At 59.3% G+C, this 113166-nt stretch carries 102 protein-coding genes and 5 pseudogenes (2 of these 107 running past the window's edge); 59 read left to right on the top strand and 48 right to left on the bottom strand.

Annotated elements, in window-relative coordinates:
* On the top strand, positions 1–1139 hold the end of the coding sequence (locus AC1RO5_RS08355; protein WP_493174375.1) for an SIR2 family protein. Its footprint begins 2479 nt before the window's first position; the window shows 1139 of its 3618 coding nt (coding positions 2480–3618); its start codon lies beyond the left edge, outside the window; its stop codon occupies positions 1137–1139.
* A gap of 325 nt (positions 1140–1464) precedes the next feature.
* Here the strand turns inward: AC1RO5_RS08355 and AC1RO5_RS08350 are convergent, their stop codons facing one another.
* From AC1RO5_RS08350 to AC1RO5_RS08340, 3 genes are all read right to left on the bottom strand, one after another.
* Positions 1465–2142 carry a hypothetical protein gene (locus tag AC1RO5_RS08350; RefSeq protein WP_493174373.1) on the bottom strand — a complete coding sequence of 226 codons (678 nt, stop codon included), beginning with the start codon at positions 2140–2142 and terminating at the stop codon, positions 1465–1467.
* Between the two features lie 181 nt (positions 2143–2323).
* Entirely contained in the window at positions 2324–2992 is a 669-nt protein-coding gene (locus tag AC1RO5_RS08345) for a helix-turn-helix domain-containing protein (RefSeq protein WP_493174371.1), read from the bottom strand.
* Positions 2989–3321, bottom strand: a complete 333-nt coding sequence (locus AC1RO5_RS08340; RefSeq protein WP_493174369.1) for a type II toxin-antitoxin system HigB family toxin — start codon at positions 3319–3321, stop codon at positions 2989–2991. The genes AC1RO5_RS08345 and AC1RO5_RS08340 overlap by 4 nt, the downstream gene beginning before the upstream one ends.
* On the opposite strand from AC1RO5_RS08340, the gene AC1RO5_RS08335 reads away from it, so the two are divergent.
* Positions 3312–3743 (top strand): BCCT family transporter, encoded by a 432-nt coding sequence (locus tag AC1RO5_RS08335; RefSeq protein ID WP_493174473.1) that lies wholly within the window; start codon positions 3312–3314, stop codon positions 3741–3743. The two genes, AC1RO5_RS08340 and AC1RO5_RS08335, sit on opposite strands and share 10 nt — an antisense overlap.
* A 690-nt stretch (positions 3744–4433) precedes the next feature.
* On the opposite strand, the gene AC1RO5_RS08330 is transcribed toward AC1RO5_RS08335, so the two are convergent.
* The 5 genes from AC1RO5_RS08330 to AC1RO5_RS08310 all read right to left on the bottom strand — a co-directional run bounded on the left by AC1RO5_RS08330 (position 4434) and on the right by AC1RO5_RS08310 (position 7852).
* Positions 4434–5012, bottom strand: coding sequence for a plasmid pRiA4b ORF-3 family protein (locus AC1RO5_RS08330; RefSeq protein WP_493174367.1), 579 nt, complete (start codon positions 5010–5012; stop codon positions 4434–4436).
* Between the two features lie 3 nt (positions 5013–5015).
* Entirely contained in the window at positions 5016–6521 is a 1506-nt protein-coding gene (tnpC, locus tag AC1RO5_RS08325) for an IS66 family transposase (RefSeq protein WP_493174365.1), read from the bottom strand.
* A gap of 35 nt (positions 6522–6556) precedes the next feature.
* The gene (gene tnpB / locus AC1RO5_RS08320; RefSeq protein WP_493174363.1) at positions 6557–6901 is read right to left on the bottom strand and encodes an IS66 family insertion sequence element accessory protein TnpB; all 345 of its coding nucleotides are present in this window, start codon (positions 6899–6901) and stop codon (positions 6557–6559) included.
* Entirely contained in the window at positions 6898–7275 is a 378-nt protein-coding gene (gene tnpA, locus AC1RO5_RS08315) for an IS66-like element accessory protein TnpA (protein ID WP_493174361.1), read from the bottom strand. Before tnpA ends, tnpB begins: the two co-directional genes overlap by 4 nt.
* Before the next feature lie 196 nt (positions 7276–7471).
* Complete coding sequence (locus tag AC1RO5_RS08310; protein ID WP_493174359.1) at positions 7472–7852, bottom strand: winged helix-turn-helix transcriptional regulator; 381 nt, start codon at positions 7850–7852, stop codon at positions 7472–7474.
* Between the two features lie 95 nt (positions 7853–7947).
* Between AC1RO5_RS08310 and AC1RO5_RS08305 the strand changes: the two genes are divergently transcribed.
* Complete coding sequence (locus tag AC1RO5_RS08305; RefSeq protein ID WP_493174357.1) at positions 7948–8355, top strand: DoxX family protein; 408 nt, start codon at positions 7948–7950, stop codon at positions 8353–8355.
* A 12-nt stretch (positions 8356–8367) separates the two neighbouring features.
* Positions 8368–9111, top strand: coding sequence for an SDR family NAD(P)-dependent oxidoreductase (locus tag AC1RO5_RS08300; protein ID WP_493174355.1), 744 nt, complete (start codon positions 8368–8370; stop codon positions 9109–9111).
* 72 nt (positions 9112–9183) lie between these two features.
* Here AC1RO5_RS08300 and AC1RO5_RS08295 read toward each other — a convergent pair whose 3' ends face one another.
* The 3 genes from AC1RO5_RS08295 to AC1RO5_RS08285 form a co-directional block, all read right to left on the bottom strand.
* Positions 9184–10392, bottom strand: a complete 1209-nt coding sequence (locus AC1RO5_RS08295) for an MFS transporter (protein WP_493174353.1) — start codon at positions 10390–10392, stop codon at positions 9184–9186.
* An 85-nt stretch (positions 10393–10477) separates the two neighbouring features.
* The gene (locus tag AC1RO5_RS08290; protein WP_493174351.1) at positions 10478–11500 is read right to left on the bottom strand and encodes an alpha/beta hydrolase; all 1023 of its coding nucleotides are present in this window, start codon (positions 11498–11500) and stop codon (positions 10478–10480) included.
* Positions 11501–11544: 44 nt separating this feature from the next.
* Positions 11545–12594: an NAD(P)-dependent alcohol dehydrogenase gene (locus tag AC1RO5_RS08285; RefSeq protein ID WP_493174349.1), complete on the bottom strand. Its 1050-nt coding sequence runs from the start codon at positions 12592–12594 to the stop codon at positions 11545–11547.
* A 164-nt stretch (positions 12595–12758) separates the two neighbouring features.
* On the opposite strand from AC1RO5_RS08285, the gene AC1RO5_RS08280 reads away from it, so the two are divergent.
* Complete coding sequence (locus tag AC1RO5_RS08280) at positions 12759–13745, top strand: AraC family transcriptional regulator (RefSeq protein ID WP_493174471.1); 987 nt, start codon at positions 12759–12761, stop codon at positions 13743–13745.
* A gap of 266 nt (positions 13746–14011) precedes the next feature.
* Here the strand turns inward: AC1RO5_RS08280 and AC1RO5_RS08275 are convergent, their stop codons facing one another.
* Both AC1RO5_RS08275 and AC1RO5_RS08270 read right to left on the bottom strand, forming a co-directional pair.
* Entirely contained in the window at positions 14012–14695 is a 684-nt protein-coding gene (locus AC1RO5_RS08275) for a glutathione S-transferase family protein (protein ID WP_493174347.1), read from the bottom strand.
* Positions 14696–14744: 49 nt separating this feature from the next.
* A complete protein-coding gene (locus AC1RO5_RS08270; protein ID WP_493174345.1) occupies positions 14745–15503 on the bottom strand; it encodes an SDR family NAD(P)-dependent oxidoreductase in 759 nt (252 codons plus the stop codon).
* Positions 15504–15661: 158 nt separating this feature from the next.
* Between AC1RO5_RS08270 and AC1RO5_RS08265 the strand changes: the two genes are divergently transcribed.
* From AC1RO5_RS08265 to AC1RO5_RS08255, 3 genes and pseudogenes are all read left to right on the top strand, one after another.
* Positions 15662–16576 (top strand): AraC family transcriptional regulator, encoded by a 915-nt coding sequence (locus AC1RO5_RS08265; RefSeq protein WP_493174343.1) that lies wholly within the window; start codon positions 15662–15664, stop codon positions 16574–16576.
* A 44-nt stretch (positions 16577–16620) separates the two neighbouring features.
* Positions 16621–16953: pseudogene (locus AC1RO5_RS08260) on the top strand (IS66 family transposase); the annotation flags it as partial.
* A gap of 168 nt (positions 16954–17121) precedes the next feature.
* Complete coding sequence (locus tag AC1RO5_RS08255; protein ID WP_493174341.1) at positions 17122–17643, top strand: GNAT family N-acetyltransferase; 522 nt, start codon at positions 17122–17124, stop codon at positions 17641–17643.
* An 83-nt stretch (positions 17644–17726) separates the two neighbouring features.
* Here the strand turns inward: AC1RO5_RS08255 and AC1RO5_RS08250 are convergent, their stop codons facing one another.
* Positions 17727–18908, bottom strand: a complete 1182-nt coding sequence (locus AC1RO5_RS08250; RefSeq protein ID WP_493174339.1) for a PAS domain-containing sensor histidine kinase — start codon at positions 18906–18908, stop codon at positions 17727–17729.
* Between the two features lie 135 nt (positions 18909–19043).
* Here AC1RO5_RS08250 and AC1RO5_RS08245 point away from each other — a divergent pair, with 135 nt between their 5' ends.
* From AC1RO5_RS08245 to AC1RO5_RS08120, 26 genes are all read left to right on the top strand, one after another.
* Positions 19044–19235, top strand: coding sequence for a beta-ketoacyl synthase N-terminal-like domain-containing protein (locus AC1RO5_RS08245; RefSeq protein WP_493174337.1), 192 nt, complete (start codon positions 19044–19046; stop codon positions 19233–19235).
* A gap of 364 nt (positions 19236–19599) precedes the next feature.
* Complete coding sequence (locus AC1RO5_RS08240) at positions 19600–21084, top strand: alkaline phosphatase family protein (protein WP_493174335.1); 1485 nt, start codon at positions 19600–19602, stop codon at positions 21082–21084.
* The gene (locus tag AC1RO5_RS08235) at positions 21084–22898 is read left to right on the top strand and encodes a B12-binding domain-containing radical SAM protein (RefSeq protein ID WP_493174333.1); all 1815 of its coding nucleotides are present in this window, start codon (positions 21084–21086) and stop codon (positions 22896–22898) included. Before AC1RO5_RS08240 ends, AC1RO5_RS08235 begins: the two co-directional genes overlap by 1 nt.
* Before the next feature lie 3 nt (positions 22899–22901).
* Positions 22902–24029 (top strand): radical SAM protein, encoded by a 1128-nt coding sequence (locus AC1RO5_RS08230; RefSeq protein WP_493174331.1) that lies wholly within the window; start codon positions 22902–22904, stop codon positions 24027–24029.
* On the top strand, positions 24019–26262 hold the full coding sequence (locus tag AC1RO5_RS08225; RefSeq protein WP_493174329.1) for an AMP-binding protein: 2244 nt from the start codon (positions 24019–24021) through the stop codon (positions 26260–26262). The genes AC1RO5_RS08230 and AC1RO5_RS08225 overlap by 11 nt, the downstream gene beginning before the upstream one ends.
* A complete protein-coding gene (locus tag AC1RO5_RS08220) occupies positions 26259–26513 on the top strand; it encodes a phosphopantetheine-binding protein (RefSeq protein ID WP_493174327.1) in 255 nt (84 codons plus the stop codon). The genes AC1RO5_RS08225 and AC1RO5_RS08220 overlap by 4 nt, the downstream gene beginning before the upstream one ends.
* A 103-nt stretch (positions 26514–26616) precedes the next feature.
* Positions 26617–27942, top strand: a complete 1326-nt coding sequence (locus AC1RO5_RS08215; RefSeq protein ID WP_493174326.1) for a trans-sulfuration enzyme family protein — start codon at positions 26617–26619, stop codon at positions 27940–27942.
* The gene (locus AC1RO5_RS08210) at positions 27939–28979 is read left to right on the top strand and encodes an OsmC family protein (RefSeq protein WP_493174324.1); all 1041 of its coding nucleotides are present in this window, start codon (positions 27939–27941) and stop codon (positions 28977–28979) included. The genes AC1RO5_RS08215 and AC1RO5_RS08210 overlap by 4 nt, the downstream gene beginning before the upstream one ends.
* Before the next feature lie 18 nt (positions 28980–28997).
* Complete coding sequence (locus AC1RO5_RS08205) at positions 28998–29363, top strand: VOC family protein (protein ID WP_493174322.1); 366 nt, start codon at positions 28998–29000, stop codon at positions 29361–29363.
* A 56-nt stretch (positions 29364–29419) separates the two neighbouring features.
* The gene (locus AC1RO5_RS08200; RefSeq protein WP_493174320.1) at positions 29420–30064 is read left to right on the top strand and encodes a sulfotransferase domain-containing protein; all 645 of its coding nucleotides are present in this window, start codon (positions 29420–29422) and stop codon (positions 30062–30064) included.
* Entirely contained in the window at positions 30057–30728 is a 672-nt protein-coding gene (locus AC1RO5_RS08195; RefSeq protein ID WP_493174318.1) for an HAD-IA family hydrolase, read from the top strand. Before AC1RO5_RS08200 ends, AC1RO5_RS08195 begins: the two co-directional genes overlap by 8 nt.
* Positions 30706–31140: a type II 3-dehydroquinate dehydratase gene (locus AC1RO5_RS08190; protein ID WP_493174316.1), complete on the top strand. Its 435-nt coding sequence runs from the start codon at positions 30706–30708 to the stop codon at positions 31138–31140. Before AC1RO5_RS08195 ends, AC1RO5_RS08190 begins: the two co-directional genes overlap by 23 nt.
* The gene (locus AC1RO5_RS08185; protein WP_493174314.1) at positions 31133–31447 is read left to right on the top strand and encodes an acyl carrier protein; all 315 of its coding nucleotides are present in this window, start codon (positions 31133–31135) and stop codon (positions 31445–31447) included. Before AC1RO5_RS08190 ends, AC1RO5_RS08185 begins: the two co-directional genes overlap by 8 nt.
* Positions 31444–35511 carry a non-ribosomal peptide synthetase gene (locus AC1RO5_RS08180; RefSeq protein WP_493174312.1) on the top strand — a complete coding sequence of 1356 codons (4068 nt, stop codon included), beginning with the start codon at positions 31444–31446 and terminating at the stop codon, positions 35509–35511. Before AC1RO5_RS08185 ends, AC1RO5_RS08180 begins: the two co-directional genes overlap by 4 nt.
* On the top strand, positions 35508–36332 hold the full coding sequence (locus tag AC1RO5_RS08175) for a 4'-phosphopantetheinyl transferase family protein (protein WP_493174310.1): 825 nt from the start codon (positions 35508–35510) through the stop codon (positions 36330–36332). Before AC1RO5_RS08180 ends, AC1RO5_RS08175 begins: the two co-directional genes overlap by 4 nt.
* Entirely contained in the window at positions 36329–36721 is a 393-nt protein-coding gene (locus tag AC1RO5_RS08170; protein WP_493174308.1) for a VOC family protein, read from the top strand. The genes AC1RO5_RS08175 and AC1RO5_RS08170 overlap by 4 nt, the downstream gene beginning before the upstream one ends.
* A 39-nt stretch (positions 36722–36760) precedes the next feature.
* Positions 36761–37114, top strand: a complete 354-nt coding sequence (locus tag AC1RO5_RS08165) for a DUF1801 domain-containing protein (RefSeq protein WP_493174306.1) — start codon at positions 36761–36763, stop codon at positions 37112–37114.
* A gap of 106 nt (positions 37115–37220) precedes the next feature.
* On the top strand, positions 37221–37961 hold the full coding sequence (locus AC1RO5_RS08160; RefSeq protein ID WP_493174304.1) for a class I SAM-dependent DNA methyltransferase: 741 nt from the start codon (positions 37221–37223) through the stop codon (positions 37959–37961).
* 25 nt (positions 37962–37986) lie between these two features.
* Positions 37987–38607, top strand: coding sequence for a sugar O-acetyltransferase (locus tag AC1RO5_RS08155; protein WP_493174302.1), 621 nt, complete (start codon positions 37987–37989; stop codon positions 38605–38607).
* A 17-nt stretch (positions 38608–38624) separates the two neighbouring features.
* A complete protein-coding gene (cysC, locus tag AC1RO5_RS08150; protein WP_493174300.1) occupies positions 38625–39311 on the top strand; it encodes an adenylyl-sulfate kinase in 687 nt (228 codons plus the stop codon).
* Entirely contained in the window at positions 39311–41635 is a 2325-nt protein-coding gene (locus AC1RO5_RS08145) for an efflux RND transporter permease subunit (RefSeq protein ID WP_493174298.1), read from the top strand. Before cysC ends, AC1RO5_RS08145 begins: the two co-directional genes overlap by 1 nt.
* 41 nt (positions 41636–41676) lie before the next feature.
* Positions 41677–42480: an outer membrane lipoprotein-sorting protein gene (locus tag AC1RO5_RS08140; RefSeq protein ID WP_493174297.1), complete on the top strand. Its 804-nt coding sequence runs from the start codon at positions 41677–41679 to the stop codon at positions 42478–42480.
* On the top strand, positions 42477–43694 hold the full coding sequence (locus tag AC1RO5_RS08135) for a hypothetical protein (RefSeq protein WP_493174295.1): 1218 nt from the start codon (positions 42477–42479) through the stop codon (positions 43692–43694). The genes AC1RO5_RS08140 and AC1RO5_RS08135 overlap by 4 nt, the downstream gene beginning before the upstream one ends.
* Positions 43695–43752: 58 nt before the next feature.
* Positions 43753–44943 (top strand): hypothetical protein, encoded by a 1191-nt coding sequence (locus AC1RO5_RS08130; protein WP_493174293.1) that lies wholly within the window; start codon positions 43753–43755, stop codon positions 44941–44943.
* Positions 44944–44979: 36 nt separating this feature from the next.
* Positions 44980–46134, top strand: coding sequence for a bis-aminopropyl spermidine synthase family protein (locus tag AC1RO5_RS08125; protein WP_493174291.1), 1155 nt, complete (start codon positions 44980–44982; stop codon positions 46132–46134).
* A gap of 42 nt (positions 46135–46176) precedes the next feature.
* Positions 46177–46923: a PIG-L deacetylase family protein gene (locus AC1RO5_RS08120; protein WP_493174289.1), complete on the top strand. Its 747-nt coding sequence runs from the start codon at positions 46177–46179 to the stop codon at positions 46921–46923.
* On the opposite strand, the gene AC1RO5_RS08115 is transcribed toward AC1RO5_RS08120, so the two are convergent.
* Genes AC1RO5_RS08115 through AC1RO5_RS08100 form a run of 4 tightly spaced genes read right to left on the bottom strand, consistent with a single transcriptional unit; the run spans position 46863 to position 51442 of the window.
* Positions 46863–47735 (bottom strand): glycosyltransferase family 2 protein, encoded by an 873-nt coding sequence (locus AC1RO5_RS08115; protein WP_493174287.1) that lies wholly within the window; start codon positions 47733–47735, stop codon positions 46863–46865. The two genes, AC1RO5_RS08120 and AC1RO5_RS08115, sit on opposite strands and share 61 nt — an antisense overlap.
* Before the next feature lie 24 nt (positions 47736–47759).
* Positions 47760–49115: an MATE family efflux transporter gene (locus AC1RO5_RS08110; protein WP_493174284.1), complete on the bottom strand. Its 1356-nt coding sequence runs from the start codon at positions 49113–49115 to the stop codon at positions 47760–47762.
* 30 nt (positions 49116–49145) lie between these two features.
* Positions 49146–50237 (bottom strand): Gfo/Idh/MocA family protein, encoded by a 1092-nt coding sequence (locus AC1RO5_RS08105; RefSeq protein WP_493174282.1) that lies wholly within the window; start codon positions 50235–50237, stop codon positions 49146–49148.
* Positions 50234–51442 carry a DegT/DnrJ/EryC1/StrS family aminotransferase gene (locus AC1RO5_RS08100; protein ID WP_493174280.1) on the bottom strand — a complete coding sequence of 403 codons (1209 nt, stop codon included), beginning with the start codon at positions 51440–51442 and terminating at the stop codon, positions 50234–50236. The genes AC1RO5_RS08105 and AC1RO5_RS08100 overlap by 4 nt, the downstream gene beginning before the upstream one ends.
* Positions 51443–52038: 596 nt before the next feature.
* On the opposite strand from AC1RO5_RS08100, the gene AC1RO5_RS08095 reads away from it, so the two are divergent.
* From AC1RO5_RS08095 to AC1RO5_RS08075, 5 genes are read left to right on the top strand one after another with little or no spacing between them, the layout of a single operon-like run.
* Positions 52039–53325 (top strand): alkaline phosphatase family protein, encoded by a 1287-nt coding sequence (locus tag AC1RO5_RS08095; protein WP_493174277.1) that lies wholly within the window; start codon positions 52039–52041, stop codon positions 53323–53325.
* Positions 53319–54278, top strand: coding sequence for a transglutaminase domain-containing protein (locus AC1RO5_RS08090; protein ID WP_493174274.1), 960 nt, complete (start codon positions 53319–53321; stop codon positions 54276–54278). The genes AC1RO5_RS08095 and AC1RO5_RS08090 overlap by 7 nt, the downstream gene beginning before the upstream one ends.
* Before the next feature lie 23 nt (positions 54279–54301).
* Complete coding sequence (locus tag AC1RO5_RS08085) at positions 54302–55045, top strand: SDR family NAD(P)-dependent oxidoreductase (RefSeq protein WP_493174271.1); 744 nt, start codon at positions 54302–54304, stop codon at positions 55043–55045.
* Positions 55045–55977, top strand: coding sequence for an ROK family protein (locus tag AC1RO5_RS08080; RefSeq protein WP_493174269.1), 933 nt, complete (start codon positions 55045–55047; stop codon positions 55975–55977). Before AC1RO5_RS08085 ends, AC1RO5_RS08080 begins: the two co-directional genes overlap by 1 nt.
* 56 nt (positions 55978–56033) lie before the next feature.
* Positions 56034–56738 (top strand): YczE/YyaS/YitT family protein, encoded by a 705-nt coding sequence (locus AC1RO5_RS08075; RefSeq protein ID WP_493174268.1) that lies wholly within the window; start codon positions 56034–56036, stop codon positions 56736–56738.
* Positions 56739–57519: 781 nt separating this feature from the next.
* Here the strand turns inward: AC1RO5_RS08075 and AC1RO5_RS08070 are convergent.
* Positions 57520–58389 (bottom strand): LysR substrate-binding domain-containing protein, encoded by an 870-nt coding sequence (locus AC1RO5_RS08070; RefSeq protein ID WP_493174469.1) that lies wholly within the window; start codon positions 58387–58389, stop codon positions 57520–57522.
* A gap of 465 nt (positions 58390–58854) precedes the next feature.
* Between AC1RO5_RS08070 and AC1RO5_RS08065 the strand changes: the two genes are divergently transcribed.
* The 4 genes and pseudogenes from AC1RO5_RS08065 to AC1RO5_RS08050 form a co-directional block, all read left to right on the top strand.
* On the top strand, positions 58855–59886 hold the full coding sequence (locus tag AC1RO5_RS08065) for an ABC transporter substrate-binding protein (RefSeq protein ID WP_493174266.1): 1032 nt from the start codon (positions 58855–58857) through the stop codon (positions 59884–59886).
* A gap of 37 nt (positions 59887–59923) precedes the next feature.
* On the top strand, positions 59924–60883 hold the full coding sequence (locus AC1RO5_RS08060; RefSeq protein WP_493174264.1) for a fatty acid desaturase: 960 nt from the start codon (positions 59924–59926) through the stop codon (positions 60881–60883).
* On the top strand, positions 60876–61673 hold the full coding sequence (locus AC1RO5_RS08055) for a phosphate/phosphite/phosphonate ABC transporter substrate-binding protein (protein WP_493174262.1): 798 nt from the start codon (positions 60876–60878) through the stop codon (positions 61671–61673). The genes AC1RO5_RS08060 and AC1RO5_RS08055 overlap by 8 nt, the downstream gene beginning before the upstream one ends.
* A 45-nt stretch (positions 61674–61718) precedes the next feature.
* Positions 61719–61928: pseudogene (locus tag AC1RO5_RS08050) on the top strand (GGDEF domain-containing protein); the annotation flags it as partial.
* A 3-nt stretch (positions 61929–61931) separates the two neighbouring features.
* Here the strand turns inward: AC1RO5_RS08050 and bcsC are convergent.
* From bcsC to bcsE, 9 genes are read right to left on the bottom strand one after another with little or no spacing between them, the layout of a single operon-like run.
* Positions 61932–65426: a cellulose synthase complex outer membrane protein BcsC gene (bcsC, locus tag AC1RO5_RS08045; protein ID WP_493174467.1), complete on the bottom strand. Its 3495-nt coding sequence runs from the start codon at positions 65424–65426 to the stop codon at positions 61932–61934.
* A 5-nt stretch (positions 65427–65431) separates the two neighbouring features.
* A complete protein-coding gene (gene bcsZ, locus AC1RO5_RS08040; protein ID WP_493174260.1) occupies positions 65432–66535 on the bottom strand; it encodes a cellulose synthase complex periplasmic endoglucanase BcsZ in 1104 nt (367 codons plus the stop codon).
* A gap of 3 nt (positions 66536–66538) precedes the next feature.
* Positions 66539–68851: a cellulose biosynthesis cyclic di-GMP-binding regulatory protein BcsB gene (bcsB, locus tag AC1RO5_RS08035; RefSeq protein WP_493174258.1), complete on the bottom strand. Its 2313-nt coding sequence runs from the start codon at positions 68849–68851 to the stop codon at positions 66539–66541.
* Complete coding sequence (gene bcsA / locus AC1RO5_RS08030) at positions 68848–71442, bottom strand: UDP-forming cellulose synthase catalytic subunit (protein ID WP_493174256.1); 2595 nt, start codon at positions 71440–71442, stop codon at positions 68848–68850. The genes bcsB and bcsA overlap by 4 nt, the downstream gene beginning before the upstream one ends.
* Positions 71439–72161 carry a cellulose biosynthesis protein BcsQ gene (gene bcsQ / locus AC1RO5_RS08025; RefSeq protein ID WP_493174254.1) on the bottom strand — a complete coding sequence of 241 codons (723 nt, stop codon included), beginning with the start codon at positions 72159–72161 and terminating at the stop codon, positions 71439–71441. The genes bcsA and bcsQ overlap by 4 nt, the downstream gene beginning before the upstream one ends.
* Entirely contained in the window at positions 72158–72394 is a 237-nt protein-coding gene (gene bcsR, locus AC1RO5_RS08020; RefSeq protein WP_493174252.1) for a cellulose biosynthesis protein BcsR, read from the bottom strand. The genes bcsQ and bcsR overlap by 4 nt, the downstream gene beginning before the upstream one ends.
* Positions 72364–73995 carry a cellulose biosynthesis protein BcsG gene (gene bcsG, locus AC1RO5_RS08015; RefSeq protein WP_493174249.1) on the bottom strand — a complete coding sequence of 544 codons (1632 nt, stop codon included), beginning with the start codon at positions 73993–73995 and terminating at the stop codon, positions 72364–72366. The genes bcsR and bcsG overlap by 31 nt, the downstream gene beginning before the upstream one ends.
* Entirely contained in the window at positions 73982–74182 is a 201-nt protein-coding gene (bcsF, locus tag AC1RO5_RS08010) for a cellulose biosynthesis protein BcsF (protein ID WP_493174247.1), read from the bottom strand. Before bcsF ends, bcsG begins: the two co-directional genes overlap by 14 nt.
* Positions 74179–75720, bottom strand: a complete 1542-nt coding sequence (bcsE, locus tag AC1RO5_RS08005) for a cellulose biosynthesis protein BcsE (RefSeq protein ID WP_493174245.1) — start codon at positions 75718–75720, stop codon at positions 74179–74181. Before bcsE ends, bcsF begins: the two co-directional genes overlap by 4 nt.
* Positions 75721–76421: 701 nt before the next feature.
* Between bcsE and AC1RO5_RS08000 the strand changes: the two are divergent.
* A pseudogene (locus AC1RO5_RS08000) lies at positions 76422–76550 on the top strand (helix-turn-helix domain-containing protein); the annotation flags it as partial.
* A 154-nt stretch (positions 76551–76704) separates the two neighbouring features.
* On the opposite strand, the gene AC1RO5_RS07995 reads toward AC1RO5_RS08000, so the two are convergent.
* From AC1RO5_RS07995 to AC1RO5_RS07940, 12 genes are all read right to left on the bottom strand, one after another.
* Positions 76705–77682, bottom strand: coding sequence for an aliphatic sulfonate ABC transporter substrate-binding protein (locus AC1RO5_RS07995; protein ID WP_493174243.1), 978 nt, complete (start codon positions 77680–77682; stop codon positions 76705–76707).
* Positions 77683–77791: 109 nt separating this feature from the next.
* Positions 77792–80281, bottom strand: a complete 2490-nt coding sequence (locus AC1RO5_RS07990; RefSeq protein WP_493174241.1) for a TonB-dependent receptor plug domain-containing protein — start codon at positions 80279–80281, stop codon at positions 77792–77794.
* 36 nt (positions 80282–80317) lie between these two features.
* Complete coding sequence (locus AC1RO5_RS07985; protein ID WP_493174239.1) at positions 80318–80815, bottom strand: RidA family protein; 498 nt, start codon at positions 80813–80815, stop codon at positions 80318–80320.
* A 24-nt stretch (positions 80816–80839) separates the two neighbouring features.
* Positions 80840–82414, bottom strand: a complete 1575-nt coding sequence (locus tag AC1RO5_RS07980; RefSeq protein WP_493174237.1) for a flavin monoamine oxidase family protein — start codon at positions 82412–82414, stop codon at positions 80840–80842.
* Between the two features lie 52 nt (positions 82415–82466).
* Complete coding sequence (locus AC1RO5_RS07975; protein ID WP_493174235.1) at positions 82467–84599, bottom strand: TonB-dependent receptor; 2133 nt, start codon at positions 84597–84599, stop codon at positions 82467–82469.
* A 419-nt stretch (positions 84600–85018) separates the two neighbouring features.
* Positions 85019–85978, bottom strand: a complete 960-nt coding sequence (locus tag AC1RO5_RS07970; protein WP_493174233.1) for a D-isomer specific 2-hydroxyacid dehydrogenase family protein — start codon at positions 85976–85978, stop codon at positions 85019–85021.
* A complete protein-coding gene (locus AC1RO5_RS07965; RefSeq protein WP_493174231.1) occupies positions 85975–87162 on the bottom strand; it encodes an acyl-CoA dehydrogenase family protein in 1188 nt (395 codons plus the stop codon). The genes AC1RO5_RS07970 and AC1RO5_RS07965 overlap by 4 nt, the downstream gene beginning before the upstream one ends.
* Positions 87163–87373: 211 nt before the next feature.
* Complete coding sequence (locus tag AC1RO5_RS07960) at positions 87374–88384, bottom strand: ABC transporter substrate-binding protein (RefSeq protein ID WP_493174229.1); 1011 nt, start codon at positions 88382–88384, stop codon at positions 87374–87376.
* A 13-nt stretch (positions 88385–88397) separates the two neighbouring features.
* Complete coding sequence (locus tag AC1RO5_RS07955; protein WP_493174228.1) at positions 88398–89768, bottom strand: LLM class flavin-dependent oxidoreductase; 1371 nt, start codon at positions 89766–89768, stop codon at positions 88398–88400.
* A 28-nt stretch (positions 89769–89796) separates the two neighbouring features.
* The gene (locus AC1RO5_RS07950; protein ID WP_493174227.1) at positions 89797–90756 is read right to left on the bottom strand and encodes an ABC transporter substrate-binding protein; all 960 of its coding nucleotides are present in this window, start codon (positions 90754–90756) and stop codon (positions 89797–89799) included.
* A 119-nt stretch (positions 90757–90875) separates the two neighbouring features.
* Complete coding sequence (locus AC1RO5_RS07945) at positions 90876–92459, bottom strand: rhodanese homology domain-containing protein (RefSeq protein ID WP_493174225.1); 1584 nt, start codon at positions 92457–92459, stop codon at positions 90876–90878.
* Positions 92456–93064, bottom strand: a complete 609-nt coding sequence (locus AC1RO5_RS07940; RefSeq protein WP_493174223.1) for a cysteine dioxygenase family protein — start codon at positions 93062–93064, stop codon at positions 92456–92458. Before AC1RO5_RS07940 ends, AC1RO5_RS07945 begins: the two co-directional genes overlap by 4 nt.
* A gap of 220 nt (positions 93065–93284) precedes the next feature.
* Here AC1RO5_RS07940 and AC1RO5_RS07935 point away from each other — a divergent pair, with 220 nt between their 5' ends.
* Positions 93285–94190 (top strand): LysR family transcriptional regulator, encoded by a 906-nt coding sequence (locus AC1RO5_RS07935; RefSeq protein WP_019649110.1) that lies wholly within the window; start codon positions 93285–93287, stop codon positions 94188–94190.
* A gap of 133 nt (positions 94191–94323) precedes the next feature.
* The gene (locus AC1RO5_RS07930; protein ID WP_019578559.1) at positions 94324–95118 is read left to right on the top strand and encodes a class II aldolase/adducin family protein; all 795 of its coding nucleotides are present in this window, start codon (positions 94324–94326) and stop codon (positions 95116–95118) included.
* A 73-nt stretch (positions 95119–95191) separates the two neighbouring features.
* Here AC1RO5_RS07930 and AC1RO5_RS07925 read toward each other — a convergent pair whose 3' ends face one another.
* The gene (locus tag AC1RO5_RS07925; protein WP_493174220.1) at positions 95192–96280 is read right to left on the bottom strand and encodes an LLM class flavin-dependent oxidoreductase; all 1089 of its coding nucleotides are present in this window, start codon (positions 96278–96280) and stop codon (positions 95192–95194) included.
* A gap of 382 nt (positions 96281–96662) precedes the next feature.
* On the opposite strand from AC1RO5_RS07925, the gene AC1RO5_RS07920 reads away from it, so the two are divergent.
* From AC1RO5_RS07920 to AC1RO5_RS07895, 6 genes are all read left to right on the top strand, one after another.
* On the top strand, positions 96663–97547 hold the full coding sequence (locus AC1RO5_RS07920) for an ABC transporter permease (RefSeq protein WP_413695937.1): 885 nt from the start codon (positions 96663–96665) through the stop codon (positions 97545–97547).
* A 1-nt stretch (position 97548) separates the two neighbouring features.
* The gene (locus tag AC1RO5_RS07915; protein WP_493174217.1) at positions 97549–98361 is read left to right on the top strand and encodes an ABC transporter ATP-binding protein; all 813 of its coding nucleotides are present in this window, start codon (positions 97549–97551) and stop codon (positions 98359–98361) included.
* 49 nt (positions 98362–98410) lie between these two features.
* Complete coding sequence (locus AC1RO5_RS07910) at positions 98411–99412, top strand: ABC transporter substrate-binding protein (protein ID WP_493174215.1); 1002 nt, start codon at positions 98411–98413, stop codon at positions 99410–99412.
* Positions 99413–99448: 36 nt separating this feature from the next.
* A complete protein-coding gene (locus tag AC1RO5_RS07905; protein WP_493174213.1) occupies positions 99449–100261 on the top strand; it encodes an energy transducer TonB in 813 nt (270 codons plus the stop codon).
* A 100-nt stretch (positions 100262–100361) separates the two neighbouring features.
* On the top strand, positions 100362–101087 hold the full coding sequence (locus AC1RO5_RS07900) for a MotA/TolQ/ExbB proton channel family protein (RefSeq protein WP_493174211.1): 726 nt from the start codon (positions 100362–100364) through the stop codon (positions 101085–101087).
* A 1-nt stretch (position 101088) separates the two neighbouring features.
* Positions 101089–101490 carry an ExbD/TolR family protein gene (locus tag AC1RO5_RS07895; protein ID WP_493174209.1) on the top strand — a complete coding sequence of 134 codons (402 nt, stop codon included), beginning with the start codon at positions 101089–101091 and terminating at the stop codon, positions 101488–101490.
* A gap of 146 nt (positions 101491–101636) precedes the next feature.
* Here the strand turns inward: AC1RO5_RS07895 and AC1RO5_RS07890 are convergent, their stop codons facing one another.
* Both AC1RO5_RS07890 and AC1RO5_RS07885 read right to left on the bottom strand, forming a co-directional pair.
* The gene (locus AC1RO5_RS07890; protein ID WP_493174466.1) at positions 101637–102719 is read right to left on the bottom strand and encodes a methyl-accepting chemotaxis protein; all 1083 of its coding nucleotides are present in this window, start codon (positions 102717–102719) and stop codon (positions 101637–101639) included.
* A gap of 210 nt (positions 102720–102929) precedes the next feature.
* Positions 102930–103202 (bottom strand): annotated as a pseudogene (locus AC1RO5_RS07885) (PAS domain-containing protein); the annotation flags it as partial.
* Between the two features lie 299 nt (positions 103203–103501).
* Between AC1RO5_RS07885 and moaC the strand changes: the two are divergent.
* From moaC to AC1RO5_RS07850, 7 genes are all read left to right on the top strand, one after another.
* Positions 103502–103975: a cyclic pyranopterin monophosphate synthase MoaC gene (gene moaC / locus AC1RO5_RS07880; RefSeq protein WP_493174464.1), complete on the top strand. Its 474-nt coding sequence runs from the start codon at positions 103502–103504 to the stop codon at positions 103973–103975.
* Positions 103972–104217, top strand: coding sequence for a MoaD/ThiS family protein (locus AC1RO5_RS07875; protein ID WP_493174207.1), 246 nt, complete (start codon positions 103972–103974; stop codon positions 104215–104217). Before moaC ends, AC1RO5_RS07875 begins: the two co-directional genes overlap by 4 nt.
* 4 nt (positions 104218–104221) lie before the next feature.
* Positions 104222–104668 carry a molybdopterin synthase catalytic subunit MoaE gene (gene moaE / locus AC1RO5_RS07870; protein WP_493174205.1) on the top strand — a complete coding sequence of 149 codons (447 nt, stop codon included), beginning with the start codon at positions 104222–104224 and terminating at the stop codon, positions 104666–104668.
* 54 nt (positions 104669–104722) lie between these two features.
* Entirely contained in the window at positions 104723–105166 is a 444-nt protein-coding gene (locus AC1RO5_RS07865) for a CopD family copper resistance protein (RefSeq protein WP_493174203.1), read from the top strand.
* Positions 105167–105285: 119 nt separating this feature from the next.
* A complete protein-coding gene (locus AC1RO5_RS07860) occupies positions 105286–106671 on the top strand; it encodes an oxygen-independent coproporphyrinogen III oxidase (RefSeq protein ID WP_493174201.1) in 1386 nt (461 codons plus the stop codon).
* On the top strand, positions 106655–108043 hold the full coding sequence (hemN, locus tag AC1RO5_RS07855; RefSeq protein WP_493174199.1) for an oxygen-independent coproporphyrinogen III oxidase: 1389 nt from the start codon (positions 106655–106657) through the stop codon (positions 108041–108043). Before AC1RO5_RS07860 ends, hemN begins: the two co-directional genes overlap by 17 nt.
* A gap of 39 nt (positions 108044–108082) precedes the next feature.
* Complete coding sequence (locus AC1RO5_RS07850) at positions 108083–108826, top strand: SDR family NAD(P)-dependent oxidoreductase (protein WP_493174197.1); 744 nt, start codon at positions 108083–108085, stop codon at positions 108824–108826.
* Between the two features lie 186 nt (positions 108827–109012).
* On the opposite strand, the gene AC1RO5_RS07845 is transcribed toward AC1RO5_RS07850, so the two are convergent.
* From AC1RO5_RS07845 to AC1RO5_RS07825, 5 genes and pseudogenes are all read right to left on the bottom strand, one after another.
* A complete protein-coding gene (locus tag AC1RO5_RS07845; RefSeq protein ID WP_493174195.1) occupies positions 109013–110506 on the bottom strand; it encodes a cytochrome D1 domain-containing protein in 1494 nt (497 codons plus the stop codon).
* Positions 110503–111341: pseudogene (gene cobA / locus AC1RO5_RS07840) on the bottom strand (uroporphyrinogen-III C-methyltransferase). The gene AC1RO5_RS07845 and the pseudogene cobA overlap by 4 nt, the downstream one beginning before the upstream one ends.
* Before the next feature lie 70 nt (positions 111342–111411).
* Positions 111412–112590, bottom strand: coding sequence for a heme d1 biosynthesis radical SAM protein NirJ (gene nirJ / locus AC1RO5_RS07835; RefSeq protein WP_493174193.1), 1179 nt, complete (start codon positions 112588–112590; stop codon positions 111412–111414).
* Positions 112591–112630: 40 nt separating this feature from the next.
* Positions 112631–113134 (bottom strand): siroheme decarboxylase subunit beta, encoded by a 504-nt coding sequence (gene ahbB / locus AC1RO5_RS07830; RefSeq protein ID WP_493174191.1) that lies wholly within the window; start codon positions 113132–113134, stop codon positions 112631–112633.
* Positions 113109–113166, bottom strand: the final stretch of a protein-coding gene (locus AC1RO5_RS07825) for an Lrp/AsnC family transcriptional regulator (protein WP_493174189.1). It continues 386 nt past the right edge of the window; only the last 58 of its 444 coding nucleotides appear in the window; its start codon lies beyond the right edge, outside the window; the stop codon is at positions 113109–113111. The genes ahbB and AC1RO5_RS07825 overlap by 26 nt, the downstream gene beginning before the upstream one ends.

Below are 113166 nucleotides of genomic sequence, written 5' to 3'. Positions count from 1 at the left end.
AACTCACTATCCGAGTTTTTCAACGCATGGAGCATGCCGAATACGGATTTCTGACCCTTGTCATCGAACGCTTGGCAACCCTTTATGCATTCGTCCCTAGGCAACCCAGTAATGATGTATCAACATGGTGGCAAAGGTTATTTGCGATAGCCGTTGAACAAGACGTAGAGCTTCTCGAAGACGGGGAACGACTGTATGAGCGAGCGATCAACTCACGTGCGGGCAGATTAGCTGAAGCCTTACTCTTCGATATCGAGGCCGCCCGACAAGCGTTCGGTGCGGTTAGCGAGAATCATCTCAGGGCAATGGTTTTTGCTGCTCGCGCAGAAGGAAAGCAAGGCGCGTTTGCACAAGCGATTTTTGTCAACTCGCTCGCATTTGTACTGAGCGTGGCGAACGATGAAATTTGTACCTGCCTTGATGCTGCCCTTGGCGAGACGACCATTGCGGGGCATGGATTGCGAGCAGTCTTGGTAAACCAACGGCGTACCTCTATCTCTGTCTCGAGAGTATTCTCCACTCACATTTTGAGGGGCCTGTTGGAGGTTGGCGCATCGAATCACGAAACTACAGCCGCAGCAGCAAAGATTATGGCGCCTGCATTGGCGATTATTCGTGAAGACAGTGATGTCGAGGCTTGGGGCATCACCCTTACGGATATCGCTCATACACTTCGCAACTGTTCAGCCGCATTGCGAGAAGGCGTTGTGGAGCTACTCGCTCAGTGGGTTGCGGAAATTGAAGGCGGTCCGGCAGAAGCATGGCGTACAAGCGTCGGCCCCCTTCTTGAAAGAGTATGGCCGCGAGAGCGCGTGCTGCGTGAAAGCGCGTTGACCCGCCATTTCACTAATCTGGTAATAAAGTCAGGAGAGGCTTTCCCCGAAGCACTTGTTCAACTGCTTCCCTACCTCACGCAGGTTCAAGGGCGAGAAAGAGTACCCGCCCTAGAGCGATCAAAATGTCCGGAGAGTTTTCCTCGCGAAACCCTGACACTGCTATGGCGTCTCTACGGTCCGGGTAGCACTCACAATCTCTACGGAATTCCCAAAATATTGGACCGCTTGATCGCAACCCAGCCGACGATTGAGTTCGATAGACGGCTTCAGTCTCTGCATTTTAGAGCCGAGAGATATGAATAGCGCAAGGAGTGGAGCGGGGTCGTTTATAAGGGCTTGGCGGATCGACATATGTGAAATGTATAAGCTTTTTGGGTAAACCCACCAGGCTAAAAAGGTGTCCAGCCAGCTTGTAGCTGAGCTCCTTACATTTCAGATCACTTTTGCACCCGATCACCCGTCTTGAGGCAGGTTATGGATAAGAAGCACGTTTTTGCATCATTCAAAATTGGATCGTTTTTTGGACAAGCTCCCGCGATCCGCGCGTAAGCCATACGGATCAGGGCATCAACGAAAAGACACCTTTTCTCATGGCGTCCCATCGCGATATTTGAAGGATGCAACGGTGCTATCTGTTGCTACGCAGCGTCTCCAATTCAGCTTGAGTGAGCTTTTTCGTGTCTGCATATCCTTGGAGATACCAGGAAAGGATCGAGGTCGACTTCCTGAAGCAGTCCAAGACTTCAACCCAGCTGAACTCAGGAAATTTCGAATCAGTGGCAGATATTTCAAACTCGATGGTTCGGGTTTCATCCTCGAAACTAGAGATCGAATCGATGATATGTGAACCTGAGAAATGCACGTACCCACAGAGATTTTTGTAAACATCGGGAAGCCATGGGTACTCCGTTTTATGCGTTTCAACAAGGAACGCGTCTGACAGCTGCTGTTTGCCACTTCGATCTTTCATTTTGTTGATCGGCTCCCCTTTCATCACATTTGTGGCAAATGCATGCGGATCAGGTACAAGCCAGGCGGCTGAGAATCGCAGTGCCGTGTCTATGTGCATTCGCAACAATGAGCGCGCACAAACCATATTCCAGGTCCGGACCATTGCCGCCAGAGCACTCGAGGTACTAACACTTCGCTTAATGGCGGCGAACACCATCCAGTCCAATGGGTACATCGGACTGCCAGACGGGCCCACAACATCCATGCCTAGCTTAAGCAGCGCGTCCTTGTCTCGTTCCAGCGCCTGTAAAAGCGCTTCGACGTGCTCGCTCTGCGCGGGGTGTCCATTGTCCATGTCTCAAATTCTCATGATTCAATTTAGGGGCGACACATTTGTCGGCTTCCGAAATAAATGCGAAATTTTGGAAATAGCTGCAACAAAAAGCCCTCTGAGCGAGCTTGTGGGTGAACCTGTGGCTTCTCTAGGCAATGACATGTGAGCGTTCGATAACTATGTGCGCGACGTGGTAGCCTTATCAGCCCTTGGCTGGCCGCGGTTTGGCCGGGGCCTTCCTCGACGATGCAACCAACTTCTGGTTATCACGCATCAGATCGCCAAGAGATACGTACTCTACGGGCATCGACCTTCCGAGCCTCTTGGAAACCAGCTCGGCTTTACGATTCTTGCGTTCCAATCTACCGTGCGTGATGTGGACCTGTTGCCGAGGTTTCCCGGAAAGCATAGGTGTATCCGAAACGAATGCTTTCGGGTCCATATGGAAGCGCTTGGCCAAGGCCAAAGCCATTCTAGGGCTGATCGCCCTATCGCCATTGAGAACCTTGGACACCACGAATTTGTCGCCAATTTCGGGCAGATCCGAGCCGGTTAGTTCTAGTGTCTCCATCAAGTCCTTGATCAGTTGCACCGGTGTGATGGTGGCCTTGATCGCAGCGTTAAACGCTTTGAGCTGTTCGCCTTCCTGTTCGTAAGCCAGAATCGCTTCTTCAAGCTCGATAAGGATCCGCTCCTCATACTTGTTGAGCTCATGTCCGTCGGTCAGTTCATCAAGCAGCACAGTGGCGCGAGCGTAATCCTCTGGCCCCTTGATGCCGTTCACGAATTGACCGCGCAGCTGTTCCAGAAGCATTTGAATATTTTCGAGCGCGGCGCGCACGCTCTGCGAATTTTCAAGAACAGTGGTCATGGTTTTGTTCCTCTTTTGTTACTGGCGTACCACGCGGTAGCGGTGTCGTAGTCAGCATGGGTGTAGATATGCTTCACGTAGAGCTTTTGCCGCTGGTAGTTGACGCCTGCTATCAGCCTGAGATTGTTCCCGCCAATATCAATCGCTACCCACCCCTCGGCAGCACGGTGCTTAAACAGGTCGATGTTCTTCCCAAAAATACCCTGCAGGTCGTTGTAACTCTGGGGTGCCGCTGCTAACAGCAGCCTGAGACAGCGCTCCAACCCGCTGCGATCGTTGGGGTATCGATCGGCAGCATCCTCAAACTTCTGTTTGATTAATACGTCCATGGGCATTCCTAACCTTTAGGGTCAATCATACGCCAGTTGTCTTTTTTGACAACTACACCCCGTCAGTCCCGCTGTGGAGCTTTGAACGGCTCCGCGAACCGGGCCAGCTGTCAGGCGCGTCTCCGCCTGACGCGGGCTCGATCATCATGGGCATGCTGTGCGCCCGCGGCAACCTGGAGCCGCCCCGCTGGCTGGTGGTGCTATGGGGCACGTTGGCCGGTGCGGCGGCCTCGGTGCTGCTGGTAATGGGCGGTCTGGGTGGGCTGCAGACCGCGGCCATCATCGTCGCTGCGCCGTTCCTGGTGGTGATGATAGGGATGTGCGTGTCGCTGTGGAAGGCTCCGCTGGATGACATTCTGGCTAGTGAGGCGCGTGAGCCGTGTGCCTCCCCCCGTGATCCAGAGAGCACCGCTTTGGATTGAAAATCAGATGGTTGATCAGGCGATCGATTTGATCGCTCCGCTCAAACAGCCCCTGCATGAGTCAACGGGTTTCGTAGGAGCGCTGTTGATGTACTCAACTTCATCGTTTCGTTGTTCGCGGAATATGAAGGTGAGTACATCCATTTCTATTGGGACACGACTGCATGAGCGGGTCCAAAGGTGTGTAAAAACTCCTTCGCGAACCCTCGCTATGGTTTCGGAGGATTTCATCGCAAGGATCGTCCATGAAGCGTTTTATTCGAGCTGAATATTGAGGTCAAGGCACCATGCTTTGACGACGAGCGTTCCTGCCTGCGGTGGCCGATATTCGTCGTTTGTGAGTTGACTGGTGAGCGGGGAGATTGGGGACTCATCTCCTGTTAATCCTGTGCAAATGCCACCTTGATGATCGTTCGTCCATTGGCTTTGGGTAGAATCCATTAGCCTTGCTTAGAATTACCTCTTTTTTCGCTCTTGATACACCCCAAAAACAAGTCCAGAATTGAGTCTTTTCATGCTTCGGCAAGAAAAGAAAACCCTTAGATTTCAATGGGTCGGACACCAGATGCGAGTCTCGTTTCCCGCTCCAAATACAGAAAAACGCCACTCATTGAGTGGCGTTTTTTTTGCGCGTTATTTTGTTGTCAGCATTGAAAAAAGGTAAGCGTCCGAACTACACCCACTTGCAACTCAGACCTTGATCCGTTTAAACCACTGGTTCACGCGTTCGCAATCAAAGATCGTCGGGTCGAAGGTCTCCCCGTGCCATTCCACCGTAGCGTCGTACTCGGGATGTCCGGGGTTGGCCATGGCCTTTAAAAACTCTTCGTAACCTGGCCCTCCACCCACGTCTTCCGGTGGGCAAGCATTGGCGCCCTCAATGCAGTACGGCACCTGAGGACAGGCAATAGCGAGTAACGTTTTTTCGACCTTAATACGGTGATGCCAGCTATCACCGAAGTCATAGAGATAATTGAATGTCCGTTTTCCGTTCAGTGCCTTGATCAGTGTTTTACGAGCTTCCGGATTCCTCATCGGCCCCAAGCCATCAGGATCAGACATGCTGTAATTCTCACCGGCAATTTCAAACTCATGCAGATGGCTATCGCTCCAGCCCATCACGACCTGGATCACTTGATGCAACTTGCTCAAGGTAATGTTTTCAGGCACTGCGAATCGACGCCAAATCGTTGGAGTAATCCACTTCAGCTCGATGTGCAGTAGCAACAATTCAGGCTCGGGCTTTGGCAAGCGAACAGTTTTAACCATGGATCAGGCAGCCTCGCAGTGTTTCGTGAGTGTGAGAGATACGTTCCAGGGCAGCAGTTCGTCGACCCGATTGATCGGATGCTCGGCGATGCGTTCCAGTACGTAGGTCAAATAGGCTTGCGGGTTCAGGTCGTTGAGTTTGGCCGAACCCAGCAGGCTGTAAATCGCAGCGGCTCGTTCTCCGCCGGCGTCGGAACCGGCAAACAAGTAATTTTTGCGACCCAATGCCACGGCGCGCAGCGCCCGTTCAGCGGCGTTGTTGTCGATTTCGACTCGGCCATCATCGCAGTAGCGCGTCAACGCCTGCCACCGATTGAGGGCATAGAGGATCGCTGCGCCCAATGCCGATTTTTTCGACAATTGAGTCAGCGTCTGGTTAAGCCACGCGTGGAGTTGTTCGAGCAACGGACTGGCCCGGCTTTGTCGAACGGCTTTTCGCTGATTGGGCGGTTGCCCTCGGATCTCGCCTTCAATGACATAGAGCGCTGCAATCTGTTGCAATGCCAAGGCGGCCAGTGGCGAGGCCTGGTCTTTGTAAACATCGTAAAACTTGCGACGGGCGTGAGCCCAGCATGCGGCCTCCTCAATGGTGCCCATGGCATACAGTTGAGCGAAACCGGCATATCCGTCAGCCTGCAAGATCCCGCTGAAACGCTTGAGATGAGCGCGGGGATGTTGTCCCTTGCGATCCGGCGAATAGGCAAACCAAACCGCCGCCGGTGTCGCGTCACCGGCAGGACGGTCGTCCCGCACGTACGTCCACAGACGCGCCGTTTTGGTTTTGCCGTTGCCCGGCGCGAGCACGCCAATCGGCGTGTCATCGGCGTGGATTTTATGACCGCTCATGACGTGGCGCTCAAGGGCGTTGATCAGTGGTCGCAGCAACTGACTGCTCTGGCCGACCCAGTCGGCCAGGGTTGAACGCTCCAGATCCACGCCCTCACGGGCGTAGATCTCGGACTGCCGATACAACGGCAAATGATCGACAAACTTGGAGACCAGCACATGGGCCAACAACCCCGGGCCAGCAAGGCCTCGGGCTATCGGACGACTCGGCACCGGCACTTGGGCGATGCGCTCGCAGCATCGGCAAACCCACTTTGGACGGACATGACGAATGACTTTGAAACGTGCCGGAACATACTCCAGCACTTCGGACACATCCTCACCCAAATGGCGAATCTTCCCACCGCAACCAGCGCATTGCGACTCGGGCTGATGGACGTGGATTTCGCGAGGCAGGTGTTCAGGTAACGGCTTGCGCCGAGAGACGGTGCGAGGTGGCGGTTCGGTTGGAGGCGTTAGTTCTGTCTCGCTGACTTCCAGTTCTTCGAGGCTCAGCTGGAGCTGGTCGATCATCGCTTCCAGTTGCTCGGAGCTGCGACCAAACTGCGTGCGACGTAACTTGGCGATCATCATCTTCAAGCGCTCGATCTCTATGCGTTGAGCAGCGACCAGGGCTTTCAAGGCTAGAAGATCATTCGGCAGGGAGTCGGTCACGAGAGTCATGACCGCATGTTACTGAGGTTTTTCAGTGCGGCAAGTCAGACAGCGAGGACGGGGGCTGTACGAATTGGCCTGCGCCAATCAATGCCCTCCAACAGCATCGACAACTGCGCGCTCGTCAGCGACACACTGCCGCTGTTTGCTTGCGGCCAGACAAAGCGCCCTTGTTCCAACCGTTTGCAAAACAGGCACAAGCCGTCGCCATCCCACCACAACAACTTGATCCGGTCACCGCGTCGCCCACGAAAGGCGAAGATCTGACCGGAGAAGGGATCGGCTTCCAGTTGGATTTGCACCAAAGCCGCCAATCCATCGAAGCCACGGCGCATGTCCGTGACGCCGGCGGCGATCCAGATACAGGTTCCAGCAGGAGGAGCAATCATCGCAATAACTGCTGCAAGACGAGTTGCAGCGTCTGCGGATCGGGGGCACCCGTAATACGCAGCTTGGCTTTTCCTACTTCAACTGCGATCTCGGAATAGCGCTCTGCCGGTGGCTGGACGACTTGCGCCAGATCCATTGGCGCCTCGATCATCTGAACGGGCAACAGCGTTGCACCCTGGCTAACCGGGCCGAATAGCCCCTCTTGGTACTGTTGCCGCCAGCGAAATACCAAGTTGGCATTGACGTCATGTTCGCGAGCGATCAACGACACGGAGGCGCCGGGCTGGAAGGTGGCTTCGACGACTTGGCGTTTAAAGTCGAGCGGGAAGTTGGGGCGGCGACCGGTTCGACGGGCTGGGGCAATTGTATCCAAGATAGTGTCCACTAAAAAATGGTGTCCACTATCTTGGCTAATTTGGAGGGCTGTCAGGAGAGGGTGCTGGGCGGACGGTTACGAAAAAAGAGGCTTTTGCCTCTTTTTTCGTTCCAACAGGTTCCACTCGAAACCACTACCAACCACGATTTTTTAGTACATAGCTGGCGCTTGGCAGATCACTTTTGCCCGATGCTTAAGTGCTTTTGGGTTTACGACCGCGCGAGTTTGGCTTCACCGGCACGCTTTCCCCATACTCGCTCCACCATAACGCGAGTGCCTCCATCGTCGGCCCGAGCGCACGGGCCTTTGCTGTCATTTCATATTCGACGCGAGGGGGCACTTCCGCGAAAACTGTTCGCGACACGAGGCCATCGTTTTCGAGCTCACGGAGTTGTGCCGTCAGCATGTGCTGGGTGATGCCGCTAATCGCCTTGCGCAGTTCTCCGAAGCGATAGATCCGCTGGTTCAGCAACCACATGATTTCCAGCTTCCACTTGCCTGAGAGCAGCGCAAATGCACGGCGCATTTCCTCGTGCATGTTGATCTGATCGCCACCATTAGTCTGGTTTTCCATACTAAGCACCACTTTTTCATCCTACTTGTAGCTTTTCATATTAGGCGACATCTTTGACCTAAGTCGACGCAATAACGCTTGCTTAGGAAAACCTCATGATCGGAAACTATATTTATTGGATCAGTACGACACTGCTGTCGTTGCTGTATCTGGCCTCGGCGACTATGTCCCTGGTTAAAAGGGACTGGGTTCGCCAAGCACTCGCCGACCTCGGCTACCCAGCCTATCTCGTGGCGCTTCTCATCGCAGTGAAGATCCTGGCGGTGGCCGCCATTCTGTTGCGCATCAACGTGCCGCTTAGCGACCTCGCTTACGCCGGCATGCTTTATCACCTGCTGCTCTCCGCTTCAGCCCACATCAGCGTCCGCAAACCTCGCGGTGCATTGCCAGCAGCTATTTGCCTGGTGTTGCTCGTCGCTTCTTTCCTCACCCAAAACACTGCGCGTGAAGTGCCGTCACCCTACGGCCAAATAACAACTGCATATCCAGTAACTCCTAACTGATTGGAGATCAACATGTCCCGACTCAATGGAAAAGTAGCCATCGTCACTGGAGCCGGTCGCGGCATCGGCCGCGCCACAGCGAAGCTGTTTGCGGCGCAAGGTGCGAAGGTGGCGGTGCTTTCGCGCACGGCTGAAAATGTCGATCGCGTCGTCGCCGATATTCAGGCGGCGGGCGGCGTCGCGCTAGGAGTAATCTGTGATATCGCCGATCCCGATCAGATCAAAGCTGCCGTAGACAAGGTGGTGGCTGCGTTTGGCCGAATCGATATCCTTGTGAACAATGCCTTCGACCCCTCGGTTGTCCTTTCATCGGTGATGGATCTGACGGCCGAGCAACTGCAGCGCAATTTCGAGATGGGGCCGATTGCCTATCTGCGGACAATGCAAGCCTGTTATCCCCACCTCAAAGCTAGTGGGGAGGGTAGGGTCATCAACTTCGCCTCGCTGGCCGGTGTCATTGGCATGCCGGGGTACGCCCCTTACAACATGGCGAAGGAGGCGGTGCGTGCCTTGACTCGCTCGGCGGCAAGGGAGTGGGGCGCTGACAAGATCACGGTAAACAATGTCATGCCGGTTGCAGACACTTGGGGGGCTGCGGTGGATGTGCCTGCTCCCACTAACGTACTTGGCCGTTATGGATCGCCCGAAGAGGACATTGCGCCGGTTGTGCTATTCCTCGCCAGCAAGGATGGGCAATTTCTGACGGGATACAGCCTGACGCCGGACGGTGGCCAAATCATCGACAGCGCACGCTGATTTTACCGTCCGGTTCCGAGCGTTTGCTCCACCGAAACCACAAGAAACGACTTGGCGCGTCTTGTGGTTTTTTCAAGCGATGTTCACCGATGCAACAGACTCCCGCGTTGCTGCGCGTGCAGCCAGGAAGGCAAGAGCGGCCGCCACGCCCAGCAACGCGGCGCTCAACTCGAAGGTCGTTCGATAACCGCTCGAGTCAAAGACCAGCCCGCCAACGGTTGCTCCCGATGCAATGGCCAGTTGAATGATCGCCACCATTAAGCCGCCTCCCGCTTCAGCAGCCTCTGGCAATGTTCTGGCCAGCCATGTCCACCATCCCACCGGTGCAGCAGTTGCAACCAATCCCCAGAGGCCCAACAAGACAGTCGTGGTTGCGGCCGAACTGCCGAACGAAACCAGCGCCAGTGCGATCATCGCCATCAAGATCGGGATGACGATGAGGGTACGATGCAGGCCATTTTTCAAGAATGGTTCAATCAGGAAGGTCCCCCCGAGGCCCGCCAGACCCAGGACGAGCAACATCAGTGACAGCAAGGAAATACTGACGTGCGTGACCGTTTCAAGGAAGGGGCGCAAATAGGTGAACAGCATGAACTGACCCATGAAAAAGACGCTGACCGCCACCATGCCTGACGCGATCGGTAGGCTTTTCATCAACCTGAAGACATTTCCAGTGCCTGAACGGCTATGCGACTTCATCGCTGGAAGGCTGAGCAGAAGCCAGACAGAGGCGACTATCGCGACCGGGATGACGCACAAGAATGCGCCGCGCCAACCGATCAAGGCGCCGAGAAAACTGCCCAAAGGTGCTGCAATCACTGTCGCCAGAGCGTTGCCGCCGTTGACGATTGCCATTGCGCGAGTGATCTGGTCATCAGGCACCAGGCGCATGGCGGTTGCCGCCGACAGCGACCAGAAGCCGCCTATCGCCACACCGATCAACGCGCGGCCGATCATGAACATCCAGTAGTTCGGCGCGAACGCAACCACTGTTCCGGAAAGGATCATCAACAGTGTCAGGGAAAGGAGCAGCGGTTTGCGGTCGATCCGCGCGGCCACCGAAGCAATCAGCAGGCTGGCAAACAGTGCAAACAACCCAGAGACAGAAAGGCCCTGGCCTGCTTGCCCCTCGGTGATATGCAAGTCGGCAGCAATCGGCGTCAGCAGGCTGACGGGCATGAATTCCGATGCCACCAGGACGAACGCAGCGAGCGACATGGCGAATACGGCGCCCCACGATTGTTCAGTGCTCCGGTGGGCTGGGAGGGAGTGATGGGTCATTGATTGAATCCTGTAATGCGCGAAGCGTCGCGACCCCGGGAACGGGGCCGCGAGACAACCGGTGCCCAGCCGGGGCACCGGCAAGCTACTTCAGGTTGCTTTTGAAGAACGTGGCCAACTTGGCGAATGGAATGAGGTTGACCCGGTCGTAAAGATCCACATGCCCGGCATCTGGAATGATGAGCAGTTCTTTGGGCTCGGCAGCCCGTTTGTAGGCATCCTCACTGAACTCGCGTGAGTGTGCCTGGGCGCCAGCAATGAACAGCAGCGGGCGAGGGGAGATAGTCTCGATGTCGTTGAACGGATAGAAGTTCATGAACTTCACGTTGCTGGTCTGCGTCGGCATGGTGGTTGTCTGCGCCGATGCGCCAGCCGGAGTGACTTCGCCTCGCGGTGTGCGATAGAAGTCGTAGAACTCGTCGCCTACGGCGTTGCCGGTCAGTTTGAGCGGCGTACCGCCGGTGTAGCGGATTTCACCGCCCTGGAATTCGGCATAGCGCTGCTCGCTCGCTTCGCGAATGATCTGTTGGCGTTGTTCTACCGTTACACCGTGCTTGAGGCCATTACGATTGGCCGCGCCCATGTCGTACATGCTGACGGTGGCGATGGCCTTCAGTCGCGGATCAATCTTGGCCGCACTGATGGCGAAGCTGCCACTGCCACAGATGCCGATGACGCCGATTCGTTCACGGTCGACAATCGGTCGAGTGCCGAGAAAATCAACGGCGGCACTGAAGTCTTCCGAGTAGATATCTGGCGAGACAGCCTGGCGAGGCGTGCCCTCGCTTTCGCCCCAGAAGGACAAGTCCAGCGACAGCGTGACAAACCCCTGCTCGGCCATTTTGCTGGCGTACAGGTTCGCACTCTGTTCCTTTACCGCCCCCATGGGATGGCCCACGATGATGGCTGCATTTTTCGTTTTCGGATCGAGGCCTTTCAGGGTGAACAGGTTGCCCACTACCTTCATGCCGTATTGATTCTTGAAGTTGACCTTTTCTACCGTCACTTTTTCGCTTTTGTAGAAGTTGTCCGCGCCGTTCGACAGATCGGCTCCCATTGAAGAAAAAGAGGTAACAAGCAGCCCTAGGGCAAGCAAAATGCCTTTCACTGGATAGTCCTTTCGATTGGGTGGTTATTCGCTGGCGCCTTCGCTTAGCCAGCCAATGTGGCGTTGTCGATCACGAAGCGATACTTGACGTCGCCCTTGAGCATCCGCTCATAGGATTCATTGATCTGATCGGCCCGAACCAACTCGATGTCGGCGACGATGCCGTGCTCGGCGCAGAAATCCAGCATCTCCTGCGTCTCGGGGATACCACCGATCATCGAGCCGGCAATCGTTCGTCGTTTCATGATCAGGTTGAACACATTGGGCGATGGGTGCGGGGAGGCAGGCGCACCGACCAGGGTCAGCGCACCATCGCGCTTGAGTAGAACGAGGAAGGCATCGAGATCGTGGGGGGCTGCGACGGTGTTCAGAATGAAGTCAAAGCTGCGGGCATGCGCGGCCATCTCTTCAACGTTGCGCGACACCACAACCTCGTCGGCGCCCAGTTGCTTCGCCGCCTCGCGCTTGGATTCAGAGGTGGTGAACGCCACGACGTGGGCGCCCATCGCGTGGGCCAGCTTGATGCCCATGTGGCCCAGGCCACCGATGCCGACCACTCCGATTTTCTTGCCCGGCCCGGCGTTCCAGTGACGTAATGGAGAATAGGTGGTGATGCCCGCACACAGCAGCGGTGCGACGGCGGCCAGTTGTTCTTCGGGATGGCGGATACGCAGAACATAACGTTCATGCACCACGATGTTTTGCGAGTAGCCGCCGAGCGTCCAGCCGGGCTCGTCCGGGGTCGGGAAGTTGTAGGTGCCGATCATGCCGTCGCAATAGTTTTCCAGCCCCGTGGCACAGTCTTCACAGTGTTTGCAGCTGTCGACAATGCAACCGACGCCGACCAGATCGCCGACTTTGAAATCCGAAACATGCGCGCCGACCGCGGATACGTGGCCGACAATTTCGTGCCCCGGTACGCAAGGAAATTGCGTGCCGGCCCACTCGGCTCGTACCTGATGCAAGTCCGAATGGCAGATGCCGCAAAAGGCGATATCGATCTGAACATCATGGGCGGCGGGTGTGCGGCGAATGATTTGCAACGGCTCAAGGGGCTTGTCGCCCGCATGAGCACCATAGGCTTGTACAAGCATGGGAGAGTCCTCAATGGCTTTGTCGGATGAACATTCTCCGGCTCTGCCCAGACTCCCTGTAGTGCATTGCGCTGGATTACTTGCCTGATTCTATGAGTCTCTGTTTTTTTGCAGGACGGTCGCGAGTGGGCGAGTTAGAGTTCAGCGAAGAGGTACAAGCGAACATGACGATCAAACACGACACCGCTGCTCAACACCTATCGCCACAAGAAACGCTTGCGCAGATCATTGGCGCGCAGATCCCGAAACCAGGTGACTACGGAACGCCCATTACGGGCCTCGGCTTTTTCAGGCGCGAACATCCATCGCCGCCCGTCGTCTGCATGGTCGAGCCAAGCATCATCCTCGTCGCCCAAGGTGAGAAACAGTTGTGGGTAGGTGGCGAGGGCTACCCGTATGACACGTCGCGATTTCTGATCACCTCATTGGACTTGCCTGCCAATTCAGAGGTGCTGGCGGCAAGCCCGGAACAGCCATGCCTGGGGCTGACTTTGAAGCTCGATCTACGCATGCTGGCTGAGCTGATAGTGCAGGGTGACTTGCCGCCAACCCGTGATCGATCAGTGGTGAAAGGTGTAGGGATTGGTTCAGTAACGCCTGCCATGTTGGCGTCGTTCGAGCGCTTGCTGGCACTACTCGATGAACCTGAAGCCATCCCTGTGCTTGCGCCCCTGATTCAGCGCGAAATTCACTATCGTCTCTTGAAGAGTGATCAGGCTGCCAGGCTGCGGCAGATCACCTCGGTCGATGGCCAGGGTTATCGCATCGCAAAAGCCATCGACTGGCTGAAGTTGAATTACGCCTCGGCGCTTCGCGTCGAAGAACTTGCGGCGCGAGTGCAGATGAGCACACCCACCTTTCACCACCACTTCCGCCAGCTCACCTCGATGAGCCCGTTGCAGTACCAGAAGTGGTTGCGATTGAACGAGGCGAGGCGCTTGATGCTCAACGAGCATCAGGACGTATCAAGCGCAGCTTACAAGGTCGGCTATGAAAGCCCGTCGCAGTTCAGCCGCGAATACAGTCGTCTGTTTGGCGTACCCCCCAAGCGGGATATTGCGGTGTTGCGAGGGCAGGAGGTAGCAACAGCGCTTGGGGTGTCTCACAGAGGTACCTTCAGTAACTCACCGGCACCTTCAAAAAGTCGTTAGCACAAACTGATGAGACAATGAACGTGCTCAGCAGCTAAGGCTATACGAGACCGACAAACGACAGAATAACCAGGACGATCACAACTGCCCCGACGATGTAGATAATATTGTTCATGAAAACCACCTCTCTATCTCAACAGGATTGCGACACCACGGTGCCTAATACAAGTGACACCTTCGTTCGCAGTTCCGTTCCCCGACAACACTTGCCGGCAGCGGATCCCATGGTTATTGAGAACCCGTTTTCACAAACTTGCTGGAAGGTTTTAACACATTGAGTCTGAGAGTATTGCCTGCTGTTTAACCAGGTGCTGCTGAAATCGCTCGGCGTAATCGTCTCCCACGGCAGAGATGACACTTGGCCTGTTTGCCAGTGACGCTCGCCACGCAGATACGCGGGGAAGGTTGTCGAAGATCGGCTGGGAGACGACCGGGCTCAGCAAGTCGAAGTAACGAAAGATAGGGGCAAACACAGCATCGACCATGCCGAACGCCGATCCTGAAAAATAGGGCACTTGATCAAGCTTGTCCTCAAGCCGCTGCAATTTATCTCGAAAGGCAGCCTTCTTGCTGTCAGCAATCGTGAGATCTTTGGCGTTCAGGAACTGCCAGGCATCGGCGAGCGCCGCGCCGCCAAACTCTACCCAGCCGCACTGTTGGGCGCGGGAGAGCGCGTTATCGGAATAAAGGCTGACACCACCCTGCGTTTCGTTGAGGTATTCGCAAATGGCCATGCTCTCGAATAGGATCGCGTCCACCCCGTCTGGCCGATCCACCTTGAGTAACGGCACCTTGCCCGTCGGCGAAAGCGCCAGGAACCAATCTGGCTTGGCGGCGAGATCGACGTCGATCTTCTCGAAGGGCACATTATTTTCCAGCAGCACGATCGCCGCTCGCTGAACGAACGGGCACAACGGATGACTGATGAGCGTAAGTTGAGCGTGCGGCATGGTGGCCTCTCGATAGGGCAGCGACGGGATGGAATGAATGCAATTGTGGCTACAGCAACTGCCCGCCCGAGATGTCAAAAGTCGTCCCGTTAGCCCAGGCCATGTCATCGGACAGGATGGCGGCAACCGCACCGCCGATGTCGTCCGGCAGACCGACACGGCCCAGCGCGATGCCCTGTGCTACATAGGCGTTCACATCCTTGTTGTCGCGCACTGCACCACCGCCAAAATCGGTTGCGATGGCGCCGGGGGCAATCGCATTCACCCGAATTCGGCGCGAACCAAGTTCTACGGCCATGTAACGGGTCAGCACCTCGACTGCCGCCTTCACCGCTGCATAAATGCTGTACCCCGGCAGAGTAAAGCGCACGAAGCCGGAGGAAACGTTCAGGATACGACCGCCATCTTCCACGAGCGGCAACAGCTTTTGAGTCAGGAAAATCGGGCCGCGAAGGTGCGTGGCGACCAGTGAGCCAAACTGCTCCTCGGTCGCGTCAATAAAGTTCGAAAAAAGGCCATTGCCGGCATTGTTGACTAGGAAGTCGAAGTGCTCGCGGCCGAAGTTAGTTTTCAGCGTATCAGTCAGTGCGTTTGAAAAAGCCTGATAACTGGCGGTATCGGTGATGTCGAGCGGCAGCATCGCTGCCTTGCCGCCCTGCGCTTCGATCTCCTGCTTCAGCGCTTCGGCTTCTGCCACGCCGCTGCGATAGGTGCCGATGATGTGGACGCCGCGCTTGGCGAGGTGAAGAGCCATGTTGCGGCCAAGGCCGCGGCTGGCGCCGGTGATGAGTGCGATCTGGTTGGTCATGGGTTATCTCTGCTAGGTTTAGACGCGCCTTTCGGCGCTTTCTTGACCCGCTCAAGATAGGCAATGACAGGTTTGTAACCCACGCCCAATAAGCTCAATTTATTGCCTGATTGTATCAATCACATTGCGCGGTGGCGGGGCGCCGGCATAATCGGCTCATGAACAACGATCTTGCACCGCATCTTGATATAGCCCTGCGCCATGCGCCACCGGGTTTGACTGCCACACGGATCCCGCGTGTAGACCTCTGCGTCGGACAAGGCTCTACAGACAAGGCGCCATGCCTGTATCGCTCAATGATCTGCTTCATCCTGCAAGGATCGAAGCGCGTTGCGATTAACGACGATCTTTTGAGCTACGACAGTGAACAATATCTCATCAGCGCCCTGGACCTGCCGTTGATCGGGCAGATACTTGATGCTGAAGACGGGCAGCCCTACGTTGCGGTATCGCTCGTGCTGGATCCGGCCATACTGGCGGAATTGGCGGCGACCATGCCGCCGGTTCGCGAGAGCGAACAAAAGGGGATTGGCATCACGATAAACCCGATGACCGCTTCGCTCCGCGACACGTTGCTGCGCTTATTGTCATTGCTCGACATGCCTGCCGATATCCCGGTTCTCGGCCCCCTGGTCGAACGGGAATTGCTCTATCGTCTCCTACAGGGCCCCCAAGGGCGGCTGCTGCGTCAGATTGCCCAACCCGATGGCGCACTGGGTAGCATCCGGCGGGCCGTTGCCTGGATCAGGGACAATTACAACACTCGACTTCGCATCGAGGCGTTGTGCGATGCAAGCGGCATGAGCCGGGCAAGCCTGCATCGCCATTTTCTGTCGATGACCGGCCTGAGTCCTATCCAGTATCAGAAACAGCTTAGATTGCAGGAAGCTCGCCAGCTTTTGCTTGCCGGCGAGCATCGCGCGTCTGACGTGGCGTTCGCTGTCGGCTATGAAAGCGCATCACAGTTTAGCCGCGAGTATCTAAGGCAATTCGGCGCATCGCCTGCCCGCGACGTGCGCGAAATACGACAGGCGATCACTGGCGAGGCTTTTCAACACGACTTCAAGGCTTGAAAACCATAAGTGGAGCCAGCCAGGACTAATGAGCTTATGGCAATGTGCCCGAAGGCTCGGCCATCGCCAAAGCCCTGGATTACAGCCTTAAACGCTGGACGGCGTTGACTCGCTATCTCGACGATGGCGCGGTCCCCATAGACAATAATTGGGTGGAGAACCAGATCCGACCGTGGGCAATCGGGCGTTCGAACTGGCTGTTCGCAGGTTCCTTGCGCACCGGCAAACGTGCGGCGGCGCTGATGAACCTGATCCAGTCGGCACGGCTCAACGGGCATGATCCGTATGCCTATTTGAAATCCGTGCTGGCGCGGCTGCCAACGCAGAAGATGAGTCAGATTGACGAGTTGCTGCCGCATAAGTGGCAACCGGCTTAATCAGGCAAGGTGGGTTCGCCGTTCGCCGTTCGCTTACGATTAGCTTGGCGCTTACACTCTGCTTTGATGTCGATAGAGCCGAACGTAGATCGGCCCTTAGCAACTAAGACAAATTTCGTCGCAAGGAGCATCTATGTGACTCTTCGTGCGAACAAACCGGGGAGGAATATGATCAACATTCGTGAAGCTACTAAAGCCGACCTCCATGTTCTACGTGAAGTCGGCTGTGAGACCTACCGAGAGCATTTTTCGGCCATCTGGTCTCCCGCCGGCATGCAGGACTTCCTTAATCAAGACTTCTCACCCAGCGCGCTCGGCAAATCACTCGAATCATCCGCTAGCCATTTGTGGCTTATAGCCTCAGACGACAGCGGTAGGGTCGTAGGCTTTTCCAAAGTTAACTGGTCAACGCCTGCGCCTTTAACTGGCGAAGTGGGCGTGGAGCTTCAAAAGATTTACTTCCTCAAATCCGAAGCAGGACGAGGGTATGGGAAACAGCTTCTGCGCTTCATTTGCAACCGAGCGATAGAGCGCGGAGAACGCTTGCTCTGGCTTGACGTACTCAAGACCAATTCAAATGCGCGGCGCTTCTATGAGGGTTTCGGTTTCCAAGAGATCGGTGAAATCCCTTTCAAAACAGATCTGGCTGAAATTGGGATGGTTGTAATGGCATGCGAACTTTCCAGATAGGCGCGTTAGATTGCCCCCAGTCACACCACGCTATCGACAGCTAGCAATGGAGGGCGATGGGACTGGGTAAAGGTCAATCCAAGCTAATTTAAGGTGCGAGGAAAGGTTGCAGTGAATGTTGTTCCGCTCGTTAGAGAAGACGTTACAGCCACGTCGCCGTCGCCGTCGTGCGCCCTTGCGATCTCACGAACAATGAACAGGCCTAGCCCGACACTTCTAAGTTCAGCATTGTCATGACTGCCACGGATCATCGGTTCGAACAGGTCCTTGAGCAACTCCGGTGGTATGGGGGTGCCAAGGTTGTGCACTGTAATAATGACCGCTTGATCTTCGATGCGCGAAGAAACGGTGACTCCGCTATCGGCAGCACCGTAGGCGACTGCATTGGCGACCAGGTTGCCGATGAGCTGATAGAGTCGATCACTGTCGGCAGTAAAGTCACCTTGCCCATAACGCAGGTGGGTAAATTCATGCCCGGGGAAAGCCAGGCTTAGCTCGTCCAGGCAGTCGGCTACCAGTTCGTGTAGATCGACGGGTTTGGGCAGGACTGCGATACCTCGCCCGACCTGCGTCAAGGTGAAATCCAGCAGATCGGCCACCAGACGCTGCGCGCGCTCTGCGGAGTGGGTGATGTGGCCAAGGATTTGTGCCTGTTTAGCATCCATCTCCCTGCGGCCCAGCAGTTCTGTTGCCATTTTTATCGCCGACAAAGGGTTGCGCAGGTCGTGACTGACAATCCCGATAAGCTGCTCGGCAAACAGGGCTCTGTCTTCAGCCGCGGCGTAAGTGATGCGCAGCTTGTCTTGGGTAATATCCATGACCCGTTGATCCTTGAGGTGTTTTGCCAAATGCCTTTCGGCGAGCATTCGGGCATTGAGCAGCTCGCGCTCGTACCTTTGCCGATCTGCGGCTTTGAACAGCGTCATTTCATGAAATATGCCAGCAGAATTCTCACAGCGGATGGCGCTGAGCATCATCGGCATTGAATGTCCGTTGTAGTGAACGAGATCGAATTTCACATCAGCGATCACGCCCTGGATTTGCATAAGGGGCACCCAGTACGTCTTGTGAAATGTCCTCCCTTCAGGGGTCATCAGGTCTTGGATGTGACGACCGAGCAGCTCTTTCCTGCGATAGCCAATCCAGTGGCAGAAGGTGAGGTTGACCTGTGCGATCTGGCCATTTTCTGCGGTAAGCAGTAAGCCACAATCAGCTTCATCGAAGAGAATTTCAGAACCGGGCAGAGAGTCGTCATCTGCTGGCATTTGTATTCACTGACCAATGGGGTCGATATCTGAAAAATTATAGACATCACTTGGGCAAGGACTCTCAAAATTTTCTCCTTTTGCAGTGGTTGGTCTCGACATTCGGGGGCTTAGCCAATCGGTTGCATCAACCGGTTGAATAGTGCAGGGAGTTGCGCATTGAACGCCACTCGCTTCTGCGCTGCAGCTCTCTTGACTGCGGCATTCAGCGCCGCATCTGCTGCAGGGGGGCAGGCCATCGGCGATGCGGCCAGGCTCATCAGAAGTGGTGAGGCGGACATCGCCATATGCGGCGGTACCGAAGCAGCGATAGACAAACGCGAGTGAGCTTTTTATTCGTCCTCTCAGGGAGAGATCAGGCGATTTCCAGTTACTGTTCGGGTTTTTGTTACGCCTGTGCAGCTCTGTAACATATTTTGCAATACAAGCTAATTTTTTGAATGATCCGGTTACATGTCTGTAAGTTTTTTAGCTGTTATCCGCAGTTCTCGGTGTTAGCTTGTTCTGGTCATATTTAGATTGTTTCAGTTCTAATGCGCTTTGTGTTTCTCATCTTCAAAGCTATGTTGTGCGGTTTGGTGTGTTGACTGATTTTTACGTCCGATTGAAGTAATGTTTTTTTTCGTAATAACTATCAGGTTGACCCAGTATTGGACTGTGGGAGCAGTAATGGATTATGGAAAGTCAAAAGTTGAAGCTGTTGATGTTTGGTGTAGATGGAGCTTCTTATGAAACTCTGCAGCGTCTGATGGCTCGTGATCTATTGCCCAACTTCAGCTCGTTGCGCGAACGTTCCTCCCACGGGGTTCTGCAGTCAACCTTTCCACCTCATACTGCTCCGGGCTGGGCCTCCATGTTCACAGGGGTATCGCCAGGAGAGCATGGCATCTACCAGTTCTGGGCGACCCAGGCTGAGGATTACCGTTTCCGCGCCATGAATGCCGCTGATTATGGACGCGAACCTTGCTGGCTGACCCTGGAGCGACAGGGCTTCAAAGTGGGTGCCTACAATATTCCCATGACCCATCCGCCGACAGATCTGAATGGCGGTTATATGATTAGCTGGCCCTTGGCCAAGACGTTGCGTTATACCTCGCCAGCGAACTTGATGCATGAATTAATGCAGGCTGGTCTGCATTATCATTCTGATATTGTCACTATGTATCGCGGGCAATCTGATTACTGTGAGCAGGCAAGCAGGTTTATAAAGGGGCGTGCGGATACTTGTTGTTTCTTACAGCAGGACCGGCCGGTCGATGCATTGTTCGTGGTGTTTACCGAAGTTGATCGTGTCAGTCATTATTATTGGGGCGATCAGGCCTTGCCCAGTATTGCAGTGGAACAGTGTTACATAGACATTGATCAGGCGTTGGGTACTTTATTGACCTTGACCGACGACGATACGTTGATCGTGGTGGCTTCCGATCATGGTTTTGGAGTCTGTGACGCCGACTTCAGCGTGCACGAGTTTCTTCAGCAGAAGGGGTTGCTCGAGACCTCTTATGAGCCGCTGGAGGAGGGCGCCGACGTCGCTCACGATGATCCCGGTGCACGTTCGTGGTTCGAGGCGCCTACGCGTTATCGGCGCACCGTGGACTGGTCGCGAACCTGGTTCTACATGCCGACTCCGGGATGCTTTGGCTTGAATGCCAACCTCAAGGGGCGAGAGGCGCAGGGATGCCTTGATGTCGAGCATTTGCCCCAGGCCGAAGAGCGCTTGCGCCAAGCCTTGGCTGAGGTGGTCGACGAGCAGGGCCAGCCCTGGTTTTCCCTGGTCAGGAGTGCAGAGGTCTATGCCGGGGCGCGCTTGCATGAGGCGCCTGATTATCTGCTGATCCCGAGAGATTTCACGGTCATGCCGACGCCGTCTTTGACTGGGCGGATCTGGAACGCACCTGCGCAACGCGGCGTGCATCGTCCAGACGGCATCATTTTTGTACGCGGCTCCAGCTTCCCTGAGAACGCTGCCTTGCAGGCGCGTATCGAAGACATCTACCCGACGATTCTTGCCCATCTGGGGCTGGCGGTCCCCGATGAACTGGAGGGGCATTGGCTGGTCGATCCACCCGTTGAGCCTCGGCGCGAGCCGCGTCGCCAAGTCAGTGGCGGCCAGCGGATGAGCGAAGAAGAACAGCGTTTTATGGACAGCCAATTACAACAAATCGGGTATTTTTGATGGAAACCGTGCAGTTCACCAATGCCGCTGGCGGGCTTATCCCCTTAACCACTCTGGGCGATCCGGTCGAAGCCCCGATTGAAAATCCGCTGCATTCGGCCGTTGATTTTCGCCAACCTGAACCGATGCGAGTGTGCTTCCCGGTGTTGCTCGACGGCGACCTGGTAATGAGTTCCGAGCACCTTGGCGTGAGTTATCTGGTGTCGATCCTGCGTGACCTTGGGGCGGAGTGCCTGGTGGTCGAAGTCAAGGCGATACAGAATGGCGACGAGATTGCCATTGCCGAAGTGGTGGCGTTCAAGCCTGATCTCATCGGTTTTTCCCTGACTACGGTGACGGTCAGCCATGCCACCGCATTTGGCTCTGCCTTGCGTGCGGCGCTGCCTGAAAAGGTGGCGTTTCTGGCCGGTGGTCCGCTGGCGACCTTCCTGGGTTCCAAGCTGCTGAGCAACCCCAATTGGGGGTTTCTCGATGCGCTGGTGCGCGGTGAGGGCGACGTGCCCCTGGTGCGGTATGTGGAAGCGTTCTGGGATCACCAGGATTTCTCCCGCGTGCCCAGCCTGAGCTGGCGCGAAGAGGGTGGCTTCGTCATCGACAACCCCATTGGCAAGCCGGTTCCCGAGCTTGACATGCTTCCCGAACCGGCCCGCGATCAGTTCGAACTCAACAGCGGCAAACTACCTTATCTGCGCCTGGCGACGACCCGTGGCTGCACGGCGCGGTGCACCTTTTGCAATGCGCCCCATGCCGGCAACAAGATCAACCCCGGCAAGCTCTGGCGAGCCAGGACCCCGGATAACATCGTTGATGAAATCGAACGGCTTTATCACAAGTACAACTTCAACACCTTCGATTTCGTCGACTCGACCTTCGAGGATCCGGGTGGCGCGCCATTCGCCAAACAGCGGATTGCCGACATCGCCCAGGGCGTTCTCGATCGTGGCCTGAAGATTTACTACAACTGCTGCATACAGGCCAAGAATTGGCATGTCGAAGACAAGCCGCTGCTGGATCTGCTCTATCGCTCGGGCCTGGAAAAGGTCCTGATCGGTATCGAGTCGGGTTCGCAGATCGGCCTGGACCGCTGGAAGAAGAAGTCGACGGTCGAGGACAACAAGCGCGCGATCGAGTTGGTACGGGCCGCGGGGATCTATGTTGCCTTCGGTTTCATCGCCTATCACCCCTGGTCGACTTTCCAGGAAATCCGCGACAACAACAGCTTTCTGCGTGAGTACATGGGCTACAACCTGCGCCGTTATACGGTGCGCCTGGAGCTGTACCCGGGCGCCGAGGCGGTTGAGACCCTGCGTGCCGAAGGCAAGCTGCATGACGACTTCGACGTGTCACTCAATGCCTTGAGTTATGACTTCGAGGACCCGCGAGTGCGTCAGCTATCGTCGATTACCGCATTGCTCTATGGCGAGAAGTACGCTTCGGAAATGGTCATCGAAAAAGAACCGGCGGTGTTTGAGTTCGAGACCTACGACATTGTCATGCACACCTTCATGTCGCGTCTGCGCAGGGCTGTGCTGGGGGATCGACGGGGCATGGACATCCTTGAAACGGGGGAGGCCAAGGCCGCCGAACTGCGCAAGGCCATGAGCGATTTCAACTATGCGTTGATCTCCGAGATGACCGACCTGGCGGAGCAGGAAGCTCTCAGCGAGGCCTACGCCCATGAGAAGCGCCCCCAACTGGAGCAGTTCTATCGGGCCAAGCTCGGTGAACTGCGCCAGGTGCAACTGGGCATCAGTATGCAACTTCATCGCGCGGGATTGAGCTTGCGCGATATCCAGTTCAGCAAAGGGGCCTGAGCAATGACAAATGCCGAACCGGTGAATTTCCTGGGTCATCGTCAGTTGCTTGGCAATGATCTGGTCATCAACGAAGACTCCTGCAACCTGGGTTGTACCTATTGTCTGACCGGGCAAAGCAACATGAAGTCTTCTCATGAAGGAAAGCTGATTTTTCAACCGCCGGTGCACGACGTTTATAGCGAAGAGAGTGATCTGGGCAAGCGCCTGCAAACCATTGTCGAGCGTGTCAATCGGACCTTCAGGCCTCCGGTGCTGAAGTTGACCGGCGGCGAGATTTTTATCATCAAGGGCATCATGGCGTTCATCGAACGCATGTCGCCGCTGCATGAGGTGCTGATCGTTCAGACCAACGGACTGCCACTCACCGCGGAGAAAGTTCGCCGACTGGCCGAGCTCGGCAATGTCGTAGTGCAGATCTCGCTCGATAGCAGCAACTACGCCGGTAACAGTTACCGCGTGCTGTCACCACGTATCCACGAGATGATCATGGAACGTATCGAGATGGTGCTGGATGCGGGTTTGCCGTTGGAAATCTACGGCGTGTTGAACGATCGCAGCGCCCCCTATTTGCGCGAGTTCGTCGAATGGTGCGGTCGCTTCAAGGACAATCCTCCGCAGCTGTTCCCGTTTCCGGTACGTGGTCCGGACAGCGAAACCTTCAAACTGCGGCCCGACCAGTACGGCCTTATCGACGAGTTGTTCGAGCTGCGTGAGCTCTATCCCGAAGTCTTGCCGCCCCGGGCCTATCTGGAACGACTGAGTTCGTTTTATCGCGACGGCGGGCGCAGCTGGCGTTGTCATCTGCCGCGCCTGGTCCTCTCCACCTTCAGTGACGGTGTGGTCACGCCGTGCCCGAATATCTGGTTCCACGATATGGGCAACCTGGTGGAAGGCGACTGGAACAAGGCCCTGGCCCCGGTGAACCACTCACCGTTCTATCAGTTGCTGTTGGCCGAGCGCCCGCGCCTGGATGCCTGCAAAGGCTGTTTCACACCCTGGGACACCTTGAGTCTGTATTTCGAAAGTGTCATCAGTCTGGATGAACTGTGTCGGGCACCTTCCTATGCACCCCAGGCGGTCAGAACCCTCCTTGAGGAAGCCAAGGAGGCTTATCTGCATGGCGTCTGAATCTTTGTCCGGTTCTTCCTGGTTCGACGAACTGTCGAGCGGGCCGTTGCTGACGCAGTTGCCGACTCGCCAACGCTGCACTTGGGCGCAACAGCTGAGTAGCCTGGCGCAATCGGGTCATCAGCGTGTGCTGCTGATTTTCGACAGCAGTGTCGAACATGCGGCACTGTTGCTGATGCTGCTTGAGCACAGTCTTTCGCCATTACTGGTGGCCGCTGACGTCAAACCAGAGGAAATCCGCCGCTACGCGTCACGGGGGGCGATAGCCTGCAGCCTGTCTCTAGAACGGGGCGAGTTACGGGTGGAGCAGTTGGACGATAGCGACCTGCCGTCAGCCAAAGGGATATCAACGGTCCAGCACCGCGGTATCTATCTCCTGACCTCGGGCACCACGGGTGAGCCATCGTTGGTCTTTCGGGATCTGCAGAGTTGGCGCGACGAAGGTCTGCGTTACTGTCACTTGCTGCATTTGACCCCCCAGGACCGAGTGCTTTTCATCGCGCCGATCTATCACGCCTATGCATTGGGCTGGCTATGGGGGGCGATTCTGGCCGGCGCGCGGATCGAGATCCGCAAGCCGACAGAGCTCGGTGCGGCGCTTGAAGCCTTGCGTCAGCGCGCGACCCATTGCGTGGTAACGCCGATGTTGGCAACGCTTCTGGCTCGACGCGTGGGGCAGGGTGAACGAGCCGCGCAACTCAAGGTGGTCATGTCCGGTGCCGGGCCGGTGGATGAAACGATCGAGCAGCAGTTCTATCAAGCCTTTGGTCTGGGGTTGTCGCGTAATTACGGCAGCACCGAAAGCGGTGCGCTGTTCGGTGGGGTGGCGCCGCTGCCGCCGCTGTCCATCGGTTTTCCGTTGCCGGGTATTCGAGTGCTGGATGAGCCCGCCTCAGGGCAACCGTTCGCGCTCAAGGTCATGCTTGAGGACGGTCGCGTCTACGACACTGGGGATATCGCCGAGCGTACGCTGGGTGGCTACAACATCGTCGGTCGGGAAAGCAGTGCTATTCGTCGAGGCGAGCGCTGGATTTCAGCTTTTGAGATCGAGTCGGTCATCGCCAGTCATAGCGACGTGCTGGACTGTACGGTACGGGCAGTCAAATCGAAGCAGGCGGGTAACGACCATATTTTCGCGTTTGTCGTCTGGCGCGCTGATCGAGCCTGGCATGAAGGGCAACTGCGCGAGTACTGCCAGACGCGCATGGCCAGCAACAAAGTGCCCGATCGTTTCGAGCGCACGGCGCTGATTCCACGCAGCGCGAACGGCAAGGCCCTGCTCAGTCGCCGCTATTGTCCGGCGCAGAATGACGTTCTATTGGCTGTAGCGCAGGCTTATAAGCGTTCGCAACTGCTGTTGGCCCTGTGGGCCAGTGGGGCTCTGCGGCTGAGCGCCGAGGGCTTGAGCGTCGACCAGATCGCCCAGCGTAGCGGCTTGCATGCGACCACCCTGGCGGCGGCGTTTGATACCGCCCTGGCCAACGGTCTGGTCCGCGAGGCCCAGGACTGTAACGACGATCCACGTCGGCTTGAGCCATTGGCGCCGGTCCTGGACCTTGAGGTCTGCAACAGCCGTGGCTGGAATCGGCTGGATGAGCTGCTTGCGGTGTTCCAGCGCGGGTTGGACCGGCGTCCGTTCGAACAGGCAGCCGAACAGCCGCAACTGCGCGAGCTGTATCAGCGGGCGGTGGCCGGGCCGGACAAGCAACTGGCGGCGCAGCTGACCTGGCGCAAGGCACTGCACGATGCTCCCGGGGCCATACGGTTGCTGGATGTCTGTGCCACCGGAGCGGTCTACACCCAGGCGCTGCTGAGCAAACGCCGCTTGGACTGCAATGCCAGCCAGATCGTTTTGCAGGGTGGCCTGAACCCCACGGCCATCGATATTCCGGTGGACACCCGACACTCGCTGACAGAGCTGGACGAGCGCCGGTTCGACGTCATCGTCCTCGACAACACCTTGCATCAGGCCAGCGTGGCACAGGGGTTGCCCGGGTTGCTGGCGCGCCTGGAGAGCAACGGCCTGTTGATTGTCGACGAGATCTTTTTCAACGACGAAGCCTCGGCGGCGGTCGGTGTCGACTGGCTGACCCATGGCGGCCATTTGTACCCCCGGCAGGCCGACCTGATCGCCGCCATGGCGAGCCTTGGATTCAGCGCCAGCGAAGTGTGGCGGCGTGAATCAATGATTTTCCAATGCACGATGTTATTCACCAGGAGCTGTGAAAAATGACTGATACCGATCGCTTGATCAAAGTGTTCTCGACCACCGTGGGCCGTGACCTGAGCCGGGAAGAACTCTCGGGAGGGGATCTCATCGGTAGCCTGGGGCTGAACTCGATCGATGCGTTGCAATTGCTGATTCAGGTGGAAACCGAGTTCGATTTCTCCATTGAAGACGACGAGCTGTCCATCGAGCTGGTCAACTCCCTTGAGCGTCTTGAGACTTTCGTCGCCGACAAGAAACAAGCTCGGGCCGTCTGATTTTACCGGCCTCAGGCGCCACCTTGCGGGCGCCAGGTATTAGCGTTTGTGGCCTGGCTATGGTTGTGTCGGCCGCAACAACCGAATCACCGAGGGAATCTTTGTGAGCGACTCAAAACTGACTGAAGCGGTGTTCGCCAATCGCCCCGGCACCAGCGACCAACTGCCCTGGCTCAACCAGTTGAGCCGACAACGTCAGGCAGGCCCGGCGATGGAGAACAATCGCTGCCTGACCGGGGGAGAAGGTCCGGCAACGCTTTGCGTGCACGCCGGGACCTATGAAGATCCGGTAACAGGTGCCGTAGGCACGCCGATATTCCCCAGCACCACCTTTCGATTCAGCCAGACTACCTATGAGTCGTTTCTGGAAGGCTATATCCGCGACATACCGACCTACAGTCGCTATGGCAACCCCGGGCAATGGTCGGTGCAGTTGAAGGTGGCGGCCATGGAACGGGCCGAGAGCGCCCTGGTCCTGTCTTCGGGAATGGCCGCGATCGCCTCGACCTTGTTCGCGCTGACCAATCGTAACGGTCATATCATTTCATCCTATGACCTGTATGGCGGAAGCTATAGCCTGTTGCACGCCGATATCAAACAGGCCGGGCGCTCGGTCAGTTATGTCGACCCGCTGGATCTGGAGGACATTCGTCTGGCGATCCGCCCTGAAACCCAGATCATGTTTTTCGAGTTGCTGTCCAACCCGTTGATGAAAGCCATCGATCTGGTGGCTATTGCGGCACTTTGCAAGCAGGAAAATATCCTGCTGATCGTCGACAACACCTTCCTCTCGCCGATCAGTTGCCGGCCACTGGAGTGGGGCGCCGATATCGTCATTCATTCGGCTACCAAATACCTCAATGGGCACAGCGATGCGACCTGTGGCGCGGTGGCGGGCAGCCGCAAGTTGGTTGACCGGGTCTGGGCCCAGTTGTTGCGTTTTGGTGGCAGCCTCGATCCTTTTGTGTGTTTCCTGCTTGAACGTGGCATGAAAACCCTGGCGGTGCGCATGCAGGCACATGCCCGTGGAGCAGAACAGGTGACGCGTTTTCTCGAGCAGCACCCCAGGGTGACGGCCGTGCACTCGGTGTATGCCCAGGACTATGCCCATCGGCATCTGTTCGAGTACGCCGGGCACGCAACCTGCGGGATGTTGGGATTCGAGGTCGAGGGCGGCGATCCGGCGGCCCTGGAATTGCTCGAACAGCTCAAGCTGATTACCTCGGCCACCAGTCTGGGTGGGGTTGAATCGCTGGTGAGCCTGCCCTTCAACACCTCCCATAGCGGGCTGACAATCGAGCAGCAGAAGAAGATCGGGCTCAACCCCGGCCTGGTCCGTCTGTCCGTTGGAATCGAGGGGCCGGACGATTTGTGTGCCGATCTCGAACAGGCGCTGAACAAGGTTTATCAGGGAAGGAATGAGCCATGAGAAACGGAATGAATATCTCGGGCTTCAGCGAGATCGTCCATGAAATTCAGCAAGAGCCGGCACAGGCGATCTTCCGCTATGGCGCCTATGCACGTTCTGCGCCCGGGGCCGGGATGCTGGCCGGGGTTTATCCGGCGATCATAGGTTTGCTCAAGGCACCTCGGCACTTTGAGGTGCCGATCCGTCCCAACCCTGCGCTCAAGTCCCATGGACTGCTGGATGCGGCAACGCCTCAGGAGTTGGCGCTGACCGCACTGTCGGGTTGCTTCCTGGTGTCCGCGGTGTCGGGGTTTTCCGCGCGGCGGACCACGGTCGATCACCTGTCCATGACCACCAGTGCCTCCCTGGCTCAGGCCGGGGTTGCGGCGCCGCAAGTGAAATATCAGATCCGCTCGGGCACGGACAAGAAGATCGGCGAAGCCCTGGACGTCATCGAGGCGGTCAAGACCCATAGCCCCAATCACCAGACATTCGTCCAGCCCCTTGGGCTGTCGGCGCGGCTGGTCGGGCCGGCGGGTGAGCGTCCCTGGAAGCATTTTTCAGCCATTGGCGAGACGGCTATCGCTGCCTTGGCGCCAGCGAGCCAGGCTTTGTCTCTGGATTGTCAGTGGCTATACGGCACTCAGTTGCGCAGCGATTTCCTGCGGCAGAACCCCCAGGATCAGCGCTCCTTTCCCATCGACCAACCCAAGCAACTGGCCGGTATCGACTGGGGCCCCAACCCCCAGGAGTACTTGCTGATGGCGATTGCCGCCGATGTTTTGCTGCAGTTGACCACACACCATGAGTTGACGGGCGCGGCGCAGCTCAATGTGCGGGCCATGGTGGATATCCGCGGTATGTGCGAGGTAGCGCCATCTCCCGTGCACTTGCAGGACATCGAGTTGCAACTGCAGGTGAGCGAGTGCTCGGCGCAGCGACTGGCACAGCTGGAACAACAATTGGCCCAGAGCATCGAGGGCTCTTCGGTCTGCGCGCTGATCCGGCGTCGCGTCGGGTTCGAGTTTCAGGTCGGTTCGCAACCGGCATCCGAGTAGAGGGACGGAGTGATAGCCATGCCGAGCGATTCGACACTGTGTTTCTTTACCTTGGCGGTTCCCGACCTGGCTGCCGCCGAGGCGTTCTATGTGCAGACGCTGGGGTTCAAGGTCAGTCGACGTTTTGCGCCGACCCGGTGGATCAGTCTGGATGTCGATGAGCGTTCAGGTGCCGGATTCGGCTTGATCGAGGATCCGCTGATGCCCTGGCCGTCGGCCGCCACGATGCTCGATCTGCAGGTGGCCGACCTCACGTCGACCTTCGCCCGATTGAGGCAACAAGTGACAGTTATCGAAGAGCCCGTGCACACCCCGTGGGGCAGTTACAAGGCGACTATCCAGGACCCGTTCGGCAACCGCCTGGGCCTGGTTCAGCGCGACTGAAGAATGGGGCTCCGGAGTTGTTGGTAACTCTGGGAACGAGAAAGTAAGGAGCTGGGATGCTTAAGCGATATCGCTGCATGAATGTACCGGACTGTGTCACTGCCAACGGCGGTTTCGTGTCCGTGGTTTCGGGATTACCGCGTTCCGGTACCTCAATGATGATGCGCGCCTTGCAATGCGCTGGAATGCCCTTGCTGACCGACAACGTACGCCAGCGCGATGAGCGCAATCCCCATGGGTACTTTGAATGGGAGGCGGTCAAGTCCAGAGACGGTTATCAGTCCTGGATGGACCAGGCACGTGGCCAGGCGGTAAAGCTGGTGTCGCGATTCTTGCCCCACCTGCCGGCCACTCATGGTTACCGGGTGGTGTTCATGCACCGTGAGATCGAGGCCGTGATCCGGTCTCAGCGCGATATGGCCGAGCATCATTCCGGCCATGTCTGGGGTGAGGTCGAGGGACAGGCATTGGCTCGACTCTACCGTGAACATGTGGCGAAGGTGCTTGCCTGGGTCCGTTCACGGCCGAACATGCAGCTGCTCGAACTGGATTATCAGCAGGTGCTTGAGGCCCCCCGAACCGAGTTCGCCAAGGTCGCGCAGTTCCTCGCACCCTTGCCTCTGGCAGTGGGTGTCATGGCCGGGACGGTGGACAAGCACCTGGATCATCACACTGCAACGGAGGTGTCGGCTCATGTCTGAATTGCCGGTCAGAGCGGTCATCTTCGACCTCGACGGTACTGTCATCGACAGTAAACAGGTGATTGCCGAGGCTTATCATGCGGCCCATGCCGAGGTTCTGGGAGCTGACGTCGGCGCGCCGCCGTTCAGCGAGTACTGCAAGCACCTGGGGCGTAGTTTCCCGGAGATTATGAAGCGCATGGGGTTGCCGCAAGCCATGCACCCGGTGTTCATGCGCGAGAGCAATGCACGGATGCACAGGATCCAGGTGTTCGACGGCGTGCGCGCGTTGCTCGCCGCGCTGCAAGAGCAGGGTATTCCCATGGCCGTTGCGACCGGCAAGGACCATTCGCGCACCGAGGCGATTCTCGACAGCCTGGGGCTGATCGACTATTTCGCCTGCATCGTTGGCAGTGACGATGTCGCGAACCCGAAACCGGCGCCCGACATGGCCTTGATGATCGTCGATCGGCTACGGCTCAAACCCGCCAGTACGTTGTTCCTGGGCGATGCGATCGCTGATCTGCTGTGCGGGCAGGGCGCGGGGATGCAGACGGCCCTGGCCCTCTGGGACCATCCCGCCGAAGAGATTCGTCGCCATCCCTGCGACTACCAACTGACTGATCCGCGCCAGGTTCTGGCCCTGCTGGAGGTGGTGCGTCATGCCGACGTTACTCCTGCTTAACGGCCCCAATCTGGGTCGCCTGGGGCTGCGCAAACCCGAGATCTACGGGACAAGGACCCTGGTCGACATCACCCGTGAGGTGACCGCTGTTGCGGCGGCCCGGGGCTGGTCGGTGCGCGCCTTGCAAAGCAACCATGAAGGCGAGCTGATCGATTTTATCGAAGCCAATCATGACGCCGCGGCACTGATCGTCAATCCCGGGGCGTTGATGATGTCCGGCTGGGCTCTGCGCGATGCCCTCGAAGACTATCCGGGGCGCTGGATCGAAGTGCATATCTCCAACCTGTTCGGCCGCGAAGCCTTTCGCCACACCTCGGTCATTGCACCGCTGTGCAACGGTTTCATTGCGGGCATGGGGGTCGATGCCTATGCCGTTGCCGCCTCGGTCCTGGTGGGACAAGACCATGCGTAGCGCGATAGCGGCGGTGCCCGCGTATGCCCAGCTACTGGAGGACGTCCTGCACCTGTGCAGTGAATTGCTAAGAGTGCCGCAGGAGACCTTGGGAGCGGAGCAGAACTTCTTCGAGAGCGGTGGCAACTCGCTCAAGGCCCTGCAGTTGTGCGCGCTGTTGGAGCAGCAGTACCCGGATCTGTGCGGTCAGGATGGCATCGACCTGACACTGATTGTCGGCACTGCTACCTTCGGTGCTTTTGTCAACGCCTTACTGGGAGCTGCTCAACGGTCCTCCGAATCCTGTGCCACGGAGGGTGAGCTGTGAGTCAGCCTGTTGCGACATTGATCGAGAGCTGGGAACAGCGCGGAGTGCACTTGTATGAAGAGGCCGGCAAGCTCAAATACTACTGTGACGAACCCGAGCTGCCGGAGGATATTCGTCATTCGGTGAGTCAGGAGAAGGCGCGGTTGCTGAGTTATCTGGCACAGCCGGATCCGCTGGCGGCCAACCTCAGTGGTCTGCGCCAGGCCTATTGGCTGGGTGAACACTCGGCGTTTACCCAGGGCAGCGCCGCCTATCTGCACCTGGTGTACGCCGGTTCCGTGCCTTCGGCGGCGCAGCTCGAGTCGGCGCTGGAGCAACTGCTGGCGCTGCACCCGATCCTGAATTACACCCTGGACGCCAGTGCCCCGCGTCTCAAGGCCATGACGGTGCAGGCGCTTCGGGTCGAGCGGGTCGCGCCCATCGAGGGGCATGAGCCGCGGCATTGCACGGCGCTGGCCGACAGTTCGACGCCGATCCCGCCACTCGCGGCGGAACAGCCGTTGTTTCGCCTGGTGGTGGTGGAGAACCACGGTGAGCGTTGCCTGCATGTGGTCTATCGGTTGGCGCTGTTCGATGCGCCGGGCGTGCAGATTTTCATCACTGACCTGATGACGCTGGTAAGCCGCGGCGCCGGGTCGGTGTTGATGCAGGGTGCCTATGCGCCGGTGAAAATTGCGGCGCAGGTCCGAGCCCGACGCCTGGCGCGGTTCAAGGCCAGAAACTATTGGGTGCAAAAGATCGCCTTGCTCGCCAGTGGGCCCGATCTGCCCAGGTTGCGCCGCTCTGGCGAACCCCGGGAAGGGGCAAACGCCTTGACAGGGCGTTTCATCGAACATCGCGCGCTGTTGGCGCCAGCCCTCTACCAGGCCCTTGGCGCGCGCGCCCGTGAGCATCGTGTCTCGCTCAATGCGGTGTTGCTGACGGTGTATCTGCAGACCCTGGCGCGCTGGTCGGGCAAAGCCACGGTGACCAGCAGTGTCATGTACAGCACCCGTCCGGGGCTGGCTGAGGAATTTGCCCGCACTATCGGCAATTTTGCCGACACCGTATTGATCGATCTGCCGGCACGCGCCATGGCTTTTTCGGCAACGGCGCAGCACCTCCAGCAGGACCTGTACGCGGCGATGCGGCACGGCGCCTACGATGGTGTCTCGGCGGTTCGTGAGTGGATCAAGCTACACGATCAGCGTGCCAGCAGCGCCGAGCCGCCCATGCCCTATGTCTTTTCTTCATTGCTGGAAATGGACCTGCCGGCCGCGCCCCTGGAGCAGACCGATCACGCCATGATGACACCACAAATATGGATTGATGCCCAGGCCTTTGCGCAGGACGGTGCGTTGTGTCTGTCCTGGGATGAGCGCGAGGGTATTTTCGAACCTGGAGTGATCCCACAGGCTTTCGAGCACTTCCACAGTGCCCTGCAACGATTGGCGACCGTCCCCCAGGCCTGGGATGAAACCCAGGCGCCGCTGACGCCGGCGCTGCTGGCGGCAATCGATGCTTTCAACCGCACCGAACGAACCTTCGACAGCGAAGCTCTCCATCAGGGGCTGCTGCGTCAGGCCGTACAACGCCCTGATGCACCGGCGGTTCTGGATCAGGACGGTGCCCTGAGTTTCTCCCAACTGTTGCGTCAGGCCAGTCGCCTGGCCGGTCACCTCAATGAAAATGGTGTGGGTCCCAGCGATCATGTGGTCATCCGGGGCAGTCGCGATGCGGCGAACGTGGTAGCGATCTATGCGACGCTGATGGCCGGCGCGACTTACGTGCCAGTCAGTAAACATTCGCCGGCGCGCCGTGTGCATTCGATTATCAACCAGTGCGCGGCTACCACCATCCTGGGGGATGACGATGAGGACATTGCCAGCATTCTCGCCTCGCCAGTGAATTGGTACCTCAATTACCAAGAGTGGTTGGCGGCCGGGCAGGGGCAGGGGGCCTATCTACAACCGGCGTACCCGGCGGTCGATAGCAGCCTGGCGTACATCATGTTCACTTCGGGGACCACGGGGACGCCCAAGGGTGTCAGTGTCACCCATCGGGCAGCGATCAACACGCTGCTGGACTGCCGTGAGCGTTTTGCAATCAATGACACAGACCGTTTGCTGGGAGTCAGCGAATTCAGTTTCGATCTGTCGGTGTTTGATCTGTTCATGCCCGCTCTGAGCGGCTGCGCTCTGGTGCTTGCGCAAGGCGGTGAGCGAGCTGACCCGCAAGCCTGGATCCGTGCCGCACGGGAGCACCGCGTCAGCGTCTGGAACTCGGTGCCGGCGATCATGGAAATGGCCCTCGGTTACGCTCAGGCGACGCACCTGGGCGCACCTGCGGCCACAGTGCGGCTGTGGATGGCCAGCGGTGACTGGATCGGTCTCGGCCTACCCGACCGTTTGCGTGCAAGCGCTCCGGGCTCACGCTTTGTCGCCTTGGGCGGTGCCACGGAGGCGGCCATCTGGTCCAACTGTTTCGAGGTTCAGAAGGTCGATCCGCAATGGCTTAGCATTCCCTACGGTCGTCCTCTGGCGAACCAGCGTTTTTATATTCTTGACCCGCAGGGGCGGCGTTGCCCTCCTGGAGTCAAGGGCATGTTGTATATCGCCGGCATGGGGCTGGCCGCCGGTTACATCCATGATCGCCTACGCACCGAACAGGCGTTTTTCGATGATTCGGGTCTGCAACAGCGTGTCTATCGTACGGGGGATATGGGGCGCTTGCGGATGGATGGAGAAATGGAGTTTCTCGGGCGTGAAGATTTGCAGGTCAAGCTCAACGGCTTTCGCGTAGAACTCGCGGAAATCGACGCGGTGTTCAGCCGGGCACCAGGGGTTCTGCAGGTCGCTGTCTGCCTTGATGACGCGGGAGGCCTGCAGGCCTTTTTCGTTCGCGACCCGGGTCTGGAGGCGGGGCCGAGCGCTGAGCAATTGTTGCAGTTCGCCGCCCAATATCTGAACCCCTACATGTTGCCATCGCGAATCTTCGAGTTGCCCGAACTGCCGTTGACGTCCAATGGCAAGGTCGACAGAGCCCAACTGGCCCAACGCGTACCGCAAGCTACGGCAACATTGCGCGATGACCCGTCGTGCACGGTTTTTTCCGCGAAGCAGGAGCTGATGCAGCAATGCGTGCAGCGCGTGTTGCCGGCGGCGCTGGATCCGCAGCGCTCCTGGTTCGATCTGGGTGCGTCATCGCTGCATGCGGTGCATATCCTTCAGGCACTCAATACCGAGTTGGGACTGGAGTTGAACCTGGCCGATATCTATTCCTGGCCCTCAGTCGCGGCACTGTTGGCCTACCTGCGGGACAGATCCCAGGGCTCGCGCAATCTGGTGTATTTCAGCCGCGACGCAGTGCGCAACCTGCCGCTTCTGGTGCTGGTGCACCCGGTGGGCGGGGCGCTTTCCTGTTATTTGCCGCTGGTCCATGCCTTGCGCAAGGACTTCGATGTGATCGGAATCTGCGCTGACAGTGAACAGCGCTTCGAGAGCATCGAGGCTCAGGCCCGTGAGTACTTTGACCAGTTGCGCGAGAAGCTGGTGGGGTATCGCCAGGTGGTTCTTGCCGGGTGGTCGTTTGGTGGTGTGGTGGCGGTGGAAATGGCACGGTTGCTCAAGTCCAGCGGTCCGCAGCTACCGGCGCTGGTCACTATCGATGCCGGAGCTCCGCCGGAGACAGTTCTGGAGCTGCCGCCGACCTTGTTACAGCAGTTGTTCCAGCAGGACCTGGTCCAAACCGAGCAGATACAGATGGCGGGAGGACCTCATGAAACCCTGTTGAGTCGTGCCCTGGAAGAACGCTTCGCGCTGTTCTGTCGACACTATGCGGCCTTGCTCGATTATCGCTATCAGCCGGTGGCTTGCCCGACCTGGCATCTGCAGGCCAGTGAAGAGCGCCAATCGAGTGGGCTGCGTCCACTGGCGCAGCTGTCTGGGGGCGAGCCTTGCGTACAGGTTGTCGCTGATCACTACAGCATCCTGTCCGGTGCTGCGCTGGAGCGAGTCGTCGGCTGTCTGGAGCTGGCTGCAAGGCAGGCGGTAGTCGAAAACCTCAGCCCGGTAGCGCCAGCATGACCCCTTTGCTTGCTGCAACAGCGTCCAGGGACTGGTTGCTCCCTCCCGACGGTGTCGATCTGTGGCGGTTGCCCTGGAGCGAGTCCCAGGTGCATCCGCGACGTCAGCGTTACTTGGGGTGGTTGGCGGATGACGAACGGGCCCGTTATCAGCGTTCCACAGTTGCATCCGCTCGTGAGCAGTACCTGATCGGACATGGCTGGCTGCGGGAAATTCTTGCGCGCTATCTGGCTTGCGAACCAGTGCGGATTGCCCTGCGCTACGGGCGCCGAGGCAAGCCTTCGCTCGCCGGTTTTGCGCGCTCACGGGTGCATTTCAACCTGGCGCATACCCCGGGGCTGTTGGTGCTTGCGGTCAGCTCCAACCCTGTGGGCGTGGATGTGGAAGCGCACCGTCCACGGGATATCGAGGGCTTGAGCCAGCGCTATTTCAGCCAGGCGGAACAGATGGCACTGACCCGTTGTTCGGGGCCTGAACGCGAGGCGGCCTTCTATGGGCTCTGGACCCTGAAAGAGGCGTGCGTCAAGGCCACGGGGGAGGGGATTGGTCAATCATGGTCCCGGCTGGGATTTGCTCCCGGCCGGCTGCCAGAGGTGGATATTTTTCGCCCGTCCTGGCGGTTTCTGCACACGGCCTCGTTGGCCGGCTATTCGATTGCTATCGCCGCGCGGGCACGCCACGAGCTGAAGATTCGCGCTTTTATCGATTCGGCACTGGCGGATTGCGGCCCTTGCCCGGAAAATCTGCACTGGCTCGAGCATCATCGCTGCTCTCGCGGCACGAGCCTCATAAACAGGGATATTAAAGGAGTGACACTGTGAAATTTGGATACACGATTGTTTATGTACCCCATGTCGAAGCCACTATCGCGTTCTTCGAGCAGGCCTTTGGTTTCACCCGGCGCTTTCTCGATGAGTCGGGCGACTACGGCGAACTCGACACTGGCGCCACCACCCTGGCGTTCGCCAGCCGCGGTTTGGCCGATTCCAACTGCGATGGCGGTTACCAGTTCTGCAGTCCGGAGCATAAACCCCTGGGCATCGAGATTGCCCTGGTGACCGACGATGTGCCCACGGCGCATGCCAAGGCGCTGGCGGCCGGCGCCATCGAACATGCCGCGGTGCAGAAAAAGCCCTGGGGGCAAGTGGTTTCCTATGTGCGCTGCCCGGCGGGCACCCTGGTTGAGTTGTGCACGCCTGTGGGCCAATGAGCATCTCGCTCAGGGAGGCACACATGCAAGGAGATGACCATGGTGCGTAAAACCGACGATGCCGTTGCGGCATTACTTGAAGATATTGGCAGCACCCACGGAGCCCTTCTGGAGGTGGTTCAGCGAGTGCGCCAAGTTGTCGAAGAAGTCAGTGGCAACGTTTCGGAAATGGTCAAGTACGGGGGCATCATCTTTTCCCGGGTGACGCCGTTCTGTGGTGTGTATGCCTATACCGGTCATGTGTCGGTGGAGTTTGGTCGGGGCTACTTGCTCGACGATGTCCATAAGGTGCTCGAAGGCAGTGGAAAGTTTCGCCGTCATATAAAGTTGTTTGCTGTAACGGATGTGCATGACAAGCACCTTGCTGATTATGTAAGGCAAGCGCTTGGATAGTGGGTCCTTGAACTGAGCACCTAACAAAGAAGTTGTTTCCTGCGGGGGATTCTATCCCCCGCACGGGACAGTGTTGCCCCTAAGAAACCAATCAATGGAAGAGCATATGAGCGATCCGAGCACTTACGGTGAGACCCTGGCCGATATCTATGACGACTTGTATGGCGAGGCGCCGGCGAACGCGATTGATGTTCTGGTGGAAATGGCCGGTAACGCCGGTCCCGTCCTGGAGTTGGGAATAGGCACCGGTCGCTTCGCTCTGCCAATGCGCCAGCGCGGTGTGGACGTGCATGGTGTCGATGCCTCGTGGTCGATGCTCGAGAAGCTGCAGGCCAAACCCGGCGGCGGTGAGGTTCCAGTGACCCTGGCCGATTTCGCGACACTGGAAGGGGTACAGGGCGGGCCTTTCGAGATGGCCTTCTGCACCTTCAGCTCGCTGTTTCTATTGTTGTCCCAAGAGGCGCAGATCAACTGCTTTCAAGCCACCAGCGCGTTGCTCAAGGAGCATGGACGCTTGGTGATCGAGACCTTCTACCCGGACATTTCGCGCTATGGCAAAGACCAGCCGGTGTATGTGGGCGGGCTGGAGCGCAATGAGGTGTTACTTGAAGCTTCGCGTCATGAGTCGACCAAGCAACGGGTCAGTTGCCGGTTTATCCGCCTGCAGAGCGAAGGCCTCAAGGTGATTCCGGTGGAGTTGCGTTATGCCTGGCCCGCCGAATTGGACCTGATGGCCCGGCTGGCCGGAATGCGCTTGCTCCAGCGCTGGTCCAGCTGGGAAAAGGCGCCCTTTGCCGATGGTTCGTTCAAACATATTTCGGTTTACGAAAAGTTACCCAAGACCTGATTGCACGTGAACTTCGGAGTTCAACATGGATGTTTTCCAAGCACCAGCTGCCCAGATGGCCGACACGCGCTCGACTCGCGAGCGGATGCTCGCTGGAGAGTGGTTTCACTCCCCAAGTCTGGAACTTGCGCGCCTGCGTATCCGTTCTCAGGAGTTGCAGTATCGTTTTAATCACTCATCACCACTGGCGTTTAAAGAGCAGCAGGCGTTGCTCAGAAAGTTGCTTCACAAGATTGGCAGTAATAGTTGGATAGAGCCTAACTTTTACTGTGATTACGGGGCGCATATCGAAGTAGGCAATGACGTGTTCATCAATATGAACTGCACGTTTCTCGATGGTAATCGGATTGTTATCGGTGACCGCGTCTACATCTCACCCAACGTGCAGTTGATGACGACGAGCCATCCCGTGCACCCGCAACAACGTTCCGTCCAGGTGGATGGCCAACTCAAGTGCGTGCTGCGCGCGGAGCCGATCACCGTTGGCAACGACGTGTGGATCGGGGCCGGGGCGATGCTGCTGGGTGGCGTCGAGATCGGCGATCACAGCGTGATCGGCGCCGGCAGCCTGGTCAGCCGCTCCATACCTGCCGGGGTGGTGGCGGCGGGTAACCCTTGCCGAATCATTCGCTCCGTTTACGAGTGAATCTACAGGAGCTGTTTATGAGCAACGCGACAGTGAGCATCGATGACATGAGCCAGATCAACGACAGTGTTTTATCCCGGTGCGCGGAGCCTTCCATGGCGTTCGCCCACTCGGCTTTGTGTGTCTGGTTTACCGGTTTGTCTGGAGCCGGTAAGTCAACCCTGGCCAAAAGTCTGGAAGAGTCTCTAGGGCTGTCGGGAGTGCGAGTGCGGGTTCTCGACGGCGACGATCTGCGGACCGGCCTGAACAGCGATTTGCGCTTTGGCGCCGAGGACCGCAAGGAGAACGTTCGACGCCTGGCTGAAGTTGCCAAGTTGTTTTGTGACAGTGGCTACATCGTCCTGGTCAGTGCCATTTCGCCTTTTGCCGAGGACCGGCAACGAGCCCGGGCGCTATTCGCTCCCGGATGTTTCGTCGAGGTGCATGTCGACACGCCACTGGCTGTTTGTGAATCTCGCGATCCCAAGGGGCTCTACGTGCGGGCCAGGCGCGGTGAACTGCCACAGTTCACCGGCATCGGCAGCGTCTATGAGCCGCCGCGGTATTGTGAGTGCGTGGTGCAAACCGCTGAATGCAGTGTCGATGAAGGCGTTCGGCAAGTGCTTGCCATTGTGCTGGAACGTTGTGCATTGCCCGGGCCAAAGACTCCGTTGAAAGCTCGGGGTGCCGAGGATTCAGCAGATGATGTCCGAGGAGGCCGCTAATGCCAACGTCGACATTCGAGCGCCTGTTGAAGCGCTACCGTTATCCGCTGTTTGCCCTGGTATTGGTGCTAGTGGCGGGGTTGTCCTGGGGCATGACGTCGATTCGTTTTGCCGCCGATTACCGTTCGTTTTTTCCCGAGGGCGAAAAGACGGTTGAGCAACTGGATGCCATGCATCGTCAGTTCGGCAAGTCCGACACCTTGCTCTTCGTGATCAAGAACCCCCAAGGCAGTCTGTTCAGCCGTCGGTATCTCGAACAATTGCATGAACTGACGGAGCAAGCCTGGCTGATTCCCCATGCCTATCGCGTCGACTCAGTGACTAATTTCCAGCATGTCTTCGCCGAAGGCGATACGGTGCATGTCGAGGCGTTGGTGCGCGAGCCCACGGACCTGACACCACAGCACATCAGTCTGATGGAACGGCTCGGGCGCAACGACATTGAACTGGTCAAGCGCCTGGTGTCGACGGATGGCCAGACCGTCGGTGTGCTGGTGACTCTGCAGTTTCCCCCACAAACCCTGGATGCGGCCATTGCCGCGACCGCCGAAGGGCAACGGATGCTGGAGGCGTTCAAGCAGGCGAACCCGCAGTTGCAGGTCCATCTGACTGGCCTGGCGGCCGTCGAGGCGGCCTATCCCGAAGCGGCACAGCAGGACATGGCGGTACTCACGCCGCTGATGTACCTGATCATTCTCCTGGTCACAGTGCTGATGCTGCGTAGTATCGGCGCTTTGCTGGTGGTGTTGATTGCCATCAGCATGGCCACCGCCGCCACGCTGGGCGCCAGCGGCTGGCTCGGGTTCGAGGCCACGGCACTGACCGGGCTGCTGCCGACCATAGTATTGGCGACCTCCGTCGCCGAGATCATGCATGTGCTGTCCGCGGCACGGCAGATGAGCGGGCAGTATGGAACCCGGCGAGTAGACCTGGCCTGCGCGGCGATCAGGGACACCATCAAGCCTATCGCGATCGGCACCGCCACCAATGCGGTGGGGTTTTACAGTCTGGTGTTCGCTGCATCGCCGCCCTACAAGGAGTTTGGCGTGTTGGCAGCGATCGGTGCGGTGATGGCGCTGCTGGTGACCATTTCGGTGGCGGCGGTGTTGATTCCCTTCCTGCGGCTCAAGCCCCTGGAAGGGGCGGCCAGCCATCGCTATTACTTGTACATGGAACCGTTGTTGCGTCATCCCAAGCTCTGGTTGCTGGGGTTCGTGGTGTTGTTTGCACTGGCGATCGGGCCGGCGCGTAATAACCTGATCAACGACCGTATTGTCGAGAACTTCGATTCCAGTATCCCCGTGCGGACCGCCACTGAGTTCGCCATGGACAATCTGTCCGGGATCTATCGCCTGGAGTATGTCGCCACGTCCAGTCGCGGCGACATTTCTGATCCGCGCTTTCTCGCCGATCTGGACCGATTTGCCCAATGGCTCAGGACTCAGGCCGAGGTCGATTCGGTCACCACCCTCAGCGACGCCCTGAAGAAACTCAACCAGACAATGAATGGCGGGCGGCCCGAAGAGTACCGGCTGCCTGGCGATCCGGCGATGGCCGCGCAGATGCTGCTGGTCTATGAAATGTCGTTGCCGTTCGGTCTGGACCTGGGTAGTCAGATAAACATAGATAAGTCGGCAACGCGCCTGGTGGTCACCCTTACCCGGTTGGACACCCAGCAGATTCGCGATATCAAGGAGCGGGCGGATAATTGGTGGCGCGACAATGCCGACCGTAACGCGCTGATTCCGGGCTTGGGGACGGGCGAAGCGGTGGTGTTTGCCAACCTGACGCATATCAGCATCGAGTACATGGTCAATGGCCTGCTGTTCGAGCTGGTGACCATCACCCTGATGGTCGCGTTCTTCTTGCGCAACGCGGGTCTGGGGCTGATCAGCATTCTGCCCAACGTGTTCCCGTTCTTCATCATGTTCGGGATCTGGGGCCTGCTGCGTGGCGAGATCAACACTGCCGCGATCAACGTCTGCGTGGTGGTTTATGGCCTGATCGTCGAGGCCACCATCCACATCATGAGTCACTACAAGGCTCAGCGTCTCGAGCATGGTCATCCACCGCGAGAGGCGTTGCGTCTGACCTACCAGCATGTGCTGCCCTCGGTGTTTGCCAACTCGGTGATCCTGGCATCGGGCTTCATGGTCATGACCCTCTCGCCATTCTCGATGAATGCCGATTTCGGCCTGTTGGCAGTCATCGCGATCTTCCTCGGCCTGATCTTCGATGCGCTATGCCTGCCACTGGTGCTGCTGATATTCGATCGATTCCTGTGGGGGCGCTCGGTAACAAAACTTGCCCCACGCCAAGCTTGAAAACCCGCACATCGATCAGGAATTAGAGAAAGGAAACCAAGATGAACTACAAAACACTGCTTGCCGTTTGCCTGATGTTGGGTGGCGCCCTTGAGCACCGACTGCTGATGGCCAGTCCAGAGCAGGAACTGGGCCAGCACTATGCCCACCTTTGGCGCGACAGCGATCTGGGCTATCAGGACACCTCGGCCAAAATCCGTTTGACCCTGGTGGAGAAGGGCGGCGCCAGCACCGACAGGTTCATGCGCATGAACAGCTTTGAGACCGAAAGCAAGGCGGTTGGGGACAAGGTGCTGCTGACCTTCGAGGCCCCGGACAACATCAAGAATTCACGGGTGTTGATTCATTCCAAGATCAAGGAGGGAGACCAGGTCTGGCTGTATTTGCCCGCCCTCAAACGAGTCAAGCGCGTCGCCGCGGCCGATCGTTCCGGAGCCTTTTCCGGCAGTGAGTTCTCTTACGAGGACATCGGCTCCATGGAGGTCGGCAATTACGACTACCAGTGGCTGCGCGACGAGCCCTGTGGTGATGCCCAGTGCGCGGTGGTCAAGCAGATTCCGCTGTATCCGTACTCGGGTTATTCCTCGATCTGGGTCTGGTACAACAAGGCGGATTACCGGCAGATGAAGACCGAGTACTACGACCGCAAGGGTGCCAGGTTCAAGACCTTGTCCCTGGATAACTATCAGTTGTTCCTGGGGCGTTACTGGCGGGCGTTGAACATGACCATGGTCAATCACATCACTGGCCGGCAGACCATTCTGGTCAGCTCCGACGTGCAGTTTCGAACCGGCCTCAGGGAGGATGCATTCGAGCCGGCCAGGCTCGGAAACCTCACTCAATGATTGTTGACGGACGCCGTCGGCTGGCAAGGTCGCAACTGGCAACACTGGTCCTGTTGTGGGCCAGCGCAGATGCGCTGGCCGAGTCGCCCCATTCATTGTCGGCCAAGGTTTCGCTCAAAAGTTACTACTTTCCGTCTTCGCCAGCTGAAGGCGTCGACGATCAGCAGTTGCCGAGCACGGCGCAGTTCGGCCTGGATTATCAGTACCTGCAGAGTTGGGATGAGTTGCGCATGCGTGTGGTGGCTAATCCGCGCTACAGGGCCAGTGACGACACTGATCCGCGCCCGAGCTTCTATTGGGACGAACTGTTCGTGCTGCTGGAGCAGGACGATCACGAACTGAAGCTGGGGCGCATCAAGGAGCATTGGGGCGTGATGGAGACCCGTCAGCTCGTCGACGTGATCAATACCTACGACAATCTGGATGGCCTGCAGCCGGAAGAAAAACTTTCGCAGAAAGCATTGAAGCTCGCCAGCACCCTGGGACCCGGCCATTTGAGTCTGTACTTGCTGGATGGATTCGAACCGGTCCAATTCTATTCCGAGCCGGCTCGATTTGCCGCGTACCGGGTCCAGCCTCCGGCCGAATACATTCACGGGGCTGACCCGGATGGGATTGACCTGGCAGCGCGCTACTTCGTTTCGTTGGCCGACCTGGATATAGGGTTGAGCTACTTCAAGGGCACCAACCGGGCTGCGGCGTTCCGCGAGGAGGGTGACAGCCTGGTGGCCCAGTACACACAGGTGACGCAATGGGGGCTGGATGCGATCTGGGTGGAGGAGCAATGGTTGTACAAACTCGAGGCGCTGGACCAGCGAGTCTCGGACAGCGACTACAACTCCAGGAAGCTCTCTGTCGGGCTGGAGTACGCCATCACCCGGGCGTGGCGAGACTCGGACCTGAGTCTGATCGCCGAGTATCACCGTGACCGCGATCAACGCCTGGCGCCGGTCAGCATTTTCGACCGCAAGTTTCTCTTGGGCGCACGCCTGGAGATCAATGATGCCTACTTGTCCTCGGTGTTTCTGGGCTACACCGCCCAAGCCTCCGACCAGGGTAACAACATGCTTAGCGCATCTCTGGACCTGGGACTCAGCGATGCGCTGCGGACCGCTCTCAGCGCGGTGATTATTAACAGTTCCCATAGCGACGAAACCTGGGATGCGCTGTCCGGCGACTCGCATGTGGCGCTTGAGGTTTCCTATTCATTTTGATCGACCATCGGCAAAGGTTTGTCGTTCCGATCCTGCCGCTAAACACAGAGGTACCTACATGGATACGTTGCTACAGATCGTCGGGTTCGGCCCGGCGGCCCTGGGGTTGTTCATCACCGCGGATCGCAATGGGCAGTTGCAGGGGTTACTCGAGCGAGGTTTTCAGGTGCATGAACGTAGTGCGTCCATCGCGGATTGGGACTGCCTGGCTTATGACATAGAAGCCAACTCGCCGATTCATGATTTTCTCAAGGGCATCCGTGTGGACGGGGTCTTCGCCGACTGTCTGCGACAGCCCATGGTTCAGCGCTGGTTGCAGGCGCCGGAACAAGTGGTGCCGTTGAGTGAGGTGTCGATCTTTTTGCGCCAACTGGCCGAGGTGGTGGTGGCGCTGTGCGCGGAGCATCCACGGGCGGCGATAGCGTTCGGACACAGGGTCGACACGGTAAGGGTCGCTGGCAGCGGCTTTGCAGTGACCGGTGATTGGGGCCGCAGCGCCAGTCGTTACCTGGTGCTGGCCTGCGGCGCGCGGGTCCGCGATCTCGAGCTGGAAAGCACGGCTTTGGGGAACGCGGTCGAGCGGCAATGGCCGCAGCCGATCTGTTCAGATCGCTTGCTTCGGGGGCAGGCCGATCAATGCCTGCGTGAAACCCTGGAGCAGGGGCGGCGGGTGCTGGTGCTGGGGGGCAGTCACAGTGCCTTTTCCGCGGTGGGCTATTTGCTCGAGCGCTTCGACGGGTTGCTGGCTCCCCAGGCAATTCAGGTGCTGTGCCGCAAGCGTCCGGCCTTATGGTCGGCCTCGAGCGTGCAACCGACGCAGTTGCAGGCACTGGATGTGGTGGATGAGGAAACCGGCGAGGTCAATCGCTTCTGCGGCTTGCGTGGCGCGGCCCGACAAACTCTTTTGAGTGTCGAGGCCGGGCAGGAGGCAAGCGTGGTTCTGCACATCGGTAGCACCGACATCGGGCCCTGGTTGGGCGATGCGCCATTGCTGATTAATGCCACGGGTTACCGTCCACGCTTGCCGACGCTGCTCGATCCGCTGGGCATTCCCATGGCCCTTGATCAGGTCGAGGGCAATCTGTGCAAGCACCTTCAGACCCATGAACTGACGGCCCAGGGGGTCGCCGTGAGCGGGCTCTTCGGCACCGGGCTGGGGTTTTCCGATCGCCGTGGGCAGACCCTCGAAGTCGGGGTGAATTTTTTCCATGGCCGTTGCGCCAGCAATATTCTTCAAGCCGTGCTCTGACGGCGTCACCATTTATCAAGGCAAGCAGGAGGCTGCATGGAAGAGTTCGCTGCAATCAGATCACGGTTACACACAGGGTTGTCGAGACTACCGGCACTCGCGGCGGTCGATGAGGCCGCGCTGGACGACTTGTTATCCAAACTCACCGGCCCTCAGCGGGTGTATCAACTCCTGTCATCCCGGCTCACGGTGCGCCAAGTCCTGTGGTGCCTGGCCGACCTGAGGGCCAATGAGCAACTTCGCCAAGTGCGCGACGCTGGCCAATCTCGTCTAGCGCTGGACGGACCGGGCGGTCGACGTCTGCCAGGGCAGGGGCTGCATCTGGTCAGCGATGGCTGCCTGCAATTGAACCCGCGCTTCAGAGAGATTCTCACCGACCTGCTCAGTGACAAGAAAAGTCAGTACAGCCAGTCGGTCGAGACCTACGAAACCCTGATCCGTCGCTACAAGATCATGCAAAGCCTGGGCGATCTGAATCACCACAGCCTGCTGCTGTTGGGCGATGACGCGCTGTTTTCACTGTTCCTGGCACTGCACGGTTATCGCCAGCAGATAGTGGTCGCCGATATAGACCCCGAATTACTCGCGACCATCGATCAGGTTGCCAGGGCCCAGGGGATCGACAACATCGAGATCGTCGAATATGACGTTTTTCAGCCATTGCCAGCGGCCCTGATCGGGCGGTTCGATTGTTTCGCGGTCAACGGCTTCAAGGATCTGGGCGGCTTGCTGATGTTTATCTGTCGTGCTCTTCAGGCACTCAAGGCACCTGCGGCGATGGGCGGTGGTTATCTCAATTTCGGCAATCATGAAGTGCACTCCGCCAGTCAGGTCAAGCTTGAGGCGGAAATCCATCAGGCCCTGGCCAGGTTCGGACTGTACATGGATTATTGCCTGCCTTGTCCCGAGACTCATGTCTGCGGAGCGTTCGAAGAGGCTTTTGTCTCCAGCATAGAGGACTTGGCCGAACAGGCCGAAGGCCAACGCCAGCACGCTTGCGACCAAGTGCTGGAGGGTCTGCGGCAACGTTTTGGGCACCTGTCCTGGGTGGAGATGCACAACTTTCCCGACATCCAGCTTTCGCCCTTGAAAATGGGCCGCTGCCGGATCGTGGAGCGCAATGATCGGGAAATTTCCCGGTTCCTGCGGTTGGGGCAACTGTATGCGCGTAATGCCAGTAGCGTCGGCTGATTGGAGCGGCCATCGACCGGCCGCCTTCCGAGTGCGTCGCCGATGAGCGGCCGGGTTGTGGTGCTGTCGCCGCATCCGGACGATGGTATCTGGTCCCTTGGGAGCGGCATCGGTCGTTGGGCTGGAAGGCGCCAGGTGCTGCTGTTGACGCTGTTCGATGGTGACGCGGCGCCGGGAGGCGTGTTGGCCAGTGCCCCAGAGGCGCGCTGGCGGCGTTTTGCCCAGCCTTGGCAACGCCGTCTGGAGGACCGCAAGGCCGCCGCTTCTCTGGGCTATGAGCTCTTGAGCATGGGCTTGGAGGATGCCGCTTTAAGGGTTGCTCAGAACGGACAGTTTGCCTATGACAGTCCCCAGGCATTGTTCCTCGCTCAGGACTCAGCGCATTGGCCTGTGCCACAGGCCGACCAGTTGGCCCGGATTCAGGCGCTACTGCGGCCAGAAGATATCGTCTGTGCACCCCTGGCCATCGGGCGCCATGTCGATCATTGCCTGACCCATTGCCTGGCTCGCCAACTGCGTAATCCGTTGTATTTCTACGGTGAGTTTCCCTATGCCAATGACCTGGACGAGTCCGCCGTGCACGAGCATATCGAGGCACTGGGGTTATTGGCCCACAGTGAGGACATCGCCTGTTCGTGGTCCGCCTGGCGCGAGGCTGCGTTGGTCTACCGCAGCCAGGTGCTGATGTTGTTTGCTGGCCAGGGGCGCTTTCTCGAACAATTGACCGATCACTGTCGGGTGCAGGGTGATACCGCGTTTTGTCGGATCTGGTCGACCCGTTCGATGTAACGGGCCAGGGAACCGGTAGGTGATAGCAATTCGTCAAGCGCCCAGGCCTCGGGAGTCCGTGCCTGTCGCTGAAACAGCGTCAGATTGTGCTGGTGGTCTTCCCAGCGCGTCGGGTTGTAATGGGACATGTGGTAGCCGCAGGCCGCAGCTTCCAGGAAGATCGGGACGCCGGCTTTCCAGAGTCGGTAACCGAAGTCCAGGTCTTCCATGCCCCAGCGTGTGCCGTAAGACACATCGAAGCCGTCGACCCGGTCCCAGGCCTCTCGAGAGACTGAAATATTCGCCCCGGCGCTAGCCAGCCACGGCCATTCCACAGCTCTATGATGTTCGGCTGCCTGTTCCAGGGGATTGGCCATGACTCTTGCGAGATGTGGGCTCCAGCGTCCCTCAAGCAGGTCGTCTTGCAGTATCGGCGGGCAGCCGGGGGTGCCCTGGGCAGGGTCCGCCTGATTGCCCAAGGCGATCAGTTCGCGAAGCCGTCCGTGTACCAGGCCCGGCTGGCGCTGCTGAGCCTGGATATGCGCTTCGATAAAGCCATCTTGCACCAGAATGTCATCGTCAATGAACAGCAGAATGCTGCCGCTGGCAACGCTGGCCCCCAGGTTTCTGGCCGCTGCGCGCCCCAGCCCCGGGGTCTTTAGCACGCGGGCGAACTCCAGATGCTCAAGCTGCTCAAGCACATCCGGTTCCGCCGCATCGGCGACGATGATCGTTTCGAAATGGCAGCGCCGCTGCTGGCGCCGCAGACTCGCCAGGCACAAGCGTAAGCGTTGCGCCTTGGCGTGCACCGGCATGATTACTGAAAGCTGCATCTGGCTCTCTCGTCGCGAATGTGCTCAGGCCAGGTCTGGCTGCCGGGCACGTTGGTTGAGCCGGTAGTGGCGCAGGGTCATCAGCAATGCGGCCAGTAGGTTACCGACCAATATGGCCTCAACTATGCCGTTGAGCCCACGTTGAAAATGCAGGGTCAGCAGCCATCCCAGGGGCGTCATGACCACCAGGTAGGCGATGGCGTGAATGGTGGTCGGCGCCATGGCGTCCTCGCGACCGCGCAGCGCGTTGGACATCACGCCCTGCCAGGCATCGAAGGGTAATGCCAAGGCGAGCAGCAACATGACCGGCATCGCCACCTGCAGCAGCTGACCGTCATTGCTGTATTGAGCCAGCATCGGTCCGGGCAGCACGGCGAGCAGCAGGGCGCAGACGGCGGTGAGGGAGACACCGAGGAACAGCCCGCTCCAGGTGGACAGGTTGATATCGCTTGAGTCGCTGTTGCCGTGGGCCATGCCCACCTGGATCGAGGTGGCGAAGCCGATGCCCATGGGGATCATGAACAGGATCGAACGGATGTTGACCACTACCGCGCAGGCGGCGGCGATGATCGGTGAAGCGACCCCGGCCATAACCGCAATCAGCATGAATGCCCCGGCCTCGATCCCGAAGCTCAAGCCGCCGCCATAGCCGATGTGGCGCTGCATCTTCCATTCGGACCATGCCCACTGGAAGCGCTGGTTGATACCAAAATCGGCCCGGTCAGCCATAATGCGGTGCACATACAGCACAATCGCCAGGGCCATTAGCACTCTGACGATAGTGGTGCACCAGGCCGATCCCACGGCCCCCATCTCATTAAATCCGAACTCCCCATAGACCATGGCATAGCACAAGACGCCATTGATGAGGTTGCCGCCCAGGATCACCACGGTCGCCGGCAGGGGACGGGAGATGCCTTCCAGAAAAAACGAGTAGGCGATGTAGATAAGGATCGCCGGCAGTCCGAGGGCGACGATCATCATCAGTTCTGAAATCGCCGCAGCCAGAGGCGCTTGCACGCCGAACACCGTCAGCAGTGGCAGACTGGCAAGGCTGGCCAGCGCACACGCCAGGCCTAGGCCAAGGGCGTAGACGATGCCACGCTGAGCGGCCAGGCCGGCTTGTCTTGGTTCCTGCTTGCCGATGGCGATCGAGCCCATGACCAGGATCCCGAACAGCAGGCCGGCAGCGATCAACATATAGGTGTCGGCGATGGCATGGGTGATGGAAATAGCGGCCAGCGACTCGGTGGCATAACGGCCCACCATGATGGTGTCGACCAGTGACAGTAACAGGAAACCGATGCGCGATATGACAATCGGCCCCGATAGCCTGGACAGTTGCACAAGCTTGTCTTTGAGCAATTTGAAATCTGCCATGGGTTTTCTCCTTGGTCGGTGCGGGAGGTATCAGTGGCGTGGATGATTGACGCCTGTCGGGTTCGACAAATGCGGATACATGGCGGACATGGCTGAGGCCAGTGAGCGCAACTTCCGGTATTCGAGTTCGCGGCTGTTCGCGCATTCGCCCAGCAGGGCAATTCTGCTGTCTAGAAAATCCCGATAGGGCGCCAGGTTTTCCTGAGGGGCGAACGCCAGCGGCGTGTCGGTTCCGGCGACGCTCAGGGTCAGGCTGGGCTGCTCGACCCGGTTCTGGCTGAATCCGAAGGTGGTGTGCAAGCGCAATTGCCCGGCACTGCCAAACAGCGTAATCACGGTTTCATCGCGCTGTTGGTGGGAGGCCCAGGCCGTACTCATGCGGATCAGGGCACCGTCGTGGGTCTGCAGGCAACTGTAGGATTGCGATTCGACCTCGATGGTGCCAGCACCGTCGCAGTCCTGGTCGGCGCGCCAGGTAGCCCGGCGCGCGCCTTCATTGGCGTCTGCCGGAACATGGTTGCATAGCGCCGCGTCGACCTGCGGGTAGTCGAGCACTTGCAGGGCGATTTCCAGCAGGTGCCAGCCCAGGTCGGCCCCTGAGCCTGCCAGGGCTTGGTCCGCGCGGGTGAACCACGAACCGGGGCGAGGCACGCCATTGCTCCTGCGCCAGCTGACGTCGATGCAATACGGCGTGCCAATATCGCCCCGGGCGACCGCAGCGAGCAGGGCGCGTACATCACTGCGATGAGAGGCGGCCGCGGTTACCGATAGATCGACCCCGGTTTGCTGGCTGTGTTCGATCAGGGTATTCGCGTCGCTTGCCGACAGACAGGCCGGTTTTTCCAGAATGACGTGCAAACCCTTGTTCATGGCCTTTAGTGCCTGCCTGACGTGACTGGCGTTGGGTGAGCAGATAAATGCCAGATTGCAGCCTTGCAGTGCCTGTTCGCTCATGCAGCTGTGCTGACGCGGTGCGGGTGACGCTTGACTGAAGGCCTGTCGAGAGCCAGGGTCAGGGTCGATGACCGAGACGATTCGAGCCTCCTGTTGCTGCAGCAACGGGCCCCAAATGGTCCGCACCACCCACCCGGCGCCGATGAATGCGACACGCGGATCCTTCATTGTTCATTGGCCAGGTGTTTGAGTACTTTGGATATTGCCGCGGCAATATCCAGGGTGTCTTGTTCATTCCCCAGCAACGCGCGGTGATGAATCCAGATCCCTTGTTGAGCGACATGTTCGCTGACAGGGCAAGCGGCAATGTAGTGGGCCAGGTCGTGCTCCACAGGTGCCGGTGGTTGCCAGAAACTCGGAATGCGATAGAGCGTTTGGTAGGCTCGAAAGGCGGGTATGCCCTCGGCAATCAGGGCGTCGACCGCTTGGTTACGATCCAATGGAGCCAGCCCGGGGAGTTGCTTGATAGTGAAGAGAAACATGTAATAGGGATGGGTGTGAGCGTCCAGAGTCCGAGCCTGTGGCGTAACCAGTCCTTCGCGCTCCAATACCTCGGTCAAGAGTCGGGCGTTGTGCTGGCGAATCTCTGTTTGATGGTTCAAGCGCGACAACTGGACGCCGAGAATGGCGGCGCTGAACTCGCTCAAGCGGGCATTGGTGCCGACCACGGTGTGCTGATAGCTGCGATCCCCCTGTGGGCGCCCGCAATTGCCGTAGAGGAAGACTTTTTCCCGCAACTCTTCATTCGGGCACAACACCAGGCCACCTTCGCCCGCCGTCATCAGCTTGAAGTTCTGGAAGCTGAAGCAGGCCAGGGTGCCGTATTCGCCGATGCCGGTATTCGAATAGCCCCGGGCACCGTGAGCATGAGCCGCGTCCTGGATAATCGTCAGGCGATATTGGTCGGCAATTCTCAGCAGGGTGGCCATGTCACACATATGCCCGGACATATGCACGGGGATGATAGCCCGGGTCCGAGGACTGATGTTGGCCTCCACGGCGGCCGGATCGATGCACAAGGTGTCTGGGAGTATGTCGACAGGGATGGCTGTCGCACCGATGCGCTGGCAGGCCATCGAGGTTGAGATGAAAGTGAACGCAGGGACGATGACCTCATCACCGGCAACGATACCGGCGGCCTGTAGGGCGATTTCGATGGCTACTGTGCCATTGGCGACGGCGAACGCTGAATGGCCGCCGTGCAATTGAGCGAAGGCACTCTCAAAGTTGAGGTTCTCGTTGCCCTGCATGCGCCACCATTGACCCTGGTGCAGACTGCGCAGCAATGCTGTTTCTTCTTCTGCTCCGAACTGCGGCCAGTCCGGATAAGGGGTTTGACGTACGGGTGTACCGCCGAGAATAGCTAAGGTCATTTATTCAATCCCTTGAAAGTTGATAAGCGGGCGAACGGACAGGCTGTTCGCCGAGAGTTATAAAAGGAGTCAAAGTGTTCGGAAGGTCATGCGTGTAAAGTTGTAATTTGGAAGTTTTTTTTGCTCGCGAAAAAGTAGGTTTTGATAGTTGTGATTTACCTGCTTTGTTCTTTGCTCAGTTGCTCGAAAAGAAGATAGCACGGCTTGAAAATCTCTAGGAAAGGTTATTTTTAGAAATCTTTTGTAATATTATGAAATAACCTCGAATTTGCATTTCTCGTGCTGTTTTAGTTCCTGTGTTAAAAAGTGGCGAATGACCAAGCGCTCTGCTGTCATTGCTTTCTGTGCCCTATGGTGTGGGCTGTCCGGGTATAGAGTATTTGTTCGGAAACTCTCTGGCGTCAAAAAGTGCCGACTTATTTAACTTGCATACTCTGCTGGGTAGGCGGCAGGTAGTGCTTTGTCTGGTGTTTGCTTTGTAGTGGTCGGGTGTGCGTTGTATGAGCGTGACACTGTCATTACGGGGTTGTGTTTCAGTGTTTTCAAATGATTAAAAACAGGCTGGATTCAGGGATGATAAAAGGTCGCGCGATATTATGAGAACACTCGTTGTCATTACGGAAGGGATGGACCCGCTAGTACTTGAGTCGGAAGTTTCAAAGGGGCGGCTTCCCTGGTTCTCGCAGCGTATGCGGAGCCGCTCTTATCGGCATTTGAATTGCGGTCCGGTGCCCTACGAACCGAGTAATCTGGCGACGGCTTTTTCTGGAGTGAATCCAGGGCAACACGGTTGTTTTTCTTATTGGAGTGCCCACAGTTCCGGAGAGATTCCGCGGATTCTCGAGTCGACCGATGTTATGGCGCCTCGCCTGTGGGAATGGCAGGAAATGGCGGATCAGCGTTTCGCGGTCATTAATGTGCAGCTGACGCATCCGCCACGGCCGTTGAACGGCACATTGATCACCTACCCCATGCAAAACTCCATGAACACAAGCCATCCGCGCAGCTTGCTGAGGGACCTGAACGGTCTCGGGGTGCGCTACGCCCACGATGTTTCGCTGTTCTACACCGGTCAGCCCTTTGAGGACTTCGCCACTCAGGCCTACCGCATCGCCGAGCACCAGCTCGATAGCGCCATGGCGCTTGGAGCTGACGCGGATGTAATGATCGTTAACCTGACCCTGGCGGATCGCTTGTCGCATTTTCTATGGTACGAGATGCACGAGCCCGATGCTTCGCCACGTCCGCATATCCTGCGTGCCTACGATTTCATCGACCGTGCCTGCCAGCGCCTGCAGTCATTGGCGCCTGAGTCGATGCTGGTGTTTTCCGAGATGGGTTTTGGCGAGTTGAGCGGGTTTTTCTCCATCGACGAACACCTCAGGGCAGCAGGCCTGCAAGTGCTCGACCAGAACGGCTGCGTCGATCTGGAACGTAGCGTGGCCCTGGAAACGGTGCAGGGCTCCCACGGTGTGATGCTCTGCGCTGACTTGTGCAATGAAGGACGCTCCAGCCCCCAGCAGCGCCAGGCGGTCGAGCAATGTTTGCGCGGCATTCGCTTCAGCGATGGCAGTGCGGCGCTCGCCGATGTCCGTCAGCGAGAGGAGGTTTATCAAGGGCCTTACACCCACCTGGCGCCGACCTTGATCGTCACCCCCGCCGATGCACGACGTCCGCCGTTGGGAGACTCGCGCTGGGCCAATCACGTGCGGCGTACATCGCAGTCGGGCTGGCATCGTGACAAAGGCTTCGTGTTGCTCGAGGGGGCGGGGATCGAGGCGCCGCCAGGTCCGTTGCAGTTGCAGCAGATTGCTCCCTCAATCGCGGCGTTGAGTGGTTGCTCGGCGCCTGCCCATTGTGAAATGTCGAGCTTTGTATGCTGAACCTGGCCCTGAGCCGGGAGCCTCTGGCGAAAAGCATTCTGGCCAATCTGGCGAAAGTCGATGTCCACCATCGTCGATTCAGCGTTGCCGCGACCGAAACCGCGCTCTACGGTTTTTCGGCGGGTGATCTTGAGCAGCTGAAATCCCTGGGGCTGGCCTCGGCGGTTCTCGGGCAGGATGAGTTCTTCGATCCGGACGATCTGTACAACCTGTCGCTGCATCTGCGCTTGCCGTCGTTGCACAAACTGGCGATGCGCAGTTGGGCGGTGGCCTTTCGCGAGTCTTACCGCGAACGGCACTTCGATGTGGTCTATTCGCTCAACGAAAAAAGCCCGCCCAAGGGGGCGATTCAGGTGTTGACCGCTGTGGGAAACCTCCTGACGTTGCCCGTGCCTGAGGACGGTGATTTCTACCGGGAGCACTTGGTTATACCGGGCCGAACTGTGCTTTTGCCAAGCCCGTTTCGGGAACTGGTCGAAGAGGTCAGTGCCGACATGCAGTTCTACATGCTGCACGACGGGGTGCGCTGGGATCTTGAGTTCATGAGCAAGCACAAACTGGCCGAGTGCGGCGGTTTCTCCAAATTGTTGGTGGAGCAGGCCCGTCGTCGCGGTTTGCCGGCGCGACAAGTGTTCGGTCTGTTGCTCAGTTCTCCTTATGCCACCGGCCACTACTGGGCCGAATTGCAAATCTGCGGTGAGTGGATTGCCGTTGACCCGCTGATGATTCGCCTGTTGTCACAACAGGCGGGATTATCACGTGGTCTGTGGCCGCTGCACCGATCACCGATGAGTGCCTTGTTGAGGCTTTCTCCTATCGACGCGTATGACCAGGACGGGGCGCCTTGTCTGAGCTGCTTCGAACACAAGTATTTCCGTCAGCTCCCTGTGGCGACGGCAGGGACCATGCAATATCGGGTGTCATACAGGGTAGCTGTTCAGCTGCCAGTTTAATTCGATCGCACGTAGGGAAAATCATGCTGCAACTCAATGGACGGGTCTGTCTGGTCACAGGGGCTTCCGGTGTGCTGGGCGCTGCAATATGCGAAGAGTTGGTCCGTGAAGGCGCCTTTGTCGTCGGGCTGTACCACCGCAATATTGAGCTTATGCAAGCCTTGATCGCAAGGACGGAGGCACTGCCCGGCATACTCACTGCGCTGGAGTGTGATTTGACCTCCAGGGAGGCCACCACGCGGATGCTGGCAACGCTGACTGAAGGCGCAAACCCAATCGACGCATTGGTTTGTTGTGCCGGAAAAATGCTGCGCAAATCCGCCTTGTTGAGTAACCAGACGGATTGCGATCAGCTATTCGAACTCAATTTCGACTCCACGACACGCCTGATTCGGCAGGCTCTACGCCCCATGTTGAAGCGGCGTGAAGGGCGAATCGTGCTGATCGGTTCTCGAGCTGGCGAGGGTGGTATGCCCGGGCAAAGTCTATATGCCGCCTCCAAGGCGGCATTGCACAGTTTTGCCAGATCGTTGGCGTTCGAGGTCGGTGAGTACGGCATCACTGTGAACGTTGTAGCGCCGGGAGCTGTGGAGGGACCACGAACTCACTACAGCGAGGCTGACGCACGGCAGATTTGTCAGAGCATTGGCCTGCGCCGTCTGGGCCGGCCCGATGAAATCGCGCCGGTCGTGGGTTTTCTCGTTTCGGCACGCGCCTCCTATATCAATGGTGCGGTGATTGCTGTCGATGGCGGGGGGCGTTTCTGATGCATTGTGCAAGTATTGATCTTGGTGGCAGCAAAATGGCCATTCATTTCAGCGTTGCGGGGCGGATTGTCCAGCGCGAACGAATTGAGATCCCGGCAGGCTGCATACCGCAAAGCATCCTCACACAAGCCGTGGCCATACTGGATAAGCAGATTGCCCTCTACGGTCCGATCAATACCTTGGTGATTGCCAGCGCGCCGACCCTCAATTCCGACGGGACCATTATCCGCTGGCCTAACCGCTCCGACTGGGAGGGTTTGGCTATAGGCCCGGCTTTCCGCATCGTCGGGGTCGAGCGGGTGATCTGGTGCGATGACGGCACGGCTGCGACCTTCGGTGATGCAACGGTAATGCGTGCCTCGAACCTGGTGCACTTTTCCCTGGGGACCGGAGTGGGCGGCGGCGTGGTTTATCAAGGCCGCATATTGCCTGATCGGGAGTTGGGCCATTTGCTGGTCTGGCCGGGGGGCGCACCTTGTAGCTGCGGCCGTGCGGGGTGCTTACAGGCCTATGCGTCGTTCCGTTCGCTCGACAAGTTTGTGGCCTCGATGGGGTTCTCGGATGAGGCGACGCTGAATCATTGGCGCCTTCGTGCAGTGCAAGCACTTGCATTGGCGATCGCCAATCTCGTGGAGCTGTTCAGGGTCGAAGTGGTTTGCCTGGGAGGAGGAATGCTCGGTCGCTTTCCGGAAATGCCTCAACTAGTTGGTTCTTTGCTTTGTGAGCCCGGTTATTTGAAGCCATCCCTGTCTCCGCCGTTGGTCATGCATTCCCCGCAAGGGACTGAAGCCTCTGTATTGGGCGGGCTTTATCTGGCGGAAGCCAGCGAAGAAGTTCAAAACGAAATTTGCGAAGGCGGCCTTAATAATCCCAAAGCCACTATTCGCCACGTGGGTAACGGATTGAGTTTCATATCCATGAGTTCAAGGTGAGCAGCATTCGCACCTGTTGGATAACAAAGCCCTTTAATAACACGGAGAGTAGTGCTATGAGCAAAGAAGAAACGGACCGCTCTATCGGGATCAAAAAATTATTAATAAAATCAGCGCGTGCGTGGCTACCCCGTGACCGATTGATTATGTATTTGAGTGGCGTAGTGTTGTTCTCGATGGGGGCGCTGTCATTTATTGTCAGTCGACTGGGTACCGACCCATTGGATGTATTTGTTATTGGCTTGAATGGCAAACTGGATATTGGTATTGGTGCATGCTCTGCGATATTTTCCATTTGTCTGCTGTTTTGGTGGGTGCTCTGGAACAAGCAATGGCCCCCGATCAGTCCGTTTGTAACAACAACCTTGACCGGATTGTTTATCGATCTTTGGTTGTACGCAGGGCTGGATGAAGTGTTGGCATCGAGCTTTGGGTCATACCTGCTGCTCGCTATCGGTCTGGCTTTATGCGCCTATGCCTCGGCATTGATTATCATGAGCGGGATCGGCATTCGAGTCATTGACTTGCTAGTTATTACTATCATGGAAAAGCTTGGATGGTCTTTTACGCTGGCCAAGATGGTACTGGAAATATCGATCTTCCTCTTTGGTTGGAGCCTGGGTGGACCTTTCGGAGTGGGGACTATCGCGTTTCTGCTGATCATCGCTCCTATGATCAAGCCCTTCATGAATATGAATGAACGCTACCTGCGTCTTGGTAATTACGGGCTTAAACACCGAAGCTCGTTGCTGGTAGAGTAGGGCGTAGTTGTATTTTAAGTGAGTTTAGTTGTGTTGGTTTGCGTGCTCCTGTCGGTAGCGATTTTGTGTTTTTTTTGCTCCAGATACTGGCCAGCTCTTGTGGGTACTTGATTGACATCAACCGCGAGGTCATGCCGGAACTTTAATCCTGTATGAAACCGACGCTCGGCAGATACATCGCCCCAACCTCCAGCCCCAGGCACAGTTGTGGTTCTCCAATGGTGTATTCCTTGGTGGACCACCTCCAATTGATCCTACGGCTTGAGGTGCGGGGGCAAGCGATTGGTTTTGCACAGGTACGATTGATATCGTCCTTTTGGCTCTTGATACACCAAAAAAACAAGTCCAGAATCAAGTCCATTCCTGCTTCAGGAATAAAAGAAACCCCTTAGATTTCAATGGGTCGGACGCCAGATTCGAGTCTCGTTTCCCGCTTCAAACATTAAAAAAATGGACCTCTGAAAAGAGGTCCATTTTTTTTGGTCCAAAGAAAAGTCTTCCTTTGGCTTTTTCCGCGACATCCGCTGAAGCCACTCAAATACAGCCCCGATGAGTACATTTTCCATTACATCAATCAATGGCCAGCAGTTGCTGGATACCATTATCGATGTCTCTTATGACCTGATGGCGGTGCGGCGAGGGTGATCACGACTCGCAGCCTGACGTGTCATCGATGCAATCCCTGACAGATCAACTACAGGAGTCGCCGTCGTGTTGCTCGACAGGCAGATTGGAAAAGTAGTTGTAGCCCGGCAGCACTCTGCGGTGCTGCCTGGTTTGCTCAGGACTTCGAAGGAATAGGTGAGCAGGTACGTATTGTGGCTGCTTGAAGCCACTCGCGTAGCGCACGAACTTTCGGTAGTTGGGCACGTTGAGTCGGATAAATCAGGTAGTAAGAGATACCTTGTTCGAGTTCGATATCGAACGGCGCAACAAGCACCCCGTCGTTCAGACTTTCGCGCACCAGATTCAAGTCACCCAGGGCGACGCCTTGTCCGCGGGTCGCTGCGGATAAAGCGAGCTCCAGGGTGTCGAACGATTGTCCTCGGTGAGCAGCTATTCCATCCACTTCGGCCGCCTCCAGCCATCGGCTCCAGCCCTGTACCGGAATACAATGCAATAGGGGTAGATGTCTCAGATCGGCAGGTTCGGTCAGGAGTTTCGCCAGTTCTGGTGAGCAGACTGGTGTTAACCGCTCCTGCATCAGAGGAATGATTTCGACATCCTTCCAGTCACCCCGCCCCTGAATGATCGCAGCATCAATGTCACTGTCTTCGAAGCGTGGTTCCCAGGCGTCGTAGGTGGTTACTCGTACGTCCATATCCGGCATCACGGTGCGTAGTCCCGGCAACAACGGTAGAAACCAGCGCGTTGCCAGGGTGGGAGGCATGCGTAAGGTCAGTACCTGGCCTGCGTTGCGCAGGCTGTTGCACATGTTGATCAGTCGCGCGAAAGCGTCATCAACCACTGGCAGCAATGCTTTAGCTTCAGGAGACAGACGAAGGCCGGTCTTATGGCGAATGAAGAGTGTTACCCCCAGGTATTCCTCCAACTGTTGAACCTGGCGGCTGATGGCGCTTTGAGTGACGAAAAGCTCCTTGGCGGCACGACTGAACATGCCGCAGCGAGCTGCCGCGGCGAACACTTCCAACGCATGCAAGGGTGGCTAGCGACGGCTGAAGTTAGGGCTGACTAATACATGATCTGAAAGCATGGATTGCATGAGAATTTACCGTATTTACTCCAGTATTTGTAGAGTTTAACCTGTTCGTGCCTGTATATACATCGGAGGTAAATAATTAACTCTGTAAGCAGTAGCTGATTTCAAATGATGCTGTACGCGGAGAAGGCGCCAACGTGGTGCAAGTTTCATCCCGTCGCCCCAATAAAGGTCGTCGGGTTTGACTTTGGCAAAGATAGCCATCTAAAAATCATATTAGTTACTTATAAGGCACGTGCCGAAAATCTGCCCTGCTTTTTGCTGATCAAGAAACTTGGTCATGCATGTACAACTGTGCATGTATGGCTCCAATCCACAGCAGACGAATAGCTGAAGTGCAAATGCGCACATACGGCTCATTCGGAATTCATCCTGTTTCATGTAAAGGAGTACTGCATGTCTATATCTCGTATTGCCTTCGCCAGCCTGGTGTTGTTGGTCGCTCTGACAAGCCGGATATCTTTCGCTGCCAACAGCATTAACTGTCCCTATCCAAAGCCGGTGATATTTGCTGGCTTGAATTGGGAAAGCGGAATGTTTACTACTGAGGTGCTGCGTTACTTGTTGGAAAAGGGTTATGGCTGTCAGACCGATGCTTTACCAGGTAATACCATCACCATGGAAAATGCCCTGCGGCATAACGACATTCAGGTTTCGGCCGAACAATGGGCTGGGCGTAGCCCGGTCTGGCGAGAGGCAGAAAAAAACGGTGAAGTATTTTCTGTCGGAGAGACTGTTCAGGGAGCTACCGAGGGGTGGTGGGTGCCGGAATACGTCGTCAAGGGCGACCCCGAACACGGCATCGAGCCGATGGCGCCGGAACTCAAGTCTGTAGCCGATCTGCCGCGCTATAAGAAATTGTTCAGCGATCCCGAGGAGCCGTCCAAGGGGCGATTCCTCAATTGCCCAAGTGGTTGGACCTGCGAGCTGGTTAACAGCCAGAAGCTTAAAGCTTATGCGCTGCAGGATAGTTTTACCAACTTCCGTACCGGCACCGGTGCGGCGCTTGATACCGCGATCAGTTCCGCTATGCGTCAGCGTCAACCGGTATTGTTTTACTACTGGTCACCGACTCCGTTGATGGGACGTTTCAAGTTGATCAAGCTTGAGGAGCCCCCTTTCAGTGAGGCTTCCTGGGCAACTTTGTCGGACCAGAACAACGAACATCCCATCGGCGGCAGTTCATTGCCGACCAAGCTAACTATCGGCGTATCTCGATCTCTGAATGAGCAAGCTCCTCAATTAATCAGCTTGTTTGAAAAGGTCCAATTGCCCTTGCCAGTGTTCAACCAGATTCTTGCCGAAATGAGTATCGGTCGTATGAGGGTGGAGCAAGTCAGAGCGAAGTTCTTACGTGAGCACCGTGAAATTTGGGTCCAGTGGGTGCCGCCAGAAGTCGCCAGGCGTATCGATGAGTCTTTGCTTTGAAGGATAGGTGCATGCAAATTGAACGGAGAGAATTTTAATGAATCATTACCTCAGTGCTCGACAGAAGCGCTTCGTTTCCAAGTTACACAAGTCCGGGGTGGCGCGAGGCGAATGGCCGACCTGGCTATTGATTTGTATAGTGTATGGCAGTTGGCTGCTGCTGGTACTCCACTACGAACAACTTGGCGCACTGGTGACGCTACCATTGCTGGCTCTGGTGGGCGGTCTTTACATGTCATTGCAGCACGAATTGATTCACGGTCACCCAACTCGCTGGCCCATGATTAATGCGCTGATTGGCACGCCTCCCTTGGCTATCTGGTTTCCCTTCGCGTTGTACCGCGATAGCCATCTCAAGCATCACGAAGAAGACAGCTTGACAGTGCCGGGCGTCGACCCCGAAAGCCGTTATGTCACTCACCAACAATGGCAGGAGGCCGGTGTTTTACGCCGTCTGGTGTTACGGGCTGAAAAGACCTTGTTGGTACGTCTAATACTTGGGCCTTTGCGGGTAATTGTAGAATTGGCAATGCGCAAGGTACCTCGCTTGCTGCGGGGTGAGGCCGCGGTATGGAAACGATGGGGGATACATCTGGCGCTTTGCGGGATCCTATTGGGGGCATTGCAATACTATTGTGGTATTCCCGCTTGGTTGTACATGGTGGCGGTCGCTTATCCGGCGCTGTCATTGAGCATGTTGCGCTCGTTCCACGAGCATCGGCCGGCGGTCGAGCCGGCGCAACGCTGTGTGATCAACGAAGCATCCTGGCCGTTTCGCCTGCTGTTTCTCAATAACAATCTGCATCTGGTTCATCACGATCTGCCAGGGCTGCCCTGGTACCTATTGCCGCGAGTATATCGAGCTAATCGGCGAGCCTATCGCCGGCGTAGTGGTGATTTCGTCTTCGACGGCTATGTGCCATTGATGCAGCGCTATGGCATCACCCCGATTGACGAGCCACAGCATCCATTTGTGGTTGGAGGCCGTCATGAGTAATGTTTCGGTGGTTGCCGGATTGTCGATGTACACCGAGCCCGGACTAGTTGCGCAAGCCAGTGCTCAATTAACAGAACTGGTATTGGCTCGTTTAGGGCGAGAACTGCAATCCTCGCAACCGGTAGACTTGATGCAACAATGGCTAAATCCCCAACTCTTGTTCGCACAGACCTGTGGCTACCCACTGATGCATAGCCTCAAAGGCAAGGTTCAACTGATCGCAACGCCTTGTTATGACTTGCCGGGCTGCCAGGGTCATCTACATTGCAGTTGGCTGATAGTTCGTGACGACGACCCTCGACAATCGCTGCCTGAGTTTCATGGTAGTGTTGCAGCGCTGAACGGGTATGACTCCAACAGTGGTATGAATTTGTTCCGCTATAAGGTCGCTCCGTTGAGTCGCGATGGAAGGTTCTTCCGTGAGGTATTGCTGAGTGGTGCCCATGTTCTTAGTTTGGACATGGTCGCTCAAGGGGGGGCGGACCTGGCCTGTATTGATGCCGTCACCTTTGGTTACTTACAACTTCATGAGCCAAGTCGCCTTCGGGGGGTACGTATTCTCGAAGCCACTGCAAGTAGCCCTGCATTGCCGCTGATCGGAGCCATTACGACAACGAACGAAATGTGTTTGTCTGTTCTTGAAGCCTTCAATGCGTGCCTGAAAGAGGCGCCGCTGTTATCTCAAACTCTGGCTCTAAAAGGCTTTGTCAGGTCCAGTATTGAGGATTACCAACGGGTGCTCGACTACCAGCAGAGCGCGCGTGAACTAGGTTACTCGACACTCGCTTGATTTGACTTGTTTCCAGTCAACAAAAAATAACCCAGTTGGGTAACTGGGTTGTGGTTTTTCGCCGAGCGGCTGCGTAAGGCGGTCGAAGGGCAGGAAGTGCTGCACGACGACCGGAGCATCCGTTTCACCATCAGTCTTGGCGTGGCCGACCTGAGCCAGCCCTCGACTAACCACGCCGACCTGATCATCTGGGCGGACCATGCCCTGTATGCTTCGAAGAACACCGGGCGGAATCGGGTGACGGTGTATGAGTAGCCCTCAGCGCCTGTCGGCGTAAGGCGTTATGGGTTCGACCGGCAACGGCAGGTTGCCTTGCCAGGGATCGAAGGTGTAACGCAGGTAGAGCAAGGCCCGGCTCGGCGCGTAGCCCTCACTGTGCTGCCAGGTGATGCCGGTGCCCAGGACCAGGTTGTCCGATAACCTGCGTTCGAACAGGCCTTGCAGGCGGACGTTGACCCCGCTGCTACTGCTGCCGGCGTTGACCTGGCTGGCATCCTCGGCGAATACGAAGCCGGCCTGCTCGACCAGCTCGCGCAACTTGTCCGCCCCGTGAACGGGGTAGAGATCGCTATCGCGGGTCTTGGCATAAGACCAGCCCACCGAGCTTTCCAGCAGTACTGACCAGTCGGCATTTCGCCAGGCATAGTTGAGCGGTACGCCGATGGAATAGTACTGCTGCGGGCTGTAGTAACCGCCCTGGCCCAGGCTGTACTCGCTCAGGTCCTTGTCGTAGCCCCAGTACATGAGGGTCAGACCGGTGCGAAGACGCTCGTCGGCGCGGTCGATCAGGCGGTAGTAATAACCGGCCATGGCCGACCGGCGCTGGTTGTCGGCGACGTTCTGGCCCCGCAACCAGTGGGCGCCGAGGCTGGCCCAGACGCCGTCGACACCCCCTTCGTCATGACTGAGCCCCAGGGTGACGCCATTGGCGGTGACGCCACCCCAGGTGATTCCGGTGATCGGGTCGACCGCGCCGGCATAGGACACCAGAGAGTTGCTCATTGGTCGTCGCGAGGCCGTAAGGGACCAGCCGAGGGACCTCCAGTCACTGCTGTAGGTGACCCCGCCGAGCCAGTTCGGCACTTTGAAGCCTTCTGGCGAGTGCCCCAGATCCAACGCCCAGCGCTCATTTTTCCAGCCCATCGCCAGGCCTGTGCCGCTGGTGCTTTCGGAGGTGTCCGGGCAACCGCTGGTGACCAGTGCGCAGCTACCGAACTGCTCGCGGTGCAGGCCGTTCGCCTCGGTGGCGAAACTGCCGACATCCAGCTCCACCCGCTCGGCCTGGAGGAAGCCCTGGCCTTCGGCAATCGGCGCATCCAGGCGCAGGATGGTGGTCTGGGTGGTCAGGTCGGAAATCCCCGACGACGAGTTGTCCGTACGCCAGGCGAAGTCATGGTAGAGATTCACAGTCGGGTTCTGCCCCTGGTACAGGGTGTCCACGTCACTGCGCAGACTGCGCGGCAGCCACTCGTCGGCGTCCTTCGCCCGGCTGGCCAGGGTCATGGCGCGATCGTCGCGGGGGTTGGCCTGCGCGGGATCGATCAAGCTGGCGGCGGCCATGCTGCGGGCATAGTTGTCCAGCGCCTGCTGGGGCTGCTGGCGGGACATCAGCCGCGCTGCGTCTCGATACAGCAGCGGATCGCTCTGTGGCGTCTCGAGCAGGCGGGCGTACAGCGCGCGCGCCTTGTCCGGCTGGTTCACCCCGGTCCAGGCATTGGCCAGGCGTCGCTGGTAGGCTGCCGGCGCGTTCGCTGGCACTGCCAGTTCTTCCAGGGCGCTCTGCGCCGGCGCAAGCTGGCCGCGGGCAATCAGGGTTTCGATCAGGCCCAACTGCGCCTCGGCGTTGCGCGGCTCGCGCTGCAGGACTTGCCGATAGTAGGTCTCGGCTTGCAGCTGATCGCCGCGCTGGTAGGCCCAGTCCGCGAGGGTCGCCAGATCGTCGGTGCTCGGCGCGCGCAGCAGCAGGGCGATCGCCTGCGGCTCGTGACCGGCATCACGCAGGGCCTGGGCCCGGGCCAACAGCTGGCGGCGTTCGACCCGGCTGGACAGGTCGCGCATATTGTCGTCCCACTGCGCCGCGGGAATGGCAGCCAGGGTGGCGAGCGTCTCGCTGTCGCGCCCGATCGAGGCCAGGTACAAACCGTGGGCGTAACGGGCCTGGGCATTGCTGCCCTGGCGCTGGATCAACTGGCGAAAGCTGTCTTCGGCCGCGCTGTCTTGCCCCTGTGCGTGCTGGGAATTGGCCAGGTGATAGGTCAGCCAGGGATCGTCCGGGGCCAGTGTCCGGGCCTTGAGCAGCACCCGCGAAACCGTCGGCCAGTCGGCGCGCCGGGTCGCGGCATCCGCTTCAAGCTTAAGACGGTCGAGCTCCAGGCTCCGGCGCAAGGCTGCAAATTCGCGCTGGGTGGCCGCCGGTAAGGTGTCGAGGTAGTCCTGGGCCTTTTCCGGCGCTTGCGTCTGGTACAGACGCACCAGAGCGCGCACCGCCTTGCCGTTGTCGGGCTGCAGCTTGCGCGCCTGCAGCAGCAGGGCCTCGGCCTGAATGTCTTCGCCTTCGGCCTGGGCGACATTGGCCAGGCCCACCAGCCAGTCGGCTTCGTCGGGTTTGACCTGGCGCGCCTGTTGATAGGCTTTGCGGGCCGCCGCCAGGTCCTTGCGCTCCAGGGCTTCGTCACCCTGCTGCAGCAGCATCCAGTTGCGGTTGGCCAGCTGCAGGTCTTTCCATTTGCTGATCCGGGAAGTGTCCTGTTCCTTGCCCAAGGCCTCGGTGAACGCCGTATAGGCCTGGTCATGCTTGTTCTGATGCATCAATGCGATGCCCAGGGAGCCGATCAGGCTGGCATCATCCGGGTAGCTGCGCGAAGCGCGGCGCAAGAGCTTTTCGGCGCCGACATTGTCGTTGGCCTCCAGCAGCTCCTTGCCGTTTACGCCGGCCCGCCAGGCCGGATCGCCGAGCAACTGGCGCTGGTGCTGCAGCTGCGTGGCTGCCTGGTTCTTGAAGGTCGAATAGGGGTAATGCCGCTGGAAGTCTTCCCAGGCGCGAGCGGTTTCGCTGCTGACCGGCAACTTGCTCAGGTAGTTGTACTCGCACTCGGAGGCGAGGTTGCTGGCCTGGGGATCGTTGGCCAGTTGGTGCAGAACCGCCAAGGCTTCGGCATCGCGCTGTTCGGCGAACAGCAGGCCGGCGAGCATCTGGCGCAGCCCCGCGTTACCCGGGTACTGGCTGTCGAGGCTTTGCAACTGCTGGATCACCGCGGGGCGCTGGCCGCTGATGGCACCGCGCACAGCCCAGTATTCCAGCGCGCTGGAGAAGTCCGGCGGCTCGCTGCCGAACAGTTCCTGGTACTGTGCGGCTGCCTCTTCGGCCCGTCCGGCAGCTGCCAGCAGGCGGGCTTGCTGCAGCAGACGCTGACCGTCCTTGCTCTGCAGCTTGATCAGGGCCTGGGCCTGGTGCAGCGCTGACGAACCCGGGGCCTGGTGGCGCAATTGCTCCAGGCGTTGCTCGGCCAGCGGCTGGTTATGTTGAAGCAGGGCCTGGCGAATCCCGCCGACCAAGACTTGCGGATGTTCCGGAGCAATCGACTCCAGGCGCGCCAGCGAGTCGCGCACCAGGTCCTCGCGATACATCGCCTCGCCCAGGCGTACCTGTCCGAGCAGCCACTGTTGCTGGTCCTGGGGGGTAACCGGCTGAGCCAGCGCGGTGCCCGACAAGCAGCTCAACACCAACGTCCATTGCGAAACGACTTTGCGCATGAGCACTACTTGCATGATGACGTCCACGCCGGCAGCAGCCGGCCGTCCTTGTCGAAACGATAACGCTGCTGGTCCCAGCCTTGGCCGAACATCAGCAGTGATTGGTTGAAATAGGCGTCCGCCGGGGGCGGGTTCTGGCGTAGGCGTTCGCGTTGGGCCGCCAGCGCCGTACCGCCTTCGGCTGCGCTGGCCAGCAGCGGCAATAGCGCCGCCGAGAAGCCAACCGGGCCGACGCCCTCTGCGGTGTCCAAGGCGACATCCACACGCTCCGGCGGATAGCCGAGCCGCGCCGTCAGAGCCACCATGGGTTGTACCTGCGCGAGCAACTCGGCCCTGCCCGGAGCTTGGGGATCTAGCATGCCCAGCCAGAGGTAGACGCGGATCGCGTCATAGCTGCCGAGCGCACCCTTGGCATCCGCTGCCCAGCCTTGCCCGGCCTTCCAGACCACCCAGTCGGCGGGCTGGCCCTTGGGCGAGCTTTCCAGCAGCAGGCGCTGGGTACTGTTCGCCACGTCTTGCCACACGGGGGCGACCAGGGCAAAACGCGCCAGCAGTTGTGGCGGCAGGTAGCTGGGGTTGAGCCGCCAGCCATCGGCGGATTCGAAGCCGACATCCCCCGGTAACAGCATCAGGCCCAGCCCGGGCAGCGGGCGCAGGGTTTGCGCGGCGCTGCGCCAGAGCATGTTGCGGCCAAGGGTTTCATAATCCGGCCGCTTCCAGAGGCGGCCGGCCTCCAGCAGGCTGTAGGCCATCCACAGGTCGGCATCGCTGGCGTTGTTCGGATCCAGCACCTGCCAGCGCCCCTCCTTGCTCAGGCCCCACTGCCAGGCGGGCAGCTGGCGGCTCAGGTCGCCGCCGGCGAGGTTGTCCCGGGTCCAGTTCAGCAGCTTGGCGAAGCTGTCACGGTCGTTGCCCAGCAGGGCAAAGAACATCCCGTAGCTCTGGCCTTCCGAGGTGGTGATCTGCTGCTGCAACGAGTGATCGATCACCCGTCCATCGGGGCTCACCATCGCCTTCTTGTAGTTCTCCCAGGCCGGCCAGGTGCACTCGGCGGCAGTCGCCAGACCCGGCAGGCTCAGGGCCAACACCCATGCGACGGAGGCTTTCATCCCTTACTCCTCGTCCGCCAGCCGACGACGTACGGCCCAGCGCAAGGCGCGCCACAGCAGGAAGGTGGTCAGCAGCACGCTCAGGACCGCCATGCCAGCCAGCAGTACCGGATGTTCCGAGAGCTGGAACCAGAGCATCAGCCACCAGGGCAAGTAGCCGACAAAGTACTGCTCGCCGACCAGCTGGCTGTTCACGCCGCTGCTGCGGATCATGGCCACGGAACCGGACACAGCGTCGATTTTCCCGCTATCGCTCAGGGTTTCGCGCAGCATCTGGTAGTCGGGGGTGTTGGTGGCCAGCAGCGCGACAATGCTGCGCTGGCTATGGAAGGGCGACTGCATACCGACGATCGCCGCCATCGGGGCCTTGGTCGACACTTCGACCCGGTTGGCTCCCAGGTTGCGCTCATCGTTGATCTGTCCGGCTCGGGCCGAAGCCTGACCGGCGGCGGCATTCGATGCCTGTATCAGGGAGTCGAGGGTCTTGTCGAGCCACAGGTTGAGGTCCGGCTGGTCCCGCAGGTCCGCGGGCAGGGCGCCCAGCACCAGCAGGTCGACGTCGGCTTTCCTGGCGTCATCCCAGTTGTCGCTCAGGTTCAGGGCCAGCGCCGGGAAGCCGGTTTGCGAGGATATCTTGGCGACAGCTTCGAACAAGGTGCTGAGCTGGGTGGCGGTCGGATTGGCCGGCACCACCACCAGGGTTTCCGACAGGTCGGCCATGCGGCTGAAAGGGAAGCCGCTGCGGGCGAAAGCGCGCAGGTCTGGCATGGCGATGTAATGGTGATAGCCTGACAGGTCGATGGTCGACTCATCGTCGATCAGAGCCCGGGTGTCCACCGGCAGGGAGGTCTGGCAACGGTCGCGCTGGGAGCTGCCGAAGGTACTGGCGAAACTGAAATCGAAGCGGATGCTGTTGCGATCACCGATTTTCAGCGCCGGCACCAAGAGGTGTTCGCTGGTGTTCGCCGACTCGTTGGACAGCACCGCCAGGCGCAGTTCTTCCAGACGGCTGTTGGTGTTGCGCAGCAGCGGCAGGCTGGTGATGAACTGGTTGTTGAGGCTGATGTTCAGGCGCGAGTCGTCGTTGGTCGACGGCGGCGTGTAGCGGTACTTGGTCTGCAGCGGGATGCCCTGGTTACGCCAGACGAACAGGTCGGGCGGCAGGTTGATGTCGAGGATGATCGGGCGCGGCAGAAGGCCGCTGACCTGCAACTGCTCAGGGTACTTGAGCAGTTCGGCGAAGCGCACCGGGCGATCGGTACGCATCCAGTTGGGGGCGTCGTAGGGCTTGCGCGGCTGCAACTGCTGGACGTTTTCCACCGTTACCCGCGAGCCGCGGAACAGCTCGCCGCCCAGGGCCAGGGCACGGGCGGCCACCGCCAGGTCAGCGTCATTGCGCCCCATCACCAGCAGCACTTTACTGTAGTGGTCGTTGGGGTTGTCGATCAGCTGCACCACCGGCGCCTGCACCAGCGGGAACTTCTCCAGGTCCGCAAGGAACTGTGGCCGATGATCGTTGGTGGCGAACACCACCGAAGGGTTGAGGGTGCCCTGGTCCTGGTCCTGGTCCTGGCCCTGGCCCTGGCTCGCCGGCAGCTGATCGAACAGCACCGGGAACCGGGCGCCGCGCCAACCCGCCAAGCTGCCGAAGTAAGAGGCCAGGATGCCGGCGGCGCGCTGTTCGCCTACGGTCGGGGAGGCGGCGAACAGCAGGTTGATGACCGGCTTGCCATAGCCCCGTGCGTCGAAGAATGGCCTCGGGAAGAACGCCAGATCGTTCTGGGTCGCCAGTGCCTGTTCCTGCAGGGAAACCTGGCTGGCGCGGCTGACGTTGACCCACAAGGCGTTGTTGGCCGGGTCTTCGCACATGTCGGTGTAATGGCCGACGAACTCCAGACGGACGCGGTTGAAATCGGTGACCAGTCGGGGATCCAGGGCGATCTGCTGCGTGGTCTTGCGCCCCAGTTGTTCTTTCTCGATGGGCACCACGCTCATCAGAGTGTCATTCAAGTAGACCCGCATATGCGAGAGTGTCGGCAGCAGCGCCGGAGACGGGGTGTATTCCAGCTTAAGCCTGGCATCGCTGGCGATACGGTCGCGCCGCAGGGTGAACTCGATCTGATCGCTGTTGTGGATCCCCAGCAACAGGCTGTCGGCCGAACGCCCCAGCTGTTCGAAGGTGCGCGCGGTGGCCCAGCTCGGGGCTTTCTGCTCCTGCGCCAGCGGGGGCGTGACAGGCGCCGGGGCGGCCTGCGCGCAGGCGACGGCCAGGAGCGCCAGGCTGGCAAATAGAGATTTGCTGAAATAGCGGCTCATGATGCGTTCACCGTTATAGAAGAAGAGGAGAGGGAAGACGCCAGAGGCATACGCGGCAGGTAACTGCCCAGCCAGGCCAGCAGGCGCAGGAGCGGATCGATCACCACGCGGGTCCAGGCCGGCAGGTATTCGTAGAGCCGGTAGTAACCCTTGGCGCCCAGCTTGAGGATGTCCAGGAAGCTGTGCAGCGGCCGGTCTTGGGCGAAGTCTTCGCCCCAGTTAAGCCAGGCGTCGGCCCGGGCGAAGGTGCACTGCACGAAATCGATCTTTTGTTGCTCCGTGAGCTGGGTGAAACTGATGCCCACGAAGTTCTTGCGGCTACGGCAGACCACGCCGGGAAACAGGAACTCGCGCTGCCCACGCTGCATCAGCAGAGAAACGCGACCGCCCACCGGCAGCGACAGCGGCACATCCACCTGGAACCCGGCGCCGCCGTCGGAGTAGTCCACCAGCATGCCGGAGTAGAAGCGACCGTTATCCAGACGCACGGCCGCCGGCAGCTTGGACTGCACCCGGTGGGTCTGGCGCACCTGCCGCACTTCAGCGGCAATCGCCACCGCGGCACCGATGATCAGCAGGTTGTAGACCACCCAGAGAGTGCTCACCAGCACCGTGCCGATCTCGGTCGTCGGGCCAGTGAACAAGCGCCAGAAGGCGAAGCCCAGGCCTGCGAGGTTCAGGGCCGAGAGCACCAGATAGGGCTGGGCGATCTTCCAGTCGAACTGGTTGTGCTCCATCAGGCCGCCTTTGGCCGTGACGTTGAACTTGCCTTTCCTGGGGTTGAACAGCGCCACGGTGGTGGGTCGGGCAATGTACCAAGCCAGTACCGTTTCGTAGACCTCCCCCCAGAACGTCTGGCGAAAACTGCCCTGCATCCGCGAGTTGGTCAGGCTGGCATGGATCATGTGCGGCAGTACGTACAACAGGATCATCAACGCCGGGGCGTAGATGATGTAGGCGTGCAGAAACAGGAAGGCCAGCGGCGCGGTGAGAAACAACAGCCGCGGCAGTCCGGCCAGGAAGTGCATCATCGCGTTGGCATAACAGATCCGCTGGAAGATCGTCAGGCCCTTGCCCAGCAAGGGGTTGTCGGTGCGGAAAATCTGCGCCATGCCGCGGGCCCAGCGAATCCGCTGGCCGATATGCGCCGACAGGCTTTCGGTCGCCAGCCCGGCAGCTTGGGGAATCCGCACATAGGCCGAGTTCCAGCCGCGCCGGTGCAGGCGCAGCGCGGTATGGGCGTCCTCGGTCACGGTTTCGACCGCGAAGCCACCGATCTCGTCCAGCGCTGCGCGGCGTAATACCGCACAGGAACCGCAAAAGAACGCCGCATTCCACATATCGTTGCCGTCCTGCACCAGGCCGTAGAACAGTTCGCCTTCGTTGGGCCGGCGACGGAACATGTTCAGGTTGCGCTCAAACGGGTCGGGAGACAGGAAGTGGTGCGGGGTCTGCACCAGGGCCAGCTTCGGATCGCGCAGGAACCAGCCCACAGTGAGCTGCAAGAAGGAGCGCACAGGGATATGGTCGCAGTCGAAAAGCGCCACGAGCTCGCCATCGATACGGCTCAACGCATGGTTGAGATTGCCGGCCTTGGCATGTCGGTTATCGGCGCGAGTGATGTAGCCGACGCCGACGTCGGCAGCGAACTGGCGGAAGTTCTCGCGCTTGCCGTCATCGAGAATGTAGATGCGCAGCTTGTCCTGCGGCCAGTCGATGCCCAGGGCGGCGTAGACCGTGCCGCGGACCACCGAGAGGTCCTCATTGTAGGTCGGGATCAGCAGATCGACGGTGGGCCACAGCCGGGTATCGCGAGGCATCTGCGCCGGCTGGCGTCCCAGCGGCCAGCAGGTCTGGATATAGCCCAGGATCAACACCAGCCAGGCGTAGGTTTCGGCCGCCAACAGCAACAGGCCGATAGTCAGGTCCAGCGTGTTGTTCCAGTTCAGGGTCGAGGTGTAGCGCCACCACAGGTAGCGGCAGGACACGATGGTCGACAGGACGATCATCAACAGCGTCGGGAAGCGCCCCGGGATGCGCCGCACCAGCATGGCCAGCGCCCAGAGCAGAATCACAAACACCAGTTGGGCGATGTAGCCGAAGGGTTCGGTGATGCACACCAACATCAGCACCACCGCTATCACGCCCACACCGATGTTCAGCCAGCGCCGACGGCGAGACTCCAGGCCTTTCCACCAGATCTGGCTCTGCCGCACTCGCCGGTTTTGCTGGACATGGCGCGGCAAGGCTTCGAGCAAGCGGCCCAGGCGTACGCCGAGCAGGCGTTGCCGCAGCCGCGCGGGGCGCGTCCAGCGCGGCCAGCTCAGCGGGCGGCGTGGCCGCAGCGGCTGCACCAGCAGCAACCAGACGCTTTGCACCAGGAAACGCAGCGGATCACCCAGGCTCGGCGGCTTGTTCGCCAATTGCGGATACCAGCGCTGGCGCTGCTCGCGCAACTGCTGCCAGCCCGGCGCCTCCAGGCGCAGGAACAGCCAGGCCAGAGCGTTGAGCGAGGCCAGCCAGAGCCCGGTCAGAGGGGGGGTATCGTACTCGCGACGCAGGTAGGTGTAGGGAAACCAGCGGGCAATCATGCCACCTCCCGGCGGCGGGTCAGGCACCAGGTCGCCAGGCTCAGCACGTCCTGGGCCGCCAGACTGCCCGGCGCATACAGCCCGACCGGGGTCTTGAACGCGAGCGACTCGCGCATCGCCTCATCGTTGTGCACGGTCAGGGACAGCAACCGATCGGCGTGGTTCTTGCGCCAGATCAGCATCAGATCCCGCTGCAACTGGCTACCGGGATCGAAACGATTGACCAGCAGCGGACCGCTCACTGTCTCTTGCTGTTGCAGCAGCACATGGCAGGCCGCGTCCGCTTCGGCGACCTGGATAGGGAAATGACAGGGGCCGGTGTTGCCGTGCCCGATCAGCCGCAGCGGCACATCGAACAGCACCCAGTCGTAGTGCTCGGCCAAGCTGGCCTGACGCCCGGCCCACAGGGTGTGGTCCTTCGTCAGGCGGCGTTCCATTTCAAGTTGTTCTTCACGGTCGAGGCGGCCATAGGGCAGCAAACTCAAATTTGGCAGCAGGCTCCAGGCCTGGTTGTACCAATTCTCGCCATCGAGCATGCCGCGGGCCCAGCCGCAACTTTCCACCGTCGCCAGGTTGAAGTACAGGCGCAGCAGGTTTTCCGGGCACATATCCACCATCAGCACCCGCTCGCCCAGGCTGTGCAGGGCGTAGCCTATCCCCGCCAGCAGGGAACTGCTGCCGACGCCTCCACGCAACCCGCGCAGACTCAGCGATCTCACGTCCTCACCTCCTGTGGGGCCTTCAGTTGTGTTTCCAGCGGCAGTGCTTCTTCGAGCTCGGCCAATAGCGGCCAGCGCTGCAAGGCGCGGCGCAGTTCCAGTTCGGCGGAAATGTCCACGTACTCGAGGTCCGGCAGCTTCAGCTCAAGCTTCAGTCGGGCGATGTCATCGGCCCGCCCGTTACGGGCCTGCGCCAAGGCACTCATTTGAAGCGCTGAGGGTAAGGTAGCCATGCACCTTTCTCCTTGATTCGGACATAGGGTTTGCCTGCGTAGTCGAGCACCACGGTGCCGGAGTTCTCGGACACCGCAGGGGTCTGCGGCAGATCGCTCAACAGCGCCTGCCAGTCCAGCCCCTGGCCCTCGGCCTGGGGAGCGGCGGCATACAAACGGGCGATGATTTCGGACAAGGCCAGGTAACTGGTGGGTGCGCTGACATGCCGCGGTGCTGAATTCGCCGCGGAGCCCATGCCGATCAGCTTGATGCCCACTGGCACGTGAGTGATCGACGGGCTCGGAATCTCGCGCATGCCGGAGATCTGCATGCGGTCGCCATGCAGCGCCGCGCCGTGCTCGGGCACTATCACTACGGCCACGCGCCGACCGCTGCGTTCGAGTTCTTTGATAAAGGCCGTCAGGTCGTCGATCAGGGCCTGGGCACGAGGTTTGTACTCGGCGCTCTTGGTGCCGCCGTCGGCGGTCAGCGCTCGGTTGCCGTCGTGCAGCGTGGTGGTGTTGTAGAACAGCGCCACGCGCGAATCCTGGTTGTTCTCGCGGTGCTGCCACCACTTGTCCAGGACGTCCCGGTCGCGCCAGATCGGCGAGCCATCGAAGCCCACCAGTGCCCGCGACAGGTTTGAGACGTTCACCGCCGGATTGGGCAGAGTCCCCTGACTGCGGACTTCATCGAGGAAGCCTTCGAACTGGCCGGTGTGGTTGAGCATCACTTCGCTGGCAAACCCGAGCTTGCGCAGATCGTCCATCAGCAGGCATTGCTCCGGCGCCACGCCGTAGAGCTTGCTGTGCGGTTGCTGGCCACAGCTGGCGCGCAATAGGCGTATCGCCGCCGGGCCGCTGTAGGCGGTGGCCGAGTTGAAGTTGTCGAACACTACATCCATCTGCTGCAACAGCGGGTTGTCTCGCAGGCCCACGGCGTCCAGGTCGTCCCAGGCCATGGAGCAGATATTGATCAACAGCAGATCGAACGGCTGAGCCGCCGAGGTCGAGGGTTTGAACTCGACGCGTCGGCCGGCCTCGGTGTCATAGAACTTCTGCAGGTAGTCGTCCAGCGTCGCGCTGTCGGGCTCGGCGTTGCTGACCACGGCGCTGGCAGAAGCCGTGCCGGGGTTCACTGCCTGTTGCGCGGGCGCTTGCAACGCCAGCAAGTTGGCGCTGCCCAGCAACGCCAGCCAGCCCAGGGTCAGGGTGGTCAGGCGCAGCCACTGGCTGACGAACAGGTAGGCCACCACCACGATCAGCAGCAGCCCGCAGAGGTTCCAGTCGATGAAGCGACCGGCCAGCTCCAGCATGTATTCACCGGTGAAGTTCAGTACGCCAGGTTGGTCCAGCAGGCGGCTGAACGGCGGCAGCCAGGAGTCCTGATAGAACAGCGCCACCCCCAGCGGCACGGCGATCAGCCAACGCAGAAGGCTCGCATGGCGATTGCGTAACGGCACCAGCAAGGCGGCAGCGAACACCAGATTGGGCAGGATCTGCAGGTTGAGGTAACCGCCCCAGAACAACAGTAACTTGATCAGAAAGTACAGGTTCCACAGGCCCAGACCCGGCCAGCTCCACTCAGGTTGCGCGATGATGGGTATTTCAAGACGACTCATGGGACTCGCTCTGGGCAGGTTGCGGAGTCGTACGCCGACGTACGCCACGGGATTTCAAGTAACGCGGGCGCAAGTAACGCTCAAGCCCGTGCCTGATACGCTGACTGAAACGGCTCAGCAGCATCGCCAGTGCCAGCGTCAGCAGACTGCTGGCGGCAATCACCTGCAGCAACTCGGAATACATCATGCGCAGGGTTCCGTGAGCGAAAGGGTGATGCGGTGTGGCGTAAAGCCGGTCAACCCGACGGACTGCGACAGGTTGTCGATGACCCGCTCATCCGCCAGCCGGAAGGTCTCGGGCAATTCGGTCGCCTCGATAAAGGCCTTGCGTGGCAAGTGATCCACTGACGACAACGACTCGCAGGCGCTGAAAATATCGGCCCATGGCAGGCGGCATATATTGCCCAGGGCCGGTTCCAGGCCATCGGCGCGGCAGGCGAACAGAAACAGGTAGAAGGTGCCGTCCAGCACGCAAGCGATGTCGCCATAGCGGCGCAGACTGATCTGACTCAGGTATTGCTCGATCTCGAGCCCGCCACGTGACTGCAGTTTCAGCAACTGGTGGCTGATCTCGCCCGAGGCGCCGTTGTACACCTGGTCCAGGGTTGCGATGAACGTGCTCGGCGTCAGCAGCCCGCGAACATGGGGGGGGTGCATGCGGTCGTACAGGGTTTGGAAATCAATATCGCTGCGGTAATGCCAGAGCTGCCCCTGCACGCTATCGGTCAGGCTTAGAAAGTGCGCCAGCGAGGCCTTCAGCGGCACGATCAGATTGGCGCCGCAGGCTAGCAGCAGACGCTCATCGCGGTAGCGCAGGCAGGGTTCCATTTCGCGAACGATGATTTTCAGTGCCGTTCCGCAGTGATTGCGCAATTTGTGCAACTGACGGGCAAGGTCTTCGACCTGGTCGTTGCCTTCGATGGCCACGATCACGCTAGCGGCTCGCGTCTTGAGGGCGTGCAGCAGCAACTCGTCGCGCTCCTCGAACAGTCGCCATTGCTGGGACAGCGGCGGTGCGCCTTCGAGTACACGGCGCTGGGTCAGGTAGACGCGCTGGTCATCGGTGCGGATGGCTTGCTGGCTGCCACGTTGCGCCTGGCTCAGGCCAAAAACGCCGTCTACCTGCTCCAGTTCGAAATCCTGGGCGGTACACACGCCCAGCTCGTTGTGCCAGAAGTGCTGCTGATAACGGATGCTGCCGTCACGCCGATACAACTGCGCCAACCCCGACAACTCTTCGTTCAGCCCCACCAATTCTGCATGCAGCGCCGGTTCCTGGCCGTGGCACAGCACCACCAGGGTGCAGCGACGCTGGCGCAACCACCGGCGCACTTCTTCACACCATTGCTGCAAATGCTGGGCGTCAAAGCGCCGCCACGCCAGGGCCGGTAATAGCAGGAGGATTTGACTGCCTGGAGTCCTGACGCTGCGATGTAACTCGGACACCCAGGATTTCAGGGCCATCCCGAGATCATCGTCGGCAACTTCGAAGAGCCGCAAACGCTCCGGGCCGGACTCGCCGTCGAGGTTTTCCAGCAGGGTCTGGGGATCGCATCCGCCGCACACGAGTGTGGTTGGCTGGGCTCGTGGCAAGGCGCTCAGGAACTGAAGCGCAAGCGTCTCGGCATCGCTGTTCAAGTCGACGGAGACCCAGTACAGGCCGCCTTGACGCAATAGCACTTGCTCATCCTGCAAATGCCGGATGCCTAAGCTGACATGACTCAAACTGACCTCTCCGTACCCGAAAAATACCTTAAACCAACCGGGCCGAGAGCCCTATGCAACAATCGATCCTCTACCGCCTTCTTACCTGTGAACCGGGTGTGAAACGGCCGCTGCAAAGGAGCTGCCATCTGGCCGGAACACCTCGAAAAAACCAGGGATGTTCAGGGATGAACCCTGCGCCTGACATGATCTGAATCGTCCTTGCTGTTGGACGGGTAGACCCGTTCATGTGCCTGTCGCCATATCGGATGCGAAAACAATCCTCGGCGCTTGTAGGCACTCGGTATCTGGCTGGTGTGACTTCTTGAGCCATCCACGGCAGAGCCCCGGGGTCCCGTAAAGCCGGGACTCGCGGCGTGCAATCATCGAGTGTCTTGTCCGAATACTTCTGTGTTCATCTGGGTGTACGGCAAATCAAGCTGCTGATCCGTGCATTTTGATCCGGGCCCGGTACGCAATGTTGCCGCAAGCAACGCAACGCACAGGTAGGTGCAACCACGGTTTTGAAGCTTATCTACTGCTTGTCGTGCCGGGTAAGCAGGTCGACAGCGGGGTTGATATCAAAATGGTACCGCCAATTTTTTGAATTGTCCAAGGGTTGCTTTGAGAATTGTCATTAGAAACAACCAGATGGCGCCATAAAAATGGCGGTTTGCGTTCGGATGTTCAATGCAACGTACACTTTTCGCGGGTTGATTGGGGCACGCGCGGCGGAACTGCTCGACCTGACACCCTCGACGGTTAGCCACCAGCTGGCCAAACTGGAGGCGATGATCGGTCGACAGTTATTTTTCAGAACAGCCAGAAGCATGACGCTGACGCCGGTTGGGATTTGGTTTTCCCAAGAGCCCACTCAAACTTTCCTCGGGTCAGACGATTTTGAGCCGTTCCCCCTGGCGACTGAAGGGTGGTGACTGCCCGGCTTGAGGGTTTTGATCTCGGTGCGGTGGGCGAGTGGCGTTTGTCGGCCGAGGCCCGTTGATCTTATGGCTTCCATATCTCAACGTTGTGGGCATCTACCGCCTTGGGCAATAAGCCCGCCGCAAAGAAGGCGTCGGCGATTTTCTGCTGTTCGCCCAACTGATCGGCTTTCACCGGCTGGATCTGGTAACTGCGATGGGCGTTGGCGGCCTCGACCGTTTCCACATCAAGGTTTCCCCACAGCGGGCCCAGCACTTGAGCCGCATCTCGGGGATGGTTTTTTAACCACGTACCGGCTTCATGGAGTTGTTCGTAAACCAATTTGAGCACTTCAGGGTGCGCCTTGGCATAGCTCGTGCTGGTCAGGTAATAACGCTTGTAACTGGCCAGCCCACTGCCGTCGGTCAGAGTACGAGTCGATAGTTGACGCTGTACGCCGCTGAGGAAGGGTTCCCATATGACCCAGGCGTCGACTTTCTGATTCTCGAACGCCGCACGACCATCGGCGGGTGACAGGTACGCAGGTTGTATATCTGAAAACTTCAGGCCGGCCTCGTTCAGGGCCGCGATCAGCAGATAGTGGGCTCCGGCCGCCTTGGTGACCGCTACTTTCTTGCCTTTCAAATCCGCTAACTGCTGCAACGGCGAATCCTTGCGCACAACGATGGCCTGGGCTGAAGGCGAGGGCGCTTCTTGCGCAAAGTAAGTAAGCCTGGCCTGCGCGGCCTGGGCAAAAATCGGCATGGTATCCGCTACGTCGGCGCTGACATCGACATTGCCGACATTCAACGCCTCCAGCAGTGGCAAACCGCTGGGGAACTCATGCCAGCTCACATCGATGTTCGCCTCGGCGAGTGCTTTTTCCAGCTTGCCTTGGGTTTTCAGCAGCGTGATCAGGGTCGATGACTTCTGGTAACCGATGCGTAGGGTTTCCCGCGCTTGGGTAGGAAGTGCGAGAGTAGAAAAGGCCAGCGCGACGACCAGGCCGGCCAGGGCAGGACGACGGAATATCGACCCAGGGTTCTTGATGAGTTTTGACATGGCACGCTCGACATGAAGTGAGGGTTGGATAGGCACCCATGAATCCTATGGTTCTAAAAAACAATTCATAAATACTTTTTGAGTATTAGCTTAGGCGGCTTTACAGGCATCAGAACGCGTATTGCACGCGGGTGTAGTAGTAACCACCGGTGAAGCCGAAGGGTGAAAAGCTGCCCCAGTTATCGCCGAACGATGAGTTGCTGACGCCGATATGGTCAGGGTATTTGTTGAACAGGTTCTGCGCGCCGACCGCGACCGTCAGTTGTTTGTCGATCGCATACGCCACGTCGAGGTCGGTAATCCATTTGGCGGAATACTCGCGATCCAGGCTCGGGTCGCTTGAGCTGTTGACCTCGGTGTACTTGCCGTAGCGGGTCAGTCGCAGGTTGACGTCGAAGTCGTGGATCGCCCAGTCGGCGGAGAAGATCATTTTGCTGCTGGGGGAGGTTTTAGTGATCAAGGCTCGCGACTGGCGCCCGAGCAGTTGAAAGTTGCTGCCCAGGGCGGTCAATTGCGATGGCGTGTCGTTTACGCTGAGGATTTGCGTGTGGTTGTAGTTCAGTGCCGCGGTCCAGCGCACCGAGCCGTATTGGTTGAGGTTCTGCCGGAAGTTACCGACCACGTCGACCCCGGAGGTGCGGGTATTGGCGCCGTTGGTGAAGTACTGCGCGCCAGCGGTGGCGGGTACGCCGATGCTGTCGAGCAGGGCCGCGACGCCCGGTCCCTGGAAGCGTTCGCTGAGTACCAGGCGGTCACGCAGGTTGATTACGTAACCGTCCACGGTCAGGCTCAGGTCTTCGCTGGGGGTTAGCGCAAAACCGAGACTGAAGTTGGTCGAACGTTCCGGTTTCAAGGCCTCGGCCCCGAGTGCCTGGGCACCGGCCGAATCCACTGGCAGGATCACGTAGTTGTACGACTGGTAGACGCCATTGATGGTGTCGAACCCGGTCGAGCGCGCGGTGAAGATCTGGTTGGCCAGCGACGGTGCGCGAAAGCCGTTGCTGATGGTGCCGCGCACCGAGAACACCGGGTTGAATTCGTAGCGGGTGCTGAGTTTGCCGCTGCGGGTGCCGCCGACGCCTTCGTTGTAATGCTCGTAGCGCGCGGCGACGCCGAGGTACCACTGCTCGACAGGGTAGAAACCCAGGTCGACGTAGCTGGCGACGCTGTTGCGGCTGACTTTCTGCGCGTCTTCAGGGCTGATGCCGTTGGTGACCTGAGCGCCCGGATCGGGCCGTTGCCCGGCGCGTGGGTGGCCGGCGGGGAACACGTAGCCGCCATCGATGTACGAGGCTTCGGAGCCGGCGCGGGTCTCGTAGCTTTCCCGCCGATGCTCGAACCCGAAGGCTACATCCAGCGGTTTGGCCAGGCCGATTTCGTAACTGTTTTTCAGGTCCAGGTTGCTGGTCAACTGGTCGGCGATGTAGATGCCGGAAGTGAACTTGTTCGGCGTATTTTCACCCAGCGACGGGTTCTGGTTGTCGTAGGTGCGCTGCTTGGCGTAGTTGCGTCCGTAGGTGCTGCTCAGGTCCCAGGCCCAGCCGCCGAAATCCTCGCCCTTGGCGCCGAACGCGGACTGGAAGTCGGTTTCGTTGATCAGCCAGTAGGGGCTGTAACCGTCGGGGTAGCCGTTGGGGCCGGTGGTGATGGTATTGCGGCCGCTGGGCAGACGGAAGTTCTGGCCGTCGTTGTTCTCCCGTGTTGCCAGGGTCGAGAACGAATAGAGGGTGACGGCATCGTTCAGCGGCAGGTCGAGGTTATAGGCGACATCCGCCAGTTGGCTGCGCGGCAAGCCGTAGCCTTTGTAGGTGTGATGGCTGGACGTGGCCTCGCGCGGATCGGGCGAACCGTCCGCAAGTGGGTAGTAATGAGAGCTGTAGCCGTTGCTGCCGGCCTTGTTGTCGCGTTCCTGGTAGCGGGTGTCGAGCGAAAGGTTGAGCACGCCGGCTTCACCCACTTCGAAACCATAGTTGAGCGCCTCCTGCCCGGTGCCGCGCTTGCCGTCGTAGTTCTGGCCGAGGATCGTGTCGGAGCTGCCGCCGGTGGTCTGCTTGAGGATGATGTTGATCACCCCGGAAATGGCATCCGAGCCATATTGCGCCGCTGCGCCGTCGCGCAGCACTTCGATGTGATCGATGGACGCCACCGGAATCAGGTCGAGATCGCTGGGCGCCGCGCCGCTGTTGATGCCGTTGATGTTCAGCGTCGCGCTGGTGTGCCGGCGCTTGCCGTTGACCAACACCAGCACATGGGAGGCGGTCAGGCCGCGCAGGGTGGCCGAGCGCACCACGCCGCTGGCATCCCAGCCTGCGCGGTCGGGAAGGTTGAAGGAGGGAATGAATTTACTCAGCGCCTCCAGCAGGCTCGGTTTGCCCACCGCGCGTAATTGTTCACCGGTCACCACGTCGATCGGTGTCGGGCTGGTAGTGACGGTGCGTTGCTCGGTGCCACGGTTGCCGGTGACGACTACGGTGTTGAGGGTCGGTGAACTGGTTTCGGCGGCCTCGAGGTTGAATGAGGCGAGGCCGCAGGCGATGGACAGCGGTACTAATAGAGGACGATAGGAAGGCGCCGTTCGGCGCACTGGGCAGTTGAGCATCAATGTGAACTCCTTGAATGTCGGGTGATAGCCGTGTCACTTCTTGCGAGCGGCGACGGCTTCGATTTCGACCAGACCACCGGGCAGCGGCAGGGCCACTACCTGAACGGCGGTGCGTGCCGGTTTGTTCGGTTGCGCGGCGCTGCCGAAGAACGGCGTATAGCCTTGTTGCAACCCGGCGAAATCGAGCTTGCCGCCCTTGGCCGGATCGCCCACCAGGAACACCCGAAGTTGCACCACATCGCCCAGGTCCAGGCCCTGGCTTTGCAGTACGCCTTTGAGCTTGTTGAGGATCGAGGTGGTCTGGGTTGCGGTGTCTCCGTAAGCGGCAAAGGAATCCTTCGGCGCTTGCGGGTCGTGCAGGTCGGCGAGCAGGCCGCTGACGAACAACAGGTCGGTCTGCGCCGGCACCGACACTGCCAGCGAGATCGGGAAACTGGAGTTGGGCAGGGCGATGCGTTTGATGTCATCGGCCTGGCTGGTGAGGGCGGTGGCGGTCATGAGGAGTCCTGTGAGCAGAGTGATGGTTTTCATCGGTCAGTCCTTTATTGAGAAAAGTCAGGCAGCAACGCCCGGTTGCTGGCGTTCGGCATGGCGGCCGATCAGGGACACGATGCGTCGCGCCGAGTCGGCGGCGCTGTTCTGCCAGATGCCGACGCCGCCGTGGGCCAGGGCATCGCTGGCCAGGTAGGTGCGGCCCTGGGGCTGGTTGAGGATTTGGTAGGCGCTCTCGCCGACCTCGTCATTGACGATCCATGGGCCCTTGCTGAAGGGCACCTTGGCCCAGTTGATGGCCACCGGTTTTTGCAGCTTGGCGCTGTGGCCGGGGTGCAGCAGTTCGACGGCTTGCCGGGAGGAGGCGAACTGTTCGGCGAGGGATTTCTTGCTGAAGGCCTGGGCCGATTCGCTGGTGTTGTAGGCCGCGACCAGAATCCCCTGGGCACTGTTGAGGCGATCGCTGGGATACCACAAGCCTTTGACTTCATGGTCCAGGTAAGACAACCCGCCGTAGATGTTGAAGTCGGTTTCCCAGAAGCGCGGTGACTGCCAGGCGACTTTGTTGGCCTGATCGCTTTGCGCGCTGAGAATCGCTTGCTTGAAGGGCGCGCTGAAGTTGTTCGGTAGCCTGGCCAGCAGCGGCAGGGGCACCGTGACGATCGCGTAATCGGCGCTCAGTGTCTGGGTTTTGCCGGTCTTGCGATCCCGCCAGGTGATGCGGCTACCAAGCTCTGCAGTCTGGATGTCGCTGACTTCGGCATGGAACTGCACCGCGTCCTTGAGCTTCTCGTAGAGCGCATAAGGAATCCGGTCCATGCCGCCAACCGGCTGGAACATGGTCGAGGAAAATTCCGGGATTTCATCGAACACCAACGCGCCCCAGAGCTTGGGGTTGAGCAGGGTTTGCAGTTCCAGCGGTGCGCGGGTGACGCCGGTTTGATCGCCGGCACCGGGGATGCGGGTGTAACCCGAACGCACCGAACCTTTGTATTTGAAGTCGGCGTCGAGGTCGCCATACACCTTGAGGAAATTCAACAGTGCCTGACGGTCATCGACGCTCAAGTCCTGGTCCAGGGCTTTGCGGCTGACGGTTCTCGCCAGCAGTTCCGACAGCTGCCCGCGAGTGTCGTTGACCGCCTGGCGCAACAGGAAGGCCGGTTGTTTCGGGTCCGGCAAGGCCAGGGCGTTGCGGCTGCTGTTGACCAGCACTTGTAGCTCCACGCCCAACTCGCGGCAGTAGCCGAGGATCGTTTGGTGATGGCTGGGAATGCGCGCGGGACCGGCGTTGAAAAAATGCCCATCATCGAAGTCGACGGTCTGGCTGACGCCGTCGTCGAAGTCGACCTGGGTGCCGCGCCGCAGAGTCCAGTTGCGTCCACCGACTCGTTCCCGGGCTTCGAGTATGGTCACGGTAAAGCCAGCCTTGCGCAGTTCATAGGCACTGACCAGCCCGGAAATACCGGCGCCGACCACCACCACATGCTTGCCTTTGCCACTGCTGCCCAGTTGCAACGGGTTGAAGCTCGCCGCCACGGCCTGAGGCGTAAGCCCCAGCGCACCGAGGGCGCCGACAGCGGCGGAATAGCCACCGACGGCGGCAATACGGGAAATCAGTTCTCTGCGGGTAAAAGCCATAGTAGTGCTCCTTGCGTTCAGGCGGTAAGGAATCCGGTGTTCGCGTTAGGGGTTAAAGGTCGTAGCGCACGGACAACAAGAGGGTTCGCGGGTCGTTGATGGAGTAGAAGCGGGCGCCGCTGGAGGGCACGTAGCCGACCGATTGCGGGTAGGCGCGGTCGAGCAGGTTTTTCACCGCCAGCGTGGTGGTCCAGTGCCCGTCGCCGGAGATGTAGCGGGTGTTGGCGTTCCAGAAGGTCTGCTGGGGGATTTCCTGCACGTCGTCATTCAGTGCGTTGGCGAAGGACTTGGTCTGGAACTGGGCATCGGTGCCGGCCAGCCAGGTGCCGGGCAATCCGGCCGGGATCGTATAGTTGAGGCCGACGCTGGCGTTCCAGCATGGCGAGAACACCAACTGCTTGCCATTGGCGTCGACACCAGCGCCACCGGCGTTTTGGAAGTCGTCGTACTGGCTTTCCAGATAGCCGAGGTTGGCGGTCAGTTGCAGGTCGTTGGTCAGTGCCGTCAGGGTTTCCAGCTCGACACCGTAGGTGTGCGCCTGGCCGACGTTGGTCCGCAGGCTGACACCCAGCGCCGGGTCGTAGGCGTTGGTCTGCAAGTCCTTGTAGTCGTTGTAGAACAGCGCGAGGTTGGCGCGCAGGCGCTGGTCGAAGAAGTCACCCTTGAAGCCGGTTTCCCAAGTGATCACGTCTTCCGGCGAGAACGCCTGCTCGGCGGCGGCCCGGGTTGGCGCACGGTTGTCGTAGCCCCCGGCCTTGAACCCTTTGGCCACGTAGGCGTACTGATTGAGGTGCGGTGTCCAGGCGTATTCGAAGCCGAGTTTGGGGCTGGTGGACTGCCAGGACTTGCTCGAATCCGCGGTGAAATTGATGCCGGTGATCTGCCGGTTGGTGTTGATCGCGTAGTTGGTGTAATCGAAGTTCTTGTGCTCGCGGGTAAAGCGCAGGCCGGCGATCAGCGACAGCTGCGGCGTGATCTTGTAACTGCCCTGGCCATACAGTGCGTAGCTTTCGGTGTTAGTGGTGCTGTACTGACCCTGGCCGATGACCCGGTTGCGCGCGATCGAAAAGGTGAGGTTGTCGCGATCGGCATCGAAGGTCTCGCGGTACAGGTACAGGCCGGTGCTGAAACTGAAATCGTCGTAGTCGCCGTTGAGCTGGAACTCCTGAGTGGCGTAGTTCTGCTTGTACAGAATCAGGTTTTGCTGGATCAGCGCCGCCTGACCCGAGTTGTCATAGTCCACGGGTTGATGGAACGCCGAATAGGCGCTCACCGACTTGAAATTCAGATGGTCGTCGATGGCGTAGATCGCCCGCAGCACCGCGCTGCCCTGGTCGAGATGGTTCTTCGGGTCGAGGCTGCTGTAGCTCTTGAATTTGTCGAAGTGGCCGTCGGCATCAAACGGTGTGTAGCTGGTGGTGTCGCCGCGGTCGAAGGTGCCGGCCAGGGTCAGTTGCACATCCCACGGCGAATCGTCGGGCTTGTAGCGCAGCTTGCCGCGGTACGACTGGATGTCGACGTTGTTCACATCCTCGCCGCGGGTCGGGTTGGAGACGGTGCCGTCACGGGTCAGGCGAATCGCCGAAAAGCTGCCGAACAATGCGTTGTCCACCAGCGGGCCGCTGATCAGCAGGCGTCCGTTTTGCGCTTTGTAGTTGCCGGCGCCGAGTTCGAAGAAGCCGCGGGTTTCCTGGGTCGGATCGCGGGTGATCACACGGATCGCGCCGGCGCTGCTGTTGCGTCCGTAGAGCGTGCCTTGCGGGCCGCGCAAGACTTCCACTCGCTCGACGTCGTTGAAGTCGAGCATCGAGGAAATGGCCCGCGGGATGTACAGGTCATCGGCGTACACCGCGACGGCTGCCTCCTGAATCGGGTCGGTTTCGCCGATGCCGCGAATCCCGTAGGTCTGGGCGCTGTAGGAGATCGACTGGCGGCTGAGGGTCAGGTTCGGCACTTGCCCGGAGAGTTCGCGAATGCTTTTGATCTGCTTGTCTTCAAGGGCTTTTTCGTCGAATGCGGAAATCGCCAACGGGGTCTTTTGCAAGTCCTCGGTATGGTGTTCGGCGGTCACGGTGACCACGGGCAGGGCTCCCTCCCTGACGGATTCTTCGGCCTGGGCCGACAGCCCGAAAATCGCCAGCGACACGGCCAGCGGCAAACGGTTTGTATTGAAAATGTTGTGCATGGTGAGCCCCGGGTGTGTAAGTGCTGCGTTGGCGTCGTTATGTTTTTTTCGGCAAAGCGTTGCCGAGGCCAGGGTCCGAAGGCCTTGGCGGTGGGGTGGCTTGAGCCGGTTTCAGGTTTGGGTGTGGCGATTGACCGTGGGGTGGTGTCGGCCGGAAAAACGTACAGTTCCGTGGGCCTCCACCTGGTCAGGGGTCGGTGATGGTTGTAACAATATTTGTATAAATAGGCGCTGTAAAAGTCCGATTAGTTATAAGTTAATTATAAAAAATAGGCATTAAGTGTTGTATGTAAATGCGTAAAACTGATGTTTGTGTGGGGTAGTTAAAACGCATTCGCGGGCAAGCCTCGCTCCTACAGGGGAATGCATTCCAACTGTAGGAGCGTGGCTTGCCCGCGATGACGGTAGATCGACTGGACTCAATACCCGCGTTGTACGTTCGCCTGATTTTCCAACGCCAAACCGTTGAGATAACGCTCAAGATTGGCCAGGAAGCTATCGGCGATCTCATGGCCACTGTTGGTGGAAATTGCCGAGGTATGGGGCGACAGACGAACCCGAGGATGGGTGTAGAACGGATGCCCCTCCGGCAGCGGTTCGGGTTCGGTGACGTCCAGCGAGGCCAGGCCGATCTGCCCGGTTTCCAGCGCTTCTAGCAAGGCTTCGTGGTCAAGCAGGCCACCACGGGCGATGTTGATCAGGTGCAAGCCGGGTTTGGCGCTGGCGAGCACGGCGCGGTCGACGATATGCCGGGTCGCCTCGGTCAACGGCGCGGCCAGCACCAGATGATCGGAGCGGGCGAACAGTTCATGGATGTCACGCACCGCCTGCACGCCTTCGACCTCGAACGGCGCCTGACTCTGTCGCAACGCCAGCACCTGGATGCCCAAGGCATGGGCCTTGCTCGCCAGGCTGCGGCCGATGGCGCCGAAGCCGAGAATCCCCAGGGTGCTGCCCTTGAGCGGGGTCAGCGCGCTGAAGTTCCATTGCGCGTCGTGCACCCAAATCTCCGGTAGCCGCTTGGCGGCGGCGAAGATCGCCGCCAGGGCGAATTCGGCGATGTTCTCGGCGGCGCTGCCCCGCGACGTGCTCACCGGCGGGCCGTTGAACAGCCATTGCGGGTAGAAGTCGATGCCCGAAGACACCACCTGAATCCACCGCAAGCCATACGGCCAACCCGGTGGCGGCGTGTCCGGTGCCAGATAGCCGCGCACATTGATCGGCCGCGCCAGCAAGATGCTGACCTCCGCCGGCAGGTCGCTGGGCACTCCGATCGGCACGCTGATGACCTTGGCCCCCGGGTGTGTTTGCTCAAGGCGCTGGCGGATCACTTCGTTGAAGTCTTCATCCAGTTGGCTGGCGATAACGAGCGGGCTCATGGGCGTTCCTTTGCTTGGCGCTGGGCGAAGACCGCTTTACCGACGCCTTGTAGAACGGCGTCGTTTTGAGGGGTGTGAACACGGCTGCACAGCACATCGCGGTAATGCCGTTGCAGCGGATTGTGGCGCGACAGACCGGGATTGCCGGAGGCTTCGATGGCCAGCTCGACGGCGCGGATGGCGTTGCCGGTCACCAGGTATTTCAGCTGCGCCGCATTGCTGGCCGGTGTGTGACCGTTCGCGGCGGCGTCGAGCAGGCTGCGGTTGGCGAACAGCAGGGTGTCGATGTGCCCGACGGTTTCCTGAAAGCGTGGCAGGGTCGAGAGCGCCGCGCCGAGGTTGGACGGCTTGCGTGTTTCCAGCCAGCCCACCAGCCAGTCGCGAGCCGCTTGGGCGACCCCGTCATATACCGATGCCAGCAACACCGACATCCACAGGAATCCATCAGCATCGAGCTCGGGTTGCGGGGCGCTCCAAGGGCTGACGCTAACCGCGTGATCCAGCGGCACCAGCACATTGTCGAACACCACTTCATGGCTGCAGGTGGCGCGCATGCCCAAGTGGTCCCAGTCCTCGATGATGCTGATGCCGGGGGTGTCCTTGTGCACCAGCCAGGCGCCAACCAGCGGGTCTTCATCGTTGCTGCGCGCCCAGACATTGAACCAGGTCAGGCCATGGCTGCCGGTGGAGTAGATTTTCCGGCCGCTGATCCGCCAACCGGCGGCGGTGCGTCGGGCGATGGTCGCCGGCAGGCCACCGCGCGCCGGGGTGCCGAGATCGGGTTCGACCCGCAAGGCGTTGATCAATGCGCCCTGTTGGACCGCGTCTTTCGCCACTTGCAGACGCAGCGCTTCGGGCCAGTTTTTACTGTCCTGCAAGTGCGCGTGCTGGATGTACTGCATCACCAGGATCAACGCCGTTGACGGCTCACCTTTGGCAATTGCGCTGATTGCGTTGCGTGCCTGGGCCAGGTTCGCGCCGCCACCGCCGAGGGCTTTGGGTACGGTCAGGGCGACCAGCCCGTGCTCATGCAGCAGCTTGAAATTGTCATGGGGGAAGGCGCCGCTCTCGTCATAAACGTGGGCAGTGGCGCCGAGTTGTTGGCCGATGCTTTCCAGCAATGCTTCGAAGTTGGCCGCTTCGACCGATCGCAGTGGCGGAGCGTGTTGAGAAGAAAGACTCATAGGAATTCACTCAATCAAAAGGTGAGAGCCGAAAGTGGTTCCACCACAATCAACTGTGGCGAGGGAGCTTGCTCCCGCTGGGTCGCGAAGCGGCCCCAAAACCATCCACCGCAGTGTTTCAGGCACACCCTGGTCACCGGTTTTACGACTGCTTCGCAGCCGAGCGGGAGCAAGCTCCCTCGCCACAGGGAGAGTTGTGTGAACACAGGGTTCATACCGGCAGCAGCTTGAAGTTTCTGTCCCACAACGGACTCACATCGAGCCGTTCGCTCAGCACGCCCGCATCGAAGAACAGGTCGGCGACTTCCTGTTGCGAGGCGATGGCCTGGTCGTTCACTTCGATGATTTTGTAGGGTTGGCTGCGGCTGTTGTGCATGTCGAGAAACACCGCTTTGTCGACGCCCAGCAGTTGCGCCGATTTGGTCGCCCAGGGTTCGGGGTTGTTGTTGATCCACTCCAGCGTGCGCGCCTGTCGTTGCAGGTAATCCTGGATCGCCTGCTTGCGCAGCGGGTCTTCCAGCGCGGCGGGCCGGGCGGCGATCAAGTAGTTGCCGGACAGGTAACCCAGGGCGGTTTTCAACACCCGGGCGCCACTGCGAAATTTCGCCAACTGAATGAACACGCCGTAGATCACCCAGGCATCGAGCTGGCCACTCTGGAACGCGGTGAAACCGTCCTGTGGGGTGAGCGCCACCGCCGTGATGTCGTTCAGGGTCAGGCCCTGTTCCTTCAGTGCCTTGATCAGAAAATAGTGCGAGGTGGTGGAGCGCACATAGCCGACCCGCTTGCCGCGCAACTGGCCGACCGACTCGACTGTCGAGTCCTTGGGAATCAGGAACACCTGATTGTTCACGTCGCCTTGCAGCACTGCGATCAATCGCGGCTGGCGATGGCTCTGGATCGAGAAGATCGGTGGGATCTCACTCATATTGCCGAGGTCCAGGCTGCCCGAGGCCAGCGCTTCGACGATCAGGTTGCCGCCCGCGAACTCCGAATATTCGACTTTATAAGGCGTCGTGGCGGTGCCGGCGTCTTCGACGAAGTACGAGTCCTGGCCCCGGTAGGTGGCGACCCCCAGGGTCAGGTCCGAAAGGTTGGTGCTTTGGGCGAACGCGCGTGAGGCGAGTCCCAGCGACGACAACCCCAATGCGCCGAGGGCGATGGAGCTGGCCGTCAGGAAGCCGCGCCGATTGAACTGTCCGTGTGTGATCGGTTTGGTCATGGTCAGGCCCTCGTCAGATGGCCGCCAGCAGCGGGTTGAAGGATCCGCTCACTGCCGCGCGTTTTTCTTCAGCCTGCGCGTAACGGTTGACGGGCACTTGCAGGCCAAGGTTGTCGCGCAGGGTGTTGCCGCTGTACTCACTGCGAAACAGCCCGCGCTTTTGCAGCACCGGCACCACGAGTTCAGTGAAATACTGCAGGCCGTCCGGCAGCACCGAATTGATGATGAAGCCGTCGGCGGCGTCTTCCTCGAACCACTTCTGAATGGCATCGGCGACCTTTTCGGGTGTGCCGACAAAATCGCGCCGTGGCCGGGAGAAGCGCAGGGCCACTTCGCGCAAGGTCAGGCCTTCGTCTTTGGCCAGTTGCTTGATCCGGTCCGAGCCGCCTCTCTGGCTGTTGGAGCCCAGGTCGCCCAGTTCGGGGAACGGTGCGTCCAGCGGGTATTGGCTGAAGTCATGGTCATTGAACGGCCGGCCGAGCGCGACGATGGCATCTTCGATGCTCACCAGCTCCACCGCCTGTTGATAGCGGCTTTCAACTTCTGCGTCATCGCGGCCAACGATCGGACGGATGCCGGGCAGGATCGACAGCTTTTGTGCGTCGCGGCCGAAGTTGTTGGCGCGTTGTTTCAGGTCCTGGTAGTAGGCGCGCGCTTCGTCGAAGCCCTCGGGGCTGACGAAAATCGCATCGGAATTTTCGGCGGCGAAGTTACGGCCGTCCTCAGAGGTGCCGGCCTGGAAAATCACCGGCTGACCTTGCTGCGAACGGGCGATGTTTAGCGGGCCTTTCACAGAGAAGAATTCACCCTTGTGCTCCAGGGCATGCAACTTGCCGGGGGTGAAAAACTCGCCGCTCTGTTTGTTGTAGGCGAAGGCGTCGTCCTCCCAGGAATCCCACAGGCCCTTGACCACCGCCACATGCTCCTTGGCGATCCGGTAGCGCACGGCGTGGGGCGGGTGCTCGGCCTTGCCGAAGTTGTCGGCGGTGCCGCTGAGCCACGACGTCACCACGTTCCACCCGGCGCGACCGCCGCTGATATGGTCCAAGGATGCAAACTGTCGGGCGACCTGGAACGGTTCTGTGTAGCTGACGGTGACGGTCGCCACCAGGCCGATGTGCCGGGTGGTCGCCGCCAGGGCCGAGAGGATGGTCAGTGGTTCGAAGCGGTTGAGGTAGTGCGGGCTGGACTTCTCGTGGATGTGCAGGCTGTCGGCGATGAACACGAAGTCGAACTTCGCCGCTTCAGCCAATTGCGTTTGCTGTTTATAGAAGCCGAAATTCACACTGGCGTTGGCCAGGGCCTGCGGGTGGCGCCATTCGCCCCAGCCATGACCGACGCCATGGACCATCGCACCGAGTTTCAGTTGACGTTGTTTGCTCATGGTTTCTACTCCTGAATCCGTCGCATCGTTAGCGCGATGCCTGGTTAAGTTGCGCACGCGGGGCGTTGAAGCTTTTGTCGAAGCCTTGGGAGACATCGATGTGTTGGGTGAGAATGCCTTCCTGCTGATAGATGTCCGCGGTGGTTTGCAGGCCGCTGATGACCTGGTCGTCAATCGCTACCGGCGCTATGTGTGTGGCTTTGGCCACCGCCAGATGCACGGCCAGTGGCAAGCCGGTGACTTGCGCCTGGGCAGCGGCAAACTCTTCGGGATGGGCGTTGGTCCAGCGGTAGGCGCGATCGATGCGGGCAACGAAATCGTCGAGTTGCTGGCGCTTGTCGGTGATGGCCTGGCGGGTGGCGGCCAGGTACAAGTGATTGGTCAGCAGGGTGTCACCGCTGACCAGCACCTTGGCCTGGCTCTGCGTGGTGGCAATGGTGGTGTAAGGGTCCCAGGTCGACCAGGCGTCGGCGCTGCCGTTATCCAGCAGAATGCGCGACTCGCTGGGCAACAGGTAAATGAACTGCACGTCCTGGGTGCTCAGGCCGACATTGCGCAAGGCCTTGATCGCCAGGAAGTGACCGATGGAACCGCGGGTGGTGACGATCCGCTTGCCCTTGAGGTCGCGGGCGTCGTTCAGTGCTGAGTCCTTGGGCGCGAGAATCGCCGTGGTGTAGCGACCCTCGGCATGCACGATGCTGACGACTTTGAGCGGCGCACCGGCCCCGAGGGCAAACACGTAGGGCGCATCGCCCAGGCCGCCGATGTCCACCGCGCCGGCATTCAGCGCCTCGCCCAACGGTGCGGCGGCGGGAAACTCGGAGAACTGGATTTCGTAGGGCACATTCTTCAGCTCGCCGGACACCTCCAGCAGCACCTTGAGCGTGGACTTCTGATTGGCCACCCGCAGCGGTTGCAGGTCGGCGGCCAGCGCCGTGGTGCCGAGGCTGAGGGCGACGGCCAGCAGTAGATGTTTGAAAGGCTGCATAACGACGTGCTCCAGGCTGCTTTTGATGTTTCAGGGCACCTCCGCCTGGAGAAAGGGGTCGGTCCGAATTTAATCTCAGATGGCTCATGTGCCCGCAAAAGGCCCACGAGCCGGGGTGTTCAGATCACGAAAAAGCCATGGGTGCCGTCGCGGGCCAACTGCTCTACCAGCCCGAATTCCCAATCCAGATAAGCTTGCATCGCTTCACGCGGGTTGTCGGTGCCCTCGTAAGGGCGGCGATAGCGGTCGATGCGTGGCGAAGCCAGATGGGTTTCGCCGTGCTCCAGCGGCAGTTGCGCGGCGATCCAGCTGACGGTGCCGTCGCGCAGCAGAAACACCGCTTTGCCGGTCAACGCCTCGACCTCGGCGACCGCCAGCCGCGCCAACTGGCTGCTGCCGCAGGTCAGCACATACCGCTGCGCCGGCGGCACCTTGGCCAGGGCTTCACGCAGTTGCCCGCGCAATACCCACCATGCGCCGGGGATATGGCGCTTGACGTAATTTGCGCTGCTGGTGAAATCCAGCACCACGCTGTCACCCTCGGCCAGCCATTGAGACAGGGTTTCAGTGCTGATTTCTTCGGCCTGCGGCGGCGTGGGAACCGGCGCCTTCCATGCACCTTTTTCACTGAAGTGCGCAGGCTGCAAGTCATCCAGCACGTGCACCTCCCAACCCAGTTGCGCGAGCCAGGAGGCCGACATGTTGGCGCGCACACCATCGTCGTCGACCAGCACCAGGCGTGCGCCGCGCACACTGGCGAAGTGATCGGTTTCCTGCACCAGTTGGCCGCCGGGCGTGGAGCGGGAAGCGGGCAGGTGACCGGCCTCGAATTCTTCCGGGGTGCGCACGTCGAACAGGTAAGTGCTGCGACTCGGTTCCTGTTGCCAGCGTTGCAGGTCGGCCAGGGTGGCACGGCCCACCAGCGCTTTGTCGGCGACGCGACGGGCATCGCGGGCGGCGATGTGCCGATGCTCTTCGCGGGTCGGCGCGAATCGGCGTGACTGGCCTTGTTCCAGCGTTTGACCGGCGAGGGTCCAGCCGATGGTGCCGTTGCGCAGGGCTGAAACCGGGTTGGCGATGCCGGCGTTGATCAACGACTGCGTGCCGATGATGCTGCGGGTGCGTCCGGCGCAGTTGACGATAATGCGGGTCGCCGGATCCGGCGCCAGCTCCCGGGCACGCAGCACCAACTCCGCTCCCGGTACGCTGATGCCGGTGGGAATGCTCATGGTCTGGTATTCATCGAAACGCCGGGCGTCGAGCACCACCACATCGGCCTCGCTGTCGAGCAACGCTTGAACTTCTTCCGCGGCTAAAGACGGTGTATGGCGCTGGCTTTCCACCAGTTCGCCAAAGGCTTTGCTCGGCACATTGACGTCGATGAACAACTCGCCGCCGTCGATGCGCCAACCCTCCAGGCCACCCTTGAGCAGGCTGACATTGACATAGCCCAGGTCCTGCAAGCGCTGCACGGCGATGCTCGCCAGGCCTTCGCCATTGTCGTAGACCGTCACCGGTGTATCGCGCCGGGGAATCCGCGAGTACACCTCAAGTTCGAGCCTGGACAGCGCAATGTTGGCCGCAAACAGTGGGTGCGCTTCGGCGAAAGGGGCTTCTTCGCGCACATCCACTAACGCCAGTTCTTCACGGTTCAGCAGTGCCTGGCGGATCTCGGAGTAGGAACGGGTGAGTGCAGTGCTCATAGGGCTTGGCTCTCTTTGGACACATCCCAGATATTGGGGAGGACGGTGTTGGAATAACCGGAAATGAACAGTTTCTCGCCGCCATCGGGCTGGTACACCGCGCGGCGTACGGCGCCGATGTTGGCGCCATAGACATGGATGCTGATGGAGACCTGATCGTTGTAGGCGTTGCTGACTTGATGAATGTCGCCGATCCGGGGCGATACGGCTTCGACCTGACCGGGTAGCAGTTGAACCCGGTTACCCTCGGCCACCAATGTGCCGTCGGTATGGCGTTCGAACCCTTGCGAATACTCCGCGCCGCGCAACATGCCGATCAGCCCCCACACCCGATGGTCATGGATCGGCGTGCTTTGCCCCGGTCCCCAGACAAAACTGACGACACTGAAACGCTGCCGTGAGTCGGCATGCAGCAGGTACTGCTGATAGCGCTCCGGGTCTGGTCGGGCAAAGTCTTCGGGCAACCAGTCGTCATGGCTGACCAGTTGGGCGAGCAGCTTGCCGCCACGGTGCAGTAAATCGCCTTCGCGGGGGTTACTGTCGATCAGTTCCGCCAGGGCACCTATGAATGCTCTGAGTCTCTCCGGGTGTCGGGCCTGGGTCATGGCGATTCCATCGTCCGTGTTGAAAAGTGATGTCATGATTTAAGCATAATGATTTTGCTTAATATGCTATTTTTTAATGATTAGGTTATAGCTGAAAGGAATTTAGAACCCTTATGCATAGCGTTAGACGTTATCGATAGGCGTGCCGGGCTATCCAGATATCACTAATGGAACTATGCTTTTCAGACATTTTATTGACTGTTCTCTATGTGCGGGCCAAATGAAAATTGATGATATCGACGCCTTTGTCGAAGTGATCCGTTGCCAGTCCATCAGCCATGCCGCCGAGTCGTTGCAATTGACTCAACCCGCCATCACACGGCGTGTGCAGAACTTTGAGCAGGCGTTGGGCGTTGAGTTGTTCGACCGCAACACCAAGCCGCTCAAGCCCACGTTGATCGGCACGCGGGTGTACGAGCAGTGCCGTTTGATCCTGCGGGAAATGGACGCCTTGCGCGAACTGGTCGCCACCGACGCGCCGCCCACCGGGCTGTTGCGCCTGGGCGTTCCGCAAACCATCGGCGATGTGGTGCTGCTCGATGCACTCAAGCATCTGCGAATCGAATACCCCGAGTTGCGCGCCCAGGTGGCCACGGGGTGGGGCAGTCAATTGGTCGGCAAAATCGAACGCGGTGAACTGGACGCGGCGGCTGCGCTGTTCCCGGCCGGGAAAATTTTCCCCGACAACATTGTCGGTGAGTCGATCGGCAAGATGGAGCTGGTGGTGGTGTGCGCCCAGGCGCAATTGCCTAAGCGTCCGTGCAAACTCGCCGACGTTTACCAGAGCGGCTGGATTCTCAATCCCGATGGTTGCGGCTTCCGCGCCGGGCTGCAACGAACCCTGTCGGACCAGGGCCTGGCCCTGCGGGTGAACCTGGAAACCTTCGGTACCGAGTTGCAGTTGGGCCTGGTCGCCGATGGCCTGGGCCTTGGGCTGGTGCCGCGTCCGTTGCTGGAGCGCAGCGCCCACCGCGAGCAATTGGCGGTGATGCCGCTCAAGGATTTCAAACCGGTGATGGACCTGTGGCTGATCTACCCGCATTTTCTCGGCAACCTGCAAGGGCCGGTCGACGCCTTTGGCAAACTGGTTGCCGGGTCGCTGCAGAAGATCAAGAGCGCGGCGTGAGAGGGGGGTATGAGAAGGGGGATTTATAATAAAAAAAAATAATAATTAGCTTAGATTAAAATGTGCTTTTTATTATTTTTTGCCTTCCCCTAGGCTTGCTGGAGATCCTTACGGCCATCCAGGAAGTTTTGCCATGAGCAGCGTCAGTCCGTTATCCAGTGTCTCGAAAAATGTTCGCCAGCGCGTCAGCCCCGAAGAGTGGGAAGTGCGTGTGAAACTGGCCGCGGCCTATCGGCTGGCGGCCTTGTTCAAGTGGACCGATCATATCTACACGCACTTTTCCGCACGGGTGCCGGGCCCCGACGAGCATTTCCTGATCAACGCCTTCGGTTTGTTGTTCGATGAAATCACCGCCTCTAACCTGGTCAAGGTCGACATTGATGGCACCCTCGTCGACGACCCGACCGGGCTCGGCATCAACTACGCCGGTTACGTGATCCACAGTGCCATTCACGGTGCGCGTCCCGATCTGCAAGCCGTCCTGCACACCCACACCCGCGACGGCATCGCCGTGTCCGCCCAGCGCGACGGCCTGTTGCCGATCTCTCAGCATTCCATTGGTTTTTCCGGGCGGGTGGCTTATCACGGTTACGAAGGCATTGCGCTGGACCTGGACGAGCGCGAGCGGCTGGTGGCGGATCTGGGTGACAAGAGCGTGTTGATCCTGCGCAATCATGGGTTGTTGACGGCGGGCATCAGTGTCGAGCATGCGTTCCAGCAACTGCATGTGTTGGAGCGGGCCTGCACTATTCAGATCGCGGCACAGGCGGGCGGCAATGCCGAACTGATCTTCCCGCCGGCCGAAGTGGTGGCCAAGGTCGAGAAACAGGCCGAGGTATTTAAAAGTGGTGACGGGCCGGGTGTTGCCCGGCACTGGAATGCGCTGATTCGGCAGTTGGAGCGCAGCGATACGGCTTATAAAGAGTGATACGAATCCACTTCAAAAGAGAGGGGCCTACCGCAAGGTGAGCCCCTTTTTTGATTCGCAGAATGGCTGGTGGTCACGCCACTTTTTCCGCCGCTTGCCGCTCACGTTCGGCCACCAATTGGCGGGTCAGCGGGATCAGCCGCTTGCCGTATTCGATGGCATCGTCGAGCGGGTCGAAGCCGCGAATCAGGAAGGTGGTGATGCCCAGGTCGTAATAGTCGAGCAGGGCTTCGGCGACCTGTTCCGCAGTGCCGACCAGCGACGTCGAGTTACCTTGCGCGCCGAGCAGGCCGGCGATGCCAGTCCACAAACGCTTGTCCAGCCGCGAGCCCTGGGCCGCTGCCGCCAGCAGGCGCTTGGAGCCTTCGTTCGGTGGTTCGCGGCGTACAAAACCGTTCTGCTCGGCGAGGGCAGTTGCCTGTTGCAGGATGCGTTCGGCACGCTCCCAGGCTTGTGCTTCGGTGTCCGCCAGAATTGGTCGCAGCGACAGGCTGAAGCGAATGCTGCGCCCGTGTTTGGCCGCTTCGGCGCGCACCTGGTTCACCACTTCGCGCACCTGTTCGTAGGTTTCACCCCACAGCGCATAAACATCCGCATGCTTGCCCGCCACCGCGATGGCCGCCGCCGATGAGCCGCCGAAGTACAGCGGAATATGCGGCTGTTGCGGCGACTTCACCGCCGAATGCGCGCCCTCGACCTGATAGTACGTGCCCTGATAATCGAAAGGCTTTTCGCTGGTCCACTCCTGGCGCAACACATCTAGGTATTCATCGGTGCGCGCATAGCGTTCGTCCTTGCCGATGTAACTGCCGTCGGCCCGCAGTTCGCGGTCGTCGCCGCCAGTGATGATGTGCACCGCGGTGCGTCCGCCATTGAACACGTCGAGGGTATTGAACTGTCGCGCGGCGAGGGTCGGCGCGGCGAAACCCGGTCGATGGGCGATCAGGAATTTCAGATTCCTGGTCACGCTGGCGGCATGCGAGGCAATCAGCGTGCTGTCCGGGCTGTTGGAGTGGAAAGCCACCAGGGCGCGGTCGAAACCGGCCTCGTCATGGGCGCGGGCGACTTTCTCTACGTACTCCGGTTGCAGGGTGGGGCCACTGCGAGGGTGGATTTCTGAAGAATGATGGCCGCCGATATAACCGATGAATTCAATACTCATAATGAGTTCCTTGTCGTTGAACGGGCGCGATTAAAGCCTCCACCGGGCAAGGGGTCGGTCTGTGGTATGGAAAGTAGGCGTAGCAGGGCAGGGCTGTGAAATGCCGTTTTGTTCTAAGTTTATTATTAGATTAATTAATCACTTGTTGTTTGATGTATCAGAGATACGCATTTTATTCTGAGTCAGTGGCGCACCCTGCAAAGGACCCGGGCTGAGCCGGTTTACTATGCAAATAATTTATCTGACTGATCGTCGATCTGATTTTTAATCATATTAGGTTATTCCCAAAAAGAATTTCACTGCGGTTTTTTATGCGAATAGCATGAATCCGAAGCAGACGCATGGCGCCTCCAGCCATGTTCTTTATGAGGAAGGAAGCCTGATGACTGAAAAGACTTTCGATACGCCGAGCGCCAGTAGCTCGTTTTCCGTCAATAAGGCCGCTCGCCTCACGGGTGATAGCCGGGGGGCTTCAAGGTTGCTCCCCGACGGGTTGCGCAACTGGCGAACACCTGAGGCATTGCTGCGATTGATCAGTCCGATTGCGCTGCTGCTGTTGTGGGAACTGGCGTCGCAGTGGGGACTGATTCCGCAACGCGTGATCGCCGCGCCGTCGCAGATTGGCGGCACGCTCTGGGCCATGATCACTTCCGGGGAGCTGGGCAAGCATCTGCTGGTATCCCTGCAACGGGCGCTCGTGGGGTTGAGCATCGGCGTGAGCATCGGTGTCGTCGCAGCGCTGATTACCGGCCTGTCGAAGCGCGGCGAAGTGATCCTCGATTCGCCGATGCAGATGCTGCGCACCATTCCTTCGCTGGCCCTGGTGCCGTTGTTCATTCTCTGGTTCGGCATCGGCGAGTTCACCAAAATAGCCCTGATCGTGACCGGTACCACGTTCCCGGTATACCTGAACCTGTTCGCCGGCATCCGCAACATTGACCCCAAACTGATCGAGGCCGCCAACACTCTGGGCCTCAATCGTCGCGAGTTGATCTGGCACGTGATTCTGCCGGGATCCTTGCCCTCATTCTTCGTCGGCCTGCGTTACTCCCTGGGGATTTCCTGGCTGGCCCTGGTGTTTGTCGAGCAAATCAACACCACCGCCGGCATCGGCTATCTGGCCAGTGATGCGCGGGACTTCATGCGCACCGATGTGATCGTCATCTGCCTGCTTATTTACAGCGTCCTCGGCCTGTTGATCGACGGACTGATTCGCACGCTGGAGCGTTTTGCCCTGGCCTGGCGCCCATCATTTGTGAGGAACTGATATGTCGAGCATCGATCTTTTGGACGCGTCTAAAACCGCCCATTCAGCAGCGCCCGTACAACTGCGCAATGTGGTGCGCCAGTTTGGTCAACAGCGAGTCATCGACGGCCTGGACCTGGACATCGCACCCGGCGAGTTCGTCGCGCTGCTGGGGGCCAGCGGTTCGGGCAAGACCACTTTGCTGCGTAGCCTGGCCGGGCTCGACAGCATCGACAGCGGCCAGTTGCGGGTACCCAAGGCACGGGCGGCGGTGTTTCAGGAGCCCCGGCTGATGCCGTGGAAGCGTGCCTGGAAGAACGTGATTCTCGGCCTGCACATTCCCGACGCCAAGGCGCGGGCGGTGCAGGCGCTGACCGAAGTGGGCCTGGCCCATCGCCTGGAAGCCTACCCGGCGACGCTCTCCGGCGGCGAAGCACAGCGGGTCGCGTTGGCGCGCGGCCTGGTGCGCGAACCGAAGCTGTTGCTGCTCGATGAACCGTTCGCTGCACTCGATGCCTTGACCCGGATTCGCATGCATCGGCTGATCATCGAGCTATGGCGCAAACATACGCCAGCGGTGCTGCTGGTGACCCACGACGTCGATGAAGCGATCCTGCTGGCCGATCGGGTCATCGTGCTGGCCAACGGCAAGATAGCTGAACAATTGACCATCGACCTGCCACGAGCCCGGGACACCGGTCAGGAAGGCTTTCAGCAAATCCGCGCGCGTCTGCTCAGCCTGTTGGGGGTTGAAGCGAACGAGCCAGCGGCTCAAACGACCGGCACTGCACCGGCGGCGTCGACCGGCAACGTTCGGCGTTTCGCCCATGGCTGATCTTTTAATAAAGGGATGCTCCAACAGGCCAGGACGTGTCTGGAAATCCATGGCCGTGCTGTTATCTGGCGCTGCGTTGTTGCTCGGCGGCTGCGGTGATACCGCCGAGACAAAATCTCCATCCGCAGCCCAGTCAGATTTGTCCGGCGTGACGCTGGTGTTGGGCGATCAAGCCAAGGGCTTGCGCACGGTGGTCGAGGCGGCAAATGCGCTGGAGGGCATCGACTACAAGGTGCAGTGGGCCAACTTCCAGGGCGCCGCGCCGCTGTTCGAAGCCCTGCGCGCCGGGGCTGTCGATCTGGGGCCGGCCGGTGATACGCCGGTGCTCGCGGCGGCGACTGGCGGCACGCCATTGCGGATTGTCGCGGTTCGGCGCAGTCAATCGAGAGGGATCGCGATTCTGGTTCCGCCGGACTCAACGATTCGCAGTGTCGCGGATTTGAAAGGTCGCAACGTGGTGGTGTCGTCGGCCCGAGGCAGCATTTCCCAGTACCTGCTGATTCGCGCGCTGGCCAATGCCGGGGTCGACGAGAAAGACGTCAACGTCGGCTTCGTCTTGCCGACCGATGCCTTGCCGGCGTTCAACGCCGGGAAAATCGAAGCCTGGGCCACGTTCGGGGTGTATCAGGCATTCGCCGAGCAGAAGGGCGCTCGGGTGCTGATCAGTGGCGAAGGCATCAACACCGGGCTGACGTTTATCACCGCCTCCGATGAAGTGCTGACCGACCCGCTCAAACGCAAGGCACTGAGTGATGTATTGCAGCGCTTCGCCAAGGCGTTCGAATGGGCGCAGCGCAATCCCGACGAGTACGCTCGGGTCTTCGCCAAGGTCAACGACATTCCCCTTGAAGTCTCGCAGACGCTGCGCAGCTGGGGCGATGAGTCGCTGTTGCCGGTTGAACCGCGGGATGTTCAGGCCTTGCAGCAAGTCGATGACTTGTTCGTGGAAAAGAAGATCTTTCCCCATCGTGTTGATGTGGAAAAACTCACCGATACGGCAGTGTTTTCCGCTGCGCCACTGACAGTCACGCAATCGGAACCGGCGCGGTAGTCCGGGTTCTCCCTGAAGATTTACAGGAGTCTATCAATGGGCAATGTCCAGAGCGCCACCAGTGCCCGAGAAGTGTTTCGTCATCCGCTGCCCGGCGGCGAGTTGCTCGATCTTGGCCGGGTCTTCCGCGAACCCTTGGCGCTGTCGCGGCAGCTCAGCACGCCCAGGCACGTGTTGAGTCGCCGCGAAGTGGTGTTGCTGGGAGTGTTCGCGTTGGTGTTGCATAGCGCGGTGATTGTTTGGGTCAACCAGACGCCGCCCCCGCAACTGCCGGTGGTACCGCCTGAGATTCCGCCGATGACCATCGAGTTTTCGCAGCCAGCACCTCCGGTGGTACAACCGCCTCCGCCCGAGCCGATTCCACAGCCAGCGGTCGAGCCGCCACCGCCGGTGGAGGACGAATTGGCCGTGAAGCCACCGCCTCCTAAACCGATTCCAAAACCGAAACCTGTGGTTAAGCCGGTGCCCAAACCCGTGGCCAAACCGGTGGAGCAGCCGCCTGCGCCACCTGCGCCGCCACAACCGGTCGCCGCACTAGCGCCACCCGCACCGCCGCCACCGAAACCGGTGACCCCGGCGTCGGCCAGCGCCGGTTACTTGAAGAACCCGGCACCGGAATACCCGTCGCTGGCGATGCGTCGCGGTTGGGAAGGCACGGTGTTGTTACGGGTGCATGTGTTGGCCAGCGGCAAACCCGGCGAAATCCAGATCCAGAAAAGCAGTGGCCGCGATCAACTCGACGACGCGGCACTGGCCGCGGTCAAGCGCTGGAGTTTCGTCCCGGCCAAGCAGGGTGATGTCGCTTTGGACGGCTGGGTCAGCGTGCCGATCGACTTCAAAATCAAGTAGCCATACCTATTAAAAGCATACCTATCGAAATACGCTGCGGGCCACCTGACAAAAGGCGCATCGCTACAACCGATTTAATGCCTTGTTGGAGAGCCTGACCATGAACCTGATCGCATCCCCTTTCGAATCCATCGAACACACTGTCATCTGGCTGTTGATCCTCTTTTCCGTCGCCACCTGGGGGCTGGCCTTGCTCAAGGGCGTGCAGTTCACCCGTCTCAAGACCCAGGATCGCAAATTCCATAAACACTTCTGGGCCGCTTCCAGTCTCGATTCCGCCGCTGAATTGGCCCATGGTCAACCGGGCGCTGCGGCTCGCGTGGCACTGGCCGGTTACGCCGCGATCCAGGTGCCAGAGGGCGCACAAGCCGCCGACTTGAGCCAGGCGATCAACCATCAGGACCGTCTCGAGCGCGCCCTGCGCCAACAGATCGTGCGGGAACGGCGTTCGCTTGAAAGCGGCCTGGCGATCCTCGCCAGTATTGGCAGCACCTCGCCCTTCATCGGCCTGTTCGGCACGGTATGGGGCATCATGTCGGCCTTGAAAGGCATCAGTGCGGCAGGCTCGGCGAGCCTGGAAACCGTAGCCGGGCCGATCGGTGCCGCCTTGGTTGCCACCGGCGTCGGCATCGCTGTCGCGGTGCCGGCGGTGCTGGTCTACAACTACTACCTGCGTCGCCTGAAGCTGACCGCCGCCGACCTCGACGACTTTGCCCACGACTTCTACAGCCTGGCGCAGAAAAACGCGTTCCGCGTGCTGCTGCACCCGGTGCTGAGCAAGTCCGGTGCGACCGTCGCCGGACAGCAAGTCAAGGAGGCGTCCTGAGATGGCCTTTTCCACACAAGACAGCGATGAAGTGCTCAGCGAGATCAACGTTACGCCACTGGTGGACGTGATGCTGGTGCTGCTGGTGGTGTTTATCGTCACCGCGCCACTGCTGACCAACGCGATCCCGATCAACCTGCCGAAGACCGAGTCGGTGGCGCCGGTTGAGCAGAAAGATCCGCTGGTGGTGAGCATCGACGACAAGGGCAAGGTGTTCATCAACAAGGACGAGATCCAGGCGGATCTGCTCGAGTTCAACCTACAAGCGGCCAAAGCGAAAAACCCCAACGTGCGCGTGCAACTGCAGGCGGACAACGGCGTGAATTATGGCGAGGTCGCCCGGGCCATGGCGTCTATCGAGCGAGCGGGGATTACCAAGCTGTCGGTGATTACGGCGAAATAGGTTTCGGGTTTATTGCATTGTGGCAGGGGAACGGCCTATGAAGGCCGCCCCCATGCCGATTGTGGCGCAAAACACTTGAGGTCGGTGCTCTCCCGTATTTTCGCCGGTCAACTGCGAGCTTCTTCGGTCAGCTCAAACACCTCTAGTTATCGATTAAAGCGCTCGACCAATGAATACTGAGTATTAGCTGTCCGGGTCAATTCCTTGCTTAACTCTGCCGAATGATGGGCCTGCTCCGACGTCTGATCTGCCAGGTGCGAGATGGTGGTGATATTACGGCTGATTTCCTCTGCAACGGCGGTTTGCTCTTCAGTGGCCGCTGCTATCTGGGTTGTCATATCAGTGATGTTGGCGACCGCTTCACTGATACCTACCAACGCTTTGTCTGCCTCAAGCACCCACACCACACCTTCTTCGGCCTGACGGCGACCACTTTCCATCGTTTGCACGGCGTTATCGGAAGACATCTGGAGCTTGGTTATCAGGCCATGGATCTGCGTCGTGGATTCAGAGGTGCGCTGCGCCAACTGACGCACCTCGTCCGCCACCACGGCGAAGCCTCGACCCATATCACCAGCGCGCGCGGCTTCGATCGCGGCATTCAGGGCCAATAGGTTGGTTTGATCGGCAATGCCTTTAATGACATCGACCACGGTTCCGATTTCATTGCTGTCCTTGGCCAGCTGCGCGACCGTCTGCCCGGTTTCGCCAACCACTGCGGACAGTCGCTGGATCGCTTCGCGGGTATCTCGGGCCACATCGCGTCCGCGTCCGGTCAGCAAGTTAGCTTCTTGGGAGGCGTCAGCGGTGCGTTGGACATGGCTGGCGACTTCTTGTGTGGTCGCCGCCATCTGATTGACCGCTGCGGACACTTGTTCGGTCTCGACACGCTGGCGATCAAGACCCCGTGAGCTGTCGGCGGCCAATACGTCGGACCTCCCTGCGAGTCCGCTGAGTTGCTCCGCGGTGTCCTGCAGACGTGTAAGACAGGTCTTCAGGCGCGCGGTCTGGCTCACAAAGGCGGTTTCCAGGCGTGCCTGAGGGCCACATTCGTCGCTGTACATTTTCGCGATCAGTTGATCGGAGGTGGAAGGTTCAGCCATCTGTAACAAGCGCAATGTCGCCTGCTTTTGCCAGCGCGTGATGATCAGTCCGAGCGGTGCAGAGACAGCTGCCGTGACGATAATGGCCACGAAGGTGCTGAGTAAGACACCACTCAAAGCCCCCACCAAGCCCATAACCAGGAATGGCAGCCAGCCAAGTAGGGCCGGTTGCCACTTGTCACGCGCGGGGATGGCCGGCTTGCCCTGACTGATGCGCTTGTAGAGGGCTTCGGCGCGGTGGACTTGTTCGGCAGTGGGTTTGACCCTGACCGATTCATAGCCAACCACTTGGCTGCCTTCGAAAATCGGTGTGACGTAGGCATTGACCCAGTAATGGTCACCGTTTCTGGAGCGGTTTTTGACGATGCCCATCCAGGGGTTGCCTTGCTTAAGAGCGCCCCACATATGGGCGAATACGGCAGGAGGCACATCGGGATGGCGGACGATATTTTGTGGTGCGCCAATCAGGTCGGCTCTGTCGAAGCCACTGATCGCTACGAAGGCGTCATTGCAGTAAGTGATGACTCCTCGAGCATCTGTTGTCGAGATGAGTTTCTGTTGAGGTGCAAGCGCGACCTCACGTTGCGTAACGGGTTGGTTGTTCCTCATTCCTGCAGCTCCCTGTGTCCTGTGAAAAAGCCATCGGCAGATGCCAGGAAAAGGTGAGTGATTTTTTTAAAATTATTTTTAACAACAATGAGTTACATCTGTTTTGCCGATTGGGAGTTGGATTCCGCTTAGATCTTTTTTCCCCGGGGCCGTGCTCGACATCCAGGTTTACGCAAGGTTGTAGGAATAGCCTTGTCTGGATTACTTGATTGGCGTCAACCGCATGTGTCGGCCTGCTCTGTATTCTGCGCTGAAACCGACTGTTGGTAGCGCAAGGCTTATTGCTCATGACTGAAATGATGCTGACTCACCTCGACTCACTGGGACGCGTGCGAATGGTCGATGTTACGGATAAATGCGTGACGTCCCGAGAAGCCGTGGCTGAGGCATGGGTTCATATGCTTGCCGAGACCCGACAACTGATTGCCAGTGGTGCTCACCCTAAAGGCGATGTATTTGCGGTAGCGCGGATCGCCGGCATTCAGGCGGCCAAACGCACGAGTGAGTTGATTCCGCTCTGTCATCCGCTGCTTCTGAGCAGTGTTAACGTTGAGTTGAGTTTTGAAGGTGACCAACGCGTACGCATTGTTTCTCGGTGCAAGTTGTCCGGACAGACCGGCGTTGAGATGGAGGCGCTGACCGCCGCCAGTGTGGCGGCCTTGACCCTGTATGACATGTGCAAGGCCGTGGACCGGGGCATGAGCATCGAGTCGGTGCGGCTGTTGGAGAAGCAGGGTGGTAAAAGTGGCTGGTATCAGGCGCAGCAACAATGAAGCTGAATGTTTTGTATTTCTCGCGGTACCGCGAAACGCTTGGTCTTGACGATGAAACGATTGAAGGTGATTTCACTTCTGTCGATCAATTGCGTCAGCACCTGATACATCGTTCTGGCGTCTGGCAGGTGCTGGCCGAACAGAACCTCATGTGTTCCCGCAATCAGGAGATGTGCGGGCTCGGTGAGCCGTTGATAGACGGTGATGAAGTGGGTTTTTTCCCAACCGTAACGGGGGGGTGATTCGATGATTCGAGTGCAGACAGAGTGCTTCGACCCCGGCACCGAAATCAATACCCTGCAGGCTTTGAGCCTGAATGTCGGTGCCGTGGTGAGTTTTGTCGGGTATGTACGTGACACCAACGTCGGACAAGAAGTCGCCGGGATGTTTCTTGAGCATTACCCCGGTATGACCGAAAAGGTCCTGGGCAAGATCGCCGACGAAGCCCGGCAGCGCTGGCCGTTGCTCGGACTGGTGCTGATCCATCGAATCGGCGCGCTGCAACCGGGAGAACCCATTGTCTTTGTCGGCATCAGCAGCAGTCATCGTCAAGCGGCTTTTGATGCCTGTGCGTTTGTAATGGATTACCTGAAAACCCGCGCGCCATTCTGGAAGAAAGAACAGGTGGCCGAGAGTTCCCATTGGGTCGAGGCTCGCCACAGTGATCGCGAGGCGGCGCAACGATGGGAGTGACGTTTCCCTCGCGGTGAGTGGATCGTGTTCAGCTGTATTGAGAGCGAGAATCCCATGCTCTATCCGCTGTTTCTGACGTTGCATCTGTTTGCCGCGCTGATTTTCATCGGCACGGTGTTCTTCGAAGTCCTGTTCCTTGAAAGTATCCGCAAACAGCTGCCCGTCAAGGTCATGTTGCTGCTCGAGCAGGGTATCGGTCGGCGCGCACGCACCTTGATTCCATGGGTCTTGCTGGTGTTGTTCGGTGCCGGGTTGGGGATGGTCTGGCTGCGCTATCTACCGGTCCTTGCCACACCAATGGCCTCATCGTTTGGCACGTTGCTGATGTTAAAAATCGTGGCGGCCGTCAGCGTACTGCTGCATTTCCTGGTCGCCATGTTTTTGTTCAAACGTGGCCGGATGAGTGCTCGATACCTGCATTTCATCCATGGCAGCCTGTTCTGCCACATGGTTGTCATTGTGCTGTTGGCCAAGTGGATGTTTTACCTGACGTGGTGACTGGGCTTGCCTGGTGTCTGTTGCGCGACAAGCACTTTGCTCGCGCTTGATGCAAATCAAGGAGCATTGGTCGCCAGACTCCGACACTGGCGGTCCGCAGCCAGTCTCGGAGACCCGTTATGCTCAATTCATTTCACAACCCCGGTGAGCTGAACGTCCGGCGCGATCAAGGCGTACTCGACCCCAACTGCCATGTCGACACTGAAAAATTTCATGGCGGCGTCGGCTCTCTGGATTTGCTTCGTGCATTGCGCGGCAGCCGTCAGAAGTGCCGTCCGCTGTCGCTGAATGTGCAACTGCCTTCTAACCTTAAGCCTGCCTTGTGCTCCCCTCGCGAAATTTCATGCGAGCACAGTGGTGTCGAACACTATCTTCAGCGTCTGCAACATGAGATCGACCTCGTCGGTTGTCATCTGGGAACCGGGCAGCGCGTCGAGCAGTTCCATCTGGGGGGCGGAACACCCGCCATCGCCCACCTGAGACGGCTGATGAACCACCTTCGTGGCCGATTCAACTTCCTTGGACATGAGTGCGGTGACTACAGCATAGAAGTGGACCTTCACCATACGGATTGGTCGACCATGGGCATGCTGCGTGACCTTGCGTTCAACCATGTCAGCATCGGCGTTCCGGACATCGGTGCCGACAGTGCGATGTCGGTGGCCTGCTACCAGAATCCGGCACCGATCCATTCGCTTATCGATGCCGCTCGTACTTTCGGCTATCGATCCATCAATGTCGATCTGGGTTATGGCCATACCTGGCAGACGCCAGAAAGTTTTGCGCTGAAACTGGCAACCATCATCGAACTGGAGCCGGACCGGCTGCTGGTGTTTGATTATTCCCGGCCACCTCAACGCTATCGGCCAAAGGCCGCAGACACAATCAGGGCGTTTTGCAGCGAGGAAGATAAAGACGCCATGCGCCGGATCTGCTTTGAACAGCTGATCGGCGCCGGTTATCACTACATTGGCCTGGGGCAGTTTGTCCGGCCCGATGACGATTTGGCGATTGCTCAGGAGCGCGGCCGATTACGTCGCAATTGTGAGGGGTTTACCCGTCACGGGCATTGCGACCATATCGGGTTCGGTTTGGGCGCTATCAGTCAGATCGACGGTTTGTATGCGCAAAACACCGACGAGCTGGAACGGTACCAGCAGCAACTGGACATGGACCAATTGCCGACGAGTCGTGGCTGGCGCTGTGAGGAAGGGAATCAGCTCAGACACATGGTCATGGAGCGCCTGGCGTGTGATCTGGAGCTGGATATCCAGGCAATCGAGACGCGTCATGGAGTCATTTTTCGCCAGTACTTTGTCACCGCCTGGCCTGTGCTGGAGCAATTGAGCCGTAACGGGTTGATTGAACTGTCTGACCGTTTCATCAGCATTCTTCCGGCCGGTCGGCCGCACGTGGATGCTGTCTGCAACCTGTTTGAAAAGGATTCGGACGGTGCGGGGCATGAACCCCTTTGCGAATGGATTGATCATGACACCTTCATTTGATTTCAATCGCGCCCTGGTCGAAAAGTATGACCTCCCGGGGCCGCGCTATACCTCTTACCCGACCGCGCCGCAGTTTCATCAGGCGTTCGCCGTCGATGACTATCAGCGTGCGGCCTCGGACAGCAACCAGGCGACAACGCCAAAATCGCTGTCGGTGTACATCCACATCCCGTTCTGCAAGAGCCTTTGTTACTACTGCGCCTGCAACAAAATCATTACCCAGAAAACCCACCGCGCCGTCGAGTACCTGACGTACCTCAAGCGCGAAATCGTGATGCAAGCTGCCTTGTTCGACCGCACCCGCAAACTCACGCAACTGCACCTGGGAGGTGGCACGCCGACCTATTTGACCGGCGAACAACTGGCTGACCTTATGGACTGCCTGCACCAGGCATTCGATATGGATGACAGCGATGACCATGAGTTTTCCATCGAGGTCGACCCTCGCACCATCAGTACGCAACAGATCCAGTTGTTGCGTCAGTTGGGGTTCAATCGTTTGAGCTTTGGCGTACAGGACTTCGATCCCGACGTACAGGCTGCGGTCAATCGGCAGCAAAGTGAAGAGCAAATCCATGCGCTGGTCGCTGCGGCGCGTCAGGCGCGATTCAAATCGATCAGTGTCGATCTGATTTACGGCCTGCCATTGCAAACCGTGCAGAGTTTCGATGTCACCCTCGGCAAAGTCATCGCGCTGCGTCCGGACCGGATTGCCGCCTACAGCTACGCCCATTTGCCGGAACTGGTGCGCGCACAACGGCTGATTCGTTTGGCTGACATGCCGCCACCGGAGCGCAAACTGGAATTGCTTGAACTGACTGTCCGTCGTCTGACTGAGGCCGGTTATATCTATATCGGCATGGACCATTTTGCCTTGCCGGACGATGAGTTGGCGCTGGCCCGGGCCAATGGCACGTTGCAACGCAATTTCCAGGGTTATTCCACCCACGCCGACTGCGATTTGATCGGTCTCGGGGTGTCTTCCATCGGCAAGGTCGGCGACAGCTACAGCCAGAGCGTCAAGGAGCTTTCGCAGTACTACGCCCGTATTGATCAAGGCTTGCTGCCTGTGCATCGGGGTTACCGGTTGAGCGCCGATGATCGGCTGCGCCGTGAAGTGATCAGCGATCTGATGTGCCACGGCCGGATCGACTTCGGCAAGTTTGAAGCGCGTCATGACATCTGCTTTACCGATTACTTTGCCGATGCGCTGATGCAACTCGACGAGCATGTTCGCGATGGATTACTGCAGATTCACAAAGACGCGTTGGTGTTGTTGCCCCACGGGCATTTGATGATGCGCAGCGCGGCGATGGCGTTTGATGCCTATTTGGGCGGTGATCAAAAAGGCCGGTTTTCACGTACCGTTTGAAGCCCCCAGTGCTGGCGTCCGCGATGCCAGGAGGAAATGATGAGAACCGAGTTTCAGGACCGTTTGGCGGTGGTCACGGGTGCCAGTTCCGGGATAGGCCTGGCCTTGTGTGCGGCACTGTTGCCGCGCGGGGTCAAGGTGCTGGCGATGTCACGGAAAATCGGTGAATTGCCGGCCTTGCAGCAGATCTATGGCGAGCGCCTGCAGTGGTGTGCCGGTGACGTGACCTGTCAGGATGACCTGCAGGCGCTGGCCCAACGTGCGTCGGAACTGGGCCCGGTGGATTATCTGGTGCCCAACGCGGGTATCGCCGAAATGGCCGACAGCCTCGACATGCCGGCCTTCCACCGCCAGTGGGCGGTCAATGGCGCCGGGGCGTTGAATACCCTGGCGGCGTTGCGCGGGGAGTTGGCGAATCCAGCTTCGGTGGTGTTTGTCGGCAGCTTCCTGACCGGTTCGAGCTTTCCCGGTCTGGCCGCCTGCATTGCCAGCAAGGCAGCGCTGACGGCGCAGGCGCGCACATTGGCGGTGGAATTCGCGCGTTATGACGTGCGCATCAATCTGGTCTCCCCGGGGCCGACCGCGACCTCGATGTGGGACAACCTGGGGTTGAGCGACGGGGAACTCGACGACGTTGCCGACACCCTCGGCAAACGTCTGCTGCCCGGTCATTTCCTCGATGCGTCAGCGGTGGCCAACGTGATTGTCTTTCAGCTGTCTCAAGGCGCCAGGGGCGTCTACGGTCAGGACTGGAAAGTCGATAACGGTTATACCTTGAGCTGAAGAGGTGAACACAAACCTTGTGGCGAGGGAGCTTGCTCCCGCTGGGGCGCGAAGCGGCCCTAAAAGCAGTCACTGCGTACATTCAGATTAAACGCAGGTGCTGATTTTACGACTGCTTCGCAGCCGAGCGGGAGCAAGCTCCCTCGCCACAAGTGCGATGTGTATTTCGATATTCAGGCACAAAATCTAGTGCGACGTACCCTCGGCAAACTCGATCTTGTTGCCCACGTTGTACTTGCCCGACGGCTTGTTCATCGGCAGGCGTTTGACCTCCTTGAGGGTGTTGCTGTCGTAGACGATCAGCGCACCGTCGGTGGCCCAGATACTCAGCAGCAGGTAGCGACCATCGCGGGTGAATTCGACGTGGGCGGCGGTCTTGCCGGGCATCGGGCGCAGGGTGTGGGCGATTTCCAGGGTCTGTTTGTCGATCAGGTGGATCGCATCGTTGTCGGGCCCGAAGAACACGTCGGTCCAGGCATACCGCGAGTTGAGGTGACTACGCATGAAGAAACCCGGCCCCAGGCTCGGTATTTCCTTGAGCAGTTTCCAGGTCTTGAAGTCGATGACCGAGATCAGGCCCTTGCTGATGTTCGGCGTGGCGAACACCCACTCACCGTTGCGTTTCCAGTAGGTTCCGGATCCCAGGTGCGGCATGCCCGGCAGTGGAATGTCGGTGACCACCTTGCCACTGTCGAGGTCGATCACCTGACCGCCCTTGGCCTTGCGCGATGTGGCCAGCAGTTGCTTGTAGTCCGGTGAAAAGGAAAAGTCGTCCAGCACATCCTCGGCGTGGATCCGTCGCGGTTCGAAATCCGGTGTGCCGGCGCAGGGCAGCTCCCAGACTTCCTTCACGTCCTTGAGTGCCACGATGAAGCTGTCCCGTGGCGGCGCGGTGTAGACCGCGCTGACCCGTGACGCGGTGCCGTCCTGGCCGATTGCCGGGATGGTTTTGACCAGTGACAGATCGCGGGCATCGAGCACCACCAGATTGCCCGGCAGATAGTTGCCCACCAGCACCCAGCGTCCATCCTTGCTCACCGCCAGGTTGCGGGTGTTGAGTCCGGCGCGGGCCTCGGCGATCAGCTTCAGGTTGTGCAAGTCATACAGGCTGATCCAGCCATCGCGAGAGGCCACGTAGACGAAGCGTCCGTCCGGCGAAAACTTCGGCCCGCCATGCACTGCAAAGTGCGAAGCGAACCGTGCAAGCACTTCAAAGCGGTCGCCGTCGAGGATGTCGATGTGATGATCACCGGCTTCCACCACCACAAACAGGTTCAGTGGATCGGCGCGATGCTGGGGCGTGTCGGGCAGTTTGTTGATATCGGCGAGAATCGAATGACTGCCGCGAATGTCATCGTTACTCCAGGTGGGTGGGGTGGCGGGTGGTTGCTGGAGGTAGTCCACCAGCGCGTCGATCTGCGTGGCGTTGAACACGTTGGCATACCCGGTCATCTGACTCGCGGGACGACCGTTCTGGATCACGTTGCGGATTTCGTCGGGTTTGATCCGGCTCAGACTCTCCGGCAGCAAGGCCGGCCCCGCACCGCCGAAACGGTTGGCGCCATGGCAGCCCTGGCAATGCTGTTGGTAGAGGTTGACGGCCGCGTCGGAGGGCGGAACCGCTGCACCGGCATGAGCCACACCGATCCATAGCAATGGGCCAAGCACCATGCGCCTCATATCGCCACCTTGCGGTGGCGTTGCAGCGCTGGGGCGGGGTAAAAGCGCGCCGGGAATTCCTGCTGTTGGGTAGCGAACAGATCGACTACTTTGCCGATCACCGCAAGCGTCGGAATGCCAGGTGGGCAATCCCGCGCCAGGGTCGGCAATTGGTGCAGCCTGCCTCGGGCAACGTGCTGGTCGGGACGCGTGCCATTGCTGATCAGCGCCGCCGGTGTATCGGCGGGCATTCCGGCTTCGATCAAGCGCCGGGCGATAATCCCGAGATTTGATAACCCCATGTAAAACACCAGGGTCTGGCTGCTGTCGACGAGGCTGCTCCAGGGTAATTGCAACTCACCATCGTGTTGCAAGTGCCCGGTGATGAATCGACAGGAGTTGACCAGATCCCGATGGGTCAGCGGAATGCCAGCGTAAGCGCTACACCCGGAGGCGGCAGTAATGCCGGGGACCACCTGGCAGTCAATGTTGCGTTGCAGCAGATACTCCACTCTTCGGCGCCACGGCCGAAGATGAACGGGTCGCCACCCTTGAGCCGGACCACACGCTGCCCCAGATCGGCGAGGTCGGCGAGTAGTTCGTTGATCTGGTCTTGGGGCAGGCTGTGGCAGCCGCTGGCCTTGCCGACGTAATGCCGGGCGCAGGTGAGGGGAATCAACGCCAGCAGCTCGGGGCTGATCAGGCGGTCGTAAACCACGGCGTCGGCTTGCATCAACAGGCTCCAGGCGCGCAGGGTCAGCAAGCGTGGATCGCCGGGGCCAGCGCCGACCAGGGCGACTTCGCCCGGTCTGAACGGGGACTCAAGTGCCGCCGGTAAAATAATCGATGGATGCATGGGACGTCCTTGGTACTTCATCAGGTGGGCCGGTCCCATCCTTTGTCAGATGGCTCGCCAGGCGGGTGCTTCAGTGCATGACGCAAGGGATGGTCGTTAATGGCGGTATGCCGATTTCTTCATCGCTGAGGTGGCATCCGGGGTCCTGGCCCCAGAGATCACCTTCGGCCCAGGCGCGGGTGCGGGTATTGCCGTTGCAGATGCTTAGCCAGCGGCATTGACCACAGCGGCCACCGACGGCCCGAGGATGCGCGCGCAGCTGCTGCAACAAGGCGTCCGGGCGGTCCAGCCACAGCGTGCGAAACGGCGTGTGCCGGACATTGCCCACCGAGTGCTGCCACCAATAGGTGTCGGGGTGCACTTCGCCGGTGTTGTCGATGTTGGCGATGCCGTTGCCCGAGGCGTTGCCGCCCCAGGCGCGGAGCATATGTTCCAGGCGCCGGTAATGTTCGGGTAGATGCAGGCCCACCCATTGCAGCAAGAGAATCGCGTCGGCATCGTTGTTGCCGCTGACAAAATCGCTGTCGCGACCGTGCTGGATGTCTTCCCAGGCCCGTTCGAAGATCAGCGTCATCGCCTCGCGGCTCATCTGCTGCCGGGCGTCGAGCTGGCGGCTGCGTTTGCCGCGACCGCTGTAGTTGAGGTGCGACAGATAAAACTTCTGTACGTCGTACTCGCGCATCAGCGCCAGCAATTGCGCAAGCTGCGCATGGTTCTCCTGGGTCAGGGTGGTGCGCAGGCCGACGCGAATGCCCTGTTCGCGACAGAGCCGGATCGCCCGCATGGAACTGACGAAGCTGCCCTTCAATTGGCGGAAGGCGTCATGGGTGGCTTCCAGGCCATCGATGCTGATCCCGACATAGTCGAAATTCGCCGCGCGGATCTGCGCGATGTTCTGCTCATCGATCAACGTGCCGTTGGTGGATAACGCTACGAAGAAACCCTTGGCGCGGGCGTAGGCGCTGAGCACAAACAGATCGTCACGCAGCAGGGGTTCACCGCCGGAAAGAATCAATACCTTCACTCCGGCGTCGTACAGATCGTCGATCACAGTCAGCGCGGCGGGCGTATCCAGTTCATCGCGAAAGACGCTGTCGGCGGACGTGGCGTAGCAGTGTTTGCAGGTCAGGTTGCAGCGCCTGAGCAGGTTCCAGATCACCACCGGCGGCCGGTTGCTGCCCGGTGGGCTGGTTCTGGGGGGCGGCACCTGGCCGGTCAGGGCACGCAGGTATTGGCTGATCCTCAACATGCAACTCTCCTTATGCAACTCTCCTTGAACCAGCGCGTGTTCAGCGTGGCACTGGCGGTAGTCGTAAACCGGTTTTTTTCAGGATGCGACTGCTCACCAGCATCTCGTCGGCGACACAGGCGTCGCCCAGCAAGTAGCGCAGGTGTTCGCGGTAACTGTCGATTTCCTCGCGGCTGCGACCGTGCACCATGGCGAACAGGTTGTAGCGCCACGCGGTTCGTCGCGGGCGTCGATAACAGTGGCTGACAAAAGGCTGTGCGCCGATCAGCGCGCCGAGGCGCGGCATGTCGGTGTCGCGCACATCCCAAACGGTCATGCCGTTGTAGCGATAGCCCAGGCGATAGTGGTTGGGGACGGCGGCGATACGCCGGATCGCGCCCTCGGCCTGCAAGCGCTTGAGCAGATCCAGGGTGGATTCGATGCTCAGGTCCAGCTGTTCAGCGAGCCAGGCCCAAGGGTCGTCCAACAGCGGCAGGCCCGTCTGGGTCAGTTCGATCAGACGGCGCGCCAGGATGTCTTCAGACCGGGAAGTACAGACCGACATGGTAAGTTTCCTCTTTGGGCACGTTGAGCAGC

It is taken from the genome of Pseudomonas sp. GW822-FHT02G04 (genome assembly GCF_058802085.1).
Note: the sequence above shows the minus strand (reverse complement) of the source record. Positions and strands in the feature narration are given on the sequence as shown.

What these genes read in the sequence shown, in the direction of transcription:
- AC1RO5_RS08350 (WP_493174373.1), bottom strand. Translation starts at nt 2,142, where the DNA reads ATGGACAATGGACACCCCGCGCAGAGCGAGCACGTCGAAGCGCTTTTA.
- AC1RO5_RS08345 (WP_493174371.1), bottom strand. Translation starts at nt 2,992, where the DNA reads ATGACCACTGTTCTTGAAAATTCGCAGAGCGTGCGCGCCGCGCTCGAA.
- AC1RO5_RS08340 (WP_493174369.1), bottom strand. Translation starts at nt 3,321, where the DNA reads ATGGACGTATTAATCAAACAGAAGTTTGAGGATGCTGCCGATCGATAC.
- AC1RO5_RS08330 (WP_493174367.1), bottom strand. Translation starts at nt 5,012, where the DNA reads ATGGTTAAAACTGTTCGCTTGCCAAAGCCCGAGCCTGAATTGTTGCTA.
- tnpC (WP_493174365.1), bottom strand. Translation starts at nt 6,521, where the DNA reads ATGACTCTCGTGACCGACTCCCTGCCGAATGATCTTCTAGCCTTGAAA.
- tnpB (WP_493174363.1), bottom strand. Translation starts at nt 6,901, where the DNA reads ATGATTGCTCCTCCTGCTGGAACCTGTATCTGGATCGCCGCCGGCGTC.
- AC1RO5_RS08310 (WP_493174359.1), bottom strand. Translation starts at nt 7,852, where the DNA reads ATGGAAAACCAGACTAATGGTGGCGATCAGATCAACATGCACGAGGAA.
- AC1RO5_RS08305 (WP_493174357.1), top strand. Translation starts at nt 7,948, where the DNA reads ATGATCGGAAACTATATTTATTGGATCAGTACGACACTGCTGTCGTTG.
- AC1RO5_RS08300 (WP_493174355.1), top strand. Translation starts at nt 8,368, where the DNA reads ATGTCCCGACTCAATGGAAAAGTAGCCATCGTCACTGGAGCCGGTCGC.
- AC1RO5_RS08295 (WP_493174353.1), bottom strand. Translation starts at nt 10,392, where the DNA reads ATGACCCATCACTCCCTCCCAGCCCACCGGAGCACTGAACAATCGTGG.
- AC1RO5_RS08285 (WP_493174349.1), bottom strand. Translation starts at nt 12,594, where the DNA reads ATGCTTGTACAAGCCTATGGTGCTCATGCGGGCGACAAGCCCCTTGAG.
- AC1RO5_RS08280 (WP_493174471.1), top strand. Translation starts at nt 12,759, where the DNA reads ATGACGATCAAACACGACACCGCTGCTCAACACCTATCGCCACAAGAA.
- AC1RO5_RS08275 (WP_493174347.1), bottom strand. Translation starts at nt 14,695, where the DNA reads ATGCCGCACGCTCAACTTACGCTCATCAGTCATCCGTTGTGCCCGTTC.
- AC1RO5_RS08270 (WP_493174345.1), bottom strand. Translation starts at nt 15,503, where the DNA reads ATGACCAACCAGATCGCACTCATCACCGGCGCCAGCCGCGGCCTTGGC.
- AC1RO5_RS08265 (WP_493174343.1), top strand. Translation starts at nt 15,662, where the DNA reads ATGAACAACGATCTTGCACCGCATCTTGATATAGCCCTGCGCCATGCG.
- AC1RO5_RS08255 (WP_493174341.1), top strand. Translation starts at nt 17,122, where the DNA reads ATGATCAACATTCGTGAAGCTACTAAAGCCGACCTCCATGTTCTACGT.
- AC1RO5_RS08250 (WP_493174339.1), bottom strand. Translation starts at nt 18,908, where the DNA reads ATGCCAGCAGATGACGACTCTCTGCCCGGTTCTGAAATTCTCTTCGAT.
- AC1RO5_RS08235 (WP_493174333.1), top strand. Translation starts at nt 21,084, where the DNA reads ATGGAAACCGTGCAGTTCACCAATGCCGCTGGCGGGCTTATCCCCTTA.
- AC1RO5_RS08230 (WP_493174331.1), top strand. Translation starts at nt 22,902, where the DNA reads ATGACAAATGCCGAACCGGTGAATTTCCTGGGTCATCGTCAGTTGCTT.
- AC1RO5_RS08225 (WP_493174329.1), top strand. Translation starts at nt 24,019, where the DNA reads ATGGCGTCTGAATCTTTGTCCGGTTCTTCCTGGTTCGACGAACTGTCG.
- AC1RO5_RS08220 (WP_493174327.1), top strand. Translation starts at nt 26,259, where the DNA reads ATGACTGATACCGATCGCTTGATCAAAGTGTTCTCGACCACCGTGGGC.
- AC1RO5_RS08210 (WP_493174324.1), top strand. Translation starts at nt 27,939, where the DNA reads ATGAGAAACGGAATGAATATCTCGGGCTTCAGCGAGATCGTCCATGAA.
- AC1RO5_RS08205 (WP_493174322.1), top strand. Translation starts at nt 28,998, where the DNA reads ATGCCGAGCGATTCGACACTGTGTTTCTTTACCTTGGCGGTTCCCGAC.
- AC1RO5_RS08200 (WP_493174320.1), top strand. Translation starts at nt 29,420, where the DNA reads ATGCTTAAGCGATATCGCTGCATGAATGTACCGGACTGTGTCACTGCC.
- AC1RO5_RS08195 (WP_493174318.1), top strand. Translation starts at nt 30,057, where the DNA reads ATGTCTGAATTGCCGGTCAGAGCGGTCATCTTCGACCTCGACGGTACT.
- AC1RO5_RS08190 (WP_493174316.1), top strand. Translation starts at nt 30,706, where the DNA reads ATGCCGACGTTACTCCTGCTTAACGGCCCCAATCTGGGTCGCCTGGGG.
- AC1RO5_RS08185 (WP_493174314.1), top strand. Translation starts at nt 31,133, where the DNA reads ATGCGTAGCGCGATAGCGGCGGTGCCCGCGTATGCCCAGCTACTGGAG.
- AC1RO5_RS08175 (WP_493174310.1), top strand. Translation starts at nt 35,508, where the DNA reads ATGACCCCTTTGCTTGCTGCAACAGCGTCCAGGGACTGGTTGCTCCCT.
- AC1RO5_RS08165 (WP_493174306.1), top strand. Translation starts at nt 36,761, where the DNA reads ATGGTGCGTAAAACCGACGATGCCGTTGCGGCATTACTTGAAGATATT.
- AC1RO5_RS08160 (WP_493174304.1), top strand. Translation starts at nt 37,221, where the DNA reads ATGAGCGATCCGAGCACTTACGGTGAGACCCTGGCCGATATCTATGAC.
- AC1RO5_RS08155 (WP_493174302.1), top strand. Translation starts at nt 37,987, where the DNA reads ATGGATGTTTTCCAAGCACCAGCTGCCCAGATGGCCGACACGCGCTCG.
- cysC (WP_493174300.1), top strand. Translation starts at nt 38,625, where the DNA reads ATGAGCAACGCGACAGTGAGCATCGATGACATGAGCCAGATCAACGAC.
- AC1RO5_RS08145 (WP_493174298.1), top strand. Translation starts at nt 39,311, where the DNA reads ATGCCAACGTCGACATTCGAGCGCCTGTTGAAGCGCTACCGTTATCCG.
- AC1RO5_RS08140 (WP_493174297.1), top strand. Translation starts at nt 41,677, where the DNA reads ATGAACTACAAAACACTGCTTGCCGTTTGCCTGATGTTGGGTGGCGCC.
- AC1RO5_RS08135 (WP_493174295.1), top strand. Translation starts at nt 42,477, where the DNA reads ATGATTGTTGACGGACGCCGTCGGCTGGCAAGGTCGCAACTGGCAACA.
- AC1RO5_RS08130 (WP_493174293.1), top strand. Translation starts at nt 43,753, where the DNA reads ATGGATACGTTGCTACAGATCGTCGGGTTCGGCCCGGCGGCCCTGGGG.
- AC1RO5_RS08125 (WP_493174291.1), top strand. Translation starts at nt 44,980, where the DNA reads ATGGAAGAGTTCGCTGCAATCAGATCACGGTTACACACAGGGTTGTCG.
- AC1RO5_RS08120 (WP_493174289.1), top strand. Translation starts at nt 46,177, where the DNA reads ATGAGCGGCCGGGTTGTGGTGCTGTCGCCGCATCCGGACGATGGTATC.
- AC1RO5_RS08115 (WP_493174287.1), bottom strand. Translation starts at nt 47,735, where the DNA reads ATGCAGCTTTCAGTAATCATGCCGGTGCACGCCAAGGCGCAACGCTTA.
- AC1RO5_RS08110 (WP_493174284.1), bottom strand. Translation starts at nt 49,115, where the DNA reads ATGGCAGATTTCAAATTGCTCAAAGACAAGCTTGTGCAACTGTCCAGG.
- AC1RO5_RS08105 (WP_493174282.1), bottom strand. Translation starts at nt 50,237, where the DNA reads ATGAAGGATCCGCGTGTCGCATTCATCGGCGCCGGGTGGGTGGTGCGG.
- AC1RO5_RS08100 (WP_493174280.1), bottom strand. Translation starts at nt 51,442, where the DNA reads ATGACCTTAGCTATTCTCGGCGGTACACCCGTACGTCAAACCCCTTAT.
- AC1RO5_RS08095 (WP_493174277.1), top strand. Translation starts at nt 52,039, where the DNA reads ATGAGAACACTCGTTGTCATTACGGAAGGGATGGACCCGCTAGTACTT.
- AC1RO5_RS08090 (WP_493174274.1), top strand. Translation starts at nt 53,319, where the DNA reads ATGCTGAACCTGGCCCTGAGCCGGGAGCCTCTGGCGAAAAGCATTCTG.
- AC1RO5_RS08085 (WP_493174271.1), top strand. Translation starts at nt 54,302, where the DNA reads ATGCTGCAACTCAATGGACGGGTCTGTCTGGTCACAGGGGCTTCCGGT.
- AC1RO5_RS08080 (WP_493174269.1), top strand. Translation starts at nt 55,045, where the DNA reads ATGCATTGTGCAAGTATTGATCTTGGTGGCAGCAAAATGGCCATTCAT.
- AC1RO5_RS08075 (WP_493174268.1), top strand. Translation starts at nt 56,034, where the DNA reads ATGAGCAAAGAAGAAACGGACCGCTCTATCGGGATCAAAAAATTATTA.
- AC1RO5_RS08065 (WP_493174266.1), top strand. Translation starts at nt 58,855, where the DNA reads ATGTCTATATCTCGTATTGCCTTCGCCAGCCTGGTGTTGTTGGTCGCT.
- AC1RO5_RS08060 (WP_493174264.1), top strand. Translation starts at nt 59,924, where the DNA reads ATGAATCATTACCTCAGTGCTCGACAGAAGCGCTTCGTTTCCAAGTTA.
- AC1RO5_RS08055 (WP_493174262.1), top strand. Translation starts at nt 60,876, where the DNA reads ATGAGTAATGTTTCGGTGGTTGCCGGATTGTCGATGTACACCGAGCCC.
- bcsC (WP_493174467.1), bottom strand. Translation starts at nt 65,426, where the DNA reads ATGCGCAAAGTCGTTTCGCAATGGACGTTGGTGTTGAGCTGCTTGTCG.
- bcsZ (WP_493174260.1), bottom strand. Translation starts at nt 66,535, where the DNA reads ATGAAAGCCTCCGTCGCATGGGTGTTGGCCCTGAGCCTGCCGGGTCTG.
- bcsB (WP_493174258.1), bottom strand. Translation starts at nt 68,851, where the DNA reads ATGAGCCGCTATTTCAGCAAATCTCTATTTGCCAGCCTGGCGCTCCTG.
- bcsA (WP_493174256.1), bottom strand. Translation starts at nt 71,442, where the DNA reads ATGATTGCCCGCTGGTTTCCCTACACCTACCTGCGTCGCGAGTACGAT.
- bcsR (WP_493174252.1), bottom strand. Translation starts at nt 72,394, where the DNA reads ATGGCTACCTTACCCTCAGCGCTTCAAATGAGTGCCTTGGCGCAGGCC.
- bcsG (WP_493174249.1), bottom strand. Translation starts at nt 73,995, where the DNA reads ATGAGTCGTCTTGAAATACCCATCATCGCGCAACCTGAGTGGAGCTGG.
- bcsF (WP_493174247.1), bottom strand. Translation starts at nt 74,182, where the DNA reads ATGATGTATTCCGAGTTGCTGCAGGTGATTGCCGCCAGCAGTCTGCTG.
- AC1RO5_RS07995 (WP_493174243.1), bottom strand. Translation starts at nt 77,682, where the DNA reads ATGTCAAAACTCATCAAGAACCCTGGGTCGATATTCCGTCGTCCTGCC.
- AC1RO5_RS07990 (WP_493174241.1), bottom strand. Translation starts at nt 80,281, where the DNA reads ATGCTCAACTGCCCAGTGCGCCGAACGGCGCCTTCCTATCGTCCTCTA.
- AC1RO5_RS07985 (WP_493174239.1), bottom strand. Translation starts at nt 80,815, where the DNA reads ATGAAAACCATCACTCTGCTCACAGGACTCCTCATGACCGCCACCGCC.
- AC1RO5_RS07980 (WP_493174237.1), bottom strand. Translation starts at nt 82,414, where the DNA reads ATGGCTTTTACCCGCAGAGAACTGATTTCCCGTATTGCCGCCGTCGGT.
- AC1RO5_RS07975 (WP_493174235.1), bottom strand. Translation starts at nt 84,599, where the DNA reads ATGCACAACATTTTCAATACAAACCGTTTGCCGCTGGCCGTGTCGCTG.
- AC1RO5_RS07970 (WP_493174233.1), bottom strand. Translation starts at nt 85,978, where the DNA reads ATGAGCCCGCTCGTTATCGCCAGCCAACTGGATGAAGACTTCAACGAA.
- AC1RO5_RS07965 (WP_493174231.1), bottom strand. Translation starts at nt 87,162, where the DNA reads ATGAGTCTTTCTTCTCAACACGCTCCGCCACTGCGATCGGTCGAAGCG.
- AC1RO5_RS07960 (WP_493174229.1), bottom strand. Translation starts at nt 88,384, where the DNA reads ATGACCAAACCGATCACACACGGACAGTTCAATCGGCGCGGCTTCCTG.
- AC1RO5_RS07955 (WP_493174228.1), bottom strand. Translation starts at nt 89,768, where the DNA reads ATGAGCAAACAACGTCAACTGAAACTCGGTGCGATGGTCCATGGCGTC.
- AC1RO5_RS07950 (WP_493174227.1), bottom strand. Translation starts at nt 90,756, where the DNA reads ATGCAGCCTTTCAAACATCTACTGCTGGCCGTCGCCCTCAGCCTCGGC.
- AC1RO5_RS07945 (WP_493174225.1), bottom strand. Translation starts at nt 92,459, where the DNA reads ATGAGCACTGCACTCACCCGTTCCTACTCCGAGATCCGCCAGGCACTG.
- AC1RO5_RS07940 (WP_493174223.1), bottom strand. Translation starts at nt 93,064, where the DNA reads ATGACCCAGGCCCGACACCCGGAGAGACTCAGAGCATTCATAGGTGCC.
- AC1RO5_RS07935 (WP_019649110.1), top strand. Translation starts at nt 93,285, where the DNA reads ATGAAAATTGATGATATCGACGCCTTTGTCGAAGTGATCCGTTGCCAG.
- AC1RO5_RS07930 (WP_019578559.1), top strand. Translation starts at nt 94,324, where the DNA reads ATGAGCAGCGTCAGTCCGTTATCCAGTGTCTCGAAAAATGTTCGCCAG.
- AC1RO5_RS07925 (WP_493174220.1), bottom strand. Translation starts at nt 96,280, where the DNA reads ATGAGTATTGAATTCATCGGTTATATCGGCGGCCATCATTCTTCAGAA.
- AC1RO5_RS07920 (WP_413695937.1), top strand. Translation starts at nt 96,663, where the DNA reads ATGACTGAAAAGACTTTCGATACGCCGAGCGCCAGTAGCTCGTTTTCC.
- AC1RO5_RS07915 (WP_493174217.1), top strand. Translation starts at nt 97,549, where the DNA reads ATGTCGAGCATCGATCTTTTGGACGCGTCTAAAACCGCCCATTCAGCA.
- AC1RO5_RS07910 (WP_493174215.1), top strand. Translation starts at nt 98,411, where the DNA reads ATGGCCGTGCTGTTATCTGGCGCTGCGTTGTTGCTCGGCGGCTGCGGT.
- AC1RO5_RS07905 (WP_493174213.1), top strand. Translation starts at nt 99,449, where the DNA reads ATGGGCAATGTCCAGAGCGCCACCAGTGCCCGAGAAGTGTTTCGTCAT.
- AC1RO5_RS07900 (WP_493174211.1), top strand. Translation starts at nt 100,362, where the DNA reads ATGAACCTGATCGCATCCCCTTTCGAATCCATCGAACACACTGTCATC.
- AC1RO5_RS07895 (WP_493174209.1), top strand. Translation starts at nt 101,089, where the DNA reads ATGGCCTTTTCCACACAAGACAGCGATGAAGTGCTCAGCGAGATCAAC.
- moaC (WP_493174464.1), top strand. Translation starts at nt 103,502, where the DNA reads ATGCTGACTCACCTCGACTCACTGGGACGCGTGCGAATGGTCGATGTT.
- AC1RO5_RS07875 (WP_493174207.1), top strand. Translation starts at nt 103,972, where the DNA reads ATGAAGCTGAATGTTTTGTATTTCTCGCGGTACCGCGAAACGCTTGGT.
- moaE (WP_493174205.1), top strand. Translation starts at nt 104,222, where the DNA reads ATGATTCGAGTGCAGACAGAGTGCTTCGACCCCGGCACCGAAATCAAT.
- AC1RO5_RS07865 (WP_493174203.1), top strand. Translation starts at nt 104,723, where the DNA reads ATGCTCTATCCGCTGTTTCTGACGTTGCATCTGTTTGCCGCGCTGATT.
- AC1RO5_RS07860 (WP_493174201.1), top strand. Translation starts at nt 105,286, where the DNA reads ATGCTCAATTCATTTCACAACCCCGGTGAGCTGAACGTCCGGCGCGAT.
- hemN (WP_493174199.1), top strand. Translation starts at nt 106,655, where the DNA reads ATGACACCTTCATTTGATTTCAATCGCGCCCTGGTCGAAAAGTATGAC.
- AC1RO5_RS07850 (WP_493174197.1), top strand. Translation starts at nt 108,083, where the DNA reads ATGAGAACCGAGTTTCAGGACCGTTTGGCGGTGGTCACGGGTGCCAGT.
- AC1RO5_RS07845 (WP_493174195.1), bottom strand. Translation starts at nt 110,506, where the DNA reads ATGAGGCGCATGGTGCTTGGCCCATTGCTATGGATCGGTGTGGCTCAT.
- nirJ (WP_493174193.1), bottom strand. Translation starts at nt 112,590, where the DNA reads ATGTTGAGGATCAGCCAATACCTGCGTGCCCTGACCGGCCAGGTGCCG.
- ahbB (WP_493174191.1), bottom strand. Translation starts at nt 113,134, where the DNA reads ATGTCGGTCTGTACTTCCCGGTCTGAAGACATCCTGGCGCGCCGTCTG.